The organism is Hongsoonwoonella zoysiae (genome assembly GCF_013266695.1).
Classification (GTDB): Bacteria; Pseudomonadota; Alphaproteobacteria; order Rhizobiales; family Stappiaceae; genus Hongsoonwoonella; species Hongsoonwoonella zoysiae.
In genome coordinates this window covers 2,044,373-2,158,927 of sequence record NZ_JABRXF010000001.1, presented here as the reverse complement: position 1 = coordinate 2,158,927, position 114,555 = coordinate 2,044,373, and the positions used below count along the sequence as shown (strand labels likewise).

The 114,555-nt window shown below is 60.2% G+C and carries 99 protein-coding genes, 1 tRNA gene and 1 riboswitch (1 of these 101 running past the window's edge); of the genes, 42 read left to right on the top strand and 58 right to left on the bottom strand.

The window, feature by feature from the left end:
* The 3 genes from HPQ64_RS09970 to HPQ64_RS09960 form a co-directional block, all read right to left on the bottom strand.
* On the bottom strand, window positions 1-461 hold the 5' end (the start) of the coding sequence (locus HPQ64_RS09970) for an HD-GYP domain-containing protein (protein WP_172888187.1). The gene continues 697 nt to the left of window position 1, outside the view; 461 of the gene's 1,158 nt are visible here — the first part of the coding sequence; the start codon lies at window positions 459-461; the stop codon falls past the left edge of the window.
* Window positions 462-794: 333 nt separating this feature from the next.
* Complete coding sequence (dksA, locus tag HPQ64_RS09965) at window positions 795-1,211, bottom strand: RNA polymerase-binding protein DksA (RefSeq protein WP_172888186.1); 417 nt, start codon at window positions 1,209-1,211, stop codon at window positions 795-797.
* Between the two features lie 152 nt (window positions 1,212-1,363).
* Window positions 1,364-1,792, bottom strand: a complete 429-nt coding sequence (locus HPQ64_RS09960) for a flagellar assembly protein FliX (RefSeq protein WP_172888185.1) — start codon at window positions 1,790-1,792, stop codon at window positions 1,364-1,366.
* Window positions 1,793-2,042: 250 nt separating this feature from the next.
* On the opposite strand from HPQ64_RS09960, the gene HPQ64_RS09955 reads away from it, so the two are divergent.
* The 9 genes from HPQ64_RS09955 to flaF all read left to right on the top strand — a co-directional run bounded on the left by HPQ64_RS09955 (window position 2,043) and on the right by flaF (window position 10,526).
* Window positions 2,043-3,158 (top strand): flagellar basal body P-ring protein FlgI, encoded by a 1,116-nt coding sequence (locus tag HPQ64_RS09955; protein WP_172888184.1) that lies wholly within the window; start codon window positions 2,043-2,045, stop codon window positions 3,156-3,158.
* Window positions 3,158-3,484, top strand: a complete 327-nt coding sequence (locus tag HPQ64_RS09950; protein WP_172888183.1) for a rod-binding protein — start codon at window positions 3,158-3,160, stop codon at window positions 3,482-3,484. The genes HPQ64_RS09955 and HPQ64_RS09950 overlap by 1 nt, the downstream gene beginning before the upstream one ends.
* Before the next feature lie 2 nt (window positions 3,485-3,486).
* The gene (locus HPQ64_RS09945; RefSeq protein WP_210260147.1) at window positions 3,487-3,984 is read left to right on the top strand and encodes a hypothetical protein; all 498 of its coding nucleotides are present in this window, start codon (window positions 3,487-3,489) and stop codon (window positions 3,982-3,984) included.
* A 231-nt stretch (window positions 3,985-4,215) separates the two neighbouring features.
* Entirely contained in the window at window positions 4,216-4,602 is a 387-nt protein-coding gene (locus tag HPQ64_RS09940) for a hypothetical protein (RefSeq protein ID WP_172888182.1), read from the top strand.
* Window positions 4,603-4,709: 107 nt separating this feature from the next.
* A complete protein-coding gene (locus tag HPQ64_RS09935; RefSeq protein ID WP_172888181.1) occupies window positions 4,710-6,533 on the top strand; it encodes a tetratricopeptide repeat protein in 1,824 nt (607 codons plus the stop codon).
* Between the two features lie 155 nt (window positions 6,534-6,688).
* Window positions 6,689-8,068, top strand: a complete 1,380-nt coding sequence (locus tag HPQ64_RS09930) for a flagellin N-terminal helical domain-containing protein (protein ID WP_172888180.1) — start codon at window positions 6,689-6,691, stop codon at window positions 8,066-8,068.
* Window positions 8,069-8,276: 208 nt separating this feature from the next.
* Window positions 8,277-9,650 (top strand): flagellin N-terminal helical domain-containing protein, encoded by a 1,374-nt coding sequence (locus HPQ64_RS09925; RefSeq protein ID WP_172888179.1) that lies wholly within the window; start codon window positions 8,277-8,279, stop codon window positions 9,648-9,650.
* A gap of 125 nt (window positions 9,651-9,775) precedes the next feature.
* Window positions 9,776-10,204: a flagellar biosynthesis repressor FlbT gene (flbT, locus tag HPQ64_RS09920; RefSeq protein ID WP_172888178.1), complete on the top strand. Its 429-nt coding sequence runs from the start codon at window positions 9,776-9,778 to the stop codon at window positions 10,202-10,204.
* Window positions 10,152-10,526: a flagellar biosynthesis regulator FlaF gene (gene flaF / locus HPQ64_RS09915; protein ID WP_172888177.1), complete on the top strand. Its 375-nt coding sequence runs from the start codon at window positions 10,152-10,154 to the stop codon at window positions 10,524-10,526. Before flbT ends, flaF begins: the two co-directional genes overlap by 53 nt.
* Before the next feature lie 147 nt (window positions 10,527-10,673).
* Here the strand turns inward: flaF and HPQ64_RS09910 are convergent, their stop codons facing one another.
* From HPQ64_RS09910 to HPQ64_RS09895, 4 genes are all read right to left on the bottom strand, one after another.
* Complete coding sequence (locus HPQ64_RS09910) at window positions 10,674-12,242, bottom strand: hypothetical protein (protein ID WP_172888176.1); 1,569 nt, start codon at window positions 12,240-12,242, stop codon at window positions 10,674-10,676.
* 26 nt (window positions 12,243-12,268) lie between these two features.
* Window positions 12,269-14,842 carry a flagellar hook-associated protein FlgK gene (flgK, locus tag HPQ64_RS09905; RefSeq protein WP_172888175.1) on the bottom strand — a complete coding sequence of 858 codons (2,574 nt, stop codon included), beginning with the start codon at window positions 14,840-14,842 and terminating at the stop codon, window positions 12,269-12,271.
* 85 nt (window positions 14,843-14,927) lie between these two features.
* Window positions 14,928-16,631, bottom strand: a complete 1,704-nt coding sequence (locus tag HPQ64_RS09900) for a flagellar hook protein FlgE (protein WP_172888174.1) — start codon at window positions 16,629-16,631, stop codon at window positions 14,928-14,930.
* 230 nt (window positions 16,632-16,861) lie between these two features.
* Window positions 16,862-17,449, bottom strand: coding sequence for a TetR/AcrR family transcriptional regulator (locus HPQ64_RS09895; RefSeq protein ID WP_172888173.1), 588 nt, complete (start codon window positions 17,447-17,449; stop codon window positions 16,862-16,864).
* A gap of 183 nt (window positions 17,450-17,632) precedes the next feature.
* Between HPQ64_RS09895 and HPQ64_RS09890 the strand changes: the two genes are divergently transcribed.
* Window positions 17,633-18,178: a carboxymuconolactone decarboxylase family protein gene (locus HPQ64_RS09890; RefSeq protein WP_172888172.1), complete on the top strand. Its 546-nt coding sequence runs from the start codon at window positions 17,633-17,635 to the stop codon at window positions 18,176-18,178.
* A 79-nt stretch (window positions 18,179-18,257) separates the two neighbouring features.
* Here the strand turns inward: HPQ64_RS09890 and HPQ64_RS09885 are convergent, their stop codons facing one another.
* From HPQ64_RS09885 to HPQ64_RS09860, 6 genes are all read right to left on the bottom strand, one after another.
* Entirely contained in the window at window positions 18,258-19,433 is a 1,176-nt protein-coding gene (locus HPQ64_RS09885; protein ID WP_172888171.1) for a vWA domain-containing protein, read from the bottom strand.
* Between the two features lie 31 nt (window positions 19,434-19,464).
* Entirely contained in the window at window positions 19,465-20,532 is a 1,068-nt protein-coding gene (locus tag HPQ64_RS09880; protein ID WP_172888170.1) for a YcjF family protein, read from the bottom strand.
* Window positions 20,529-21,998: a YcjX family GTP-binding protein gene (locus tag HPQ64_RS09875; protein WP_172888169.1), complete on the bottom strand. Its 1,470-nt coding sequence runs from the start codon at window positions 21,996-21,998 to the stop codon at window positions 20,529-20,531. The genes HPQ64_RS09880 and HPQ64_RS09875 overlap by 4 nt, the downstream gene beginning before the upstream one ends.
* 79 nt (window positions 21,999-22,077) lie before the next feature.
* On the bottom strand, window positions 22,078-22,623 hold the full coding sequence (locus tag HPQ64_RS09870) for a SixA phosphatase family protein (RefSeq protein ID WP_172888168.1): 546 nt from the start codon (window positions 22,621-22,623) through the stop codon (window positions 22,078-22,080).
* A 55-nt stretch (window positions 22,624-22,678) separates the two neighbouring features.
* The gene (locus HPQ64_RS09865; RefSeq protein ID WP_172888167.1) at window positions 22,679-23,227 is read right to left on the bottom strand and encodes a hypothetical protein; all 549 of its coding nucleotides are present in this window, start codon (window positions 23,225-23,227) and stop codon (window positions 22,679-22,681) included.
* A 10-nt stretch (window positions 23,228-23,237) separates the two neighbouring features.
* A complete protein-coding gene (locus HPQ64_RS09860; RefSeq protein WP_172888166.1) occupies window positions 23,238-24,083 on the bottom strand; it encodes an AAA family ATPase in 846 nt (281 codons plus the stop codon).
* A gap of 392 nt (window positions 24,084-24,475) precedes the next feature.
* Between HPQ64_RS09860 and HPQ64_RS09855 the strand changes: the two genes are divergently transcribed.
* Window positions 24,476-26,143: a methyl-accepting chemotaxis protein gene (locus tag HPQ64_RS09855; RefSeq protein ID WP_172888165.1), complete on the top strand. Its 1,668-nt coding sequence runs from the start codon at window positions 24,476-24,478 to the stop codon at window positions 26,141-26,143.
* Between the two features lie 96 nt (window positions 26,144-26,239).
* Here the strand turns inward: HPQ64_RS09855 and HPQ64_RS09850 are convergent, their stop codons facing one another.
* A complete protein-coding gene (locus HPQ64_RS09850) occupies window positions 26,240-27,037 on the bottom strand; it encodes an AraC family transcriptional regulator (protein ID WP_172888164.1) in 798 nt (265 codons plus the stop codon).
* 140 nt (window positions 27,038-27,177) lie between these two features.
* Between HPQ64_RS09850 and HPQ64_RS09845 the strand changes: the two genes are divergently transcribed.
* Complete coding sequence (locus HPQ64_RS09845) at window positions 27,178-28,401, top strand: MFS transporter (RefSeq protein WP_172888163.1); 1,224 nt, start codon at window positions 27,178-27,180, stop codon at window positions 28,399-28,401.
* 147 nt (window positions 28,402-28,548) lie between these two features.
* Here the strand turns inward: HPQ64_RS09845 and HPQ64_RS09840 are convergent, their stop codons facing one another.
* The 3 genes from HPQ64_RS09840 to HPQ64_RS09830 all read right to left on the bottom strand — a co-directional run bounded on the left by HPQ64_RS09840 (window position 28,549) and on the right by HPQ64_RS09830 (window position 29,994).
* Window positions 28,549-28,869, bottom strand: coding sequence for a 2Fe-2S iron-sulfur cluster-binding protein (locus tag HPQ64_RS09840; protein WP_172888162.1), 321 nt, complete (start codon window positions 28,867-28,869; stop codon window positions 28,549-28,551).
* 128 nt (window positions 28,870-28,997) lie between these two features.
* Complete coding sequence (locus tag HPQ64_RS09835) at window positions 28,998-29,366, bottom strand: Hpt domain-containing protein (RefSeq protein WP_172888161.1); 369 nt, start codon at window positions 29,364-29,366, stop codon at window positions 28,998-29,000.
* A gap of 304 nt (window positions 29,367-29,670) precedes the next feature.
* Complete coding sequence (locus HPQ64_RS09830) at window positions 29,671-29,994, bottom strand: hypothetical protein (RefSeq protein ID WP_210260146.1); 324 nt, start codon at window positions 29,992-29,994, stop codon at window positions 29,671-29,673.
* Between the two features lie 269 nt (window positions 29,995-30,263).
* Between HPQ64_RS09830 and HPQ64_RS09825 the strand changes: the two genes are divergently transcribed.
* Window positions 30,264-36,071: an apolipoprotein A-IV repeat region-like domain-containing protein gene (locus HPQ64_RS09825; protein ID WP_172888160.1), complete on the top strand. Its 5,808-nt coding sequence runs from the start codon at window positions 30,264-30,266 to the stop codon at window positions 36,069-36,071.
* Window positions 36,072-36,221: 150 nt separating this feature from the next.
* On the opposite strand, the gene HPQ64_RS09820 is transcribed toward HPQ64_RS09825, so the two are convergent.
* Genes HPQ64_RS09820 through HPQ64_RS09805 form a run of 4 tightly spaced genes read right to left on the bottom strand, consistent with a single transcriptional unit; the run spans window position 36,222 to window position 40,733 of the window.
* Complete coding sequence (locus HPQ64_RS09820; protein ID WP_210260145.1) at window positions 36,222-36,878, bottom strand: ABC-type transport auxiliary lipoprotein family protein; 657 nt, start codon at window positions 36,876-36,878, stop codon at window positions 36,222-36,224.
* Window positions 36,875-38,770 (bottom strand): MCE family protein, encoded by a 1,896-nt coding sequence (locus tag HPQ64_RS09815; RefSeq protein ID WP_172888159.1) that lies wholly within the window; start codon window positions 38,768-38,770, stop codon window positions 36,875-36,877. Before HPQ64_RS09815 ends, HPQ64_RS09820 begins: the two co-directional genes overlap by 4 nt.
* On the bottom strand, window positions 38,771-39,583 hold the full coding sequence (locus tag HPQ64_RS09810; RefSeq protein WP_172888158.1) for an ABC transporter ATP-binding protein: 813 nt from the start codon (window positions 39,581-39,583) through the stop codon (window positions 38,771-38,773).
* Between the two features lie 4 nt (window positions 39,584-39,587).
* Window positions 39,588-40,733 carry an ABC transporter permease gene (locus HPQ64_RS09805; RefSeq protein ID WP_210260144.1) on the bottom strand — a complete coding sequence of 382 codons (1,146 nt, stop codon included), beginning with the start codon at window positions 40,731-40,733 and terminating at the stop codon, window positions 39,588-39,590.
* Window positions 40,734-40,863: 130 nt separating this feature from the next.
* Here HPQ64_RS09805 and dgcN point away from each other — a divergent pair, with 130 nt between their 5' ends.
* Together dgcN and dgcA are read left to right on the top strand one after the other, a co-directional pair.
* On the top strand, window positions 40,864-41,877 hold the full coding sequence (dgcN, locus tag HPQ64_RS09800; RefSeq protein WP_172888157.1) for an N-acetyltransferase DgcN: 1,014 nt from the start codon (window positions 40,864-40,866) through the stop codon (window positions 41,875-41,877).
* Window positions 41,874-42,857, top strand: a complete 984-nt coding sequence (gene dgcA, locus HPQ64_RS09795) for an N-acetyl-D-Glu racemase DgcA (protein ID WP_172888156.1) — start codon at window positions 41,874-41,876, stop codon at window positions 42,855-42,857. Before dgcN ends, dgcA begins: the two co-directional genes overlap by 4 nt.
* Before the next feature lie 7 nt (window positions 42,858-42,864).
* On the opposite strand, the gene HPQ64_RS09790 is transcribed toward dgcA, so the two are convergent.
* Window positions 42,865-44,016 (bottom strand): MFS transporter, encoded by a 1,152-nt coding sequence (locus tag HPQ64_RS09790; RefSeq protein ID WP_172888155.1) that lies wholly within the window; start codon window positions 44,014-44,016, stop codon window positions 42,865-42,867.
* A 130-nt stretch (window positions 44,017-44,146) separates the two neighbouring features.
* On the opposite strand from HPQ64_RS09790, the gene HPQ64_RS09785 reads away from it, so the two are divergent.
* Complete coding sequence (locus tag HPQ64_RS09785; RefSeq protein ID WP_172888154.1) at window positions 44,147-45,331, top strand: protein phosphatase CheZ; 1,185 nt, start codon at window positions 44,147-44,149, stop codon at window positions 45,329-45,331.
* Between the two features lie 10 nt (window positions 45,332-45,341).
* Here the strand turns inward: HPQ64_RS09785 and HPQ64_RS09780 are convergent, their stop codons facing one another.
* The 3 genes from HPQ64_RS09780 to HPQ64_RS09770 all read right to left on the bottom strand — a co-directional run bounded on the left by HPQ64_RS09780 (window position 45,342) and on the right by HPQ64_RS09770 (window position 48,247).
* Window positions 45,342-46,331, bottom strand: a complete 990-nt coding sequence (locus tag HPQ64_RS09780) for a threonine ammonia-lyase (protein WP_172888153.1) — start codon at window positions 46,329-46,331, stop codon at window positions 45,342-45,344.
* Between the two features lie 81 nt (window positions 46,332-46,412).
* Window positions 46,413-47,447, bottom strand: coding sequence for a glycosyltransferase family 4 protein (locus tag HPQ64_RS09775; protein WP_172888152.1), 1,035 nt, complete (start codon window positions 47,445-47,447; stop codon window positions 46,413-46,415).
* Complete coding sequence (locus HPQ64_RS09770; RefSeq protein WP_172888151.1) at window positions 47,444-48,247, bottom strand: UDP-2,3-diacylglucosamine diphosphatase; 804 nt, start codon at window positions 48,245-48,247, stop codon at window positions 47,444-47,446. Before HPQ64_RS09770 ends, HPQ64_RS09775 begins: the two co-directional genes overlap by 4 nt.
* A gap of 344 nt (window positions 48,248-48,591) precedes the next feature.
* On the opposite strand from HPQ64_RS09770, the gene HPQ64_RS09765 reads away from it, so the two are divergent.
* Window positions 48,592-49,371, top strand: coding sequence for an SDR family oxidoreductase (locus HPQ64_RS09765; protein WP_172888150.1), 780 nt, complete (start codon window positions 48,592-48,594; stop codon window positions 49,369-49,371).
* 282 nt (window positions 49,372-49,653) lie between these two features.
* On the opposite strand, the gene HPQ64_RS09760 is transcribed toward HPQ64_RS09765, so the two are convergent.
* Window positions 49,654-50,934 carry an OmpP1/FadL family transporter gene (locus tag HPQ64_RS09760; protein WP_172888149.1) on the bottom strand — a complete coding sequence of 427 codons (1,281 nt, stop codon included), beginning with the start codon at window positions 50,932-50,934 and terminating at the stop codon, window positions 49,654-49,656.
* 470 nt (window positions 50,935-51,404) lie between these two features.
* On the opposite strand from HPQ64_RS09760, the gene HPQ64_RS09755 reads away from it, so the two are divergent.
* On the top strand, window positions 51,405-52,250 hold the full coding sequence (locus tag HPQ64_RS09755) for a fumarylacetoacetate hydrolase family protein (RefSeq protein WP_172888148.1): 846 nt from the start codon (window positions 51,405-51,407) through the stop codon (window positions 52,248-52,250).
* 25 nt (window positions 52,251-52,275) lie between these two features.
* Here HPQ64_RS09755 and HPQ64_RS09750 read toward each other — a convergent pair whose 3' ends face one another.
* Entirely contained in the window at window positions 52,276-55,428 is a 3,153-nt protein-coding gene (locus HPQ64_RS09750; protein ID WP_172888147.1) for an efflux RND transporter permease subunit, read from the bottom strand.
* Entirely contained in the window at window positions 55,425-56,615 is a 1,191-nt protein-coding gene (locus tag HPQ64_RS09745; protein WP_172888146.1) for an efflux RND transporter periplasmic adaptor subunit, read from the bottom strand. Before HPQ64_RS09745 ends, HPQ64_RS09750 begins: the two co-directional genes overlap by 4 nt.
* A 265-nt stretch (window positions 56,616-56,880) precedes the next feature.
* Here HPQ64_RS09745 and HPQ64_RS09740 point away from each other — a divergent pair, with 265 nt between their 5' ends.
* Both HPQ64_RS09740 and HPQ64_RS09735 read left to right on the top strand, forming a co-directional pair.
* Window positions 56,881-57,582 (top strand): TetR/AcrR family transcriptional regulator, encoded by a 702-nt coding sequence (locus HPQ64_RS09740; protein ID WP_172888145.1) that lies wholly within the window; start codon window positions 56,881-56,883, stop codon window positions 57,580-57,582.
* A gap of 301 nt (window positions 57,583-57,883) precedes the next feature.
* Window positions 57,884-58,660, top strand: a complete 777-nt coding sequence (locus tag HPQ64_RS09735; RefSeq protein WP_246270392.1) for a hypothetical protein — start codon at window positions 57,884-57,886, stop codon at window positions 58,658-58,660.
* Window positions 58,661-59,100: 440 nt separating this feature from the next.
* On the opposite strand, the gene HPQ64_RS09730 is transcribed toward HPQ64_RS09735, so the two are convergent.
* The 4 genes from HPQ64_RS09730 to thiM form a co-directional block, all read right to left on the bottom strand.
* Complete coding sequence (locus HPQ64_RS09730; protein ID WP_172888144.1) at window positions 59,101-59,508, bottom strand: VOC family protein; 408 nt, start codon at window positions 59,506-59,508, stop codon at window positions 59,101-59,103.
* A 107-nt stretch (window positions 59,509-59,615) separates the two neighbouring features.
* Window positions 59,616-60,725 (bottom strand): TRAP transporter substrate-binding protein, encoded by a 1,110-nt coding sequence (locus tag HPQ64_RS09725; protein WP_172888143.1) that lies wholly within the window; start codon window positions 60,723-60,725, stop codon window positions 59,616-59,618.
* Complete coding sequence (thiD, locus tag HPQ64_RS09720; RefSeq protein ID WP_172888142.1) at window positions 60,722-61,534, bottom strand: bifunctional hydroxymethylpyrimidine kinase/phosphomethylpyrimidine kinase; 813 nt, start codon at window positions 61,532-61,534, stop codon at window positions 60,722-60,724. The genes HPQ64_RS09725 and thiD overlap by 4 nt, the downstream gene beginning before the upstream one ends.
* Complete coding sequence (gene thiM, locus HPQ64_RS09715; RefSeq protein WP_210260143.1) at window positions 61,531-62,301, bottom strand: hydroxyethylthiazole kinase; 771 nt, start codon at window positions 62,299-62,301, stop codon at window positions 61,531-61,533. The genes thiD and thiM overlap by 4 nt, the downstream gene beginning before the upstream one ends.
* Before the next feature lie 34 nt (window positions 62,302-62,335).
* Window positions 62,336-62,462, bottom strand: a riboswitch (TPP riboswitch).
* A gap of 162 nt (window positions 62,463-62,624) precedes the next feature.
* Between thiM and HPQ64_RS09710 the strand changes: the two genes are divergently transcribed.
* Window positions 62,625-62,861, top strand: coding sequence for an Lrp/AsnC ligand binding domain-containing protein (locus HPQ64_RS09710; protein WP_172888141.1), 237 nt, complete (start codon window positions 62,625-62,627; stop codon window positions 62,859-62,861).
* An 11-nt stretch (window positions 62,862-62,872) separates the two neighbouring features.
* Here the strand turns inward: HPQ64_RS09710 and HPQ64_RS09705 are convergent, their stop codons facing one another.
* From HPQ64_RS09705 to ade, 5 genes are all read right to left on the bottom strand, one after another.
* On the bottom strand, window positions 62,873-63,850 hold the full coding sequence (locus HPQ64_RS09705; RefSeq protein ID WP_246270390.1) for a DMT family transporter: 978 nt from the start codon (window positions 63,848-63,850) through the stop codon (window positions 62,873-62,875).
* Between the two features lie 187 nt (window positions 63,851-64,037).
* Entirely contained in the window at window positions 64,038-66,341 is a 2,304-nt protein-coding gene (locus HPQ64_RS09700) for a xanthine dehydrogenase family protein molybdopterin-binding subunit (RefSeq protein WP_172888140.1), read from the bottom strand.
* A 388-nt stretch (window positions 66,342-66,729) separates the two neighbouring features.
* Window positions 66,730-67,608, bottom strand: a complete 879-nt coding sequence (locus tag HPQ64_RS09695) for a helix-turn-helix transcriptional regulator (RefSeq protein WP_172888139.1) — start codon at window positions 67,606-67,608, stop codon at window positions 66,730-66,732.
* A 129-nt stretch (window positions 67,609-67,737) separates the two neighbouring features.
* The gene (locus HPQ64_RS09690) at window positions 67,738-69,399 is read right to left on the bottom strand and encodes a long-chain-fatty-acid--CoA ligase (RefSeq protein ID WP_172888138.1); all 1,662 of its coding nucleotides are present in this window, start codon (window positions 69,397-69,399) and stop codon (window positions 67,738-67,740) included.
* Window positions 69,400-69,740: 341 nt separating this feature from the next.
* The gene (gene ade, locus HPQ64_RS09685; RefSeq protein WP_172888137.1) at window positions 69,741-71,459 is read right to left on the bottom strand and encodes an adenine deaminase; all 1,719 of its coding nucleotides are present in this window, start codon (window positions 71,457-71,459) and stop codon (window positions 69,741-69,743) included.
* Between the two features lie 663 nt (window positions 71,460-72,122).
* Between ade and HPQ64_RS09680 the strand changes: the two genes are divergently transcribed.
* Both HPQ64_RS09680 and HPQ64_RS09675 read left to right on the top strand, forming a co-directional pair.
* A complete protein-coding gene (locus HPQ64_RS09680; RefSeq protein ID WP_172888136.1) occupies window positions 72,123-72,392 on the top strand; it encodes a glycine zipper domain-containing protein in 270 nt (89 codons plus the stop codon).
* A 67-nt stretch (window positions 72,393-72,459) separates the two neighbouring features.
* Window positions 72,460-72,729 (top strand): glycine zipper domain-containing protein, encoded by a 270-nt coding sequence (locus HPQ64_RS09675; RefSeq protein ID WP_172888135.1) that lies wholly within the window; start codon window positions 72,460-72,462, stop codon window positions 72,727-72,729.
* A gap of 85 nt (window positions 72,730-72,814) precedes the next feature.
* Here the strand turns inward: HPQ64_RS09675 and ald are convergent, their stop codons facing one another.
* On the bottom strand, window positions 72,815-73,948 hold the full coding sequence (ald, locus tag HPQ64_RS09670) for an alanine dehydrogenase (protein ID WP_172888134.1): 1,134 nt from the start codon (window positions 73,946-73,948) through the stop codon (window positions 72,815-72,817).
* 185 nt (window positions 73,949-74,133) lie between these two features.
* Here ald and HPQ64_RS09665 point away from each other — a divergent pair, with 185 nt between their 5' ends.
* Window positions 74,134-74,598 (top strand): Lrp/AsnC family transcriptional regulator, encoded by a 465-nt coding sequence (locus HPQ64_RS09665; RefSeq protein WP_172888133.1) that lies wholly within the window; start codon window positions 74,134-74,136, stop codon window positions 74,596-74,598.
* Between the two features lie 9 nt (window positions 74,599-74,607).
* Here the strand turns inward: HPQ64_RS09665 and trhO are convergent, their stop codons facing one another.
* Window positions 74,608-75,396, bottom strand: coding sequence for an oxygen-dependent tRNA uridine(34) hydroxylase TrhO (gene trhO / locus HPQ64_RS09660; RefSeq protein WP_172888132.1), 789 nt, complete (start codon window positions 75,394-75,396; stop codon window positions 74,608-74,610).
* Window positions 75,397-75,675: 279 nt separating this feature from the next.
* Between trhO and HPQ64_RS09655 the strand changes: the two genes are divergently transcribed.
* The gene (locus HPQ64_RS09655) at window positions 75,676-76,461 is read left to right on the top strand and encodes a metallophosphoesterase (RefSeq protein ID WP_172888131.1); all 786 of its coding nucleotides are present in this window, start codon (window positions 75,676-75,678) and stop codon (window positions 76,459-76,461) included.
* Between the two features lie 48 nt (window positions 76,462-76,509).
* Here HPQ64_RS09655 and HPQ64_RS09650 read toward each other — a convergent pair whose 3' ends face one another.
* From HPQ64_RS09650 to HPQ64_RS09620, 7 genes are all read right to left on the bottom strand, one after another.
* On the bottom strand, window positions 76,510-78,918 hold the full coding sequence (locus HPQ64_RS09650) for a bifunctional diguanylate cyclase/phosphodiesterase (RefSeq protein WP_172888130.1): 2,409 nt from the start codon (window positions 78,916-78,918) through the stop codon (window positions 76,510-76,512).
* A gap of 974 nt (window positions 78,919-79,892) precedes the next feature.
* The gene (locus tag HPQ64_RS09645; protein ID WP_172888129.1) at window positions 79,893-80,351 is read right to left on the bottom strand and encodes a hypothetical protein; all 459 of its coding nucleotides are present in this window, start codon (window positions 80,349-80,351) and stop codon (window positions 79,893-79,895) included.
* Window positions 80,352-80,362: 11 nt separating this feature from the next.
* Entirely contained in the window at window positions 80,363-80,701 is a 339-nt protein-coding gene (locus HPQ64_RS09640) for an ElaB/YgaM/YqjD family protein (protein ID WP_172888128.1), read from the bottom strand.
* Window positions 80,702-80,825: 124 nt separating this feature from the next.
* Window positions 80,826-81,908: an AI-2E family transporter gene (locus HPQ64_RS09635; protein ID WP_172888127.1), complete on the bottom strand. Its 1,083-nt coding sequence runs from the start codon at window positions 81,906-81,908 to the stop codon at window positions 80,826-80,828.
* 360 nt (window positions 81,909-82,268) lie between these two features.
* Window positions 82,269-82,598 (bottom strand): hypothetical protein, encoded by a 330-nt coding sequence (locus HPQ64_RS09630; protein ID WP_172888126.1) that lies wholly within the window; start codon window positions 82,596-82,598, stop codon window positions 82,269-82,271.
* Window positions 82,599-82,869: 271 nt separating this feature from the next.
* Entirely contained in the window at window positions 82,870-83,454 is a 585-nt protein-coding gene (locus HPQ64_RS09625; RefSeq protein WP_172888125.1) for a c-type cytochrome, read from the bottom strand.
* The gene (locus HPQ64_RS09620) at window positions 83,454-84,707 is read right to left on the bottom strand and encodes a PQQ-dependent sugar dehydrogenase (RefSeq protein ID WP_172888124.1); all 1,254 of its coding nucleotides are present in this window, start codon (window positions 84,705-84,707) and stop codon (window positions 83,454-83,456) included. Before HPQ64_RS09620 ends, HPQ64_RS09625 begins: the two co-directional genes overlap by 1 nt.
* Window positions 84,708-85,267: 560 nt before the next feature.
* Between HPQ64_RS09620 and dctP the strand changes: the two genes are divergently transcribed.
* The 3 genes from dctP (at window position 85,268) to HPQ64_RS09605 (ending at window position 89,149) form a co-directional block, all read left to right on the top strand.
* Complete coding sequence (dctP, locus tag HPQ64_RS09615; RefSeq protein WP_172888123.1) at window positions 85,268-86,368, top strand: TRAP transporter substrate-binding protein DctP; 1,101 nt, start codon at window positions 85,268-85,270, stop codon at window positions 86,366-86,368.
* A gap of 85 nt (window positions 86,369-86,453) precedes the next feature.
* A complete protein-coding gene (locus HPQ64_RS09610) occupies window positions 86,454-87,794 on the top strand; it encodes a TRAP transporter small permease subunit (RefSeq protein ID WP_172888122.1) in 1,341 nt (446 codons plus the stop codon).
* The gene (locus HPQ64_RS09605; protein ID WP_172888121.1) at window positions 87,794-89,149 is read left to right on the top strand and encodes a TRAP transporter large permease; all 1,356 of its coding nucleotides are present in this window, start codon (window positions 87,794-87,796) and stop codon (window positions 89,147-89,149) included. Before HPQ64_RS09610 ends, HPQ64_RS09605 begins: the two co-directional genes overlap by 1 nt.
* A gap of 234 nt (window positions 89,150-89,383) precedes the next feature.
* Here HPQ64_RS09605 and HPQ64_RS09600 read toward each other — a convergent pair whose 3' ends face one another.
* Window positions 89,384-89,977: a TetR/AcrR family transcriptional regulator gene (locus HPQ64_RS09600; protein ID WP_172888120.1), complete on the bottom strand. Its 594-nt coding sequence runs from the start codon at window positions 89,975-89,977 to the stop codon at window positions 89,384-89,386.
* Window positions 89,978-90,138: 161 nt separating this feature from the next.
* Here HPQ64_RS09600 and HPQ64_RS09595 point away from each other — a divergent pair, with 161 nt between their 5' ends.
* The 6 genes from HPQ64_RS09595 (at window position 90,139) to HPQ64_RS09570 (ending at window position 96,648) form a co-directional block, all read left to right on the top strand.
* Window positions 90,139-90,432 carry a DUF1330 domain-containing protein gene (locus HPQ64_RS09595; protein ID WP_172888119.1) on the top strand — a complete coding sequence of 98 codons (294 nt, stop codon included), beginning with the start codon at window positions 90,139-90,141 and terminating at the stop codon, window positions 90,430-90,432.
* Window positions 90,433-90,469: 37 nt separating this feature from the next.
* On the top strand, window positions 90,470-91,465 hold the full coding sequence (locus HPQ64_RS09590; RefSeq protein WP_210260142.1) for a haloalkane dehalogenase: 996 nt from the start codon (window positions 90,470-90,472) through the stop codon (window positions 91,463-91,465).
* A gap of 26 nt (window positions 91,466-91,491) precedes the next feature.
* On the top strand, window positions 91,492-92,166 hold the full coding sequence (locus HPQ64_RS09585) for a DNA-3-methyladenine glycosylase I (RefSeq protein WP_172888118.1): 675 nt from the start codon (window positions 91,492-91,494) through the stop codon (window positions 92,164-92,166).
* 203 nt (window positions 92,167-92,369) lie between these two features.
* A complete protein-coding gene (locus HPQ64_RS09580; RefSeq protein WP_172888117.1) occupies window positions 92,370-93,539 on the top strand; it encodes an amidohydrolase in 1,170 nt (389 codons plus the stop codon).
* A 399-nt stretch (window positions 93,540-93,938) separates the two neighbouring features.
* Window positions 93,939-95,351: a dihydropyrimidinase gene (gene hydA, locus HPQ64_RS09575; RefSeq protein WP_172888116.1), complete on the top strand. Its 1,413-nt coding sequence runs from the start codon at window positions 93,939-93,941 to the stop codon at window positions 95,349-95,351.
* A gap of 79 nt (window positions 95,352-95,430) precedes the next feature.
* A complete protein-coding gene (locus HPQ64_RS09570) occupies window positions 95,431-96,648 on the top strand; it encodes a pyridoxal-phosphate-dependent aminotransferase family protein (protein ID WP_172888115.1) in 1,218 nt (405 codons plus the stop codon).
* A gap of 66 nt (window positions 96,649-96,714) precedes the next feature.
* Here the strand turns inward: HPQ64_RS09570 and HPQ64_RS09565 are convergent, their stop codons facing one another.
* Entirely contained in the window at window positions 96,715-97,473 is a 759-nt protein-coding gene (locus HPQ64_RS09565; RefSeq protein WP_172888114.1) for a GntR family transcriptional regulator, read from the bottom strand.
* 163 nt (window positions 97,474-97,636) lie between these two features.
* Between HPQ64_RS09565 and HPQ64_RS09560 the strand changes: the two genes are divergently transcribed.
* Window positions 97,637-98,416, top strand: coding sequence for a fumarylacetoacetate hydrolase family protein (locus HPQ64_RS09560; RefSeq protein ID WP_172888113.1), 780 nt, complete (start codon window positions 97,637-97,639; stop codon window positions 98,414-98,416).
* 16 nt (window positions 98,417-98,432) lie between these two features.
* On the opposite strand, the gene HPQ64_RS09555 is transcribed toward HPQ64_RS09560, so the two are convergent.
* From HPQ64_RS09555 to HPQ64_RS09535, 6 genes are all read right to left on the bottom strand, one after another.
* The gene (locus tag HPQ64_RS09555; protein ID WP_172888112.1) at window positions 98,433-99,830 is read right to left on the bottom strand and encodes an amidase; all 1,398 of its coding nucleotides are present in this window, start codon (window positions 99,828-99,830) and stop codon (window positions 98,433-98,435) included.
* Window positions 99,831-99,833: 3 nt separating this feature from the next.
* Window positions 99,834-100,931 carry a TRAP transporter large permease gene (locus tag HPQ64_RS09550; protein ID WP_172888111.1) on the bottom strand — a complete coding sequence of 366 codons (1,098 nt, stop codon included), beginning with the start codon at window positions 100,929-100,931 and terminating at the stop codon, window positions 99,834-99,836.
* 164 nt (window positions 100,932-101,095) lie between these two features.
* The gene (locus tag HPQ64_RS20215; protein WP_210260141.1) at window positions 101,096-101,332 is read right to left on the bottom strand and encodes a hypothetical protein; all 237 of its coding nucleotides are present in this window, start codon (window positions 101,330-101,332) and stop codon (window positions 101,096-101,098) included.
* Window positions 101,278-101,649: a TRAP transporter small permease subunit gene (locus HPQ64_RS09545; protein ID WP_210260140.1), complete on the bottom strand. Its 372-nt coding sequence runs from the start codon at window positions 101,647-101,649 to the stop codon at window positions 101,278-101,280. Before HPQ64_RS09545 ends, HPQ64_RS20215 begins: the two co-directional genes overlap by 55 nt.
* Before the next feature lie 77 nt (window positions 101,650-101,726).
* Entirely contained in the window at window positions 101,727-102,764 is a 1,038-nt protein-coding gene (locus HPQ64_RS09540) for a TRAP transporter substrate-binding protein (protein WP_172888110.1), read from the bottom strand.
* A 28-nt stretch (window positions 102,765-102,792) separates the two neighbouring features.
* Window positions 102,793-103,590 (bottom strand): maleate cis-trans isomerase family protein, encoded by a 798-nt coding sequence (locus HPQ64_RS09535; protein WP_172888109.1) that lies wholly within the window; start codon window positions 103,588-103,590, stop codon window positions 102,793-102,795.
* A gap of 297 nt (window positions 103,591-103,887) precedes the next feature.
* On the opposite strand from HPQ64_RS09535, the gene HPQ64_RS09530 reads away from it, so the two are divergent.
* Window positions 103,888-104,586 (top strand): GntR family transcriptional regulator, encoded by a 699-nt coding sequence (locus HPQ64_RS09530; RefSeq protein ID WP_172888108.1) that lies wholly within the window; start codon window positions 103,888-103,890, stop codon window positions 104,584-104,586.
* 158 nt (window positions 104,587-104,744) lie between these two features.
* Here HPQ64_RS09530 and HPQ64_RS09525 read toward each other — a convergent pair.
* A tRNA-Lys gene (locus HPQ64_RS09525) sits at window positions 104,745-104,820 on the bottom strand.
* A gap of 527 nt (window positions 104,821-105,347) precedes the next feature.
* Here HPQ64_RS09525 and HPQ64_RS09520 point away from each other — a divergent pair.
* From HPQ64_RS09520 to HPQ64_RS09505, 4 genes are all read left to right on the top strand, one after another.
* Window positions 105,348-107,189, top strand: coding sequence for an acetolactate synthase 3 large subunit (locus HPQ64_RS09520; RefSeq protein WP_425483816.1), 1,842 nt, complete (start codon window positions 105,348-105,350; stop codon window positions 107,187-107,189).
* A 23-nt stretch (window positions 107,190-107,212) separates the two neighbouring features.
* Entirely contained in the window at window positions 107,213-107,785 is a 573-nt protein-coding gene (gene ilvN, locus HPQ64_RS09515; RefSeq protein WP_172888106.1) for an acetolactate synthase small subunit, read from the top strand.
* Between the two features lie 194 nt (window positions 107,786-107,979).
* Complete coding sequence (locus tag HPQ64_RS09510; protein WP_172888105.1) at window positions 107,980-108,735, top strand: pyridoxine 5'-phosphate synthase; 756 nt, start codon at window positions 107,980-107,982, stop codon at window positions 108,733-108,735.
* 108 nt (window positions 108,736-108,843) lie between these two features.
* Complete coding sequence (locus HPQ64_RS09505; protein WP_172888104.1) at window positions 108,844-109,665, top strand: isocitrate lyase/PEP mutase family protein; 822 nt, start codon at window positions 108,844-108,846, stop codon at window positions 109,663-109,665.
* Between the two features lie 114 nt (window positions 109,666-109,779).
* Here HPQ64_RS09505 and HPQ64_RS09500 read toward each other — a convergent pair whose 3' ends face one another.
* Window positions 109,780-110,499 carry a DUF1868 domain-containing protein gene (locus HPQ64_RS09500; protein ID WP_172888103.1) on the bottom strand — a complete coding sequence of 240 codons (720 nt, stop codon included), beginning with the start codon at window positions 110,497-110,499 and terminating at the stop codon, window positions 109,780-109,782.
* 401 nt (window positions 110,500-110,900) lie between these two features.
* Between HPQ64_RS09500 and HPQ64_RS09495 the strand changes: the two genes are divergently transcribed.
* Together HPQ64_RS09495 and HPQ64_RS09490 are read left to right on the top strand one after the other, a co-directional pair.
* Window positions 110,901-111,671 (top strand): hypothetical protein, encoded by a 771-nt coding sequence (locus HPQ64_RS09495; RefSeq protein ID WP_172888102.1) that lies wholly within the window; start codon window positions 110,901-110,903, stop codon window positions 111,669-111,671.
* A gap of 33 nt (window positions 111,672-111,704) precedes the next feature.
* Entirely contained in the window at window positions 111,705-112,475 is a 771-nt protein-coding gene (locus tag HPQ64_RS09490; RefSeq protein ID WP_172888101.1) for a trypsin-like serine peptidase, read from the top strand.
* A 71-nt stretch (window positions 112,476-112,546) separates the two neighbouring features.
* On the opposite strand, the gene HPQ64_RS09485 is transcribed toward HPQ64_RS09490, so the two are convergent.
* Both HPQ64_RS09485 and HPQ64_RS09480 read right to left on the bottom strand, forming a co-directional pair.
* Window positions 112,547-113,599 carry a hypothetical protein gene (locus tag HPQ64_RS09485; protein WP_172888100.1) on the bottom strand — a complete coding sequence of 351 codons (1,053 nt, stop codon included), beginning with the start codon at window positions 113,597-113,599 and terminating at the stop codon, window positions 112,547-112,549.
* A 147-nt stretch (window positions 113,600-113,746) separates the two neighbouring features.
* Window positions 113,747-114,541 carry a dimethylarginine dimethylaminohydrolase family protein gene (locus HPQ64_RS09480; RefSeq protein WP_172888099.1) on the bottom strand — a complete coding sequence of 265 codons (795 nt, stop codon included), beginning with the start codon at window positions 114,539-114,541 and terminating at the stop codon, window positions 113,747-113,749.
* Between the last annotated feature and the right edge of the window lie 14 nt (window positions 114,542-114,555).

Below are 114,555 nucleotides of genomic sequence, written 5' to 3'. Positions count from 1 at the left end.
GCGCGCGAAATTCGTACCGGTTTGAGTTGCCTGAGCTCGGAACCGATTGCCAAAAGCGCCTTGCTGCATGCGAAGAATGTGTCACCCGCGAGCGGCGCCGCCTTCTCAAGCGCCGCTTTGTAGTCTTCCTCGAAGATCGCCGAAACCGCGTCCTGCACAGCCGGCGAGCCGTCGTCCAGAAAGACGATCCGCTTGAAACCGAAGGCTTCGGCCTGCATGGCCCGCGCACGCTCCGACCGCGAGCGGATCGCGAAGATCGACTTTCGGCAGATTTCCACTTCTTCGCAAAGCGCGCGCACCTGACGGATTTCGACGGGGCCAAAGTTGCCCAGCGAGAAGATCACGGCGGGAACATCGGCCAGATCGTCCACCGACGTCATGGCGAGGGGATGTACTTCGGAGGGGTACACCTGATCGATCATCTTCGCGGCGACTGATGCGCCCGAAGGTCTATCAGACAAGATGAAAACTTCGCCCATCGCTAGTGACCGGTATCTTTTATTCGTTTTACCCAATCAAGCTATCATAAATTACTTACTGAACGTGAATTGAAGAAAATGAAGGAGGTTATATTTAAATTAACAATCCATTTACTCTGCACGGCGGAGAGAATCGAAATTACGCTCCCGACATCCAGGCGTGACCTAGCCGCCCTTCTGAATCCGCCGATGACCACCTGTTTCGAACTTATATGCTCCCCGCATCAGGCAACTCGCACCCTGCGCCGATTATGAATAAAAAAGCGCGGGCAAACCGGTGCCCGCGCTCAGCCGTATCCGTTGGATCAGCTGAGTTCAGTCGTCCCGATAGACCTTTTCACGCCGTTCGTGGGCTTCCTGTGCTTCCAGGGAAAGCGTCGCGATCGGGCGCGCATCGAGCCGCTTTACCGAAATGGGTTCGCCGGTCTCTTCGCAATAACCGTAGGATCCATCTTCAATTCGTTCGAGTGCGGCGTCGATTTTGGCGATAAGCTTGCGCTGGCGGTCGCGGGCCCTGAGCTCGATCGAGCGATCGGTTTCGGAAGACGCGCGATCTGCGAAATCGGGGTGGTTCTGGTTTTCTTCCTGAAGATTCGCCAGCGTTTCGCGGCTTTCCCTCAAGATATCTTCCTTCCAGGACAGTAGTTTCCTGCGAAAATACTCGCGCTGCCGATCATTCATGAACGGTTCGCCCTCTGTGGGACGATAGTCGGCTTCAATATCCACCGTCATATCCAACTCCGGCTACCTTTAAGGCGGGTCGGAATATAGCGGCAGGCATTGCCAACGACAATCTTGTGATGGTGAATTTTCCGTAACAAAAAACTTTATTGCGTCAGATGGTTAGCGAAAATCGCCGGGAAACGCTTCGAATTATCCACCGATCAGTCGGTGAATCGGCCCAATTTCGCAAGTTCTACGCGGGCCCGAAGCTCGATCTCATCGACCACCGCTTCCACATCCGCGTCGTCGCCCGGGCGGCGGCTTTTCAGCATGGCGATCAGGCGCTGCAGCCTCTCCGGCGCCACTTTGCCACCGAGCAATTCCACTTTCAGGTTTTCAAGCGCATCGAGAAGATCATTACCATGGCGCAAAGCGCGTTTGCGCCCGCTCGTGGCATCCTCGACCGATTGTAACGCAAGCACGGCGCTCAGGCTCGTTACCGTCGCGCCTCCTCCCGCCGCCGGCGCTGCCTGGGCCTGGGTCGATGTCTCTGCGTCAGACGGAGCGAAAGCGCTCCCGCTCGCCGGGCGCCTGCGCGCCGCGGCTTTCGTTTGTGTTGGGGAAAGGCTCTGAAATCCCGATATCCGCATTTCACACGCTCGTTCTGCCAGCCGGCGCCCGGCCGCTTGCGGATATAATTTTCCGTCATGGTAAATCCTTCGTTAATCGGCGGGTAAATTTTGCCCGTCTGTCGATGGCCTTTTGCGAGTCTGAGGGAGCGAAAATCAAAATTTCTTATTAAATTGAATGGATTACCTTATTTCGCAAACCTGCGGATCAAGTTGGCATGACATTCGCTTCAGTGTCCGCAAGACAATTTCAACGCGGAACGGAAGCTCCATGTCGTCGAATTTCCTTCTACGCTCATTCCTGTCGCTTTTTGCGCTGGCAATCCTCGCCGTGCCGGCATCTTCGGCCTCGCGCATCAAGGATATCGCCGATTTCGAAGGTATTCGGGATAACCAGCTGATCGGCTACGGCCTTGTCGTCGGCCTTCAGGGCACGGGCGATTCCTTGCGCAACGCTCCTTTCACCCGGCAAAGTCTGCAGGCCATGCTTGAGCGGCTCGGCGTCAATACGCGCGGTTTCGACCTCAATACGGAAAATGTTGCCGCAGTCATGGTAACGGCGAACCTGCCGGCTTTTTCCACCCATGGTACGCGCATCGACGTTTCCGTCAGCGCGCTTGGCGACGCGGAAAGCCTGCAGGGTGGCACACTTCTCGTAACCCCTCTCCTGGGTGCCGACGGCGAGGTCTATGCAATCGCCCAAGGGCCGGTCGCGATCGGCGGCTTTTCCGCTGCCGGACAGGCCGCCTCCATCGTCCGTGGCGTACCGACTTCCGGACGCATCGCGAACGGCGCGCTCGTCGAGCGCGAAATCGAGTTCAGGCTCGCGTCGATGACCAGCCTTCGTCTTGCGCTTCGCAATCCGGACCTCACCACAAGCCGGCGCATCGCGCTGGCCATCAACGAACTGATCGGCCTTCCGACGGCGGAGCCGCTGGACCCGGCCACCGTACGCATTGGCCTGCCGCGCGATTTCGACGGCAATATCGTCGATCTTCTGACCGACATCGAGCAGCTTGTCGTCGAGCCTGATCTGCCGGCCCGCGTCGTGATCGACGAAAATTCCGGCATCATCGTCATGGGCCAGAACGTGAAAGTGTCGACGGTGGCGGTCGCGCAGGGCAACCTCACCGTTCGCATCGCCGAAACGCCCGAGGTCTCGCAGCCCCTTCCCTTCTCCAATGGTGAAACCGCGATCGTCCCCCGCACCGATGTCCAGGTCGACGACGAAAGCGGCAATCAGCTCGGCATCGTTCCTGAAACCGTTACGCTGCAGGAACTCGTCAACGGCCTGAACGCACTCGGCATCGGCCCGCGCGACCTGATCTCCATTCTTCAGGCGATCAAGGCGGCAGGCGCCCTCCAGGCAGAGATCGAGGTGCTGTGATGAGCGACCTTCAGCTTTCGAACGCACTTGCGGGCGCCGCGCAACGTTCGCCCTTGAACAGCCTTAACGCGTCGTCCCTGACAGCGAATGGCGCAAAGAGCATCGACCAGGCGGCGCAGGAGTTCGAGGCGGTGTTCCTCAACACCATGCTTGAATCAATGTTCACCGGCCTTGAGGAAGGCGGCGCCTGGGGCAACGGCACCGGATCGGAGGCCTGGCGCGGCATGCTGGTCGAGGAATATTCCAGAACAATCGCTCAATCCGGCGGTATCGGCATTGCCGATGCCGTGAAACGTGAACTCATCGCACTGCAGGAGACCAACTGATCATGAGCCTGTCTTACAAGTCGATCGCCGAGCGCGCGCCCGAGTTTTTCGAGGCAAGGATCGCCGACAGGGAAGCCGCCGAAGCGACCTGCGCCCGGCTCAATGAAGCAATGTCCGAGCTCCTGCGCACAATCGAGCATGAAACGGCGCTGGTGCGCGAGGGCAAACTGGCGGAAGCGGGCGAACTGCAGCCCATGAAGGCGGATCTCATCAGCATCTACATGCGCGGGATGACCTATGTTCGCGACAATTCGGTCGCGCTCGGCAATCTCGCACCGGAAGCCGTCGAAGCCCTCCACCGCAAGCACGGCGAGTTCCAGCCGATCCTGCGGATCAACCTCGCCGTGCTCGCAACCGCGCGTGAAGTCGCAGACGGGCTTTTGCGCAAGGTCGCCGAAGGTGCCGGCGCCAAAGCCGCGCCGAAGACATATGGGCCGAACGGCTCAAAACCCAAGCAGCCCAAGCCGGCGGACGGACTGGCCGTCAATCAGTCGCTTTGAGGGTCGACCCTCCATAGCGACAGATTAACGGGTCGCAGGCAGAAGCTTGCGGCCCTGTTGTTTATGAGATCGCCGAAAGCCTCGCGTAACCATTTCAGGCAGCTTGTCGCCCCGATACGCTAAAAATCACCGCTTTCGTTTAAATCCGAACTTTTTTCCTAACGCGCTGGTTATTCCCGCTTCTCAATGTCCTTCCTTTCAAGGCTATCGGCCGTGTCAGGAGAAGGAAGGATGGATTTCAGCGCCGCTCGCCCGCCGCTCATACCGCTCGCCGCGCCCGTTGCGCGCGAGCCTGCCGCCCCGAGCACGCCTTCATCCGCCACCGCCCTTCCCGCCTCGCAGGCCGTTCCCGTCAGCCAGAAAGTTGAAAAGCCCGCCAACAACACGAAGCCGAGACGTGACAGCGAACGCCGGCGGGGCGAACACAAAAACGGCTCCGGCCAAAGCGGCAGCGATGATCAACGCCAGCCCCCGCCACAGCCCGACGCGGGCCTGATCACGCGCCCCGACGATCCCCAGCCCCACAGTCCGGGCGAAACGCTGCTTCAGTTGCAGCGCGCTTTCCTGAAAGCCACGCAGATGGAACTTACAGGCCTCGGCATCGATAAAACTCTTTAAGCAAGCGCTGCCCCGGCGGGTTTCTGCGTCATTTAGGATTTGCCCGTCCACCTCCAGCTCACCGCATCGAATCAGCTATAGTCCACTCACTTTCGAAAAATGGACTGATGCCGATGCTTGCTTCTTCTCCCGCCACTTTAAATAAGCTGAAAAAAGCAGTTATTTTGCAAAAAAAGGGGGATAACAACGGCGCAATATCCATATTCAAGAAGATACTTCAAAAAGAAAATAATAATGCGGAGGCACATAATTTAATTGGCCTCTGCTATATGCAAATTGGAAAATATAAAGAAGCCGAAGAACATTTTTCAAAAGCATTTGATATATTCCCAAAAAACGAAAAATTTCTTTATAACTACATAAATATTTTGGAAAAAAGGAGTAAATTTAAAGAGCTGACTGAAACCATTCACTCTCTTCCTGATGATTTCAACGCCGACCCTATCCTGCTTCGAAGGAAGGCGCGAGCACTACAACGCCTGGGCGAAACAGTTGAATCCCTGAAGACTTTCGAATTGGCAGTGCGGGCCAATCCCGACGATTTGGATGCAATTGTCGAATTTGCACAAGCCCTTCATCTGGCAGACAAGCCCGAAGAGGCCGAGAAATTGTGCGAGCATGTTCTCGCGATTGACCCCTGCCACAAACGCGCAACACTCTCTCTTGCCGATATCGCAATCGATCAGGACAGATCCCGGTTTGCCTTTGAGTTCCTGGAACAGGCAAAGACATTTCTTGACGCAGCCCAAGACACGGAATTCAAAATCCGCCTTGCCAATGCAAATTGGGGCGTGGGGCGCTGGAGCGAAGCGCTGAACCTGATCGAGGGCGTTGGCGAATCTCTGGCGAAGTCGATGATCCGCGCAAAATGCCTCTATCGACTTTGCCGTTTCGAGGAAGCCGCGGATGAATATAGGAAGGCACTGGAGCTTTCTGAAGATATAAATCACGAAGCGCGCCTTGGTCTTGGTTACTGCTTGCTGTGCATGGGAAATCTTGAGGAAGGTTTCAAACTTGCAGAAGCCAATATGTATGCTAGGGGAACTCTCTGTATCCGACGTGATTTGCCCGTCGAAAAATGGAGCGGTGAAAGCCTGGCGGGCAAGAGCATCCTCATCTGGAATGAACAAGGCGTGGGGGACGCTATTCGCTATGCCTCAATGTTCGCGGAAATCATAGGTCAGGCAAAAAGCGTCATCATCGAAGCGCAACCCAAAACGGTCCCGCTCCTATCCCGCAATTTCCCGGATGCGATTGTCCGCGGCTATAAACATCCATCTTCGTTCTCATTGATGGGGCAACCGGTGGACTATGACGTTCATTGTCCAATAGGAGAATTACCAAGATTTCTGCGCCCAACTCTATCGTCGTTTCCCAAGATAAACTCTTTCTTGGAAGCGGATGAGAACCGGGTAGCCGAAATCGCGAAACACCCGGCATTTGAAACGGAAAAAGTCAAGGTCGGCCTCTGCTGGAGCGGCGCGCTTTCCATTCAAACGAGAACGTTGTCATACCTCAGCTTGGAAGACTTGGTTCCTCTTTTCGAGATTCCAAATATCTCCTTCTTCAATCTTCAGTACAAAGATAGCACGGATGAGATAAAGCGCTTTCACGAGAATCACCGAGTCAACATTCATGACATCGAAGGGATCGACCATTTCGACGATCTGGAATCGGTTGCCGCGCTCGTGCGAAACCTGGATCTCGTTATTTCGACGAGTTCGAGTGTTTCGGAACTCGCCAGCGCATTGGGCGTGCCGGTCTGGCGCTTTGGCCGCTCTGCCGAACCATTGCTTCTCGGGCAGCCAAATATGCCCTGGCTTCCAACGACAACCTACTACCGAATTCCACCCGGTAAAGATGCGCGTGCGATTGTCGGAAAAATTACCGCAGATCTTCAAGCTTTTATACAGAATGACACGAATTGTTAAGCTTAACAAACAACAAATAAGATATGAGTTCTGGTTCAAACAATTAACCTTTCCAATATTTAACTATATATATTTACAGATCGTTTCTCTCACCTTTCTAGTTTTCGCGAAGCAGCGAAGAAGCGCTGTGACCCGAACACCAGAAAGGTACATTTATGTCTGGAGTTACTCTTTCCGCTGGCGTGCGCCAGAACCTTCTTTCCCTTCAAAATACGGCTGATCTGCTCGGCGCGACGCAGAACCGCCTCGCCACCGGCAAGAAGGTCAATTCGGCCCTCGACAACCCGACCAACTTTTTCACGTCCCAAGGCCTGCAGTCACGTAGTGGTGAGTTAAGCAGCCTCCTTGATGGCATCGGCAACGCGATCCAGACTCTGGAAGCCGCCGACAAGGGTATCGACGCAATTACCAAGCTCGTTGAAAGCGCCCAGTCGACTGTGCGTCAGGCCCAGCAGGCCAATACGGACGCCGCAGCGGTCACCAACATTCAGGGCACGAGCAACATCGACACATCCTTGTCGACTGGCAACACCACTCGCGAACGCGCCCTGAACCAGAATCTCGATAACATCGGCTTTACCAACGGCGACACGATCGAGCTTACGGCAACCGACGACAACGGTACTGCTTCGACGGTCACCTTCACACTCGACACCGGCCCGACTTCCGAAAACCGCACGGTTCAGGATCTCGTTGACAAGATTAACACCTCCGGCATCGCCAAGGCCGATGTCACGTCGGATGGACGCCTCGATATCACGGCAAACGGAGCCGCATCGCTCGACCTGACGATCAGCTCCAACGATGCCGCAGCCGGCGCAACCGGCGACGTGGGGCAGAACACCGCCGGTGGAGCCTTCGCCGGTCTGGGCTTTGGCGCGAATGCGAGCGTCGATCTTTCGACCCCTGCCGATGCCGACTTCAATGACCCAGGCGAGACCGAGGTAACCTTCACTCAGGGCACCGGCGGCACCGGCGGCAACTTCACCGATACGCTTCAGATCGTCTCGACCGCCACCGCCTCGGACGCCGACAACACGGACCTCGCCGAGCAGTTCAACGATATCCTGCAGCAGATCGACGAGCTTGCCGCCGATGCCAGCTTCAATGGCGTCAACCTCATCAACTCCAGCGATTCCGAGCTCACCGTCGCATTTAACGAACGGCGCGATGAGGGCGCGTCACAGCTAACATTGAGCGGTGTAGACCTCACGTCTTTCGGCTTGGATCTGACACAGGCAGTCGACCTCAGTTCGCAAGAGGCGGAAGATAAGCTCACGCAGCTTTCGGACGCATTGTCGAGCCTGCGCTCGGCAAGCTCGAAGTTTGGCTCGCAGCTCACAACGGTGAATATCCGCGAGGATTTCACAAAGGACCTGATCAGCACGTTGCAGACCGGCGCCGATAATCTCGTCCTTGCCGATACCAATGAAGAGGGTGCGAACCTCTTGGCCCTGCAGACAAGACAGTCCTTATCAACAACGGCCCTATCACTCGCCTCTCAGGCGGACCAGGCCGTACTCAGGCTCCTCTAGTACCATTAGCCAATAAGCACGCTACGAGGGCGGCGAGAAATCGCCGCCCTTTTCTATTGCCGTAACGTTATTTTTATCTTCAAAATCAATTGCTTCCGTAAGTCACCCATAAGATCCTGTTAACCTTAAATTAGGCTTCACATCCGATCCTGCAGCCACGTCTCAGAAGGAGGCGGTCATGAATGGAAAATCCTAGAAAGGATCGGAAATGTCCGACATTACTCTCTCCGCTGGCGTGCGCCAGAATCTCCTCTCACTTCAGAACACGGCTGAGTTGCTGGGTGAAACCCAGAACCGTCTCGCCACCGGCAAGAAGGTCAACTCGGCCCTCGACAACCCGACCAACTTTTTCACGTCCCAGGGCCTGCAGTCGCGTGCCAACGACCTGACAAATCTTCTCGATGGCATCGGCAACGCGATCCAAACGCTGGAAGCCGCCGATAATGGCATCAAGGCGATTACCAAGCTCGTTGAAAGCGCCCAGTCGACTGTGCGTCAGGCCCAGCAGGCCAATACGGACGCTGCGGCGGTCACCAACATCCAGGGCACGAGCAACATCGACACATCCTTGTCGTCTGGCAACACGACTCGAGAACGCGCCCTGAACCAGAGCCTGAACAATATCGGCTTCACCGATGGCGACACGATCGTACTCACCTCCACCGACGAAAACGGTACCGATTCGACCGTGACCTTCACCGTCGGCGCTGCCAATGACGGTGCGCAGGTTCAGGACCTTATTGACAAGATCAACACCTCCGGGATCGCCAAGGCAGACGTCACGTCCGATGGACGCCTCGATATCACGGCAAATGGAGCCGCATCGCTCGACCTGACGATCAGCTCCAACGACGCCGCAGCCGGCGCAACCGGTGACGTAGGGCAGAACACCGCCGGTGGAGCCTTCGCCGGTCTGGGCTTTGGCGCGAATGCGAGCGTCGATCTTTCGACCCCGGCCGATGCCGACTTCAATGACCCGGGCGAGACCGAGGTAACCTTCACTCAGGGCACCGGCGGTACCGGCGGCAACTTCACCGATACGCTTCAGATCGTCTCGACCGCCACGGCCTCAGACGCCGACAACGCAGACCTCGCCGAGCAGTTCAACGACATCCTGCAGCAGATCGACGAACTCGCCGCCGATGCCAGCTTCAATGGCGTCAACCTCATCAACTCCGGCGATTCCGAGCTCACCGTCGCATTCAACGAACGGCGGGATGCGGGACGGTCGGAATTGACAATTCAAGGTCAGGATCTCACGTCGTTCGGCCTGAGCCTCACCGACGCAACCAACCTCAGCGATCAGGAGGCTGAAGACAAGCTCAACCAGCTTGCCGACGCCTTGACCTCGCTTAGATCAGCTGGTTCTCAGTTCGGCTCTCAGCTCACCACGGTGAATATCCGAGAGGACTTCACCAAAGATCTGGTCAATACGCTGCAGATCGGTGCGGACAACCTTGTCCTTGCCGATACCAACGAGGAAGGCGCCAACCTTCTCGCCCTGCAGACAAGACAGCAGCTCTCCACAACGGCTCTGTCGCTATCCTCGCAGGCGGATCAGGCGGTTCTCCGACTGTTCTAATCTATACAATCGGCAATATTTGCCGAATACTACCGACAAAAAAGGAGGCGGCGGAATTTTCTGCCGCCTTTTATTTTATTCTTAGATTTAATTGACTTTTAAGCATAAAATGCTAGAAATTACCTATGGCATTGAAGATCGAACTCAAGCCGCAGGAGCGGATTATAATCGGTTCCACGGTGATCCGGAACGGTGATCACCGGGCATCTTTCTTCATCGAGGGTGAGGAACCGATCCTCCGCGAGAAGGACATCGTCACCGCAGATACGGCGACCACGCCTGCACGGCGCATCTATCTTGCCGTCCAGCTTATGTACCTCAACAAGGATATCCTGGCACACAAAGAGATTTATTTCGCTCTCGTCCGTGATTTCCTCGACGCGGCGCCAAGCGCGGCTGCGTATGTGGATGCCATAAATCAGCAAATCTTAACCGGCTCGCTCTACCATGCGTTGAAGCGTGCCAAGGATCTTGTCAAATACGAACAGGAGCTGATCGAGCATGCAAAATCTTGCAGCCTCGGCTTATCAGAAAACCAGTCAGAGCACAGTTAATCCGCGGGAGCTTGAGGCGCAGCTCTTAATGAAGGCCGCCGCGATGATCCAGAAGACTTTGGATTCATGGGATCAAGAGAATCCGGACGCCGGTAGTTTGCGCGATGCGCTCACCTACAACCGCCGCCTCTGGACGATCCTGTCAACGTCCGTGACAAGCGAGGACAACCCGCTGCCGAAGGACGTGAAGGAGAATGTGGGCGCGCTTGGCGCATTCATCCTCCGTCTTACCGTAGAGCTGATGATCGAGCCCAAGCCGGAGCGCGCCAGGACACTCGTTTCCATCAACCGCAACATCGCACAGGGGCTGCGCGGCGCATAACGCCGCCCCTCCTTTCGAAACGATCTCGCCGGCTTTCGAGCCGGCGTTTTCATTTCTCCCCCCAAGCATTTCATTCCCCGGCAGGGAAACGAAAACGGCCGGGGCACGTTGATGCCCCGGCCGTTTGTCGTTTCGTTTCGGGTTGGTTCAAAGGAAGTTGGACAAGGAAAGATCGGCGGCGATACGCGTCGTCTGGTAGCTTGCCTGCAGCACCGTCTGCACTCGCAGGAGTCTTGCTGCCACCTCTTCGCTGGAGATGCCTTCGATACCCGCCACCACGCCGTCGATCGTTGCATCGGCAATCCTGTGGCGGTCCTTCGCTGCTTTCGCAGCCGTTTGCGCTGCCGCGAACTCAATGTGGTTTTGACGAATGCCGGAGATACCGTCATCGCCCTGGCTCAGTGCCCCATTCAGGCGCTCGGCAAGTGCACTGTAGAAATCCTGATTGTCGGGTCGCTGGGCGGAAAAGTCGGCAGCCACGAACGCCGCCAGCGATTGCACGACCTCACGATAACCGCGCTCGTTCGCGCGCGCTCCATAGTCGACCCGCAGGTTTTCGTCGATCGTTCCCGACGTTGTTTGCCGGGCGGAATCCGGGCCGTTTTCGCCCTGATACCAGTTCACTGTATTGTTGACGTCGGTCGCGATCGTCGTCGCGTATTCAAACCCGCCCAGCCCCGGCTGGACGCGCCGCGGACCGAAGGAGCCATCGGGCCGCGGAGCGGTATCGAAGAAGTTTTCCGTAGCAACAACGGTGGATGCCGCCTTTAATTCGGTTCTCGCAACCGTCGCAATTGCCCGTTCCAGGGTCGCTTTGAAGTTGAGGGCGGTCTCATCCGCATCCGCGCCGATCTGGAACGTGAATTCCGGGTTGTCCTGCGTCTCGCCCTCGGCCCCGATGCGGATTTCGCGTTCGGTGCCATCCGGCAGGGTGAAGAACAGGCGGATCGTTTCGCCGGGCTCCGGCTGATTGGTAAAATCAAGCTCCACGGAACGGGGGCTAGCGCCTGGCGAGGAATAGTTGTCCGTGACGTCGACGTTGCTTAATCCCGACTGAACGTTCGTGAGCTTGAGGCCGAACGGATGCACTCCCGGTGCGGTATCTTCCGACAAGGTCACAGCCGAGCCTGTGAGGTCCGTTTCAAGCCGTCCAAGGTGGGCGCTCTCAAACCCCGGTCCAAGGTTCACCGCTGGGCCCAAATCTGCGGCGTTGTACTCTGCAATTACTTGCTTGAGACCGGCTTCATCCGCGTCACCTTCCAGAATGCGCTCCAGAATTGGAACCGGCGCCTTGTCCGACGCCCGGCCGGAGAACAGATACCGCCCGCCCACGTTCTGGTTCAGCTGCGCCAGGAAATCCCTCAACTGAATTTCTGCCGCTGTCTGGGATGAGGTTCTGCCATTTGCGAACAGTTCGAACCCGTTCGGGTCCACCGCCGCCTTTGAATCGATACGCAGATCCTCAAGGCGCGTGCTCGTCCGGTCCAGCACGCTGAGCCTCAAGTCCACGACGTCGATTGTGTCCTTGTAAACACCGATCTCGGATCGCTGCTGCTTGAGCGTCAGGTCCAGCCCGCTTTTGCCGCCCAACCCGCCATAGGTGTCGGCCCTTCTTTCCGTTGCAAGCTGCCTTTGCAGTTCATCGAATTGAGAACGCAAGTTCGTCAGATAGCTGTACTGCGGCGGCAGCGTATATGTCGAGTTGAATACGGTCATGGCAATTCCTTAAGCCTCCCCTGCCCTCAAATGCGGATCAGGGTTTCGAAAAGCTCCCTGACGGCCTGTAGAACACGGGCATTCGCCGCGTAGGAATTCTGGATCTGGATGAGCTGGCCCAGTTCCTCGTCGACGTCGACCTTCGCGGACGAATCGAAGCGTACCTTGAGGTTGTTGGTGGCGACTTCCTGCCCGGCCGCCGCGGCTTCCGCCTGGGCCGCGTTTCTCGCGTGGTAGGATACGGTCGTCGTCACGAAGTCGAGCGCCGAGCCCTTGAAAACCGCAGTGTTGGTGCCGACCTTGGCCGAGGTGGAAAAGGCGACCTTTGTGTCGTTCAGCTTGTCGAGCAGGGCCTGCGGCCTTGAAGGGTCGCCACTTGCGATCCCGTCGGCGTATTGGACGAGCAGGCCCGGATCGGCCACCAGTTCCTGGTTGACCTGAATTCGGCCTGCAAAACCGTCGATGGTCGAGCGTCCGTCGACAACGCCGGTATAGACGGCCCCATCCGTATCGGTGAAAAGCGACAACGCATCGGCGAACTCGCCCGGCCCGCCAACGGCGTAGTTCGTCGCCGCATTCTCGATACGGTGGTCGCGGGCGTCAGCCGCGAATATCCGCAGGCCGCTGGTCGGCGTGCCCCCGCTCTCGAGGTTCTCCGCCTGTAATGCTCCCGCGATACGTGGATCGTTGGTGAGCGCATCGTTGATCGCGGTGGAGATCGCGTCATAGTCGCCGCTTGAGAAGTCGATGCCGATGTAAATATCGTTCGGATCGCGCGTTCCCGTGATCGCCGGCTCTCCGGCCACATCGCTGCGGTAGATCGTGACGTTCTTCGAAAGGCCGGTGTTCAGGTCTTTGAACGAGAACGTGTAGTTGTCGCCGTTTTCCAGCGTATCCAGATCGAAATCGAAGCCGACCTGGTTGAAGACGGTGTAGCTCGTCTCCGTCCCGTCGCCGAAGCCCAGCGCTTGCAGCGTCGAGGCCGGTCCGCTGATCGTCAGCGGATCGGGATCGGTACCCGAGAAGATCAACTCGCCGCTGGCGTTGTCGGCGGTGACCGTTACATCGGAGACGCCAGCTCCGGTAAACGCGCTGTTGATATCAATCGCAGCGGCTTCGAGTGCCGTGGTACCGTCGAACGCCGTCGGATTATCAGGGTCGGAGGAAATGCCGAGCGCGGCGGAGGAAACAGTCCCGCTCGCCAGCGTGAAACTTCGCCCGTCGGAAGCCTCGATCGTCAGGCTTGAGCCGGTCCCCGTGACGGTAAAGACGCTGTTACCGCCCGCCAAATCGGTATTTAGCTTTGTCTGGAGATTTGTGAGTTGGGTGCCGACGGCGGTCGTGTCGAAATCGAAACTCGTCTGCGCGCCGTATTCGTCGGTGATGACAAGCGTCTCGCCATCGAAGGTGTCGATGAGAGCGTTGTCGTCAAAGTCGCCGCTGACGGTAAAACTGGACGGCACGACGGGCGCCGTTCCGAGTGCGGATTGGATGTCAACGCTCGTGCCATTGACCGTAATGGATTCATTGGCCGGCAGACCTCCCAGCGCCGTCAGGTTCGCCACGCCGGACAACACCGGTCGATAATCATCCGGCGGCACCTGGCTGGCCGGATAGGCCGTCGCGGGCTCTGTGTGGGTGCTGAGCGTTCGCGCCAGGTTCGCCGCCAGCTCGTCAAGCTGGCGTTGAGCGGCAACCAGCGTTTCGTCGCGGGCCTCCACAAGGGCTGCGATGGAGCCTGACTGAAACCCGCCGAGGCTCAAAACGTCATAACCCGGTCCCTGCCCGGTCGTGATGCGGATCGTGCCGACCCCGCGCTCTTCCGGGTCCTTGCTGTAGACCGACGTCGCGCCGATGGAGCCATGCGCATCGAATTCCAGTTCGAACACGTCGACGTCGTAAAGCGGCAAGCCGCCGGCGGTGTTGATCCGCAGGCCGCCGATTTCCGTCGGCTGGACGTTGACATCGATATAGCCGGAAAGCTGCGTCACCAGCCGGTCGCGCTCGTCCAGAAGCTCCACCGGGCTCGTGCCGGCGGACTGGCGCTCGACGATATCGGTATCGAGCTCCTTGATACGCTCGAGGATGACATTCACCTGATCGACGGAATCGGCGATCTCGTATTCGATGCTCTGGCGCTGGTCCTGGATCTGGCTCGAAAGCGAATTCAGCTTGGAGGCGAATTTCTCCGCTTCCTGGACCACGCCCAGGCGGCTTGGGTAGTCCTCAGGCGTCGAAACCAGGTTGGCGAGCGATGCGGAAAACGCATTTGCGGTGTTGGGCAGCGACCCCGGATCGTCGATCGTGCCGAAAAGATTGTCGAGATAGCGCGCGAAGTCCGCCGTGACGCTGGAATACTGCTGCTGGGAAAGCGACTGTTGATACTGGGCCTGTATCTGCTCGTTCAGCAAACGCGATGTTCCGTCGACCCGCGTGCCGATAACCTGCCCGTCGCCGCCGACCACGGCGGAGGTGTCGAGAACCTTGCGCGTATAGCCGACACGGTCGGCGTTCGCGATATTCGACGCCGTTACGTCGAGTTGCCGCTGGTTCACCCCCAAGCCGACCAGGGCGGTGTTCAGGGCGCTAATCAATCCCATTTTAGTACCCGCTTGCTAGAAATGAACGAAGAAGGCCCCCGGCGCTTAGGGTCCAACCCCTAATCCGCACCGGGAGCTTCATGGATTATCGAACGATGTTGATCGTCTCCTGCAGCAGTTCGTCGGCCGTGGTGATGATCCGCGTATTGGCGGAGTAGGCCTGCTGGGTGACGATCAGCTTGGAGAATTCGTCGGCGATTTCGACGTTTGAGCCTTCCACGGTCTGCCCGAGAATGGAGCCGCCGTTGCCGAAGACCGGCGGGCCGGATTCAGCGGTTTCCTCGAATACGCCGCCGTCACCGCGCGACAGGCTGTTTTCGCCCTGGAAGGTGACAACCGTGATTTCGTAAAGGTCGCGCTGGCGCCCGTTGGAATAGGTCGCGACCAGCCGCCCGGAATCGTTGATGGCGGTGTTCACCACCTCACCGGCGGGAAAGCCGTTCTGGCTGAAGCGGGTGGCGACATCGTCGGTATCGAACTGCGTTAGGCCGGTGGAGAAATCCAGCGTTATGTCGCCGAGGTTCGTCCCGTCGACGGTGAGGTTCGAAATCGTATGCTGGGCGTTGGACGGATAGGTTAGGTTGCCGTTGGCGTCGAACTGGAAATCGCCGGCCTTGGCCCAGATCTGTTCACCCGCCGCCTGCGGGTCAGAGTTGGTGTTGTAGTAAAGCGCCCAGGTGTCTTCGACAGCGGGAGTTGCAGCCGGAGTTGCTGGCACTGCACCGGTAAATCCTATCAATGATGCAACAGCAGCATCCGAACCCTCTACCGTGAAACGCTGTCCATCACTACGGCTTATATTTAGGCCAGTGCTGGTACGCGCGACCGTAAAACCCGCATTATTCAATTGGGTTTCAAGCGCAACTGCCTGCGTTGCAGTTCCATCGAATGTATAGGTAACTGTATCTCCGTTGTCGGCGGTAAGGGTAACCGAGTCAGTAGCGTCGAATGCACTAAGATCCGGCCCCGGAGTACCAGTCAAATCAGTACTACCCGAACCATAAATCGTCGATGCAAAGCCCGAATCCTGCGTCTTCGCCCAACGGTACTGAACATTCACGGGTTCGCCGATCGTCGTGTAGCCGGTGATGACCCCGCCGCCAACGGTCGATTCCAGGAACTGGGTCTGTTCGCCCAGGGTGATCGATTGTTTGCCGAGAGCCGTACCGGCGGTTATCGCCGGATTGTCGCTCGCCGCCCCGTCCGCCGGTTCGAAGAATGTAAGCGGCGTTTGTGAAACGTCGGGCGTTTTCGGCAGGTTGCCGGTCAGTGTGACGCGGCTTGTCGCAACCGCCGGGATCAGCGTGTTGTCGACCTGGATGATCTCCGGCACGCCGGCGGAAATATTTCCGGTTTCCGGATCGATCGGGCGTCCTTGCAGGTAATAGCCGGCTTTGTTCACGAGCCGGCCAGCGTTATCGAACTCGAAATCGCCTCGCCGGGTATAGAGATTGTTGCCGCCGAAGACCGGCTGGCCATCGCTGTCGCCAACCCTCTCCGCGACGACGAAATAACCCGGCCCGTCGATCGAGATGTAGGTATCTTCGTCATTGAACTGAAGCGGGTCGCCGGCAATATGGTTGGTCGTGCGCGATTGGGCGGTAACCGTGCCGGACCGCTGGCTGGTCGCCGACCCGGCAGCGCCGCCGACGAAATCCGAAAAAGACGTGTCGAGCCGCTTGAAGCCGTAAGTCGACGAGTTGGCGATATTGCCGGAAATATTCTCAAGCGCGAAAGACTGGGCCGTGAGGCCCGAAACCGCCGCGTTCAGCGCACCAAAAACACCCATTGGATCCTCCGATCAAGGACTGCAGAAAAACGGTGGAGTGCGCGCACTGCGTGAGTGACCGAACACCCCGTCGCCAATGGATGAGCAATCGCCATGCCAATTGAGGAACTGGCGGAATTTCATGGAAAACAAAGTGTTAAACGAAAGACGTGACAGACCGGTTTTGCCGATCCGGCAGTTTTTGACCCTGCACCCGGCAAAGATTTCCCGGAGTGGAAAGGTGCTCGGACTTAACCCTCATTCGATGCGATTGAAGCTATCGCTGCGTCAGCGGCACCTCGCAGGACGCTCTCCGGCATATCGCCCTTGATCAGCACCCTGAGGCCGAAATAGGCGGACATCAGCCCCGCCGCCTTTGACTTTCTGAGCCTCCTGTCGCCGGCGTAAGGCTGGCTTGTCGACAACACCTCCTCGAACGTTTCAAGCGCTGCTTCCAGCTGCCGGCGGACGAACTTGCGCGTCTCTTCGTCCAGTTGAGCCTGATCCGTGCAGGCATTGCAGAGGAAACAGCCCCGGCGATCGCCGGACGCGATCGCTCCCTCCACGATTTCGTCGAAGAGCGCACGGAAGCGGGCTTTAGCCGGCCCGGTTCCTTCGAGAGCCTTCAGCGCATTGCGAACCTCATGCGCCTCGTAGTGCTCGAGCGCGGCGAGGTACATTTGCCGCTTGTCTCCGAAAAGGCGATAAAGGCTCTGCTTTTTCAGGCCCGTCGCGCCCTCGATGTCCTGAAGTGACGTCCCCTCATAGCCAAGGCGCCAGAACGTTTGCTTGATCTTCAAGAGTGCGTCTTCGGGATCGAATGCTCTGGGGCGCGCCATCACGAATGCCTTCACGGATTGTTCAACGGACAGGCCGCTCCGCGATATTTACGGACCGGTCCGTAACATTATATGTAAGCGCGTCGCCGGCGGCAACACCCGGCGACGGAATGCACTTACCCACGCGAAAGCCGGGCGGGCCCCCAAGACCCCGCGCCGTCTGCAACATGAAGGTAATTATCAATGGCTCGTATTGCCCAGATCGCTGACGAAAACGCATCCGCCCCCGCCGCCGAGCTTTTCGGCGCGATCAAGAGCAAGGTCGGCATGGTGCCGAACCTTTACCGTGTGGTCGCGAACCAGCCGGCCGTCCTCGGCTCCTTCCTGCAGTTCAACGAAGGCCTGAACGGCGGCAGCTTCGACATCAAGACCCGCGAGGCGATCGCCCTGACCGTCGCCGGCGCCAACAAGTGCGACTACTGCGCTTCCGCTCACACGACGATCTCGACCGCCATGCTGAAGGTCGAGGCGGACGTCGCGGCCGATCACCTGCGCGGAAAATCGTCCGACCCGCGCCTCCAGGCGATCCTGACGCTGGCCGCCGCGATCGTCGACAAGCGCGGCTTCGCCGATGACGCCGATCTGGCCGCCGCCCGTGAAGCCGGCCTCAGCGATGCCGACATCGTCGAGATCATCGCCAATGTCGTCGCGAACATCTTCACGAACTACGTGAACCACGTCGCCCAGACCGACATCGATTTCCCGGTCGTCAAGACCGACGCGGCCTGATCCGGCAACGGATTTCTGAAAAACCTTCCAGGGACGGCGGAGAATTCTGCCGTCCCCTTTTTTCACCTTTCTCGCCGATTTAGCGGGCGAGCTCCTTCATCGCCTCTTCGAGACCCTCGAGCGTCAGCGGATACATCCGCTCGCCCATCAGTTCGCGGATCATCTGGATGGATTGCGTATAATCCCAGTGTTTATCGCGAACTGGATTGAGCCACACGGTTTTCGGATAGAGTTCGGCCACCCGCTTTAGCCAGGTCGCTCCCGCCTCTTCGTTCCAATGCTCCACAGAACCGCCGGGATAGGCGATTTCATAGGGGCTCATCGAAGCGTCTCCTACAAAGACGATCTTGTAATCATGCGGATACTTGTGCAGAACATCCCATGTCGGAATGCGCTGCGAATGCCGGCGATGGTTTTCCTTCCACACGAATTCATAAAGGCAATTGTGAAAGTAGAAATGCTCCATCACCTTGAATTCGCTGCGCGCTGCCGAAAATAACTCTTCGCAAATGCGGATGTGGTCGTCCATCGAGCCGCCAATATCGAGAAAAAGAAGAACTTTTACCGTATTCCTGCGCTCCGGCCGCATCTTGATGTCGAGTAGACCCTTGTGCGCGGTCGACCGGATCGTATTGTCGAGGTCAAGCTCCTCGGCGGCACCTTCGCGCGCGAACTTGCGAAGTCTTTTCAAGGCCACCTTGATATTGCGCGTTCCCAGCTCGACGGTATCGTCCAGATCCTTGAATTCCCTTTTATCCCAAACCTTTACCGCCCGCCGGTGCCGGCTTTCGTCCTGGCCGATGCGGACGCCTTCCGGGTTGTAGCCATAGGCCCCGAAAGGCGAGGTTCCGGCCGTCCCGATCCACTTGGAACCGCCCTGGTGCCTGCCTTTTTGCTCTTCCAGACGCTTTTTCAGCGTCTCCATCAGCTTGTCCCAGCCGCCCAGCGCCTCGATTTCGACCTTTTCTTCCTCGCTCAAATGTTTTTCGGCCAGTTTCCTCAGCCATTCTTCCGGGATTTCCGCCGTCTCGACCTCGTTCATCAGGTCAAGCCCCTTGAAAACATGGCCGAAAACGCGGTCGAACTTGTCAAGGTTGCTCTCGTCCTTCACCAGGCTCGCGCGGGCGAGATAATAAAAATCCTCCACCCGCCGCTCGGCAAGATCGGCGTCAAGCGCGCGCATAAGCGTCAGATATTCGCGCAACGACACCGGCAGACCGGCGGATTTCAGCGCTTCGAAGAAGGTAATGAACATCTGCGCAAACTATCCCGGCTTGCCCCTGCCCTCAAGCTTCCTTACCGCCGGCTTGCTCCACTTCCTCAAGCAAGGCCTTTGCTTCCGGGTCTGACCTGAAAAGTTCCGCCGTGACGTCGGAAACGGAGGGGCCGCGCCCGCTGACGAAGGGCGCCGGGCGGCAGACGTCTATCGCGGCGATGCCGATACGCGCGGTCAAAAGCCCGTTTACGACACCTTCACCGAGGCGCGCCGAGAGCTTTGCCGCAAGGCCGTGACCAAGCAGCTGCGAAACCAGACTGTCTCCCGCCGCCATCCCGCCGGTGACGGCCAGATGCATCACCACTTTTCGGAAAAGCCGCAGGAAGCCGAGGAATCCGGGGCGTCCGCCATAAAGATCGGACAGACGGCGGATGAGCCGGAAATTCTCGTAAAGCACCATGAGAAGATCGACGAGGGCGCGCGGCGAGACCGCGGTAACGACGGAAACGCGCTTGGCGCTATCCGTCACGATACGCTTTGCCCGTCGGTCCAGAGGGGACAGCAAATCGCGCTCGGCCAGGGTGATGAGATCGCGCCCATCGATCACCTCGCGCATGTGCTCCCTTAGCCGCCTGCGGCCCGCCGCCGTTTCGGGACGGACCTTATAGAGCTGGATGAGCTCCATGAGCCCCCGTCTCGCTCGCTTCTCGTCATCATCTTGCGCGGCCCCGGCAAGCGTCATGCGAAGCTCGTCAATCCGCCTGAGCCGGAGGAGGCCCGCTATTTCTCGCAGGACAAGACCGAAAAGCCCTAACGCCACCATTCCGGCGAGTACAACTCCGGCCCAGCCAAGCCAGTCGTTTCGCGTGAAAAGATCGCGGATCAGCGCATCTATCGCCAGACCGAAACCGAGCGACAAAAGCCCCCCCGCTCCGACGGCAAAAATCTTGCCCCATCCGAACCGCCGTCCCTCACCCGCTTTCGGCCCGGCTTCTTCCGGAGATCCGGCCACAGGGGCTCTGTCGCGAGCCAATGGCTCCGGCTCTTCCACCTTCGCATGAACGCGCCTGTCGTCGACGCGAAACGCGGCCGGCTTGCGGCTACGCTTGCGAAAACCGCCATTCTCGGGGTCGGTCATGAAAGGCGATCTCCGAGCACGAATTGCAAGGCCCGGTCCAGACGAATGTGCGGCAGCGAGAGGGAGATGCCCTCCGCCGTGCGTTCGAGCTTGGGCGGGCGAAACCGGACGAAGCGGACGTCCGGCCTGGAGGTTACATCTTCCGTGAACAGCTCGTCCGGATTGTCCGGCAGGTCGCCCGGAAACAGGGCAATCTCGGTTTCGCCGTCGTAGGTCTCGCCATCGACGATCTCGTCAGGCAAAGGCGTGCCGAGGATTGCCGGAAGCGCGTCGCCGTTCGCCTTCACGCTCGCCTCGCGGGTAGCGCGTACGGCGGCGATTGCCATAACGTCGACCTCCGCGCCGTGAAATTTCGCGTGGCGGGCGCCCCTTTCGACAAGACGCTCCAGAATATTTTCAAGCCGGTCGTGATCTACCCGGTTCAGGTGATCGGCCTTCGTCGCGGCGAAAAGAATGCGGTCTATCCGGCGCGACAGTACGGAAAAAAGCCAGGAAGCACGTCCCGGACGGAAGGCGGTCAGGATCTCGCCCAGCGCCGTTTCGAGGTCGCCAACGGCGGATGGACCGGCATTCAGCGCATGCAACGCGTCCACGAGCACGATCTGCCGGTCGAGACGCGCGAAATGATCGCGGAAAAACGGTCTCACCACATGAGTCTTGTAGGCTTCGAACCGCCTTTCCATCATCGCGGCGAGCGAGCCGGAACGAAACGGGGCGGCATTTTCTCCAAGATCGAGCGGCGCGAATGTCAGCGCCGGCGACCCTTCCAGATCGCCCGGCATGAGGAAGCGGCCGGGCGGCAACATGGACAATGAGTGCTCATCAGCCCGACAGGCCGCGAGATAGCGCTTATAGGCGGCTGAAAGCTCCCGCGCGGAACTCTCCAGCGCATCGGCCGCGGGATCGGCACCGGCGAGCAGGCCGAGATAATCTTCCGCGAGTTTGCGCCGGTTTTCCTTCGTCGCGGTAGCGAGGGCATCTCGCGAAAATTCCCTGTAATCCTTGTCGAGAAGCGGCAGGTCGAGCAGCCACTCGCCAGGATAGTCGACAATATCGAGGTGCAGACGCCCGCGCCCGAAGGTACGTGCGAAAAACTCCGCCGATTCATATTCGATCGTCAAGCGAAGCTCGGAAACCTGGCGCGTCGATTCCGGCCAGACGCGATTTTCGACGAGTGCCGCCACATGGGCCTCGACATCGAAGCGCGGAACATCATCGTCCGGTTGCGGCTCCAGCATCGCATTCGCAAGCCTTCCAGACGAAACCGCGTCGAAAAGCGGTAGGCGCCCACCGTGCATCAGATTATGGATCAGCGCGGTGATGAAAACCGTCTTGCCCGAACGCGCAAGCCCCGTGACGCCAAGACGCACCGTCGGTACGGCAAGGTCGGTCGCGAACTCGCTCAGATTGTCGATCGCATAGCGGGCTTCGTCTGCGACACGGGCAAGGAACGGGCGGCGGGCCAAAGGCTTACTCTGTCAGATGATATCGATATTCGATGTAGGATGCCGCAGGAGTACCCGCAAGCGGGTCGGCTGCGTCATTTCAGGTCTGCCCGTTTTCATTGTCCGCGGTCCGCTCGATCTCCTTCGGGCGGAAGAAGGCAACGGCTCTGCCGCTCATTTCCTCCAGTTTCGACCAGCTTGGCGCTTCGAAATCGATGACCGCGAGACCCGCGGTGGGAAATTTGCCGGAAATCGCCTCCGTCAAATCCGGATTGCCGTTGCCGGCCAGTCTCAATGCCGTCTCCTGCATTGCCGGGTTGTGACCAAGCACCATAAGGGTTTTCGCCATTCCGCCGAACTTGCGGATGATCTCCAGATAGTCGTCTTCGGAAGCATTGTAGAGGCTGCGGAGGAGCCTGATATCCATTTCCCGGTCGAAAAAGGGCATCATGAGGCCGAGCGTTTCCCGCGTACGCCGCGAGGAGGAGCAGAGCACCTTGTCAGGCACCATCGCGTGATTTGCGATATGGCGGCCCATCAAAGGTGCAGACCGAAGGCCACGGTCGTTGAGCGTGCGCTCGAAATCACTCCGCTCCCGCCGGCTCCAGTCCGACTTCGCGTGTCTGAGTAAAAGCAGTCTTTTCAAGGCGCATCCTCCGAGCAGGCCTTTGAAAAGGCGTCAGGATCAACAAGCGGCCAGGTCAGTCCCGCTTCGCGATTTCCTCTATGATGGTCGCGACGATCGGGCCGATCTCGCTTTCCTGAACGGGCAACGTATAGGCCATCCACAAGGTGTAGTCGCGCTCCTTGCCCGCAAATCGCCATAGCGTTTCGCAGCGCGTGCCTGTTTCTCGTTCACCGGTCGCGAACGTGAGCCCGGATGCCGTTGCCCCGGTCGTCTTCACACGCTTGAAGCCGGAATCCGAGAAGCGCTTTGCGAAATTCGTCGCTACCCCGGCGCTCGCACCTTTCGCGTGAGAACGAAGCGCGGCATGGATCCCCTGCGGCGTAGTATAGATGCAACCTGCGATCGTATCCATGCCGCCGGGAAGAACCTTCACCCTGGTCAGCATGCCCAGCCGGTCACGGCAGACTAGGCCCGTGTAGTGACGCATTCCGTACGGGTCGATTTGCCAGCCGGAATCAAGGGGCGCGTTGTCGAGTGGCGAGACATTCTGCGCACCCGCCACCTGCGGTAAAAGAGCCAGTATCGAGGCAGCGAAAGGAATGAGTTTCAGGAAAAGCCGCATCCGAAAATTCCTAGCGCGCTTCCCGGCGCGACAGGAACGCCAGCCGTTCGAAGAGATGCACGTCCTGCTCGTTCTTCAAAAGCGCGCCATGCAGCGGCGGTATCAGCTTCTTCGGGTCGCGCTCGCTCAGAAGGCTTGCGTCGATATCCTCATTGAGAAGCAGCTTGATCCAGTCGAGCAGTTCCGAGGTGGAAGGTTTTTTCTTCAGGCCCGGCACGTCGCGCACTTCGAAGAAAATGCGAAGCGCTTCGCCGAGAAGCCTCTCCTTGATACCGGGGAAATGCACATCGACGATATCGGACATCGTCTCGGCATCCGGAAACTTGATGTAGTGAAAAAAACACCGCCTTAGAAAGGCGTCCGGCAGGTCCTTTTCGTTGTTGGAGGTGATCACGACGATGGGACGCCGTGTCGCGGAAACCGTTTCGCCCGTTTCGTAGACGTGAAACTGCATCCGGTCGAGTTCGAGAAGCAAATCGTTCGGAAACTCGATATCCGCCTTGTCGATCTCGTCGATCAGGAGGACCGGGCGTTCGGGAGAAACGAAAGCCTCCCACAGCTTGCCGCGCTTGATGTAATTGTTGATGTCGTGAACGCGCTCGTCACCCAGTTGGCTGTCGCGCAGCCGCGAAACGGCATCATATTCATAAAGGCCCTGCTGCGCCTTGGTGGTCGATTTGACATGCCATTCTATGAGCGGAGCACCAATGGCGCGCGCCACTTCCTGGGCAAGAACCGTCTTGCCCGTTCCAGGTTCGCCTTTTACCAGTAGCGGCCTTTCAAGGGTGATCGCGGCGTTCACGGCGATCCGCAAATCCTCGGTGGCGATATAATCGGCCGTTCCTTCAAAGCGCATCAACATCCTCACAGGCTTGGCAGTTCAGGCGTGAACACTATGTGCGCCGCATGGCCCTTGCAAGACTGACGAGCCGCCCGCGCCTGAAATCGGGCGCCGTCTTCGATGCGCGGCCCCGGATTTCGCGAAACGGAAAATTTACGGGCGGCACCTAATTAATTGCAACCAATGGGTGCATTTCAACGAATTCCCTTCCTTGCCGATTTGCCTGGAAGTTCAGTGTTTCAAAGTCACCCGAAGAAAAATCACAGAGATCAGGAAATTCAGGCGTCTGGCTTTCCACAATCGTCGATTGAGAAACTTGAGGGCGTTTTCAAATAAAACGCCCGGCCCTCCATTTCTGTCGATCACGAATGCCGAAGCCAGCATGAAAATTCGAAGTGGAAACAAGGATGACTATTCGATTCAGGCTATATCTGGCGCTTGGCCTCATGTCGGTGGCAGTAATCGTCATCGGTGTGATCGGCAATATGGCGCTGGTGATCACCAATCGCAGCATCGATACCATCGTCGCCGACCGTGTCGTGCCTCTGGAGCAGCTTAAATCCATTTCCGATCATTATGCCGTCGATATCGTCGATATGAGCCATAAGGTCCGCAGCGGCGCCCTGACCTGGGCCGAGGCACGCGAGAACCTTGGTGAAGCGCTTGCGCGCATCGATGAAAAATGGCGCGCCTATACCTCGACGTTTCTGACGCCGGAGGAAGAAGAGCTCGTCGGAAAAACGGAAGATGCCACAAGGGTGGCACAGTCGGCGATCGAAGAGTTGCGCGGAATTTTCGAGCGCGAGGACAGCGAGGCTCTCGTCGCCTTCATCAACAACAAGCTTTACCAGGTGATCGATCCCATCGGCGAGCCGGTCGGCAAGCTCGTCAACCTGCAGCTATCGGTCGCCCAGGCTGAGGCCCAAAACGCTCGTCAGACGTCGAACTTCTCCATTACGCTTATCCAGGTTATCGGCGTTCTGGCGCTCGGGTTGATCGGTTTTGGCTTCTACACTGTTGCCCGACAGGTGCTCAAGCCGCTCAAGGAACTCGAAAATTCCATGACCGAGCTTGCTTCAGGCAATCTGGAGATCGAGGTTCCCGCAACGTCGCGCCGGGACGAGATCGGCGCGATGGCCGGCACCGTCCAGGTGTTCAGGGAGAGCGCTGTCGAAAGGCTGACGCTCGAGCAGGACAAAGCCGGCGAGCAAGCAGCGAGGGAACGGCGCGCGGAAAAGGTGAATTCGCTGATCGACGGCTTTGCCGAGGAACTCGAGAGCATCCTCTCCAGTGTTTCCAAGGCATCCGAAGACCTTCACTCCACGGCCAACTCGCTGAACGAGACAGCGGAAAAAAGTTCCGCAAATGCAAGCGATGTCGCTGCGACGGCAAGCCAGACCACCAACAACGTGCAGACGGTCGCTTCCGCTTCCGACGAGCTTTCGGTCTCGATACGCGAGGTCTCCGAACGCGTGTCATCCGCAATGCGCATCGCGGGCGAGGCGAAGGAGCTGACCGTCACGACAGACAAGACCGTTACCGGGCTCGTCACCGCCGCCCAGAAAATCGGCACGGTCAGCAGCCTGATCAGCGATATCGCCGAACAGACGAACCTTCTGGCCCTCAATGCGACGATCGAGGCCGCACGCGCCGGAGAAGCCGGAAAAGGCTTTGCGGTTGTCGCTACCGAGGTGAAGGAACTGGCTTCGCAGACCGCCAGGGCGACGGATGAAATCCAGACGCAGATCCAGCAGATCCAGGCCGTTTCGAGCGAAGCCGCCACGGCGATCCGCTCGGTCGGGGATATCGTCTCGCGGATCAACGAAACGGCCGTCGCCGCCGCCGCTGCGGTGGAAGAGCAAGGCGCCGCGACCAACGAAATCGCCCGTAATGTCACGGAGGCCGCGGAGGGAACCAGCAATGTGAGTGCCCGCATCACGGAGGTGTCGGCCGGCTTCGCCGTTACCGAGACCCGCGCTGGAGAGCTGCTTGGCGCCGCGGGAAATCTTGCGCAGGATTCCACGCGCCTGAAAACCCTGGTCGACAGGTTCTTCCAGGACATCCGGGCGGCTTGAAGCGTATCTCCCGATTGCGGAAAACGCACTCGGAAGACAAGTGGCAGGACAGGAGAAATGAGCACGCCACATCGTCCTTGCGGAGATGGGCGTGCTCTATACTCCTCGGAAATATCTTCCGGGCGTGACGCCGAAAGACTTGCGGAACGTGGCGACGAAGGAACTCGGCCCTTCGTAACCGAGCATATGTGCCACATCGCCCACGCTGCGCCCGCTTGCCAGCAGTTCAAGCGCCCGGAAAAGTTTCGCCTGGCGGCACCAGGAGCGGTAGCTCAAACCGGTTTCTTCCGAAAAGCGGCGCTCGAAGGAACGCTCCGACAAGGCGCAGGATTTTGCCGCCTCGCTCAACGCCGGAATGCTGGAGGGGCGCCTGATGATCGCCTCCGCGATCTCCTTCATGCGCCCGGAAACCGGCAGCGACAATTGCAGGGGAGCAACCGGCAGATGCGAAATCTGGTCCAGCAGCACGCGAACCAGGCGCCCGACCGGGCCTGCAGGATCATAGTTTCGCGGCGCTTCCATGAACGTCAGGATCAACTCGCGCAAGAGCGGCGTTACCTGGATGACGACGGGCCGCTCCGGCAACCCGGGGCCGAACTCCGGGCGGGCATACAAGGTCCTCAGCGCCGTGCGGATCGGGTAGTGCGTTTCATGTTCGACATGGGGCGGAATCCAGACCGCACGCTCGGGCGGCACGACGAAAGTCCCGACATCCGTCAGGACTGTCAGGCTTCCCGACACGATATGCAGCAGTTGGCCGCGCGGGTGGCTGTGGCGCGCCCTCGTGAAACCTGCCCTGTCATCCGAAGCATAGGCAATCACTGGTGCGGGATGAGCCTGGTCCGGCCGCTCGAAATGCTCCGGATGAATGCGCTCGGCGCGGGTAATCGCCATGGCGGAATCTCTCTTCCTGTCGTTTCGCCAACATAATTTGGCATATTGCCGCTAACACGCAAATCGACGCCGGAGGTAAATAAGGCCAAACACGTAAACCCTCGCCTCGAACGACGAGGCTGCCCGAAGAAGACCAGACAATGAGCTATTTCACCGCTTCCGCCGATCCGGCAAAGGCAAAAGGCTGGCGTTCGCCCGTCGTCATGCTGATGATCATGGCAGGCGCCATGCAGCTTTCGTTTGCCGCGTGGTGGAACCTGATGAACAACTTTGCCGTCCACGAACTGGACTTCACCGGCCGCGAGATCGGCATTCAGCAGTCGATCCGCGAAATCCCCGGCTTCCTCGCATTCACCGCGATCTATCTTCTTCTCGTCATGCGCGAGCAGACGCTCGCCTTCCTGTCGCTGATTTTTCTCGGGGTCGGCGTGGCCGCAACCGGCTATTTTCCAACCACGTGGGGTTTTTATTTCACGACCTTCGTCATGTCGGTCGGCTTCCACTACTATGAAACGATGAACCAGTCGCTTTCGCTGCAGTGGCTGCCGAAGGCGACGGCCGCCGCCAGCATGGGCAGGATCATAGCAGTCGGCGCTTTCGCACAACTCGTCGCCTACGGCATCATTTTCGTCGCCTGGCAGACCTTCCAGCTTACGTTCGAAACGGTATTTCTGATCGCCGGAGCGCTGACGCTGGTCGTGGTCGGCTTCCTCGTCATCGCCTTTCCGCATTTTCGCGAAGGCGTGCCTCAGCGCAAGAAACTGGTGCTCAGGAAACGGTACTGGCTCTATTACGCCCTCACCTTCATGGGCGGTGCGCGCCGGCAGATCTTCACCGTCTTCGCCGGCTTCCTAATGGTGGAGCGTTTCGGTTACCACGTTCACGAGGTTGCCGGCCTGTTCCTGCTGAACGGCGTCTTCAACATGCTGCTTGCGCCGAAAATCGGCCAGCTCATCGTACGCTTTGGCGAGCGCAAGGCGCTGATGGTTGAATATGTCGGCCTGATCGGGGTCTTCACGACCTATGCGTTCGTGACGAACGCGACACTTGCTGCAGCGCTTTATGTGATCGATCACGCCTTCTTCGCAATCGCGATCGCGATGAAGACCTACTTCCAGAAGATCGCCGATCCGGCCGACATCGCGCCGACCGCGGGCGTCGCCTTCACGATCAACCATATAGCCGCGGTCTTCATTCCGGCCGCCTTCGGCCTGATCTGGCTGGTTTCGCCGGCAGCCGTCTTTCTGCTCGGCGCCGGCATGGCGGGCATCAGCCTGTTCCTCGCCCACCTCGTGCCGCTCGACCCGCGCGAAGGCAACGAGGTTGCCCTGCCCTGGCGGCCCGCCACGGCGCCGGCGGAATAAGCTGCCCAACGAAAACGTCGACGAAACGAGCGCTTCGTCGACGCTTTCGTGAATATCAAACGGTTGGAATGGCGGCTCTACGGCAAGACGATCTCGTCGTGGGAGCGGGAATATCCGCTACTCAACACATGAAGCGCCGCTTCGGTATCAGGCCTGGCGTTCCGGAATGTGTACGACAAGGCCGTCCAGTTCCTCGCTCACCTTGATCTGGCACGACAGTCGTGACGTCGGGCGCACATCGTAGGCAAAGTCGAGCATATCCTCTTCCATCGCCTGTGGCGTGCCGATCTTCTCGGCCCAGGCATCGTCCACATAGACATGACATGTGGCACAAGCGCAGGCGCCGCCGCATTCGGCCTCGATGCCGTCGACCATGTTCTTGACCGCATTTTCCATGACAGTGGACCCGACCGGCGCATCGATCTCGCTCTTGGTGCCATCGGGCGCGATATATGTGATTTTCGGCATGGGCTCGCAGACTTGAAGAGGTAACAGACAGAAACTGCCACCGACATAGCCATTCGCCTGAAAAGGTCAAGGGAAGAAACGGAATATGCGGACGACGACCGTTTCAGCGCGGTAAGCGGGACAAGCGTTCATTCGCCCAGAAGATCGATGATGAAGGCATTCGCCTCCTCGATCGCCTTTCTCAGTACTATCAATGCGCTTTCCGTGTCCGATGCTGCGTCGTTTTGCAGGGCCTCGGCCGCCAGCGCCACCTTCCACGCCCCGATCCCCCGCGCCGACCCCTTGATGGTATGCGCCTGTTCCTGGATCACCATTGCGTGTTGGGCATTGTCCAGCCGCGCAAGGACCATTTCCGCCTGGGTAACGAACAAACGCAGCACCTCGCGCTCCAGGCTGCGATTGCCGAGCGTGTGACGCGCCAGATGCGCTAGGTCGACCGCAGCCCGATCCCGAACCGGATCCGTTTCGCCAGACTTGCCGAACGCTGCTTGCGCCATTTCACCACCTTCGCCCCTCTCGCCCCGGAGTTCGGCCGTTAACCAATGCCTCGTCCTGCCAGGCCGTATCGATGCTGCGAATACCGCCCGGATCCGACGAGGGATTAACGAGAGTCGGCCCGGTGGGCCCAAATTCGAGTTAAGGCAAGGCGCTTATGCGGTGATTTCCGCAAAAGATTTTCAAGAAAGTTATTTTTTGGTTAACGCGAATATTCAACTTCTAACTATTAAGGTTAACGAACACTTTAAATGAAGAAAGTTAACGCCCGCTTCGCAAGAAGGACGCGTCCGCCTGAAGAGTTTTTCAGAGGTCGCCGGGAGGCGTTTTGCCAAGCGCCCGATAACCCTCCACCGTTAGCCGGCAGACGAGCCAGTCGGGCTTGATAGGGTTGGAAAACCAAGGCTCTGCCCAGCCTGCGGCGATGCAGGCCCGGATCGTTTTATGCGAAATTTCCCGCCCTCCGGCATCGAACAGCGGAAGCTTTCCTCCCGCCTGATCGACGCCCCTTTCGAGCCATGAGCGCTGTGCGGCCGTCAGCCTGCGCGCCTGCGGACGCTTCGCCGGGCCCTTTGCCGCAGCTTTGGAAGACGCGCTCTTCGACCCGATTTTCGCCTTGATTTTGCTCATTTGCTCTTTCCGGGGACAGCCGCAAATCCTTGTTAGGGTGGTGTTATTGTGTCATTAGCTATGGTGATGCGGCAAGGATGGACGATCGTATTTTCGCGCAAGCGGCAATCGAGACGAAAGTGCGGTCCACCCGGTTGGTGTTCTCAAGAGGCCCGCGAGGGCTGTAAGCTTCTGGAGCACACTTCCTTGACGCACCCTGGCACGCAGCACGACTCGGTATAAGCTGCGGCGGCCGGTGAGTTGAGAGTACGGACGCGAGGCAACGACAGATGGCAAATCCCCCGAAGATGAAAGATCCGGCGGAAGCGGCCCTTTCGGCTGTTGAAGAGGCGCTGAAAATCGATTTCGGCGGACCGGACGACACTTCGCAAGAGGCGGAAGCGAGCGCGAGCGAAGCCGCCCCCGAAGCTCGAGCGCCCGAAAGCGCCGACAAACCGGCGGATAAGCCGGCGGCCGAGGAACCGGCCGACGAGCAGGCACCGCAGCAGCCTCAGCGCCGGCGGCGCGGACGTGGCGGCGGACGGCCGACATCGGCTGCGAACGACGACCGCAGATCGATCGGCAACCTGATCTATTCGCTTCAGCGCCGCCCGTCCTCCACCCCCTTCTGGATCGCCCTCCTGCTCAGCGCCATCTGGGGCGGGATCGGCACCATGCTCGCGCTTTCCGCGTTCGAAACCGAAGCCGCCGCAATAACGAGCCTTGCCGATCTCGCCAAGGCGCCGGGGCTGTTGCTTTCGCTGGTCGCCGTCGGCGTGCCAATCGTCTTTTTCTGGGTCATGGCGATGATGATTTGGCGTGCGCAGGAGATGCGCAATGTCGCCCGCGGCATGACCGAGGTCGCCCTGCGCCTCGCCGAACCGGAAGACATCGCCAAGGAATCGATCCTGAGCGTCGGCCAGGCAATCCGGCGCGAGGTCGCCGCGATGGGCGACGGTATTGAACGGGCGATCGCGCGCGCAAGCGAGCTTGAGGTTCTCGTGCACAACGAGGTTTCCTCGCTCGAACGCTCCTATAACGATAACGAACTGAAGATCCGGTCGTTGATCGAGGAACTCGTCACCCAGCGCGAAGCGGTGATAACCAATGCAGACCGCGTACGCGACGCGCTGGCTGGCGCTCACGAAGCGCTTGCCGAGCAACTCGACACGACGACGCAGAAATTCGACAATTCCGTCGACGCGGCGACCGCGCGCCTGACCGGCGCGATCGAGGAGCGGGTCGGGGAACTGACATCGACAGTCGATTCCCGCGTGTCCAACATCACCGAAACCTTCAACGCGGCCGGTGCGGAACTCATTGACAGCCTGACGTCGCGCAGCTCCGACTATGTGGCGCGCCTGACGAGCACAGGCTCCGAACTCGTCGACACGATGAATCGCACGAGCGCGGAACTGACGGAAACGCTGGCCGCGCGCGGCGACGACATAAACAGCCGCTTCGCCAACACCGCAAGCGGCTTCATCGAGACGCTGTCCCAGCGCGGACAGGAAATCAACGATACGCTGTCTACGACGTCGTCTTCCCTGACCGAGGCGCTTTCGGTGCGCGGCAAGGAACTGACCGACCAGATCGCCGCGACGGGCACATCGGTCGAAACCGCCATCACCGAACGCAGCGAGGAGATCACCTCCAGCCTGTCGCTGACGAGCGGGCGCCTGATCGACACGATCACCGGGCGCACCCAAGAACTGATGTCGACGATCGACACCCGCGTCACCGCCCTCGACCAGTCCCTTTCCACCACGCGCGAGCAGGTGGTCGACAGCATCTCCCGGCGCGGAGAGGATGTTGCCCATGCGATCGCGCACAAGGGTACGGAGATCATCGAGACCCTGTCGAGCCGCACGAGCGAAGTCGCGGAAATCCTGCGCGGCACGGGGGAATCCATCGTCGTTGATCTTTCGCTGCGTGGCGGCGAGATCGCAACGAAACTCGACGAAACGGCGGCGAGCCTTACCGATACGATATCCGTGCGCGGCACCGAACTTGCCAACCGTCTCGATCAGGTCGGCGAACGCATCCACGAGGCGATCTCCGTAAACGGCGAGACGCTCGACAACCGTCTCAACCTGCGCGGAAAAGAGATCGCCGAGCTGATCGAAGGCCAGACCAACCTCTTCCGCGAAACGCTGGAAGGCGCATCGGGCCAAATATCCGGCACGCTTTCCGAGCAAACCGTCGCGATCGGGCAGAAACTGGCTCAGACCGGCACGGACCTTGCCGAACTTATCGGCTCGCGCGGGTCGAAGGCCTCGCAGGAAATTATCGCCGCGGGCGAGCGCTTCACAGGCACGCTCGAGGAACGCAGCAATGCGCTGCAGGCGAGCCTCGGCACGCGGCTTGAACAGCTTGAAAGCATCGTCGGCGAACGCGGAGACCGTTTGATCTCCGCCTTCGACGAGCGCACCAGCGCGATCGGAGAAACGCTCGATAGCCGTATTCAGTATGTCGACACGAAGTTCGGCGAACGTACGGCCGCCCTGTCCGATACACTCGACAGCCGAATTTCACACATCGACGAATCCTTCGATGTCCGCCTTGCGCGCCTCGACGACACGCTCGACGGACGCACGCGCGTTATCGACGAAACTTTCGGCATGCGCCTGTCGGCGCTCGGTGAGACCCTTGAAGGACGTGCAAAAGCAATCGACGAAACCTTCGAAGCACGCCTTTCGGCCCTCGACGGCACGCTTGAAGGCCGCGTCAAGGCGATCGACACCACCTTGGCCGAGCGTACGAGCACGCTCGGCCAGGCTCTCGACGGGCGTATCGAGACGCTGGACATGACGCTCAACCAGCGCACCGCCACCTTCGAAGCCGCAATGCAGGAGCGCACGGCGACCCTGAGCGAAGCAATCGAAGGGCGGACCAACGCCCTTTCGGAAGCGCTGGAAGGCCGCACATCCGCCCTGTCCGAAGCGCTCGAAAGCAAGACACAGGCTCTTACCAATATTCTGGAAACGCGCACCGAAGCGATCACCGAACATCTTTCGGCCAAGGTCGACGAGGTCGGCGCGAGCCTCGGCAATCGCGCGGAAGCGATCGGCCGCAGCCTGACGCGGCGGTCCGACGAGATCGGCGTTTCCATAGAGCAACATCTCTCCGCATTCGAGAAATCGATCGGCGAAAAGGTCGAAAACGCGGCGACGGCCCTGACCGACAAGACGACGCATCTTGCCGAAACCATGTCCTCGGGCGCGGAGCGGATCGACCAGGCTCTCGATGCGCGCGGGCGCCAGATCAGCGAAACGCTGATCGCCCGCACCCGCGAAATCGCCTCCGCCTTTGTCGCAGGCCAGAACGAAATGGCGAGCGCGCTTGACGAACGGCTCGATGCGGCCGGCACCGTGCTGGCCAGGCAAAGCCAGGAACTCACGGACTCACTGTCCGACCGCGTGGCGGAGATCAACGTCTCTCTCGGCGCGAAAGTGTTCGAAGTGGCGGAAACCCTCGACAGCAGAGCCGGCAAGCTCGAGCAGATCCTGTCCGAACGCCTTGCGGCGATTTCCGGCACGCTGTCTTCCGAAACCGAAAAGGCCCGTGTTGCGGTCACCGACGTCATCGGCATCGCCTCGCAGACCATCGACAGGGTTTCCGGCTCGCTTTCCGGCGAAGGCGAAAGGCTGCGTGAAATCGTGGACGCTTCGATCAACGATGCGACGGCACGTCTCGGCGGCGAAGGCGAAAGGCTGCGCATGATCGTCGACACTTCCGTGAACGATGCCACGGAAAAACTCGGCGAAGAGAGCGGCCGTTTGCGCGAGATCATTCTCGGTTCCATCGGCGAGGCGCGCGGCGTCCTGCAGGGCGAAAGCGCCAAGGCCGCGGAATCGGTCACCCAGGCGATTACCCAGGCGACAAGCGCCCTTTCCGGCGAAAGCCAGCAGGTGCGCGATCTTGTCTTTACCGCCGTCAACGAGGCCGCCCGCAGCCTTGCCGCGGAAAGCGAGAAGGCGCGCGCGCTCTATGTCGGAACGCTCGCTGAAATGTCGGAATCGCTGGGCGGGGAGACCGAAAAGGCCCGCACCGACCTGTCGCGCACTGTCGCGGAACTTTCCGGCGCGCTGTCGGCGGAAAGCGAACAGGCACGACTGATCCTCGGCCGCGCGACGGAAGAAATCCGCAATCTCATCTCCGGCGAGACGGACGACGTGCGTGGGCGCATTTCCGAAGCCGTGCGCGAAGCCGCGGACATGCTCTCGCAGCGCGGCAATGCGGTCGCCGCAAACCTTCTTTCGCAGGCGGATGAGCTCAACAAGTCGCTTGGCGAACGCAACGAGGAGATGTCGAGGCTCATCGGCACGGACGGCAACGCCCTTGTCGAGACGATCGAGGAGCGTGCCCGCAATCTCACCATGCGCGTCGAGGAGGTGCATTCCGCGATACTCGAAGCGATCACCGTCAAGGGTCGGGAAACCGCAGACGACTTCGCCCGCAAGGGCCTGGAAACGACCAGGGCCCTGGTGGAAGCCGGCGACAGCATCATCAACTCGCTGGAAGAACGCAGCAATTCCGCTGCCGAAATCCTGCAGTCGACCAAGGCGCGGCTGGAAGAGGACATCAGCGGCATCCTCGAGCGCTTGAACCAGTCGAACAGCACGCTGAGCGAGGTGCTGGAGCAGGCGGGCATCAACCTGTCGACGGTCGAAAGCGGCCTGTCGCGCAGTGCCGGAGAGTTCCGCACCGCCGTCGACCGCGCCGTTCAGGAAACCAACACGTCCACCGGCACGATCGACCAGCAGGTCGGCCTGCTGCGCGACGTTTCCAACACGGTGCTTGCCGATATCACTGCGCTGGCCCAGCGTTTCGAAGACCAGGGACGCCAGCTGGCGGAAGCGGCGCAGAAGCTGGAGGAAACGGATACCAGCGTTTCCGCCCGCATCGCCGACCGCCGAACGGCGATCGAAGATGTGGCCGATACGCTGCTGGCGAAAACCGAGGCTGTCGACACCTTGATGCGCAGCTTCACCGACCAGCTTTCCACAACCTTGAATTCGGCCGATGACAAGACCCGCGAAGTGACCGCGATGCTGGCCGCCGCCGCCGAAACGGCGACGCGGGCAATCACGGAACAGTTCGAATCCATGCGTCGTTCGGCCGGGCTCGAGGGGCAGAAGGCACGCGAATCCATCAAGGCGGCAGAAGACGAGATCGTCGCCGAAATGTCGCGGATGCTGGGCGAAGCTTCCGAAAGGTTCACCGAAGCGACGACGCGCATGCGCGATGTTGCAAAGGATGTGCACCGCGAACTGGAGGCAACCCGGGCGGAGCTGAAGCAGGGGATCCTGGATCTTCCGGAAGAGGCGGAGGAATCCACCGCCGCGCTTCGCAAGATCGTAAGCGAACAGGTCCGCGCGCTTGGCGAACTGTCGGATATCGTCGCCAAGCAATCCAACTCGCTGGATGTTTCGCGCGCCGGTGAAAGGGCTCAGTTGCAGCAGGCATCCGCCACCGCCCGGCCCACGAACGGCGCGCCTTCGGAGCCGGCGGCACGCGAGCGCCAGCCCGCGCCCCAACCGCAACCGGCCAAGGCGCCCGCCACTCCTCGCGAAGAACGCTCCGAACCGCGCAAGGTGAGCCTGAGCGACCTCGACAAGCCCCGCCAGGACGAGCCCCAGGCCCCGCAGGGCCGCGGCTGGGTGAGCGACCTTCTCCGCCGCGCCTCACGCGACGAGGCGCCTGAAGAAGCGCCGAAGGGTGAGGAAGGCCCGAACGGCCGTTCTCCGTTGCACATGGTTGAATCGCTCAATTCGCTGTCGATGGATATCGCCCGCGCGATCGACCACGAAACCTTCCTCGATCTCTGGGAGCGTTACAGGCGCGGCGAGCGGCATGTGTTCACCCGCCGGCTCTATACGCTGCAGGGCCAGCAGACGTTCGACGAGATCCGTCAGAAATATGCAAGGGACGCGGAATTCCGCGATGCGGTCGACCGGTATATCCGCGATTTCGAGCAGCTTCTGGCGCAGGTTTCGCGCAACGACCGCGACAGCATGCTGAGCCAGACCTACCTGACGTCGGACACCGGCAAGGTCTACACGATGCTCGCCCACGCGAGTGGCAGGCTCGACTGACCGTGAAAAGCCCTCGCCCGCCCCGGGCGGGGGCAATTTCCATTCGATAGCGACGCACAACCGCTATAAAGGAAAAGGGGCGCGTTCCGGCAGGATCGCGCCCCTTTTCTTACGGATCTCGTCGAGGGCAAGCCCGGCTGGCCCGCGGCCTCAGACCTGACGCAGCACCCATGCCGCCATCTCGCTCAACACCTGGTCGACCGCTGCATTCATGGCCTCCACCGCCTGATCCACATTGACACCGCGCGAGGGTACCTCCGCCGAAAAAACGCGGCTTTCCCGTGCTCGTCCGCTCCTGTCGTCAAGCAGCCTCGCCGCGATCTCCACATATGCCCGGTCATGGCCGTCGATGCGAAGCTCGAAGGCTCTCAGGTCTGTCTGCAGCTGATAGTCGATCAGAAGCCCCTCGCCCGGCCGCCCGACGCCGCGAAGGCGGCCGGTGTTTTCAAGGGTTTCGATGATCTTCGCCTGAACCACCTTCGGAAGCGTGTCCGACCATGCCGCGCGCGGAAAATAGGTGTAGACCGGACCGTTATCGACGACGGCAATATTGGTGGTATCGAGCGCCTGCAGCGCGGAAGGCTGCGGCACAAGTATCTGCCGGCTGCTGCGGGCCGCGGCGACCTCCACGTTTCGCGGAGCGTTCAGTCCATAAAGCGCGGACGGCGCTGTGCTTGCGCAGGCGGCGAGCCCTGTTGCGAGCACACTCGCAACCAACGCGCCAACGAGGCGATTGCCTAAGCCTTTTCTCCCCCCTTCGCCCACCGGAATGCGGCGGCGAACGCCCCAAAACGCACTTGATGTCACCGTCGCCTTGCCCCGCCGAATGTCGGTGTATCCGAACCGCCGAAGATCACACGGCTCGGGTCGCGGTCGATATTAGCCACTGCTCGCTGAATCTCCACCAGGGTCCTGTTGAGCTGGCCCATGGCGGCCGAGAAATCCGCCGATCCGCGCGTTGCGAATTTGTTCAGCCCATTCGCTATCGGACCGATATTTTCCTGCAGAATATCGGCTGCCTTGCGAATCGCGGTGGCAGCCTTCGTCGCTTCCGAAACGAAGCCCTCGCCGTCGCCGCTCACCATGCCATCGACCCTGTCGATTACGCCCTGGATCCGCACGCTCGCGGCATTCAGGTTCCTTGAAAGCTCATTCACGTTGGTGATGATCTGGTCGATATCCGGCTTGCGCCCTTCGATGTCGCCGGTGAAGGAACGTATATTCGCCGCCGCCTTGCCCGCATCGTCGATCGCCGCCGAAATCGTCTGCGATTTTCCGGCCACGTCGGAGGTCAGCGTATCAAGCGAGGCGATGATCCGGGCCACCTCATCGGAATTCACCGATGACATTATCCGGTTCGCCTCATCCAGCGACCGGGCGAGCTTTTCTTCCACGACCGCGGCACTGTCCACGATCCGGCCGATTTCTTCTTCGCGGTCGCCAAGGGTTTTGGACACCTTTTCGATGTTGTCCATAGACGAAGCGGCTGACGCGATGACCCTGTCGATATCGCCGCGGCGTTCGCTCAGCACCTTGGAAAAGCTCGCCGCCCCCTCGACGATGTCCTGAACGCTTTGCGGATTGACGGTGGCGATGATCTTTCCCGCCCCCTCGAGCGTTGAATTCAGCCGTTCACCGGCCGCGGCCGCGCTATCGATAAATTCCGCAATTTGGACCTGCCGGTCGCCCAGCGTTTTTGAAACCTTCTCGACGTTTTCCATCGTCGCCGCCGTGGACGCGACGACCTTGTCGATATCGGCACTGCGGCTCGTCAGCACTTCCGCGAATTGCGACACGCCCTGGAGGATCTCCCGCACCGCCCCCGGCTCTACCTCGGCAAGTACGGCGTCGAACTGCTTCAGGCTTTCGTTGAGCCCTGCCGTGAAGCGCTGCAGCTGTTCGGCCGCCTGTTCGGAGTCGGCGATCAATTTTGAAAGCCCGTCGGTGGATTCTGAAATCTTCGAAGTTATTTCGGCGGCGTCGTTGACTATCTCGGTCACTTTGTCTGCCGGTACGGCGTCCACGATCGTTTCCGCCTTGCCCACAAGGCCCTCAAGGCGGCTCGACAGCTTCGTCAAGGCCTCACCGGTGTCGGCGACCGATGCCATGAACTCGTCGACGCCATCGGAATTCTTCGCCAACGCTTCGGAGAACTGATTGATGTTCTTGATCGTCTGGTCGATCTCATCCCGGTTCCCGGCGATCACCTCCTCGATCGTGTCAAGCGTTGTGTCGGCCTTCCCGAGAATGTTTCGCGCACCTTCGACGATGTCCTCGAATGCCGAGCGCTCGGCATAGAGGATCGGCTCTTCTTCATCCGCCGTTTCGAACAGGGAAGGCGAAGTCGGCGTGCCGCCTGAAAGTTCGACGTAGGCAACCCCGGTCAGCCCCTGAAAGCCGAGCGTTGCTTTCGTGTCCTTGCGCAAAGGGGCATTCGGGTCGACCCGCAGTGTCGCCACCACGACCTTCGGATCGCGCGGGTTGAATTCCAGACTGCCGACATCGCCGATCTTGATGCCGTTGTAGAGAACCTGCCCGCCCGTGGACAGCCCGGTAACCGCGCCGGGAAAGATCACCTTGATGTTGACGTTCTTCGTGCCATTGGAGGAAATGCCCAGCCAGTAGATGAACACGAAGGCTGCGACGATCACCGCAAAGACGAAGGCGCCGATGGCGATGTAATTGGCGCGGGTCTCCATTCAAACCTCGTCCTGTTCCGCCCGGCGCAAGGCCCGCTCGCCTCTGAAGTATGCCTTCACCCAGGGATGGTCGACCTGCATCATTTCGTCAATGGTCCCCGTGACGAGCACCCGCCGCTCCCCTAATACCGCGATGCGGTCGCAAATGGAATGCAGGCTGTCGAGGTCGTGCGTCACCATATAGACCGTCAGCCCGAGCGCGTCGCGCAGCCTTTTGATAAGGTCGTCGAAGGCAGCAGCGCCGATCGGGTCGAGCCCGGATGTCGGCTCGTCCAGAAAGACGAGATCCGGGTCGAGCGCCAGCGCACGCGCCAGGCTTGCACGCTTGATCATGCCGCCGGAAAGCTCCGACGGCGCCTTTTCCGCCGCATCGCGGGGAAGACCAACCATCTCCAGCTTCAACAGCGCCATCTCATCCATCAGGCGCTGGGACATGTTCATGTGCTCGCGCATGGGGACTTGTATGTTCTGGCGCACGTTGAGAGAGGAAAATAGCGCCCCCTGCTGGAAAAGCACGCCCCAGCGGCGCTCGATCCCCGCGCGTTCTTCCGGGCTGGTCTTGTCCAGATCCTCGCCGAACACCTCGATCTTGCCGGCGCGCTTTTCGACAAGCCCGAGGATTGCGCGCATGAGAACGGACTTGCCCGTGCCCGATCCGCCCACGAAGCCAAGGATTTCGCTACGGTAGACGTCGAGGTCAAGGTTCTCAAGCACCAGCTTGTCGCCGAAGCCCACCGTCACCCCCCGCGCCTTGAGGACCTCGATTTCGCTCCGCTGCCCGGGCTTCAAAGCCTGCTCTCCCGCCTCCCGCATCGTTTCAAATCCCGACCGAGGCGAAGAATATGGCGAACAGCCCGTCGACCACGATCACCATGAAGATCGCCTTCACCACCGAAAGCGTGGTGTGAAGGCCCAGCGATTCGGCCGAGCCGGAAACCTTCAACCCTTCAACGCAGGCGATCAGCCCGATGATCATCGCCATGAAAGGCGCTTTCAAAAGGCCGACCCAAAGCGTTTCCAGGGTAACGGCCTCATTGAGCCGCTGCATGAAGATTTGCGGCGGTATATCAAGATAGGCCCAGGTAACCAGGCCCGATCCGAATAGAGCGGAAAGGTCGGCTATGAACGCCAGGATGGGCAGCGCGATCATCAGCGCCAGAAGCCGCGGCAGAATAAGAACTTCGGTCACCCTGAGGCCGATGACATGCAGCGCATCCATTTCCTCGCGCATTTTCATGGAGCCGAGTTCGGCCGTGAATGCCGAACCGGAGCGGCCGGCGACCATGATCGCCGTCAGGAGGACGCCGATTTCACGCAAAACCAGCACTCCGGCAAGGTCCACCACGTAAAGGTCAGCGCCGAATGTCCGCAGATAAAAGCCGCCCTGCTGGGAAATGATACCGCCGATCAAAAAACTCATCAGCGCGACAATCGGAACGGCGCCAATGCACGAACGATCGAACTGAACGGCGACCGAAATGCCCCTCAGCCTCCGTGGATTGACCAGAATTCCTGACAGGACGACCGCCAGCGACCCCACGATATGGCAGACGGCCACGACATCCTTGCCGATCTCGACCATCTGCCTTCCGGTGGCCTCCAGAAGCCCCATGATGGAGCGGCCGCGTATGCGCGGTTTCCAGGTCGGCGGATGGTGGCTTTCGATTTCGCCCACCAGCGATTTGAACTTGTCGCTCAGGCCGACGAATTCCACGCGCGAGCCCTTGAATTCGAAATCGCCCTGGAGGCGATGAATAAGCCAGGCACCCGCCGTATCGAGGTGGGTCACTCCCGACATGTCGATGGTGACGAAACCGGACACACCTGGCTTCAGGGCAATGAGGAGGTCTTCCATCTCTCGGCTGGCATGGATCGTCCAGCCGCCGCCGATGGCAACCGTCATCCTTTCGCCGCCCATCGATGTGGTCAAGGTCGGCGCGGGTCGCGCCGCTTGAATGGTCATTGCCGCCTCTTGCCCGAAATCCCCATGGACCCGTATACCTGACCGGCATCCACACCGTCTATACGACGGCCCGTTTTGGCAGGCGCGCTTGGCCAATCAATTGACTTACGTTGCGGCAAGGAGACAGCCCATGGAAATCTCTCATCCTTATCTGCTGTTTCTGGGAGACGTTCCCGACGCGCTCGCCGCGAAAACGGGGCTAGGGATCGTCGACTGGCGAAAGGAATGGTGTGTCGGCCAATTCCGGCTCGACGGTTGCAAGGCCGATGCGAAGCTTCCGGACATGACGCCATCCGAGGCGGCGGGCAAAGGCGCGAGGACAATGGTCGTCGGCGCGGTCAATGCCGGGGGTGTGCTGCCCGATCATTGGGTGGAATCAATCGTCGCCGCGCTTGAAGCCGGCATGGATGTGGCAAGCGGGCTTCACATGCGCCTTGGCGATGTGCCGGCGATCCGCGACACGGCGGTGCGCACCGGGCGCAGGCTTTTCGACGTGCGTCATTCCTCTGAAAGATTTGCCACCGGCAAGGGGACCAAACGCTCCGGAAAGCGGCTTCTGACCGTGGGGACGGACTGTTCCGTCGGCAAGAAATATGCCGCGCTCGCCCTTGAAAAAGGCATGAAGGATCAGGGCTTCGACGCCGATTTCCGCGCAACCGGACAGACCGGCGTCTTCATATCCGGGCGCGGCGTCGCACTGGATGCCGTGGTCGCCGATTTCATTTCCGGGGCGGCGGAATGGATTTCGCCAGAGGCGGATGATGCTCACTGGGACGTGATCGAGGGGCAGGGTTCGCTCTATCACCCGTCGTTTGCAGGTGTTACCCTTGGTCTCCTGCATGGCTCGCAGCCGGATGCCTTCGTCGTCTGCCACGAGCCCACGCGCAAAACGATGCGAGGCGTTGCGACGCCTCTGGCCTCGATTCAGGAAGTGATCGACCTCACCATACGCTGCGGCCAGCTGACCAATCCGACGATCCGTTGCGTCGGCATCGCCATCAATACCGCCGCCTTGGACGAAGACGAAGCGAAGACGCTTCTTGAAAAGACGTCCGCCGATCACGGTCTGCCTGCGACCGATCCGGTTCGCTTCGGCGTGGAAGCGATTGTGGAACGGATCGGCAAGGAGTTTGGAAACCCATGACGATCGAATTGTCCGTCGTTGCCGAAAGCTGGCCGATCGAGGGCGGTTTCACGATCTCTCGCGGCAGCCGCACCCATGCGGATGTCGTCGTCGTGACCCTTCGCGAGGGCACGCGCATCGGCCGCGGCGAATGTGTGCCCTATCCCCGATACGGCGAGACGGTGAGCGGGGTGATTTCAGACATCGAGAAGATGGCGAAGGAGTTCGCCCACGGCCTCGACCGCGCAGGCCTGCAACTGGCAATGCCGGCGGGGGCTGCGCGAAACGCGCTCGACTGCGCGCTTTGGGACTTCGAGGCCAAGCGCGCCGGCAAAAGCGTATCGGCGCTTTTGGGTCGCGCGGAGCCTTCCCCGCTCGTCACCGCCTTTACGATCAGCGTTGGCTCTCCTGAAAAAATGGCAAGCGATGCTGAAAAGGCCAAGACCCGCCCGTTGCTGAAGGTAAAACTTGCCGGTGACAGCGACCCTGAGCGCATTGCCGCGGTAAGGTCTGCCGCGCCGAAAGCCCGGCTGATCGTGGACGCCAACGAGGCATGGACGGCGGAAACCTTCGAGAAAAACCTTGCCGCCTGTGCAGACGCGAAGGTGGAACTGATCGAACAGCCGTTACCGGCGGGCGACGACATGCTGCTTGCCCGAATAAAGCGCACCGTACCCGTGTGTGCGGACGAAAGCGCCCATACCTCTGCCGGGCTCGGCGACTTGAGAGAGCGCTACGATGCCGTCAACGTCAAGCTCGACAAGACCGGCGGGCTGACGGAGGCACTTGTCATGGTGGACGAGGCGAAAGCGCTAGGCTTCAAGGTCATGGTAGGTTGCATGCTCGGCACTTCGCTTGCCATGGCGCCCGCCGCAATCGCGGCTCAAGGTGCCGATTTCGTCGACCTTGACGCCCCTCTCCTGCTTTCAAGCGATCGAATACCGGGACTTTCCTTCGAGGGCAGCACGCTTTTGCCCCCTTCGCGCGAGCTTTGGGGTTAAGACCTGTTCAAGCAGCGGATTGCATTCGGCCAAGCGGGCGATTCAGGCCGGCGATCAGCAGGAAAGCAACAACCGACATCCCGGCCATGAGCTGAAAGGCCGTGGCGGGATCAACGGCGAAGAGCGGCCCGGCCGCGGCCGTGGCGAATGCCGTCATGCCGCCCACCGCCGTCGACAACAGCCCCTGACCCGTGCCGGAGCGGCGACTTGAAACCGCCTTTGCGATGAGCCCGACGGCGCCCAGGTGCGTTGCCCCGAAGGTAAGACCGTGCAGGCCCTGCAAAACGACGATAAAGGCGAAATCCGTCGCGATGGGGAATATGAGCCATCTGAGAACCGCCGCCCCCGATCCGATCAGGAGAAACCCGACCGGCGATATCCGGCTTTGCAGGCGGCTTGCGAAGTAAAACAGCAGGATTTCGGTCACGACGCCCAACATCCAGAGCGCGCCGACCGCCGTTTCCGCGATGCCGTTTTGCGTCCAGTACAGCGAACCGAAACCGTAATAGGCGGCATGGCTTGCCTGGACGAGGCCGGCTGCGGCGAGAAACAGGAGAAAGACAGGACTCTTGAGCACCGATGCGTCGCGCCGGCCGGAGTTATCCTCGCCCGTTTCATCGATCTTGCAAGCCGGCATCGAGACGGCAAGGGCGAAAACCACGGCGAGCCCGGCAACGATACCCCCGATCAGCCATGCGGCGCTAAAATACTGGAGCATTACACCGCCGGCGAGATTCGCCACCACGAATGCGATCGACCCCCAAAGCCGCATGCGGCCGTAGTCGCCCCGGCGGTTGCGCACGAGGTTCACCGCCATGGCATCGCTCAATGGTAGGATCGGCGACCAGAAGGCGGCGATGAGCGCAAGCAGGAAGAATGTCGCCCAGAAACCGAGAGGCTTCGCGAGAATGAGAAACAGAATTGCCGAAACTGCAGCAAAAATCGCGATTGAACCTTTGGTCGCCTGCAATCTGTCAGCGAGATTCGTCATGAACGGATTTGCGAAAAGGCGCACGACGATGGGGACGGCCAGAAGCGTGCCGATTTCCGCCGGGCCGTGGCCGTTCGCCGATAGGATTAGCGGAAAAAACGGCAGAAACAGGCCAATTCCAAAGAAGTAGGCAGCGAAAAAACCGCCCGTTCGCGTCGCATCTTTCATGAAGGCCGTTTTCCCGAATTGCGCCATATATCTAAACCGATTCTAAGGATTTGATGATTAACCATTATCGGCAAGGCCTGCTCACACAGGCCAAAACCGCCCGACCGATTCACGATCCGAGACGATGACCATGGCAGCGAACGGACCGTCCAGCCCGCTTTCCGATGCCGAATTCGAGGCATTGCGCGATGCTCTTTCAAGTTCCTCGCGCGGGCGGTGGTTCCTCGACGAGTTCCTGAGGCGCAACCAGAAACCCGAAACGCAGATGGTGCTGGATGCGATCGCCCGGCTCGAAACGGCCATGATCCGCGACCGCCAGACGCCCAGCATCGACCGGATCCGGATAGACATTGCCGATATGCAGGAAGCGATCGAACGCACCAAGCGCGAGATCGGCAACATCAAGCACGAATCGGAATACGGCAACAGGTTCCAGGAAGCTTCCGACGAGTTGGACGCGATCGTGCGGCAGACGGAGGGTGCGACGCAGGAAATTCTCGCCGCCGCCGAGGCAATCCAGGAAATCGCCTGGCAGATGAAGGAAGACGGCGGCGACCACGGCGCCTGCGACGAGATCGACGGGCGGGCGACCGAGATTTTCATGGCGTGCTCCTTCCAGGACCTCACCGGGCAGCGCACGCAGAAAATCGTTCAGGTACTTCAATACCTTGAGTCCCGGATCAATATGATGATCAAGATCTGGGGCATGGAAGGCGCCAAGGCCGAGGACCCGGAAATCAAGATGGACACGCGGCCGGACGCGCATCTTCTGAACGGGCCGCAGCTTGAAGGCCGGGGCACGGATCAGGACACGATCGATGCGCTGCTGAACGGCGAATTCGAAGACGATGAAGGCGTCGAGGAGAATTCCAAGGGCGCCCAAAAAGGTTCAAATGGCGACGAATTCGACGCCATAAGTTCCAATGACGGCGAAATCGACCCCTGGGAAGAGGTGCGGGATCAGGACGTCGCGTTCAGCGAGGCTGGCGACGATGAGAAGGCGGACGTCTTCGCCACCACCGCGCCCTCCGGCGATGCGTTGAAGCCGGCCAGCGACCCAGCAGCCGCATTCGATTTCGACGCAGCTCTGGACGATGCCGACGAAGGGGAAGCGGATGTCTTCGCCCGGCCGGCCGCTTCCGCTGAGGCGGAAGAAGCGGACACGACCGACAAGGACGCTGCGGACAGCAGCGAAGCCACCGCCGACAGCGACTGGGAAGCGGAACTGGTGCGCATTTCCGCCGCGATCACCGACGAGGCGGAGGATGAACTCACCCGGCTTTCCCCCGGCGAGCGGCAGGCGCTCTTCAGCTAGGGTCCGGGAATCAGGCGCTTTCCAGCGCGCGCATCATCATTGCCGGCTCGATATTGCCGCCGGAAAGGATGATGGCCACGCATTTTCCGGCGATGTCGATCTTGCCCGACAAAAGCGCTGCCAAAGCCACGGCCCCACCAGGTTCGACCACCAGTTTCAGTTCCCTGAAGGCGAAGGCGACCGCTTTCAACGCTTCCTCATCCGAAACGACAAGACCGCGTTTCGCGCGCCGGGAAGTTATGGCGAAACCGATATCGCCGGGTGTTTCCGTCAGGATCGCATCGCAAATCGACCCGACGGCGGAGGGATTTGCGACACGGTGGCCTGCTTCAAGCGAGCGGGCGTAATCGTCAAATCCTTCCGGTTCCACCGGATAGACCGCGCAATCGGGCAAAAGACGCTCCAGCGCAAGGGCAATGCCCGCCGTCAGGCCGCCGCCGCCGGCACAGGTGAGCATCGCCTCCGGCGCAAGCCCCATTTCCTCCGCCTGTTCCGCGATTTCAAGTCCCGCAGTCCCTTGCCCCACGATCACGCCCGGGTCGTTATAGGGGTGAATGAAGGTCGCACCGGTTTCGGCGACAATTCCCGCCGCTATCTCGTCACGATTTTCGACGCCGCGTTCATAGCCCACAACCGTTGCGCCGGAACGCTCGGTGCGGGATTTCTTAACGGAAGGCGCATCGTGCGGCATGACGATTGTCGCGGGAATGGCCAGAAGCCGCGCCGCCTCGGCAACGCCTTGCGCATGATTGCCGGAGGAACATGCGACAACACCTTTCGCCCTGTCTTCAGGAGGGATCATCGACAGGCGGTTGAAGGCTCCGCGAAACTTGAAAGAACCGGTACGCTGCAGCACTTCCGGCTTGATCAGAACACTGCCGCCCGTCACCTCGTCCAGAAAGGCGGAGCGAAGAAGCGGCGTCCTTTCCGCCTTGCCCGAAATGCGCTCGCGCGCGGCAAGAATGTCTTCGAAAACCGGTGCGTCGAGTGGCTTTGTCATGTGAGGTCTCCCGACAATCCGAATATCAGGAGTTCATGCCGGGCGGGACTACAATATTGCGCCCATGACAATTTTCACGCTTCAAGCGGCTTTGCTCGACGGCTTGTTGCCATAGGCCGCCACGCAGTTGTCCATGAACTGCCTTGCGCTTTCAGCCCATGTGTAGCCGAGCGCAAGCTCGCGGGCCTTCTCACGCGGGATGTCGAGCGCGGCAAGGGCGGCCTTGCGCAAATCGTCATCCAATACGCCCGCTCCCCTATCCCCGATAATGTCAAGCGGGCCCATGACGGGATAGGCGGCGACAGGCACGCCGCAGGCAAGCGCTTCAAGGATTACGTTGCCGAAGGTGTCCGTCAGGCTGGGGAAGACGAAAACATCCGCTGACGCGTAGTGACGGGCAAGCTCCTCACCAACCTTCGGGCCGGTGAAATGCACGTCCGGGTGCGCGCGGCGCAATCGCTCAAGCTGCGGACCGCCGCCGACCACGACCCTGGTGCCCGGAAGCGAGAGGGACAAGAACGCCCCGATGTTCTTTTCCACCGCGACACGGCCGACATACATGAAGATGGGCCTTCGCAGGTTTTCCGGCAGGACCGAGCCCTCACGGGGCTTGAAGAGGTGGTGATCCACCCCGCGCGACCAACGCATGAGGTTGGTAAAACCGCGCGCTTGAAGGTCGTTTTCAAGCGAGGCGGTCGCCACCATACAGCCCTGCCCGGAGTTGTGAAAACGCCTCATCCAGCCGTAGGACCAGGAAAGCGGGACCGGCAGGCGCGCCGAGAGATATTCCGGAAAACGTGTGTGGTAGCTGGTGGTAAAGACGCGGCCTTGACGCCGCGCGATGCGCGCCGCCAGAAGCCCGAGCGGACCTTCCGTCGCGATGTGGAGATGATCGCAGGCCCGCTCCTCGATCATGCGCCGGACGCGGCCCGATGTGGTGAGCGAAAGGCGGATTTCCGGATACGTCGGACAGGGAAGCGTGCGGAACGCCCGGGGCGTCAGGAATTCCACCCGCACGCCCATCTTCCCAAGCTCTTCCGCCGTGCGCTCCAGCGAACGGACGACGCCGTTGACCTGCGGATGCCAGGCATCCGTCACGATGAGGATGGAGGTCATGCGGCGGCCCGGGCACGGCCGATCTTCTCCGCAACGGCCGGCAGCTTCTGTCGGTCGGCCCATCTGATCACCTCGAAGGTTCCGTCATGATGTTCGGCGACCGCCGTGCAGCTTTCCACCCAATCACCCGTGTTGATGTAGCGGATGCCGAAATCCGAATGGTCGGCGGCGTGATGGATGTGGCCGCAGATGACGCCATCGACATTTCGCCTGCGCGCTTCCGCCGACAGCGTTTCCTCGAACTTGCCGATGAAATTGACGGCGTTCTTGACCTTGAGCTTCGCCCAGGCCGACAGCGACCAATAGGTGAGCCCGAGCTTGCGGCGGGCGAGATTGAGCCCCGTGTTGAGATTGAGCGCGGTGACATAGGCCCAGTCGCCGAAGAAGGCGAGCCATCTGGCATGGCGCACCACGACGTCGAACCGGTCGCCGTGAATGACGAGATACTCGCGCCCGTCGGCGGCGGTATGGATTGCATCCGGCACCACTTCCACCCCGCCGAAATGGGTTCCGAGAAAATCTCGCAGGAACTCGTCGTGGTTTCCGGGCGTGTAGATGATGCGCGCGCCCTTGCGGCTCTTTCTCAAGAGCTTCTGGACCACATCGTTATGCGCCTGCGGCCAGTACCAGGCGCGGCGCAGGCGCCATCCGTCGACGATGTCACCGACGAGATAGATCGTCTCCGCATCGTTGTAGCGAAGGAAATCGAGCAGCAGATCGGCCTGCGCGCCGCGCGTTCCAAGATGGATATCCGACAGGAAAAGCGCGCGGTAGTGCTTGGGTTCCGGCATCCCGGTCATTTGCCATCTCCGGATTTAGGTTCAGACCCTGAAGCTCCGCGCTTTAAACGCGATTCCGGTATCAGGAATATGACAGTGGAAGCCGGGCGGATCGCTTAGAGGCGAAGTGAAACGCGCCGGAATGCCATGTATTAAGCCGCGGAAAGCAACCAATACGAATGACATCTGGTTTTAATGCGTTACGGCAGTTTTTGGATTCATTGTGGCAGCCGGAGCCCCCTCGGGATTTGGAATTTCCGGCCTGAAAAGCATGAATTCAGGCTTGCGCATACGGCACCGCGTGACAAGTTAGGCACCGAAAAATGACGGGCATTCGCCCGTGACGCCAAATCGAGGAGGCAAAAATGGACCTTGGAATTTCGGGACGCAAGGCGATCGTCTGCGCTTCCAGCCGGGGGCTCGGGCGCGGCTCGGCCGAAGCGCTTGCCGACGCGGGCTGCGAACTTGTCATCAACGGGATTGACGCCGCACGGCTGGAAAAGACGGCGGATGATATCCGCGCGCGCTACGGCGCCAAAGTGACGGCCGTTGCCGCCGATGTTTCCACCCGCGAGGGACAGGACGCGCTGCTGGCCGCCTGCCCTGAGCCCGACATACTGGTCAACAACAACGGCGGCCCGCCGTTTCGCGATTTTCGCGAGCTCGACCGCGAGGCGATCCTCAAGGGTGTTGCGCAGAACATGGTGACGCCCATCGAGTTGATCCAGCGGGTAATCGACGGCATGGCGGAGCGCGGCTTCGGGCGGATCGTCAACATCACGTCGCTTTCTGTGAAAATGCCGATCGCGGGGCTCGACCTGTCGAGCGGAGCACGCGCCGGACTGACCGCGTTCCTTGCGGGTGTGGCCCGCGACTACGCAGCGAAGAACGTGACCATCAACAACGTGCTTCCGGGCAAGATCGACACGGACAGGCTGGCGAGCGGCTTTGAGCGCGCGTCGGCCAACACCGGCCGGCCCATCGCGGAAATCCGCGAGGAACAGACGCGCGACATCCCCGCCGCACGCTTCGGCACGGCAGAGGAATTCGGGAAGGTGTGCGCCTTCTTCTGTTCGGCCGGAACCGGCTATGTGACGGGACAGAACATCGTCGTTGACGGCGGACTTTATCCGGCGGCGTTTTGAGGGACGTTCACGAGTATCGGGACGCGAGATTGTTCCGGGCAAGCGTACGACAGTCAAAACCGACGTCAGGGGTTTGGCTGATTTCCTATGGGTTGCCGGGTCTGGGCCCGGCAACCCACAAAAGCGCCGCATCTGTTCCGCGCAGACAGGAATCTGGCTCGATTGCAGAGAGATGCCCGTCTACGCGGGCATGATAATAGAGCGGTAAGCCGCTCGATCACCCCAAACAAAAAAAGGCCGGGAAATCCCGGCCTTTTTGCTGTCGAAATGGCGTTTTGCCGATCAGTACTTGCGCGCCGTGTCGTGGTCGCGATCTTCCGACGGGCCGCCCCAGCGGTAACGCAGCGAGGCCGAGATGATGTCGACATGAGCTTCGGACTCGCCGACGTAAGTGCCAATCAACGCATTATAATCCTGATGGCCCGGCCCAATATTGATGTCCGCATCTTCCACGAAAATATGCGTATAGCCGAAGTCAAACGCCAAGTTGTCATTCACCGCATAGGTCAGACCACCGGAAAGCCAAAGCCGATCCGCATCCGGCAAACGCGTCGAACGGATGTCATCATCGATCGGAGAAATTTCATAGCCGAGACCCGCCCGCAGAGTCAGATTTTCGTTGTAGTCATACTCGCCGCCGAGCGCGAAGAACCAACCGTCGTCATAGTTCAGCGGCAGGTCGGCTACAGGACCAAGACTCGGCGATACGATCGCCGGGGACCCCAATCTACTCCAGTTGGTCCATTCCACAGTGCCAAGGACCCGAAAACTGTCGTTTATTCTCTGCTTGAATGAGAAATTGACCTGATCGGGCGTCACCAAATCCGCTTCAATCGCGGTGTTCGCAAGCACGTTCAGATCACCATCAAGATCGTGTGCGATACCGGAACGATATCCCAAACCAAACTCGGTCCCTTCAAACGGCTTATACGAGATGCCCGCAGTGGCGCCGAAGCCGATATCATCGCCATCAAGAGTAATCGACGCGTACGGAGCAGGGGTCAACGGATTAGCCCGCTTCAACGTAACGTCCAAATATTGCACCTGGAGGCCGACGGCGACCGAGATCTTTTCGGAGATCCTGTAACCGGCAATCGGATTTACGTTGATCGAGAATATCTCTGAGGATCGCGAGTAAAACTGGCCGTTCCAGTTCTGATTGGGCTTCGTCGCGAGTCCAAACGGTGCGTTTACAGCAAGTCCGAGGAAAATATCCTCGTTCACCTTATAAGAAGTGTAGGTCGCCGGAACATAGGCATCATTGCCAATGTCGCCACTGCTGCCGGTGAGCACTCCCGCAAAAGTACCATCAATCTCCGAATCCGGAATGATAGCCGTGTTGTGGGATTCGAAGGTGATGCCGTCGCCCGCACCCGTGATCGTCGCCGGATTCCAGAATATGGAGGAAATCGACGGGCCGGTGGTGCCGTAACCCGCGAAGGACGTTCCCTGATAATAGGAGCTCTGCTCACGGATGGCGAAGGCGCCAGCGAAAGCCTCGCCATTGACCGCTGCGAGCGCGATCGCCGCAACAGAAAGTTTCGCCCAAGTCTTCGTCGTCATCATATGCCCTTCAATCCTCCCACGGCGCCTGCGAAGCTGCGCGGGCGCTGAATTTGTTTGCCGGAAACTGCCCAAGGTTTCCCGGCAATGCAATTTGGAAGTCACCCTGCCGCAAGAGGCTGAAGGATGGGCAAAAATGACAAATAATTCGTTGACGTAACGTAATTTTTTACAATGCCGGCCGTGCATTCGCCCAATTCAACCGTGAATCAGGCCGTTAAATTCATATCGCGATACAAGAATCGCAAAATGCCTAATTTTTAGGCACTTTTATATTCGCAGGCAGGAGGTTTTCTTTTCCGTGTCTCGTTGCAGAACTGTCACATAGTTACCTAACGACACTCCGAACCGCGCCCGCATCCGTATTACGGCCCCGCCGATGCGGGAGCGGCCGGGGGCGTCGATTCTCCGCCGTAAATTCATGCGACAGTCCCGAACTTGGGGGACAGCGAACGGGGAGATGACGAGCGATGAAACTTGTGCGCTATGGCATGAGGGGCGCCGAAAAGCCCGGGCTGATCGACGCGGACGGCGGCTTGCGCGACCTTAGCCACCATCTGAGCGACGTCACGGGCCTCACGCTCGATGATTATACGCTCGGCAGGATCGGAAGTATCGACCCTTCCGAACTTCCCCCCGTCGAGGGCGAGGTGCGCTTCGGAGCGCCGTTGACGCGGATCGGCCATTTCATCGCCATCGGCCTTAACTACGCCGATCATGCGGAGGAATCCGGCATGCCGATCCCGGCAGAGCCGGTCGTCTTTTCCAAGGCGCCAAGCAGTGTCACGGGGCCGAACGATGATATCGTCCATCACCCCGGCGTAACAAAGCTCGACTGGGAGGTGGAGCTTGCCGCCGTGATCGGCCGGCGGGCGTGGCAGGTGGACGAGGCGTCCGCCCTTTCGCATGTGGCGGGCTATACGATCTGCAACGACATTTCCGAGCGGGCCTGGCAGCTTGAAGGCACGGGGCAGTGGATCAAGGGCAAGAGCGCGCCCGGCTTCGGCCCGCTAGGGCCCTGGCTGGTGACGGCCGACGAGGTGGAGAACCCGCAGGCGCTCGACCTGTGGCTCGACGTCAACGGCGAGCGCATGCAGACCGGCAACACCGAAACCATGATCTTTTCCGTCGCCGAAATCGTCTCCTATCTTTCAAGGCAAATGTCGCTGGAGCCCGGCGACGTGATAACCACAGGCACGCCGCCGGGCGTGGGCATGGGCAAGTCTCCGCCAAAATACCTCAGGCCGGGCGATACGGTGACGCTCGCCATCGAGGGCCTTGGCGAGCAGCGCCAGCGCATCGTCGCAGCGAGATGAGGTTCCGCGCTACTTGCGCCCCGCCCTACTCGGCGGCATGGGCGAGGCGGATGACGGATTTCGCCTCCGGCTCCGGCTTTTGCGCCTCATCTTCCGCCTGGTGTTCTGCGACGTCGAGGCGCTTGCGGAACCAGAGCGCGTAAAGCGCCGGCATGAAGCAAAGCGTCAGAACGGTCGCGACCGTAAGCCCGCCGATCATCGACACGGCCATCGGCCCCCAGAAGACATTCGTCGTCAGCGGGATGAAGGCAAGCACGGCGGCAAGCGCCGTCAGCACCACGGGGCGGGCGCGGCGCACGGTCGATTCCACGATCGCCTCGCGCATCGTCGCACCGGCCTTGAGATCCTGCTCGATCTGGTCGGCCAGGATCAGCGTGTTGCGCATGACCATGCCGCCGAGCGCGATGACGCCAAGGATCGCCACGAAGCCGAAGGGAGCGCCGAATAGCAGAAGCGAGGCGACCGCGCCGACAAGCCCGAGCGGGAAGGTGAGGAAAACCAGCACCATCTTCGAGATCGACTGCATCTGCAGCATGATCAGGATCATCATCACCACGAACATGACCGGAAAGACCTTGGCAAGCGCCGCGTTGGCCTTGGCCGATTCTTCCGCCGCGCCTCCAGCGTCGATCCGGTAGCCGGGCGGCAAGGACGCTTCCAGCTCCTTCATCTTCGGCGAGAGGGCAGCCGTCACATCCGGCGCCTGGACGCCTTCGGCGACGTCGGAGCGGACCGTCAGCACCATCTCGCGGTTGCGCCGCCACAAGATCGGCTCCTCCGCCTCATAGGAGATGCGCGCGACCTGGGAGACCGGGATCGGCGCGCCGTTTCGCACGTCGATCACGAGATCGCCGAGATTGCCGAGGTTGCCGCGCTCTTCTTCGGCCGCGCGGACGACGACACCAACGTCATGCGTATCCTCGCGCAGGGACGTGACCTCGAAGCCCGAGAGGAGCGTTTGCAGAGTGCGGCCGATCTCCGCGGTGGAAAGGCCGAGGGCGCGAGCGCGCTCCTGATCGACCTCGAGGCGCACGGACTTCACCTTCTCGCCCCATTGCAGCTCGACATCGCGCGTGTCGGGATGGGCGCGCATGACATCGCGCACCCGGGCGGCGATTTCGCGTACCTGCGAGGTATCGGAGCCGACGACGCGGAACTGAACGGGGAAGCCGACCGGAGGCCCAAGCTCCAGACGCCGCGCACGCCCCCTCACCGCGCCCTCGGCTTGCGCGAAGCGCTGCTTGAGCTGGGCCAGCAGACGCTCCGCATGCTCCCCGCCCTTCGACTGGATAAGGATCATCGCGAAATTCGGGTTCGGAAGCTCCGGGTTATAGGCGAGGAAAAAGCGCGGCGCGCCAGCGCCCACATAGGTGGTGAAATACTCAAGGTCGGGATTGTCCTTGAGCCATGCCTCAAGCTTCTTCGCCTCGCGGTCCGTCGCCTCGAAGGAGGAACCCTCCGGCCCGCGCAGCTCGACGATAACCTCCGGCCTGTCGGAATTGGGGAAGAACTGCTTTTCAACAAAGCCCATGCCGTAACCCGAAAGGGCGAGCAGGCCGACGGTGGCAAGAACCACAGGCACACGGAAGCGAACAGAGCCGCGAATGACGGCACGCAAGGCTTTGTAGCCCCGCGTCTCGTAGATCGCGTGTTCATCCGCCTTGCCCCCACGTGCCGCCGCGTGACGCTCCAGCGACTTCGGCAAAAGCTTCAGCCCGAGGTAAGGCGTGAAAACGACGGCGACGACCCAGGAAATGAGAAGCGCGATCGTCACCACCCAGAAGATGCCGCCGGCATATTCGCCCGCCGAGGATTTCGCGAAGCCGACCGGCAGGAAGCCTGCGGCGGTGACCAGCGTTCCCGTCAACATCGGGAAGGCGGTGGACGTCCAGGCGTGGGTCGCGGCGTTGAAGCGGCTCCAGCCCTGCTCGATCTTCACCACCATCATCTCGATGGCGATGATCGCGTCATCGACCAGAAGGCCGAGGGACAGGATCAGCGCGCCGAGCGAAATGCGCTCAAGGTCGATCCCCATCATCATCATGACGAGGAAGGTGCCGGCGAGCGTCAGCGGCACGGAAAGCGCGACTATGATGCCGGTCCGGAAACCGAGCGAGACGAAGGAGACGAGAAGCACGATCGATATGGCGACGACGAACTTGAAGACGAATTCGCCGATCGCCTCTTTAACCACATGCGGCTGATCGGAAACCTGGTGAAGATCCGCCCCCACCGGCAGGCGCGCACGCAATGCGCCGGCCTTCGCACCCAGCGCCTCGCCAAGCTCCAGCACGTTGCCGCCATCGGCCATGACGACGCCAAGCATGATCGCCCGCTCGCCGTTATAGCGCGCGGCATAGGTCCGCGGATCCTGAATGCCGCGCGACACCGTGGCGATATCGCCCAGGCGGAAGGTATTGCCACCCGCCTCGACCGGCACGGAGGCGACTTCTTCCACGCCCTCAAGATCGCCCGATACGCGCACCTGCACGCGCTCGCTCGGCGTATCGACCGCGCCCGAGGGAACGACGGCGTTCTGCCGGTTCAGCGCATCGAAAATAGCGCTTGCGGGAATGCCGAGGGTGGCAAGCTTCTCATAGGAAATGTCGACGAAGATCTTCTGGTCCTGCTCGCCGATCAGGCTGACCTTCTCCACATTCGGTACGGACAGGAAGCCCTGGCGAACGATTTCGGCAAGATCGTCAAGCTCCGTCCAGGTGGCGCCGGGGGCGGTGAGCGCGAAAATCTCAACGAAAACATCCGAATATTCGTCGTTGAAGAATGGCCCCTGAACGCCCTGGGGGAGTTCGGCGCGCATGTCGCCGACCTTCTTGCGGACCTGATACCAGAGATCCTCCACGGCCGAGGGCGGCGTGGAATCCTCAAGAATGACCTGCGTCGCGGTGAAGCCGGGACGGGAGTATGTGTCGAGCCGGTTCAGATGCGGCAAGGTCTGCAGGCGGGTCTCGATCCTGTCGGCGACCTGATCCTGCATTTCCTCAGCCGTCGCGCCCTGCCAGACGGCGGTGACGACCATCACCTTGATGGTAAAGGAGGGGTCTTCGTTGCGCCCGAGATTGCCGTAGGACCAGATGCCGGCGGCGGCGAGCACGAGAATGAAGAAAAGGACGAGCGACTGATGCCGGAGCGCCCAGGCGGAAAGGTTGAACGATTTCATCTCAACGCCCCGACCTGCACCGCTTCGCCAGCCGCGCGTTCTTCCACGCGGACAGCGAGGTTTTCGTCAAGACGATGGACGCCGAGGCTTGCGACAAGCTCGCCCGGCTTCAGCTCGCCGTCGACATAGGCGACCTCCTCGTCAAGCCGGCGGACGGTTACGGGCACGGCTTCCACGCCTGAGCGGTCTTCAGTGGACCGCCAGACGAACGCCGCCTCGCCGCGATACCAGATGGAGGAGAGGGGAACGACGAAAGATCGCTCCACATCGCCGCGCGCGATATGGACTGTCGCCGTCATGCCGAGCTTCGCCTCGCCTTCAGGATCATCGATCGAAAAACGGGCGTTGAAGGTTCGCGCGGCGCGATCGGCCTCGGGCGAAAGTTCACGCAATTTCGCCTCGAAGCGCTTGCCCGGCAGCGCCCAGAGCGTGACCGAGGCCCTGCCGCCGTCAACCGCGCCGATGCGGCTTTCGGGGATCGCGATGGCCGCTTCCCGCTCACCCGTCCGGGCAAGACGCACGACCGGCTGACCGGCGGTGACGACCTCGCCGGGCTCGGCGGCGACATGCGTCACCACGCCATCCGCATCGGCCTTGAGGACGGCGTATTCAAGCTCGTTTTCGGCCAATGCCCGACGCTCGCGCGCAGCCGTCAGCGCTTCGCGGGCGGCATCCGCCGCTGCCTTCGCCCGGTCGAAGACAGCCGCGCTGGCATGGCCCTTTTCCTTCAACTCTCGCGCACGCTCCAGATCCGCGGCCGTACGCTCCGCCTCGGCCTCCGCCGCCTTTTCCTGCGCCATGGCGACACGCAGACCATGGCGATAATCGCCCTCGTCGAGACGGGCGATGACATCGCCCTTCGCGACCTCGTCACCGACATCGGCCAGCCTTTCGGCAAGCTTGCCGCCGACACGAAATGCCATCGGCGCATCGACACGCGGGCGCACCGTGCCGGTGAAGCTCAGCGTTTCCACACCATCGGAAAGTGTAACCTTTTCGGCCCAGACGATGCGCGGCTCTACAGGAGCGTCTGCCTGCTCGGCGGCATCCGGCTGACAACCGGCGGCAAGGGCCGCAAGACCCAGAACGACGGCGGTCCAGCCGGCGCGCCTGCGCCGGGCATTTATGAAATCGCTGGCGGAGCCCTGCATGCAGGAGGAGAGACGGCAATTCAGGGACGAAGACATGACGCAAATCCGATCCGGTTCGATCCCGCAATGGCGGCGGGATGGGACCAAACGCCCCTGTCCGGTTTGCCGCTGCGGAATTCGTTTGCGTTCATATTTTATATAAACTGACGATTGTCAATAATCATCAGTGAATATATATTAGAGATCATCCGAAACGTGATACTCGTCACAACGCGTTGGCCTCATGACGTAACCCCGCCGCCCGAAACTGGCCAAACACGGCGAGAAACGTCACAATCAACGAAGGAATCGCTCAAGAGACATGGGTTCGATGGCAGAGGAAAACGTGAAGCAGGCGCCCGGCGAAAGCGGCTATCTCAGGGACGGCACATGGTCGCCGGCCGCAGTCGAGATGCGCGAAAAGATCGTGGAGACGGCAAGCCGCCTGTTTCACGTCTACGGCTTCCAGAAGACGACCGTGGCCGATATCGCCAATGAGCTTGGCATGTCGCCGGCCAACGTCTACCGCTTCTTTTCCTCAAAAACGGCGCTGACCAAGGCCGTGACGAACCATGTGACCGAAGGTTTCCTGCGCGAGATCGAGGATATCGCGGCCCGCAAGGCCGTGCCCGCGCCCGAGCGCCTCAGGATGATCGCCCGCGCCCATTTCGAGCGGATGCGCGAACGCTACACCTCCAACCGCAAGATCCACGACCTGATCGAGGCGGCGATGGACGAGGCGTGGGACGAGATCGAGGCGCATAAGGCGAAGATGCGCCGCGCCATGGCCGAAGTGATCCGCGACGGGATTACGGCCGGCGACTTTCCCGAGCAGGACACGGCAACCGCCGCCATGCTGATGCAGCACAGCCTGCTCGTCTTCTTCCACCCCGTGCTGATCTCACAGGCCTGTCGCTGCATGCCCGAAGGCCGGCAGGACCTGATGTTCGACCCGATGGTGGATTACGCCCTCGCCGCACTGCGCGATGGCGGGTTCAGATCGCTGCCGCCGGACGCGACGTGAAACGAAATCGAGGTCGGAGGCGGCTAATCAATCCGTCGGAAGCAGCAGAAGCGTGTTGGATGCCGGTTCGAGCGACATTCTCCAGATTATTATCGATTCATAGGAACGTATCTGGTGTTTTATGCCTAAAATATTATGATAAATATTACCTTCGGTTATATTTATTCCTTACATAATAAACTATTAATAGAGCTAATTTACATTGAATTCTACATGTTATTCTTATCAAAAACGATAAAAATTCTGGATACAGCACTCTCCCTCCACTGCAGCTAACAAGAGGCCTAGTTTGATTAATTCGTTGCAAAAACTGATTAATACTTCCAACGAAACAATTCATGGTTTTTTTGATCTTCTAAACCAAAATCAGGGCGTTCTCACCCTGTCGTTATTCGTCGCAACCATTCTAATTGGTTGGATTAGCGGAATCTTCAAGGCGCTAAGACAACGGCCCAGGTTATTGGTAAAATTAATCGATGGCCCCACATTCTGTTGCACATTCCTAACTGGAAGAAAGCATAAAAATTTTGATACACATCGAACGGGAATAGCACTTTACCTAAACATTTCAAATTTGGGTTCGGCTCCAACAAGCATCACTTCAATTGAAGTCGGTTATCATTGGCATCTACGCCCACTATCAATGGTATGGCTCAAATTTAGAATCGGTTGGTTTTGGATTAAACACCAGTCAATTTCCCTCGATGACTTTCAGGCCGATATAGGCGATAGCGTTAAGATTTTTCCGTTCTTAACTCAAAGAAATCGTTTATCACCTTCTGAATCAAAAACTTATCTTAGAATTGGCGAATCAACAAATGGAGTCGTCTACTTTGAACAAGAGGAAAGCTGGGGAGGATGTTTCCCACACCATCACAAAGGGAAGACAAAAATAAAACTTCTAATAAAAGATACCTCTGGAAAAAAATATTATTCGATTCATAAAATTCCAATTATAAATTTAGAAGAAGCTAAAAAATATAATCCAAGATTTGGGGAAACTCTTGCAGAAATCCACGGTGAATTCCTAACTACTCGAGAAATAGAAATCAAAGAAGCCTCTGAAAGAACTCCTTAAAATAGGTAATTACCATAGCCTTTCAGTTGAACTTATGATTTGAAGCTCGAACTGAGTCTTCTTTGCAAATGCCGCGTACGGTAGGCATTGGCAGAAAGCATTATCTCTCCCTAACACCACTGCTACATCTCCTGATCGGGCACTCAACAGCGGTTCAATGAGGAAGAGGAAAACGGATTGCTCGGCGTTAAAAATTGGTAGTTTCCGTGTCTCAAACTCGGTGTCATCCCGGACTTGATCCGGGATCCAATCCACCTCGCCAAAAGCATCGAAATATCAAGTGGCACGGGGCATTCGCCTGCAGAAAATACTATCGCCTTCGATTGGAAAGCTGTGATTAGACCCCGGGTCAGCCCCCCCGATCAAGCCGGGGGCAGCCCGGGGTGACGGCGGAGATGGGCGATCTCCGCGATTGACCGGACTGATTTCCGGCGAATGCTTCACATCGGAGCCGCGTTCACCTCGATGGTATTCAGGTCAGGATCAAGCACGTAGAGCTGCGGAAATCCGGCGACACCGTCACGGCTCAGGAGCATCCGCTTCGCATCGCCCTCGGGAAGCGCGGCACTGAAGCCCGCACGTTCAAGGCGCGTGACCATTCCTTCGAAATCATCCGTCCAGAACGCGAAATGAACATCCGCAATATCAATGGATGGGGTCGTCCGGTAAGTGCCGGACGGGTTGGCCACAAGGTGAACCTGACGGTCGCCACAGCCGAACCAGACGCCTGCTATGCCGAACGGCGGGCGTGGCAACCGCGTCAGGCCGAAGAGGTTTTCGTAGAAAGCGGCTGAATGCTCAACATCCCTGACGGGAAGCGATACGTGATGCAGAAGGAGCTTTGGCATTTGGTTTCTCCGCTCACGAGGTTAGCGTACACGCGGACGCTAGAATATATCCGTGCGAGTGGCGAAGCCGGCAGAACCCGACAGCCACGCAGCCGCCTGCCTGCCCCTCACCCGTCTCGCGACTCCAGGAAAAGCCGCGTCGACAGGCTGCTCCACTGCGAAAGCCGGTTGCGGGCGCGCGTGAAGCTCTTGACGATCTTTTCGCTGACCTCGTCGATCTCCGCCACGCTGAGCGTGACATCCTCCGAGGTGGTGCGAAGCGCCTTGAGCACATCTTCGGGGAAGACCTTGACCTCCACGCCGTGATTGTTCTGAAGCGCCCTGAGGTGACCGGCGTTCATCCATTCGCTTTCGGCAAGGGAACGCGCGTTTTCCGCCCGGCAGACATCGCGCACGATGGCCTTCAGGTCATCCGGCAGGCCCTGGAAGGCGACGGAGTTGAAAAGGGCCTCGCCCGTGCCGTTCGGCTCGTGAAACCCGGGCGCGTAGTAGAATTTCGCGACCTCGTGGAAGCCCATGGCGGAATCGCTCCACGGGCCCAGAAACTCCGTCGCGTCGATCAGGCCGGACTGGAGGGCGCCGAAAAGCTCCGCCGGCGGAAGGGAGACAGGCGTTGCGCCAAGCCGGCGCATGACCTCGCCGCCAAGGCCCGGCATGCGGATCTTGAGGCCTTTCAGATCCTCAAGGCTTGTAATCTCGTTTTTGAACCAGCCGCCCATCTGAACGCCGGTGTTGCCGGCCATCAGCGCGTTCACGCCGAAGGGGGCGTAAAGCTCGTCCCAAAGCTCCTGCCCGCCGCCCTGCTCTATCCATGTCATATGTTCAAGCGGCAGGAGGCCGAAGGGAACTGCGGTGAAAAAGACCGCCGCCGGAAGCTTGCCCTGCCAGAAGAAGGAGGCGCTGTGGCCCATTTGCGCGGTGCCGGAGGAGACGGCGTCGAAAACCTCCAGCGCGGGCACAATCTCGCCGGCTGAAAACAGGCGGATGCGCAGGCGGCCGGCACTCATCAGGGCGATATTGTCGGCAATGCGCTGTGCGGTGATGCCCGGCCCCGGCAGGTCCTTCGGCCAGGAGGTGACCATTTTCCACTCGATCGTCGCCTGACCGGACTGCGCGACCGCAGGCGCGGCAAGCGCTGTCGACGCTGCCCCGCCGGCACCGAGCGCAAGCGCGCGGCGTCGCGTGACGGAGGCCGTCTTGTCGTTTGTTTCGGTCATTGCGAATGTTCCGTCCACTGTCGATGAAAATGATGCACCGGGCCGTGGCCCGAACCGATCTCCAAGGCATCGGCGGCCCTTACCGCATCCGTTATATAGATTTTCGCCTCCGCAACAGAATCGGCCATGGAAAGCCCCTTGGCAAGCCCGGCGGAAATTGCGGAGGATAACGTGCAGCCCGTGCCATGGGTATTGCGGGTTTCATGACGGGGCGCGACGAACCATTTTTCATGGGCACCGTCCGTCAACAGGTCGGCGCATTCATCGCCGGCGCCATGCCCGCCCTTCAACAGAACGCGTCTGGCGCCGAGCGAGAGCAGGCGTTTGGCCTGATCCGCCATATCCGCACGGGTTTCGGCGACAGGCGAGGAAAGCATCCTGGCGGCTTCATGCAGGTTCGGCGTGATGAGATCGGCCTTCGGCACAAGCGTGGCAATGAGTTCCGCCACCGCATCCCCGGCCAGCAAGGGATCGCCGGAGGCGGCGACCATGACCGGGTCGAGCACGATATTGCGTGCGCCATGCCGCTCAAGCCCCGCCGCGACCGTGCGGATCGTTTCGGGCTGCGACAGCATGCCGATCTTCACCGCATCGACGGCAAGATCGGAAAAGACGGCATCCATCTGCGCGGCGATGAAATCCGCCGGGACATCGTGAATGCCGGTGACGCCATGGGTGTTTTGCGCCGTCAGCGCGGTGATCACGCTGGCGCCATAGACGCCGAGCGCGGAAAAGGTCTTCAAATCCGCCTGGATACCGGCACCGCCGCCGGAATCCGAACCGGCGATGGTGAGAGCAATCGCCGTCATTCCGCCTCCCCTTCCCGGCCGAGGCCGTAAAGCGCATCGAGATAGGCGGGAACGAAGCTTCCCGGACCTTGCGAGCGGCTGCCCGCCCGTTCCCCCGCGATCCCGACGATGGTGAGCGCGGCGGAAGCCGCCTTCAGCGGATCGTCCTCAACGGCGAGAAACGCGGCGACGACGGCGGAAGCGGCGCAGCCCATCGCCGTGACGCGCGCCATCATCGGATGGCCGAGGGCGATTTCGACCGCGCGCCTGCCATCCGTCACCCGATCGACCGCCCCGGTGAGCGCCAGCGTAGCGCGGGAATTTCTCGCGAAATCTTCAGGCGTTGCGCCGCCGGAAAGTGCCGCAACCTCCTCCGCATTGGCGCGGATAACCGCCGGGCGGCGGGAAAGGCATCTTCTGGCAAGCTCGAGGCGGGCGGCGGAGCGGTTTACCAGCACGGGATCGAGCACGAAGGCAAGGCCTGCGTCCGCAGCCGCTTCAAGGCCGAGATCGATCGCCGTCCGGCGCTCCTCGTCGATGGTGCCGATGTTGACAAGGAAACCGTCCGCGGATTTCACGAAATCGGAAATTTCCGCGCGCGCGACCGTCATCGACGGGACGGCGCCCAGCGCAAGCAGAACGTTGGCCGTGAAATTCTGCGCAACCGAATTGGTGATGCAGTGAACGCGCGGACTGCGCGCCCTCAAGCGTTCCAGCAGGATTGCGGCTTCTTCGAAGGAGAAGGCCAGCTTCTCCATGCCTTTCGTTTCGCCGGGAATATTTGTCATGCGACGCCTTCCCGAAAAAGCGCCGAAGCTTTTTCGCTTCCCATATCCCAATCCCTCCGCCGGCATGATCCGGATCAGGTTCCAGGAGTTGGCAATTCAGGGTATGGACCCCAGCCTCTCAGCCCGGCGGACCAGCCCGCCCGGCACCCCCTTGAGACGGTGGAAGACGTAACAATACGCAAAGGCAATTTCAACCGGGCAGCGCCGCATGGCCCCGGAAAGCACATTACAAATTCGAAAGGCTTGCCCCCAAACTCGCGATCTTGTTCACTGCCCGCCTGAATCGCGCTCAGGAATTGGCCAAACCCGCTTCGGAGACCGACATGAAGCCGTTTTTCGTGATGATCAAATGCCACCTCGGCAAGGCCTACCAGGTGGCCAATGCCATCGCCGACGCCGAAATCGCTTCCGAAATCTATTCCACAGCGGGCGACTACGATCTTCTGGTGAAATTCTACGTGGATGACGACACGGACATCGGCCATTTCGTCAATGAAAAGGTACATCCGTTCGACGGCATTCTGGACACCAAGACGCTGATCACGTTCAAGGCGTTTTGAGGTGACCGAATTCAGGCGCGAGTGGCGGAACCCGCCTTTTGCGCCTTCGTGCGGTCAAGACCGAGCCTGTGCTCCCGGTATATGACGAAAATGCCGGCCGCAATGACGATCGCGGCGCCCGCGATCACCTCGACCGTCGGAACCTCGCTGAAAAACACCCAACCGAAGGCGCTTGCCCATAAAAGCGTCGTATATTCGAAGGGCGCGATCGTGGAAGCTTCGGCGAAGCGATAGCTTTGGGTCAACATGGCCTGGCCGATGCCGCCCAGAAGGCCGATGGCGATCAGGATCAGGAAATCGGTCGTGCCCGGCATGACCCAGCCGAACGGCAGGGAAAGAAGTGACAAAAGCGACGCGGTTCCCGAAAACCAGAGCACGATTGTCGACGTGCGCTCGCTCGACGTCAGCTTTCGCACGAAAATCGCCGCAAGCGCCATGAAGACCGCGGCACCAAAGGCAAACAGCGCGCCCGCCGCCGCCTCGTTGCTCAAGACATCGCCCGTCAGATGCGGCGAGAGGATGACCACGATGCCCAAAAGGCCGATCATCACCGCCGTCCAGCGGTAGACGCGCACGACCTCGCCCAGAAACAACCAGGCGAGAATGACCGTCATCAGCGGGGCGGAAAAGCTGATCGCCGTCGCGTCGGGCAGCGGTATCCGGGCAAGGGCCGAAAACCAGAGCGCCATGGCGGTTGCGCCGACGAGAGCGCGTCCGATGTGCCCCAACGGACGGCGGGTGACAAAGGCCGTGCCAAGCTCGCCGCGAAACGCCACCATCACAAGAACCGGCACCATGCCCACGAAATTGCGCGCGAACATGATTTCGCCGACGGGCACACGCTCGGAGACATATTTGATCAGCGTGAGCATGCCGGTGAAGATCAACGCGGATGTGACCTTCAGCAGGATACCGACGACGGGCCGCGTCTGGTTGAGATCGGATGAGGACGTACGGGCGGTATCGGCGGCTGCCGTCATGCGGGACATGGATCGATCGGTATCCGAACACGCGCCCGCCCGGGTGCGGGCGCAAAGCTATAAGACATTCATATGACGAAATCGAAGCGCGCGAAAGACACGCAAGCGCAATGCCGCCCCGCGCAAAAAGCATATCGTAAAAAATGCCCGGCCGGACAGTCCGGCCGGGCCTTGATCGCAAAAACCAGAAAGCGGGTCAGGCCTTTGCGGCCCGGATCGCCTCCCAAACGCGGTTGGGTGTCGCCGGCATGTCGATATGCTTCACGCCCGCATGGCGGCGAAGCGCGTCCGCGACCGCGTTCATGACCGCCGCACAGCCGCCGATGGTGCCGGCCTCGCCAGCACCCTTGATGCCCATGGCGTTCGTCGTGGAGGGCACGTTGCGCGTTTCGAAATGGAAGGCGGGAATGTCCTCCGCGCGCGGCATCCAGTAGTCGAGGAAGGTGGCGGTCAGAAGCTGTCCGTCCTCGTCGTAGACGGTGCGCTCCATCAACGCCTGGCCGATGGCCTGGGCGACGCCGCCGTGAACCTGACCGGCAAGGAGGACAGGGTTCACCGTCACGCCGAAGTCGTCGACAATGACATAGCTCAGAATTTCCGTGTCGCCCGTGTCGGGGTCTATCTCCAGCTCGCAGATGTGCGTACCGTTCGGGTAAGTGTTTTCCGACTGCTTGACGGATTCCACCGCCGAAAGCGGCTCGGGCGCGCCGGCGGCGATCTCGGCGAGCGTCACCGCCTTGTCAGTGCCGATGACGCGTACCGAACCGTCGGCCAGTTCAAGGTCCTCCGCGCCCGCTTCCAGCTTGTCGGCGGCAAGTTCCTTGATCTTCTTTACAAGCGTTTTCGACGCTTCCAGCACAGATGGGAGACCGATGGGGATGGAGCGCGAGCCGCCCGTGCCGCCGCCCGTTCGCACGCGGTCCGTGTCCCCCTGGATGACGTTGATCCGCTCCAGATCGACGCCGAACTGCTCGGCGATCACCTGGCCGTAAGCCGTCGCATGGCCCTGACCGTTGGTCTGCGTGCCGATGAGAAGAGACAGCGAGCCGTCGATGCCAAGCTCCACCGTCGCCTCCTCGGAGCCCGCGAAGGCGCAGGCCTCGATATAGGCGCACATGCCGATGCCGCGGTACTTGCCGTTGGCCGCGGAGGCTGCATCGCGTTCCGCGAAGCCCGCCCAGCCGGCAACTTCCATGGCTTTTTCCATGTGGCCGGTGAATTCGCCCGTGTCGTACATGCGCCCCGTGGGCGTGGTGTAGGGCATCTGCTCCGGCTTGATGAAATTGCGCCGGCGGATTTCATCGGACGAAAGGCCCATGTCAAGGGCCGCCTGCTCCACCAGGCGCTCGATCAGATAAGCGGCCTCCGGGCGGCCCGCGCCGCGATAGGCATCGACAGGGACGGTATTGGTAAAGACGCCGTTGATCGTGACGTCCAGCGCCTCGATGTCGTAAAGCCCTGTCGACATGGATGTGCCGACGAAAGGAATGAACGGGCCGAACTGGTGCAGATAGGCCCCCATGTTCGCTGTCACATCGATGCGAAGGCCGAGGAACCTGCCGTTCTCGTCCATGGCGACTTCGGCGCTGGTGACATTGTCGCGTCCGTGCGCATCGGTCACGAAATGCTCCGCCCGCTCGCCGATCCACTTCACCGGCCGCCCGAGACGTTCAGCGGCGACGAGGCACAGCGGATATTCGCGGTAGACGAACATTTTGGTGCCGAACCCGCCGCCGACATCGGGTGTCACGACGCGAAGGCGCGAGGCATCGATGCCCATGATATCGTCTGCGATGATATCGCGCAGGCCATGGCCGCCCTGCGTGCCGACGGTCAGCGTGTAGCGACCCGTATCCTTGTCGAATTCGGCCACGCAGCCGCGCGTTTCCATGTAGTTGGAAACCAGACGGTTGTTGACGATCTCGATCCGGCTGACGTGTTTCGCGGCGGCAAAAGCGGCGTCTGTCTTTTCCTTGTCACCCTGGCCCAGCGTGAAGGCCCTGTTGGTGCCGGTTTCCGGCCAGACGAGAGGCACGCCCTCTTTCAGCGCATCTGCGGTTTCAACGACAGCCTCGAGCGGGTCGAAATCGATCTCGATAAGCTCAGATGCCGATTTCGCCTCATCCACGCTGTCGGCGACGATGAAGACCAGAGCGTCGCCCACATGACGCACCATGTCCTTGCAAAGCACCGGACGCTCGGGAACGGCGTGCTTCGTGCCGTCCTTCTGCGGCATGACAGCCTTGGTCGGCATCGGCTTCAGCACGGCGATATCATCGGCGGCGAGCACCAGATGAACGCCCGGCGCTTCCCGTGCGGCGGAAAGATCGCCTATCGTGACCTTCGCAAACGCCATGGGCGAGCGAAGAACATAGCCCTTCAGCGTGCCTTCGGGATTATAGTCGTCGACATAGTGACCGTGGCCGGTAATGAGTGACGCGTCTTCCTTGCGCCGCACCGGAGCGCCCACGCCGAATTTCTTCTGAAACGTCTCATTCATGAACGATTTCCTCGACTCGGGGAAAATTCCATCGGGTTCGATGTGGGAGGCACCGATCCAAATGGCTGTGCCGGGTTACTGGCCCCAGCGACTATCCTGCATGTGTTGGCCGAACCTTACCGGCAGGCAGGGGGCGCGTTCAAGGCCGATGCCCGACGATCCGAAAACTTCAATCGTCATACATAAACATCCGGAACGGATTTGCCAGTGTGGTGGATTTGAAATACGCCTCATTGAAGCCGCAGCCTCCGGAGCGTATTTCAAATCCGCAAACCACACTGGAAACACATATTCGCTCGTCACCCTTTTGAATCTGAAGTTCGTTCAGAGCATGCCGGTCAGTGAGACGAACTTCAGATTCGGGTGACTAGACCGCATGCGCAGTTTGTCAACCGCCGTTGAAACGCACCGTACCGAAATGCTCGATCCTGTAACCGCCGAACCGGGCGGACATCTCGGCAAAGGCAGGCGAACGGCAAAACGCCAGAAGCGCCTGAAACGGCCGCTCGAACCAGTCCCGCCTGGACACCAGCATGTCGAAGCGCTCTTCGCAGACGGGAACGAAATCGAGCTTGAACTGACGCGCGGACGCCTCCAGCCCGAAGGCGGCATCCGCGCTGCCGTCAAGCACCGCAAGCGCGGCCTCGCGCTCATCGCGCGCAATCCGGCCCTCCGGCATCCGCGCGAGGATGTCCGGCGCCTCTTCGCCCAGAAGCTTTTCCAGAAGAAGCTGGCTTCCCGCGCTCGGCTGACGCCGCACCAGATTTATTCCGCCGAGATCGGCCAGTTTGCTCAGGTTTTTCGGATTTCCCGGCTGCACGATCAACCCGCGCGAACGCCAGAACCACTCCACCAGAACGACCGGGCGATAACGGTAGCGGACACGAACCGTTTCTGCATTCCAGCCCTCGCCCTCAGGCACATGCAGGCCCACGGCAATGCCCTTTCCGTCATCGAAACGGTCCAGACCGTCCAGGCTGCCGTCGAAAAGGGTTGCAAGGCCCGACCCCGATTCGCGCGCCGCCCACTCGAGCAGCGGATCGTGACTGCCGAGGATGACGTGCGGGCGCTCCGCCTCCAGCGTCGGCGCCTCGCCCGCCCTGTCGATCCACGCAAGCACGAGATCGCGCGGGAAGATGAGCTTGCCGGTTGCCCGACTATGCGGGATTTCGCCGGTGGCAGCGAGATCGTAGATCTTGCGCTCCTTCACGCGCAAAAGGTCCGCCATCTCGCGGGTCGTCAGAAACTGCGGAAGGTCATTCGACATCTATTGCGGCAAGCTCCTGAAACGCTCCCATAGCGCATTGCGGATGGAGATTAGGTCTTTGCCGCAAGTAAATGCAACAGCGGGCGAACTCTTCCAGTCCGCCCACCGTCAATTATGCCCATATCGCGCTCAGGCCGCTGAAGATGCAGCCCTTTTCGCGTTTTCCTCTTCAACGAGTTCCTTCTTCGACAACTTGCCGACAAGCGTTTTCGGCAATTCGTCGCGGAACTCGATCTCGCGCGGAAGCTCGATCGTCGACAGATGCCCGCGAAGGAAGGCCTTCAGCCCTTCGGCATCCACATCGCTGCCCGCCTTCAGCTTGACGAAAGCCTTCGGCGCCTGGCCGCGATAATCGTCGGGAACCGCGATGACGATCGCTTCCGCAACGGCTTCGTGCTGATAAAGCGCTTCTTCGATCACCCGAGGATAGACGTTATAGCCGGAGCAGATGATGAGGTCCTTGATCCGGTCCACCAGATGAACGAAACCGTCTTCATCCATGTATCCGACATCGCCGGTGTGAAGCGCGCCGTCCTCGATCGTCTTGGCCGTTTCTTCCGGACGGTTCCAGTAACCCTTCATCACCTGAGGGCCAATGGCGACGAGTTCGCCCTTTTCGCCCTTCTCAACGACCTTCGAGGGATCTTCGAGATCGCGAAACTCCACGCGGGTACCCGGCATCGGAACGCCGATCGAGCCCGCGCGCCGGCTTTCGTCAAGCGGATTGGCGCAAACGACTGGAGAAGCTTCCGTCAGGCCATAGCCTTCGACGAGCATGCAGCCGGTCATGGCCTCGAACTGGTTCTTCACCTCGACCGGCAAAGGCGCGCCGCCCGAGAGGCAGAACTTGATCGACTTCAGGTCGTATTTGCGCGTGAGCCGGGCATTGTTGATGGCGGTGTAAAGCGTCGGCACGCCCGGGAAGAGGGTGATTTTCTTGCGCTTGATCGTATCGAGCAGGAGTTTCAGCTCGAAACGCGGGATCATCACCATCTCCGCGCCAAGGGCGACCGACTTGTTCTGGACCACCGTCATCGCGAAGACGTGGAAGAACGGCAAGACGCAGAGCATTTTCTCACGCCCCGGCTCGGCCGCGGAAAAGCAGGTGCGCATCTGCTCGATATTGGCCGAAAGATTGCCGTGGGTAAGCATCGCGCCCTTCGGCACGCCGGTGGTGCCGCCGGTATATTGCAGCACCGCGACATCCTCCAGCGGATCAATTTCCGCCGCTTCGGCGCTGCCGCCCTTCGCCGCAAGATCGTTGTGGAAGATGTGCGCCTCGTCGCTTGGCACGACCGCGCGCTCGCCCGCCTTGAGAAGCGTGAAAAGAAACTTCTTCGGCTGAGGCAGGATATCGGCCATGCGGCAGACGACGATCTTGTCGAGCGCGCCTTCCCTGCGCACGTCCTCCACCTTGTCGTAGATCATCTTCAAGTCGAGCGTGACCATGATGCGCGCGCCGGAATCACGCGCCTGGAAGGCAATTTCGCGCTGGACGTAGAGAGGATTGAAGTTCACGACGATGCCGCCGAGCTTCAGGACCGCGAAATAATAGGCGGTGTAATAGGGCGTGTTCGGCAGGCACAAGCCCACGCGCGTGCCCTTTTCCACGCCGAGCGACCTCAACCCCGCAGCAACCTGGTCGATCATCCGCCCAAGCTCGGCATAGGTCCAGCCCCTGCCAAGAAAATCAACCGCCGGCCTGTCGGCGAAACGGCTCACCGCTTCGTCGATATATTCATGCAGCGGCCGCGGTCTGAAGGTGGCGAGCCAGGCCTCAGTCTCATTCATGATCCGTATCCTCCCAAAAAATGCCTCCAGAGCGCTTTCGTGATCGGAAATTGCCCAAGATTCAATTTGTCGGAGCAAATCCTCGTCGTCAAAACGCAAGGCGCTGCGACGGAATATGCTCAACTCCCCGCTGACCGAAACCCGATGTCTCTCCCCAATCAGCGCCGCCTTCACCGAAACAGGCCACCTTCACGGCCTTCCCCCAAGCGAAGACGATAAATGCAGCGCCCTTCCGTTTACGTCAACTGCCAACGTAAGGGTACCCCCTTCATATTTTCTTCATATTGTACCCCAAGGCGGGCCTGCATCACATCAAGTGAACGGGAGATCGATGCCCGGAATCAATCGACAAGCTCGAAGCGATCGGCATCGAACAGCCCCTTGTCGGTGATCTTGAGGTGCGGGATGACCGGCAGCGGCAGAAAGGCGACCTGAAGGAAAGGTTCCGGCAAGGTGCAGCCAATCTCCTTCGCCGCCTCGCGCAAGGCCTCAAGCGTGTGCCTGACCGTTTCGAAAGGCTCAAGGCTCATCAGGCCGGCCAGCGGAAGCGCCAGCTCGGCAAGGATACGCTCGCCATCGGCGACGGCAAAACCTCCCTTCAACTCCACCAGCCGATTGACGGCGGCCGCCATCGAAACGTCATCCGCGCCGATCACGCAGATATTGTGACTATCGTGGCCGACGGACGAGGCGATGGCCCCGCGCTGCAAGCCGAAACCGGAGACGAAGCCGCGCCCGATATTTCCGTTGACGCCGTGCCGTTCGACAACGGCGACCTTGACGACGTCCTGAGATGGATCGCTGCCCAAAAGACCACCTTCGACGGGAAGCGTCTTTTTCAAGTGCTCCGTAATGATTCGCCCCGGAACGACACCGATGACAGACGCCTCGTTTGCCCCGCTCGCCTTCACCTTGAAATCGTCCTTTGAGACCTTCGACAGCTTCACGCTGTCGAGCGCAACCGGCGCGACCGTTTCCCGGGCGGCGAAAGCTTCCGGCGTGGCCTCGCGCCCGCGGGCAAAGACCTTGTGAACGCGGCAATCCTCCAGATCGTCCAGAAGCACGAAATCCGCCCGCCAGCCCGGCGCGACGAGGCCGCGGTCGCGAAGGCCGAAGGCAGTTGCCGCCGACCAGCTTGCCGCGCGATAGGCATCCACCGGCCTCACGCCATGGGCGATCAGGCGGCGGATCATGCTGTCGAGATGGCCTTCCTCCGCGATATCCAGCGGGTTTCGGTCATCGGTGCAAAGGCAGACGAAGGAAGCGTTGTCCGGCGTGAGTATGGATGCAAGCGCATCGAGATCCTTCGATACCGAACCTTCGCGAATGAGGATCGTCATGCCCTTTGCAAGCTTTTCCAGCGCCTCTTTGGCCGTCGTCGCCTCATGGTCGGTGCGGATGCGGGCCGCAAGATAGCCATTGAGAGCAAGGCCCGACAAAAGCGGCGAATGCCCGTCGATATGCCCGTCCTGAAATACGGCGAGCTTTGCGATTGCGCCGGGATCGCGCGCGAGAACGCCGGGGAAATTCATGAATTCGGCAAGGCCGATGACCGAAGGGTGATCGCGGAGCGGCTCCAGATCCCCAATCTCCAGCCGCGCGCCCGCCGTTTCGAAACTGGTGGCCGGCACGCAGGAGGAGAGATTGACGCGAATATCCATCAGCGTGCGGGTAGACGCGTCCAGGAAATAGCGAATGCCTTCGACGCCGCAAACATTGGCGATCTCATGCGGATCGCAGATTGCCGTCGTCACGCCATGCGGCAACACGCAGCGGTCGAACTCGAACGGGGTCACCAGCGAGGATTCGATGTGCAAATGCGTATCGATGAAACCTGGAACGACGACCCGCCCTTCCGCGTCGACCTCCGTTTCGCCGCGGTAGCGGGCATGGGTTCCGACAATACGGTCGCCCACGACGGCGATGTCGGTTTCAGTCAGCGAGCCGTCGATAACGCTGAAGAGCCGGGCGTTCCTGATCACAAGATCGGCCTGGGTTTCCCCGGCGCCGGCGGCAATCGCCCGTTCCAGGAATTTCCTCGTCTCAGCGTCGTTCGCCATCGGGCGCTCCTTTTTCTTCTATGGATAATTTGCTTTCAGCATCAAGGCTGTCGCGATTTTGGCGCATTTGTCCAGAAGGTGCGAAAGCGGGGACGGGAAAATCCGTTTCCGCCCGCCGCGACGTCGAACACAAGGGCCCGGCTTCGCACATGGAACAAACACGTGGGCAAGGCAAATTCGAGCAGGAAACGCGGTATTTGCCCTTCCGCTAGGGTAAGTAACCAAGAGGCAAAACAATCGATCCGGGAAGGAGAAATTTCTGATTTGTGACGCGAGTCACATTCTTCAGCAAAACGGCTGATATTTGTTAGAGTAAGCGTTATTCGGCCAACCAAATGACATGGCGCAAGGAGTGCCGGGTTCGCGGATCGTATAATGACATGCCTATCGACCGGATATCCGGTCGCAGGTTCAAGATTTCGAGAGCATCGCGGAGGCAGATTGATGCATAATGATCCCCTTGCGACCAAAGCCACCGCGACCGACGGTGGCATGGAGGGTGCCTCTGCGGGCACCGCCGGGGGGTGCTGCCACGACACTGGAGAATTGTGTCGCGACGGACCGCTACGGCCGGCGCTACAGGGTGGCCTGCCCATGAGGCGGGCGAACGGAATGGCCGGCGGCGGACCTATCGGTTTCCGGCCTATGATAACAGGAGGCAACATGTACAAGATTCTGGCCACTGCGGCTTGCGCGCTTCTTCTTGCCGGCTGCCAGTCCGACAGCCAACGCGACCGTGCCCTCGTGGGCGGCGGCCTTGGAGCGGCTACGGGTGCCGCCATAGGCGCCGCGGCGACCGGCGATGTGGGCGGCGCGCTGGTGGGCGGCGTGATCGGCGGCGCAGGCGGCGCCATCGTCGGCTCGGCGACGACGCCGAAAAACTGCATCGCGACGGACCGTTACGGCCGGCGCTACTACGTCGCCTGCCCGTAAGCAAGGGCGATACACCAGCAGCCAGGCCGGATCGGAAACGGCCCGGCCCAATGCGTAAGGAGTTTGCATGAACAAGATACTGGCCATCGCGGCCTGTTCGCTCGCGCTCGCCGGCTGCCAGTCCGACAGCCAGAGGGACCGGGCGCTGGTTGGCGGCGGTCTCGGGGCTGCGACGGGAGCCGCCATCGGTGCGGCGACCGGCGGCGGCGCGGGGGCTGCCGTTGCGGGTGCAGCGATCGGTGCCGTCGGCGGCGGCGTGATCGGTGCGGCGACCACGCCAAAGAACTGCGTCGCGACGGACCGCTATGGCCGGCGCTATTATGTCGCCTGCCCGTGAAGCACCGCTTCCGAGGCAGGAAAATTAAAGCCGGCGGATCGCTCCGCCGGCTTTTTTTCATTCTTGCCGGCTCTGAAATTCCAGATCAGGCCGCTGCCGGAATGCCCTTCAGCGCCTGCTCCGGCGCGAGGTAGTCATACCCGAGCGCGCTTGCCACAGCCTCGCAGGTCACCTGACCCCGGTAGACGTTCAGCCCCGGCAGGAGATGCGGATCGTCGAGCAGCGCCTTCTGGTAGCCCTTGTCGGCAAGAGCCAGCACGAACGGCAACGTGACATTGTTAAGCGCGTTCGTGGACGTGATCGGCACGGCGCCTGGCATGTTGGCAACGCAGTAATGCACCACATCGTCGACGATATAGGTCGGGTCGGTATGCGTCGTCGCGTGGGAGGTGGCGAAGCAGCCACCCTGGTCGATCGCGACATCCACGAGCACCGAACCCGGCTTCATGCGCTTGACGAGGTCTGCGCCGACAAGCTTTGGAGCTGCGGCGCCGGCCACAAGGACCGCGCCAACGACAAGATCGGCCTCGAGCACATATTGCTCGACCGTGGACGCGGTGGAATAGACCGTGCGGAGCGCGGAGCCGAAGCGCTGCGACAGGGAAGCCAGCACATCGACATTGCGATCGAGCACGGTAACATCAGCACCGAGGCCAAGCGCCATGGTGATGGCGTGAGCGCCGACGACGCCGCCGCCAATCACGACGACCTTCGCGGGAGCAACGCCCGGAACGCCGCCGAGCAACAAGCCCGCGCCGCCGTTCGCCTTCTGCAGCGCGGTCGCGCCGGCCTGGATGGACAGACGGCCGGCGACCTGCGACATGGGCGCGAGAAGCGGCAGGCCGCCGCGCGCATCCGTTACGGTTTCATAAGCAATACAGGTCGCGCCCGATTTGACGAGATCCGCAGTCTGCTCTGCGTCGGGAGCGAGGTGGAGATAGGTGAAAAGAACATGCTTGGGGCGCAACATGGCGCGTTCCGCCGCCTGCGGTTCCTTCACCTTGACGATCATGTCGGCGGCATCGAAAACCTCGGCCGCCGTTTTCAGAACCTTCGCGCCCGCCTCTTCATAGGCTGCATCGTCGGCGTTGATACCGGCCCCGGCCATCGTTTCCACGACCACCTCGTGACCATGCGCGACAACCTCGCGCACGCTCGCCGGCGTCAGGCCGACGCGATATTCGTGGTTCTTGATTTCCTTCGGAACACCAATCCGCATGACGTCCTCCCAAATCCCGCAGCGCCGCCGCTCGCATTTGCCGGCTGCCGGCACCGTTTGTCATTGAGAGATAATAGCGCGTCTGGCCCCGCATTTTCTTGCGAAGTTGACGCGCATGGCTCTACTGGCGCAATAATATAGCGTATTTTTGGACATAAATCGAATTCTCTGCGGCAGAGGCAAAAATGAAGCTCGACAGGATCGACCGGAAAATCCTGGCCCGCCTGCAAGAGGACGGCCGGATCGCCAACGCCGAGCTCGCGGAGGCTGTCGGCCTTTCCGCCTCCGCCTGCCTGCGCCGGGTGAAAGCGCTTGAGCAGGCCGGCGTCATAGATCGCTATGTCGCCCTGCTCGACCCGAAGAAGATCTCACGGCGCATGGACATCTTCGTGGAGATCTCGCTGACCTCTCAGTCGAGCGAGGTGCTAGGCGCCTTCGAAAAGGCGGTGAACCGTTCTTCGGAAATCATGGAATGCTACCTGATGGCGGGCGACGCCGACTATCTGCTGCGCATTGCCGCCGCCGATCCGACCGATTTCGAGCGGATCCACAAGGAGCATCTGTCGCGCCTGCCGGGGGTGACGCGCATGCGGTCGTCCTTTGCCATCCGCACCGTCACGCGAAAGACCGCCTTCGCCTTCGACGAGTGAAACCGGCTACTAATCGTCCGCGCCTTCGACCACCTCGCGAGGCAAAATGGCGAAGGCATCGCGCGGCGCATCGCGTCCCCAGGTCGGGGCGAGATCATGGTCGACGGCAATCCGCTCGTCAAAAACGAAGCAGGAGCCGGACCAGAGACTTTCTGCCTCCGGCGTCCTTTCCAGATAGTTCAGGATGCCGCCCTTGAGGTGATAAACCTCCTCAAAACCCTCGTTCAACAGAAGCGCCGTCGCCTTTTCACAGCGAATTCCGCCGGTGCAATACATGGCGACCTTCGGCCTTTCCTTCAGTTCCTTCGCCTTTTTCACCCAGTCGGCGAATTCCCGGAACGAGCGCGTGCCCGGGTCGACGGCGCCCTGGAAACGGCCAAAGGCAACCTCATAATCATTGCGGGTATCGACGAGAACCACATCCGGATCCGAAACAAGGGCGTTCCAGTCCTCAGGCGCAACATAGGTGCCGACACGCTTGCGCGGATCGGCCTCAGCCACGCCCAGCGAAACGATTTCCTTCTTGAGACGCACCTTCATGCGCTTGAAGGGATTTCGCTCAGCGGATGAGAATTTGGCTTCCAAATCCGCAAAACGCTCGTCCTTGCGCAGAAACGCAAGCAGTTCATCGATCGACGCGGAACTGCCCGCGACAGTACCGTTGATCCCCTCGCGTGCGAGAAGCAGGCTGCCGAAGATCGACCGAGCCTTGCAAAACGCAAGCAGCGGCTCGCGCAGGCCCTCATGGTTTTCAAGGTCCACGAACTTGTAAAGGGCTGCGATCCTGACTTCGGGCATCTTCGTTTCGGCGGTCTTCGGGTTCCGTCTGAAAATCGGCCAGAGCCCATCCCGCAAAATCCGAATAGGATTTTGCGATAAGGATATGCTCACAATAGTTGAATCCAGGTCGCTTTCGTTGAAAGCGCCCTGGCGGCCTGTCCGCTCCCTTAAACCATGCGCCTCCCGCACACCAGAACAGTTTTTCCATAGTCCGTCGCGCCGGGCAAACCGGGACAAAAAGCGATATCCAAATATCCTATTTTGAACCGCCATGCCCAGCGCCCCAGATTTACTGTCATGAGCGCAACCGAAAAAACGAGCCCTGCGCTGATCTACGCGATCGGCGATATTCACGGGACCTGCGGGCTTCTCGGCAAAGCGGCAAGATGGATCTCCGAGGACAGGCGCGCGCGCGGCAACCCGGATACCGCCGTGGTAACCCTTGGCGACTACATCGACCGCGGGCCCGAAAGCGCCGCCGTGATCGAGCGGCTGGCGAACAATCCCTTCGCGCCGGCAAGACACATCGCGCTGAAAGGCAACCATGAGGATGCAATGCTCGGCTTCCTCGACGATCCCTTTGCCGGGGAGTACTGGCTCACGATCGGTGGCGTCCAGACCATCCGCTCCTACGGGCTTTCCATATGCGATTACCGTGGCGAGGCGGGGCTTCTGTCGCTTGCGCGGGACTTCAAGGCCGCGATCCCACCCCGGCACCTCGGTTTTCTGGAAGGTCTTGCAACGTCATGGACCGCCGGCGACCTCATGTTCGTTCATGCCGGCATTCGCCCCGGTGTTCCGCTTGAGCAGCAGGACCCGAACGACCTGATCTGGATCCGCGACGAATTCCTGACCTTCGACGCCCCGCTGCCCAGGTTCGTCATCCACGGCCATACGCCCGTGGGCCGGGCCGAGGTGCGCCGCAACCGCATGAACATCGATACCGGCGCCTGCTTCGGGGGCCATCTGTCCGTGCTGGCGATCGATGAGACGAATTTCGATCTCGTGGAATTCCATCACGGGGAGGACGAGCCGATCGGCCATCCCGCATTTCCGATGCCGCGCTCCGGCCGCGAAGGGTGAGCGGCCAGCCGCAATGCCGTCGGCGTCAGCGCATTCAGGCTTTGGCCTTCACGCCCCCATTCCACGCGTGAGGCGGGCAGGCTCCCTCAGGAAGCGGTTTCGTACGATTTCGCCATAGGCATGGATAGGCAGCGGTTCGCCAACGAGATACCCCTGGATGATCTCGCAGCCGCGCTCTTTAAGGAATTGAGCCTGTTCGTCGGTCTCGACACCTTCCGCCACGACCGTGAGGCCAAGCGCGGCCGCAAGGCCGATGATCGTCTCCACAATGGTGTTCGACTGGTCGCCGCTGCCGATCCGCGACACGAAGGACCGGTCGATTTTCAGGATATCGAAGGGGTAGGCTTGCAGGTAGCTGAGCGAAGAGTAGCCAGTGCCGAAATCGTCCATCGCGATCCGCACGCCGAGTGCATGCAGATCGTTCAGGATTCTCGCGGCGTTCTCCCGGTCGTGAAGCAGGATGGATTCCGTCACTTCCAGTTCGAGGCGGGCCGGATCGATGTTCGTGTCCTCAAGTGCCGCACGCACGACTTCGACGAGGTTGCCCAGGCGAAACTGAACCGCCGACAGATTAACCGACACGATCAGCGGCTCGTCCCAGGACACCGCATCCCGGCAGGCGGCACGGATCACCCATGCCCCGATCGCCTCGATCGCCCCGCTTTCTTCCGCTACGGGAATGAACGCGCTCAAAGGAACGTTTCCAAGCTTGCGCGAACGCCAGCGAAGCAGCGTTTCAAACCCCCTTATTTCACCCGAGGCCATATCGAGCTGCGGCTGATAGGCAAGCTCGAACTCCACCTTGTCGAGGGCACGGTCGAGCTCCCGCTCGATTTCCTGGCGCGCCTTGACGGCATCGCCCATGTGCCTGTCGAAAATGCGATAGGTGCTGCGCCCCTCGCTCTTGGCGCGGTAGAGCGCAACGTCGGCATTGCGCAAAAGGTCGTCCGCACTCGATGAATCGTCATCGAGGATGCTGATGCCGATGCTGACGCCGACCGTCATCGGGCGGCCATCGAGATAATAGGGCCGCGACAGTTCCTCGATGAGACGAGCGGCAAAGCAGGCTATATCCTGCGGGCCGCCGGCATCCTTCCTGACAACGACGAATTCGTCGCCGCCATGTCGATAGGCGCTTTCGTTCGTCAGCCGCTTCATCCTCTCCGCCAGGGCGCAGAGCAGCCTGTCCCCCGTCGGATGGCCGTAGGCGTCGTTGATTTCCTTGAACCGGTCGAGATCGAGATAGAAAATGCCCAGCTTGCCGGCGGATTCAGCCGATCCGGCACGCCGCACCGCCAGGGGAAGATCCTGTCGAAGGGACGTCAGGTTCCTCAGGCCCGTCAGCGGGTCGTGGTGCGCGAGGTAGTTGATCCGCGCTTCCGCCTTGGCCCGTTCGCTAAGGTCGCGAACGGCGACGATCGTCCGTTCGCCATCACGGAAGGAAACGCGCTTGAGATAGACTTCCACGGGCAGATTTCTGCCCTTCCTCGTGACGAGCGATCCGCCGAAGGGGCCGGAAGGCTCGCCTGCATCCGGCATGACGAGATCGAAATCGACCTGAAGGATGTCCTCGAACGGGCGCCCGACAAGTTCGCCGCGCCCAAGACCCGACATCGCCGCAAGGCTCGCGTTGGCATCGAGGATCTTCCAGTTGCTCAAGACGGCGATCCCCTCGACGACGGCGTCGGCAAGGGCGTTCATGCGGGCCGCCTCGTCCTGTGCGGCCCGCAGCCGTTCATCGGCGACAACGGCGCAGGCAGCTATGCTGATGACGGCGAGCATCACCCCGGCAATGCCGGTTGCCAGAACGTCGTTTTCCAGCAGCACGCCCTTCAAGGTGACGCTCGGGTCTGGCAGGACGGTTGCCGCTGTCATGGCCATGAAATGCAGGGCGTTGATGGAAAGCGCGAACAGGCCGCCCGCCGCGACAAGCCCGCGCACGCAGCCGCCGAAACGCTTGAACACAAAGGCGGAGCCGAGCGCGAAGAGCGAACCCGCCGCAATGGCCAGAGCAAGATACGAATGGTCGTACGTGAACCGTCCCGGCACGTGGACGCCCGTCATGCCGACGAAATGCATGATCGAAATCGCCGCGACCACCAGCCCCGCCGAGGCGGCCGCGCGTGCGTAACTTTCCCTCGCCTTCATGAGAACGAGGGCGGGAAATGCCAGCACGACGGCCGCGGCCAGCGAAAGAAACGTCAAGAAGGGGTCGTATGAGACAAACGAACCGCCAGCCGGCTCGTAAGCCAGCATGCCGATGAAATGCGTCGCCCAGATACCGGCACCCGCCGTGAACGCCGCCGCGCCGATCCACAAGTACTCAAGCCTGCCGGCGCGCTGCGACCTGTCCATCAGGCCAAAAATCGCCATGCTGGAAAGTACGCTGATAACCACGGCAACGCCCAGCAGCCAGGTTACGTGTTCCTCAGACAGGCAACTGATCAGTCGATACATGCTGATGGGCCTTCTCGACGATCAAACCAACGAGACCAGGCTTGCCCGGCGTTTCCCGATTGCCGGACGCATGGGACCGTCAATGCCGCCGAAACGGCCGCGATTAATGTGCGGCAGCCCCCGTCTGCCTTTCTTTTTAGCCATAGGCTCTTTCCAAAACCCAAAATCTATACAGAAGCTGAACACAACCACAATCAAGCAAAATGATTGCCTATTCATTATATTCCGCACGAAATATGTGTCTTTTTTCCAAAACATTGTTTTCGCAGCGTAATATATCGGACAACCGAAACAATAATACGAATGACCTCAAGTTCTTTGAACTGGAGAACCCACACGTTGAACAAGGAAAACGCCTTCCCGGTAGATCAAGGCCGCCCGGGACAAGGCGCACTGGAACGCGGCGGTTGCGGGAACCGACGCTCCCTCACTCCCTGACAGGAATAATAAATCATACGATTGACGCGCTCAGAAATGCGTTCTAGATCGATTAAATCGATTTAGCCGAAAACGACTCGGCCACTGCCGCAAATTCGGAAATGCGGCTGCACTGAGGAGGCGTGTTGTCCCAATTCGATTCTCTTCCCGTGACCGGCACGAACGGCAGTTCTTCGCCGTTCCTCGCGCCATCGGTGCGGGGGGCGAAGCATCGGATGATCCAGCGAGATTGATTTCCGCCCTGCCTGGACCGGCCACAATCCGCAGCCGGAACTCGCCTGAGTTCGCCTGAAGGCCGGTCCCAACTCGACGGGAGGGAGAAAGCCCTCCCGTTTTTTCTTTCCCCGCCAGATGGATGGCGGTCCGGCCAAAGAAGGGCAACGCGGCCCCGAACCGATCATCCTTCTCGTTAGGACATGCTCGAGGCTTTAATTCTGAAGCGATTTCTTATCACGAATGCGACTTCGCTTTCGTGACCCGCTCCGCACCCTTCTTCTTGCATCTCGTTGCCGTTTCAGGTGCCAATTGCATCAATTCTATGGGTCCTGGTCGCCACCATCTCCATCCCCTTCGCCACCGCTCGACGCCAGAAGAAATCCGATGGCGAACAATCCGGCGGCGACGAGAAGCGATTTGCGAATATGCGGCGTGCGCGAAAGCGGCAATGCGGACACCGCCAGCGAGGCGACCGTCGGCCCCATGAGACCGCGGCGACGCCGGCGCATTCTTTTCGCGTGCCGCCGCGCAGCTATCCTCCACCCGATCAAAAGCGCCAGCGACAAGAGGATACACAGCCCTGCAACGGATAGCGCTCCGACAAGAGGACCGTAAAACCGGGCGACCGCAATTCCCATGGCCACAAGAAGCGCGGCAGCGGACGCAAGCGCAAGGAAACTCGATATCGCGCAGATAAACAGGGAGGTGGCAAGCCAGTCCCGCCGCTCCCGGACTTCCCGGCCCGCCAGGCCAATGATCGTCCCGAGGAAACGGATCATCGCAAGGTTTCCTAGCGGCGCAGCAGCAAGCCGGCCATGACGCCGGCAAGCAGTGCCGCGCCAAGAGAGATAAACGGCTTCTCGCGCACCGTTTTCTTGAGGCTTCGCTCCAGGTCGGCAAGTTCCTGCTCAAGGCCCGCGACCATATCCTCTCCCTTGCCCGCAAGCTGGGCCGCCCGCCGTTCCGCCTCTCCGCGCAATTCGCCCGCCTTGCTCGAACCCACGGCGGAAATGGTTTCTGCCAGCGTGGCGATCTCGGCGCGGACCTTCCTGATCTGGGCTTCGACATCGGCCACGGTGGGGCCACTTTCGCCATCGGTGGTTTTCTTCGCCTGTGAAGCAGTCGCCATTTCAGGTCACCTCCATTTCGTCGCTTATTGGATCAGCCGAAACTTCCGTCGCGGATGCTAACACTTATTCACGCTCAAGTGCGTGTGGGCCAGCATGATGCGGCAAAAGACGCAAGCGGCGTTCTCACATTCGGGAAATGCCGCTGGCGGGGGAGTTGTTCCTGGAAAACAGTTGGTTTTGGCTCATGGGAAGCGCGTTCCTGAGCGCGGCATAGATGATCAGCATCGACGGCACGGCAATGAACCCGCCGACCGGGCCCCAAAGCCAGAGCCAGAAAGCGAGCGCGAGAAACACGAAGAACGGATTGAGGGTCAGCGTGCGTCCCAGAACATGCGGCGTAACGAACTGGGACTCCAGCGCATTAAGCCCGAGATAGGCCCCCGCCGGCACCAGCAGTGCGGGAAAGGTGTTGAACGTCGCGATACCTACCAGAAGCAGGATCACCACCATCAAGGCCGGACCTACGTAGATCACATAGTTGAGCGTGAAAGCGAGAAGGCCCCACAACATAGGCGACGGCACGCCGAGGGCGAACATCACAACACCCACGGCAAAGCCGAGCGCGGCGTTGATGAAGGTGATCGAAAGCAGATAGGCCGAGACGTCGCGTTCCGTATCGCGGAAGAAATGCGCCGCGCGCAGCTTTGCCGCACGGCTGAAGCAGAGCGAAAGCACGCTCAGGCGAATGCGGTCCCGCGTCGCGATGAAGAAGTAAAGGCTTGCCAGGAACAGGAGCACCTGCGCGACGATCGTCGGCGCGATATAGGCGATCTGGGCAACGGTCGAATCTTCCTCCACCGTCACCTTCATCGACGAACTTTGGCCGGCGATATCGCGAAGCTGATCGCGCAGGTTGGACAGGGAGTCGAAAAAGGGTTCCCAGCCGGTAATCTGGAACTGCAGCTTGCGCCAGATAAGCGGCAGACGGTCGATCCAGACCGACAGGGGCAGCGCGAAAAGCGTGACGCAAGTCGCGATAATCACAAGCAGGAGCAGGACGACCGCAAGGGCGGATATCGACGGCGGAATACGCCGCGTCTCCATCAACGTCGCCACCGGCGAGAACATCAGCCCCAGGATGATCGCAACGAAAATCGGCGCCAGCAGAAACTGCGCGTTCCTGAGCACGATAAAGAGGCCGACCGCGCCGAGGAACACCAGCGACGCGCGCGAGGCAGTTTGCAGTATCGCCTCGATATTTCCCACAGGTCCGCGCCGCGGAGATATCAGGCGCGAGGCAATCCGTTGGCGATGCATTCAAGAAAGGCCCCTCTTTCGCCCTTAACGCCCGAAGGCGACATTCGGTTCCCAGCTCACGGTGCACCGGCCGGCATGGATGGAAGATAACGCCTCATGGGGTTTCCGTTACTCTGGCCCAAAAATTGATTTCATGCATTTCTTCACCAGAGAAGCGCCTTGCAAGGACGTTACAATTACTAAAAATTCGCCCTTGCACGGCGCATCCATTCTTACTTCACTGCGCAACGCGCACAGTATTCATTTCAATAGATCAATCTTATCAAATTATGTCAGAAAAACGCTAAAGTGCCACATCGGAGGCTTGGATTAACACCAGCTGGTACAGCAAAAGACGGACAATACCGACTCCAACTTTCCGGAGCGCTCAAATAAGGTCTGGTCCCTAAGCCTTGCGGATTTCGAAAATACCTCGTCTTCCGAGCTGGCGGTCACGGTCTTGACCATCGCATCGGTATCCAGCGTGAGGTTCGCCGTAACGCTCGGAAGCTCGCGGTTCTTGAAAAAGATTGTCTCATTCGCACGGTGGCGAGCGCTGTAAAGCGTCAATCTATCGGAATACTGGTGCACATAACGAATGCCATTCGGGCCGTGCAGTTCGACATGCGAAATACAGGCTCTGTCATCCACCTGACCCATTGTTTTCGGCCAGGGACAGTCGGCTCTGGTCTTTTCGAGTTTCTTCCGCCAAAGCATCGCCGGCAGCCGGACCGGGGGTCAGATCAGTGGCAGGAAGGGCCAAGGCAAGTACCGCACCCACAAAATTCATTGGAAGGGTGGAAGGGGGTTCATAGTTCATCTCCCTTGCCTGTATTAGAAGAGCGAATGAGCCTACGTAAAGATCCATATAGCGGATTGTGCGTCCTCGTGCGCGGCGCTAACTGCGCCGCGCACGAAACTTTCCAACCCCTTATTCCGACTGTGTGATTTCGAGTTTCACCGAAGCATACCAGTCCGCGAGGTCGCGGATTTCTTCATTCGTCAGGTCGGCGGCGATCGCGGACATGACCTCGTCGGTACGCTTGCCGAGTCGGAAGGCCTTCAACTGCGTATCGATATAGATCGCACTTTCACCGGCGAGATTTGGCACGTTCTCCACCTGGCCGATGCCGGTCGCGCCGTGGCAGGCGACGCAAAGCTCCGGTGCATCCTCCTCGCTCTTGCCAGCAGGAAGCGTGGTGGAAACCTCGTGAGACGAATACCAGGCACTGAGATCGGCGATCGACTGATCGTCAAGGTTCTTTGCAACCACGCTCATCATTTCGTGGGTGCGGGTGCCCTGCCTGAAAGCCTTGAGCTGCTTTGCAATGTAACTGGCGGGTTCCCCGCCGATGTGCGGGGCAATGGGAATTTTCGCATATCCGTCAAGGCCGTGGCAGGTGCGGCACTGACCCGCTTTCTTGCGCCCGGCCTGCGGATCGCCGTTCAGGTCATCGGCGAATGCACCCTGGGCGAGGAAGACCCCGCCCAGGATGAGAATTGCGGCACGAAGCATCAATTGCCCTCATACGAAATGCGATAGATCGCACCGGCAAGATCGTCGGAAACGAGGATCGAGCCGTCGCGAAGCTCCGCCACGTCGACCGGTCGGCCGAGATACTCGCCGTTCTCGTCAATCCAGCCTTCGGCGAAGGGTTCCGTGGTCGCGTTGCCCTCGTCGTCGATATGGGTGACCATCACGCGGGCGCCGACGGGCGTCGTACGGTTCCACGATCCGTGCTGAGCGGAAAAGATCGCGTTCTTGTAGTGCGCGGGGAACATGTTGCCCGTGTAGAAGTGCATACCAAGGTCAGCCGCATGCGCCACCGTTTCGACCGCCGGCATCACGACATCGACCGGCACTTCCTCGTCCTTGTATTCGTTCGTGCGGACATCGCCGCCGCCATACCAGGGGAAGCCGAAGTGCTGACCCTGAGCCGTCTGGCGGTTGATTTCGCCCGGCGGAATGTCATCGCCCATGCCGTCCACCTGGTTATCGGTGAACCAGAGTTCGCCGGTGACGGGGTGGAAATCGTGACCCACGGAGTTCCGGATACCGTAGGTATAGACTTCACGGCCGGTACCGTCGGTGTTCATGCGGATCATGCCGCCGATGCCGTGCTTCTTGTACAGGTCGAGCTTTTCGGGCGGCGTGACGTTGAACGGCTGACCAAGCGAAATGTAAAGCTTGCCATCCGGCCCGATCTTGCACACGCGCGCGGTGTGGTTGTAGCTCTCCTCCTCCGGCGGGATAAGTTCGCCCTGCTTGACGACGTTGAAGGCCGCCACATCCGGACTTTCATAGAAGAATTCCGCCGCCGGATAGACCAGAACGCGGTTCTGCTCGGCGATATAAAGGAAGCCGTCGCTGGAGAAACAGGGGCCGTTCGGGATCGCGAATTTCAGCGAGGGCGCGAAATCCTTCACCTCGTCCGCCACACGGTCCTTGTTGCGGTCGGTCACCGACCAGACCTTGTCCTTGCGCGTGCCGACGAAGGTTACGATGCCTTGCGGACCCACCGCCATATGGCGCGCATCGGGAACGACGGCATAAAGCTCGATCTTGAAGCCGTCCGGCATCTTGATGCGTTCGAGATTTTTCCTGATGCCGTCGGCATATTCGCCGGTCTGCTCGATAAAGGTGAATTCTGTCGTCCCCGTGCTCTGGAAATTCGAGAGCTTTTCGAGATTGTCCGGCACGGGGGCCTGGGCATTGGCTATGCCCGCACCCAGGAACAGGCATGCGGTGGCCAGCAAAATCTTCTTCATGAGGTTTCCTCCCGTATGGAAAATTGAGTGCTTGCGCGTTTTTCTTGATTTGGATTTCTCGCAGCACTCGACAGAATAATATTATTTATTTTTCGCGCCTTGGCTACTGCCCAACGCGCGATTCGGGCTGTTTATCAACGCTCGCACGAACATTGATTAACAATCTTGAGGCGCAATTCACTGATAATGCACGCGGTCGAGTCGCGACAACGTGAGCGCATAATGAATAAAGCCTCACAGTACACTCAATTGAATATGGTATGATTCGGCAATGTCCCAGTCAGCTCCGTCTTGGAGGGCAATTAAATTTGCTATCCTAAATATTTGCGCCGCAACAGCATTTTTGGTGCAACGCATATATGTTTTTGGATAAATACATTTTCATAAACGGAAATAATAAGTCGTTCTGAATTTGCACCCGACGGTTTACCTCACCCGGCGGCGTAGCTATCATAATATTTATTCGGGAAGGCAACGTGGGACTGCGCCACAACCCGGCATATACAAATCAATTTTGACCCGGCCGGCCGTTGTCGCAGTTGAACAAGGGAGGAAAACCCATGACGTCCAAACTGAACAGACGCAGGTTTTTGAAAGCAGGCGCGGGCGTGGCTGCGGCAAGCGCGCTGGCCGCCCCGCATATCGCCAACGCGCAGGCGCAGGGCACCACCTGGAAAATTCAGACATCGTGGCCCGGCGGCGCCGGCCTGCAGATCTTTAAGGACTGGTGCGCGACGATCGTCGAGAAGACAGGCGGCGAGCTTGCGTTCGAGCCTTTCGGCGCGAATGACGTCGTCGGCGACTTCCAGCTTTTCGACGCCGTGAAGAACGGCGTGCTCGACGCGGTGAACCCCTTCACGATCTATGCGCAAGGCATCATCCCGGCAGCGACGTTCCTGACGTCCTATCCGCTGGGCCTTCGCAACCCGCACGAGTGGGATGTCTTCTTCTACGGGCTCGGCGGGCTTGAGATCGCCCGCGAACTCTATTCCGCTCAGGGAATGCACTACGTCGGCCCCGTCCACCACGGCCCGAACATCATCCACTCGAAAGTGCCGATCCGTTCGATCGACGATTTCCGCGGTCGCAAGATGCGCCTGCCGGGCGGCATGGTCGCCGAAGTCTTCACCGAGATCGGCGCGGAAACGACCGTTCTTCCTGGCTCGGAAATCTTCCCCGCGCTGGAAAAGGGCACGATCGACGTCGCCGACTATGTGGGCCCGGCGGTGAACTACGCCCTCGGCTTCTCACAGGTGACGAAATACATCTCCATGGGCCCTCCGGGCTTCATGTCGCTCTATCAGCCGGTCGACCTTATGGACATCACGGTCTCGCAAAGTTCGTGGAATGCCCTGTCGGACCAGATGAAGCAATTCGTGGAGATGGAAACGCACGTCTATTCCGACCTGCACCATGCCAAGATCCAGAAGGCCGACCAGGAAGCCTGGGCGAAGTTCGAGGCGGACGGAACGGAAGTGACGCGCCTGACTCAGGACGACGTGGAGTTGATGACCGAGGTCGCAGTGCCGATCTGGTTCAAATACGCCAATCGCGACAAGGACTCGGCCCGGGTCTTCAAGATCCAGCTCGACTACATGACCTCCGGCTCGCTCGGCTACGTGTCGCCGGAACTCCTGGAAGGTCACGAACTCGATCTTTGACCGGTTCGCAAACCGGAAAGACGCCTGCGCGGAGTTTTCTTCGCGCAGGCTTTTTGCCTGTCGAAACTCACTTCCAGGTGCCTGAATGCCAAGCCTAGACTTCACGCTGCCGCACTGGGCCTATTGGCTCGGCCTGATCCTCTTTCCGCTGGCCGCGATGTGGCTGGCGCGACGACCAAAACCCGACCGCGGGCGATATTCGCTGCCGCTTGGCTATATGATCCTTGTCACGGGCGGGTTGATCGGCCTTCACCGCTTTTACCTGAAAAGCCTGCTCGGGCTTGTCTTCATCCCGATCTTCGGTTTCATCCTCTATGCAAACGGCGCGGCGAGCGATGCGCGCTCCGCCCTTTCGGACGCGAACAACACCATACGCGTTGCCGAGCGCACGCTGGAGCGGGAGGAACCGCGCGTAAAGACCGCTCTTGCCGATCTCGAAGAGCTCAGGGCGGACGTCGAGGCGGCGGAGGAAGGCTCCTTCGCAAAACGCAGCGCCGAAAGGCAGCTCGAACGCGCCGAAAGGCGCATCGAAACCGGCCAGGCGAGGATCGAGGAAGCACGAACCGAACTTGAGGCGATGAGGCCGGTGGCCGCCGAGGTGAGCGAGCGGCGCGCGTTCTGGAACAATGCCGCAGCTTACGCCTTCTACCTTATCCTCGCTCTTCTGGCGGTGGACGCCCTTCTTCTTCCGGCGATGGTGCGCCGCGCCAATGCCGAAATTCACGAAGAGCCGATTTCGGAAGCCGAGAAGGCGCTGGCCGCCCTGGAAGCCCAGGAGCGGAAGGAAGACATCGAACACGTCACACGCGGCTGGACAGGCTGGATAGACCGATTGTCGCTCTATGCAGGCGAATTCGTGAGCTATTGGGCGGTCATCGCCGTCTTCGTCTATTATTACGAGGTGATCGCCCGCTACGTCTTCAATTCGCCGACCAACTGGGCGCATGAGGCGATGTATCTCATGTTCGGCATGCAATACCTGATCGCCGGTTCCTACGCGATGCTGACCGAGTCCCACGTGCGGGTCGACGTCTTCTATGCCGCCATGTCCTCGCGCCGCCGGGCGATCGTCAATCTTCTGACGTCCGTCTTCTTCTTCATCTTCGCCGGCACGCTGCTGGTCACCAGCTATATCTTCGCCTTCGACGCGATCGCCGCTCCGTCCGGCAACAGTGTCGTCTCGGACTGGGCGCGGGGCCAGACCGGCTTTTTCGAGATGTTGTCGCGCATAACTCTGTCGGAATGGACAGACCCGAATATCCGCTGGGGCGAAATATCCTTCAATGAATGGGAGGTGCCGCTTTGGCCAATGAAATGGGTCATGGTCGTCGGCGGGTTGCTTCTCGTCCTGCAGGGCGTATCGAAAATCGCACAGGACGTGCGCACTGTCGTCATCGGCGCAAAAACGCTTAAAGAGGCTGACTAATGGGTCTTGACCTTTCCATCGAGTGGCTGACGCTCATCATGTTCGGGTCCCTGCTGATCCTGCTGATGGCGGGGCTGCCGCTTGCCTTCGTCACGGGCGGACTCGCGTGCGTCTTCCTCTTCGTTCTGGGTGACGCACAGGCGCTAAACATCGTGCCGAGCCGCATCTTCCCGCTGATGACGAACTATCAGCTTTCGGCGATACCGCTCTTCATCTTCATGGCGGCGATGCTGGAGCGTGCCGGCATCATCAACGACATGTTCGATGTCATCTACAAGGTTCTGGGCGGCATCAAGGGCGGGCTTGCCTCCGCCACCATCATCGCCTCGACGATCCTTGCCGCCATGGTCGGCGTCATCGGCGCCGCCGTCGTGACCATGGGCATCATCGCGCTGCCGGCCATGCTCAAGCGCCAGTACGACCCGAAGATCGCCATGGGCTCGATCATGGCCGGCGGCACGCTCGGCATCCTGATCCCGCCGTCGATCCTGGCGATCATCTACGCGGTGGTGGCCGAACAGTCCGTCGGCGAGCTTTTCATCGGCGCGGTGTTTCCGGGCCTCATGCTATCCGGCCTCTACATCCTCTATGTGACGGTCCGCTCTTATGTGAACCCGACGCTCGGCCCCCCTATTCCGATGGAAGAACGCGTGTCGACGCGCGAGAAGGTCGCACTCGTCTCCAAGATGTCGGCGCCGATTGCGCTTATCGTCATCGTGCTCGGCGTCATCTTCACCGGCATCGCAACGCCCGTCGAAGCCGCCGGCATCGGCACCTTCGGCGCCTTCATCGTCGCCGCGATCCACCGCAAGCTCGACTGGCCGACGGTGCGCGAGGCCTGCATCACCACGCTGAAAGCCTCGGCCATGGTCATCTGGATCATGTTCGGCGCAACGATCTTCGTCGGCCTCTACGTGCTGGAGGGCGGGCAGGAATTCGTGCAAGGCGCGCTGGAAGGCACCGGCTTCGGGCCCTGGGGCATCCTGATCCTCATGCAGATCGTGCTGATCGTGCTCGGCATGTTCCTGGACTGGGTCGGCATTCTCCTGCTTTGCGTGCCGATCTTCGTGCCGATCGTCAAGGCGCTGGGGGCGGCGTCCTTCGGCCTCGACAGCCCGGACGACCTCGTCCTCTGGTTCGGCGTGATCTATCTGGTCAACATGCAGATGAGCTTCCTGTCCCCGCCGTTCGGCTATGCGCTTTTCTACCTGCGCGGCGTTGCACCGGACTCCATCCCGATGTCGGACATCTTCCGCTCCGCCCTGCCCTTCCTTGCAATACAGCTCATAGGTTTGGGGCTATGCATGATCTTTCCCGAGATCATCACATGGCTTCCAAACCAGGTTTATGGCTAGGTCGTCCCACCCAAAAGAGGTCATCCATTAGGGAATAAACGCACGCCGAAAATCCAAGAAACAATGCGTCTCGTGAAGCCTCTTAGGCAAGACTGCAGTATGGACGGCCCGGATGGAGCACTGTGGGACGCCTCTCCCGCTTCATGTCTCATCGTAGACAGCGTTTCTCTCGCCGGCACATTCAGGGCCCAGAGTCCTTCCGAGATCGCAGGCGGTTTGGCAGCAGGAGTTCAATCATTCTGCAAAAACCTCCAACGCTTTCAGTGTCGTGTTCGCGGCCAGCCACAGATCTGCCTCGTCCCTCACGACTTTGCTCATGGCATTTATGCCAATCAGCAAATTTTGAAGCGACAGCGCCAGGGCATGCACGTCCGTGGACGCGGGGAACTCTCCCTGCTCCACCCCCCACCGCAACAATTCCTCGAACCGCTCCAAGCTTCCTAGAACGGCGGACTTTATGACTCCGCCGAGTTCGTCGTGAACGCCGCAAAGCTCCGACACGCTATTGATCACCAAGCATCCGCGTGCTTGGGGGTCTCCCGCTCGAGCGCTGCAAGCCTGGCGAAACACTTCTGTTATCAGCTTCTTTACCACCACGCCTTTTTCGGCCTCCGTAAGCGCATTATCGGGCGATTGCGCGAAATAACGGGCTAGAACCTCCCTGAACAAAGCTTCCCGATTTTCAAACGCGTTGTAGAAGCTTGAACGCGTAATTCCGAGCCTCTCTGACAAGGCCTTCGCTGAGCATGCCTCGAAGCCGTTCCGCCAGATCTCGTTCATGGCAATTTCGATGGCCTCTTCGCGGTCGAATTTCGCAGGGCGACCCATAGTTTTTCCTTTTTTGTACACATATGGACATTACTCTGATTTTGAGTATTATACACATATGTCCAGTAAATGACCTCAAGATTTTGGTCCGCAACCGGCGCTCGTTCAGCGGCGGCAGTGGAACTGGGGCCTTGAGGCAAACCAGACAAGGCAAATGGATCATGAGCGCATTTTTCGTATCCACCGTATCCGTGAAAGACACTGAGAAGTTCCAGGAATATTCACGAAAGGCAGGCGAGACGTTTGCACCGTTCGGAGGGCAACTCGTCATCCGCGGCGCAGCAGCCGATACCATCGCAGGCAAATGCGCAGCACACCAAGCGGTCGGGATCGTCAAGTTTCCTAATCAGGAAACACTGATGGACTGGTTCCAGTCTCCCGCTTACCAGGAACTGATCCCGCTACGCGAAGAAGCTGCCGACCTGACCATCACGACCTATGTGATGCCTGCCTAAACCCCCTTTGAAATATCCATCGATCGGAGTATCCGAAATGAAGAAATCAATCATGCGCACGACAACGGTCGCGGCGGTCATTTTGCTCGGCCAGATCGCCCTAACCAATGCAGCGATCGCGCAGGATAAAGGATACAAGCTTCCCCGCCCATCAGTCACAGAAGAGCTATCCATCACATATAAGTATGCCGATGTCCTCGACAGCAGCATGTCTTATCTGGAGGTCGGAGAGGGCGATCCAGTGCTGTTTCTGCATGGCAATCCGACCTCGGCTTACCTGTGGCGCAATATCTTGCCATACATCGGCAAAGAGCACCGTGCAATCGCCGTCGATCTGATCGGTATGGGCAAGTCCGACAAGCCTTTAATCAGCTATACGTTCGCCGATCACTTTGCCTATCTCTCATCCTTCATCGACAAGATGGGGCTGGAGACGGTCACCCTGGTCGGGCATGATTGGGGCGGAGCACTCGCATGGGAATACGCAAGGCGCAACCCCGACCGGGTTAAGCGGCTTGCATTCATGGAAGCCGTACTCCCACCCGCCTTTCCGCGCCCAAGCTTTGAATCCATGGGCGAGGAAATGGGCAACATGTTTCGCGCCTTCAAGGATGAGCAGCAAGGGCATAAGCTAGTCATCGAGGACAACATGTTCGTCGATCAGGTCTTGCCGGGCTTCGTGAATCGTCAATTGGGAGACAAGGCCATGGCCGCCTATCATGAGCCATTTCTCAAGGAAAGCGACCGCGCACCGGTCCTCGCATGGCCGCGCGAAGTCCCCATAGCGGGCGAGCCGGCCGCGACGACCGAAGCTCTACAGCAGATTGAGCATTTCATGAGTGAAACTAAAATGCCGGTATTGCTGGCCTACGCGGAGCCGGGCGTTCTTGTCCCCCCAAAGGCCGTCGACTGGTACGTGGCCAAGATAAAAAATCTCGAAACGGCTTTTGTCGGTCAGGGTTTTCATTTTATCCAGGAAGATCAACCGGATGCGATCGGTCGGGCGATCGCGGACTGGCTACGTCGAAATTGACGAGCATTGAACGAGGAGAGTTCGGCATGAGGCGATTTTCCGAAATCCACGAACTTGCCTCACGCCACAAGGGCGGAGAAGACGCGCTCGAGCGTCTTCTCCAAAAGCCGAAATCGAAGGCGGAACTGGAAAAGATCGCGCCGGACAGATGGCTGAGCGAGATGACGCGCTGCGTCTTCCAGGCCGGGTTCAACTGGGCGCTGATCGACAGGAAGTGGCCCGACTTCGAGGATGTTTTCGAAGGCTTCGACGTCAATCGCTGGACGCTGATGTCCGATGAGGATGTGGAGCGGCTGGCCGGCACCGGCAGGATCGTCGCCAATATCGCGAAAATTCGCTCCGTCGGCGCCAATGCCGTTTTCCTGAACGATCTCGTCAGGGAGCACGGCTCCGTTGGCGCGGCGTTTTCCGGCTATCCGCCGGAAAGATACATCGATCTTCTCGGCATGCTGAAAAAGCGGGCGAACAGGATGGGCGGCAACGCGGGGCAGATATTCCTGCGCCGCATGGGCGTGGACGCGCTCATTTTCTCCGGCGACGTCGTCGCGGCACTCGTCCGCGAGGGGGTGGTGGACAAGGCGCCGACATCGAAACGCGACCTTGAAGCGGTGCAGGACGCACTGAACGCCTGGCGCGCGGAAAGCGGGCGCTCCCTGAACGAAGTCAGCCAGATCCTCGCTTTTTCCACCGGCCCTCACTGAAGGTGCCTGCCCGCGCGGCGAAAGGCGCTTCGCGCTCTTGAACATGCGCGGAAAAAAGAGAGAGCGGAAAGTGGTTTTGTCCTCGACAAGCTCCACGGCGGTTTGACAAGTTCGTGCCTGCGGGTCGCCGGCAGGCAATAACCACCGCCCCGAGGCGCCGCACCTTGCACAACCCGCCCCAAAAGAGGCTCAAGGCATTTGCTATGACCGGATTTCTGGACAACAGCGTCGACCTGGAACAACTGATAGGATTGCGCCGCTGGCTACATGCCCACCCTGAGCTTTCCCGGCAGGAAGTCGAAACGGCGGCCCACATGCAGGCTCACTTGCGGGAAAACTCGCCGCCAGACGAGATCGTGCCTCTTGCGGGATCCGGGTTCGCTGCCGTCTACAACGGGGAAAATGCGGGAAATACCGTCCTTGTCAGGACGGAACTGGATGCATTGCCGATCCACGAAATAAACGACGATATTTCCTATCGATCCGTGTATGACGGTGTCGGCCACAAATGCGGCCATGACGGGCATATGACGATCGTCGCCGGGCTGGCCCAGATTTATGCAAGGCAACGGCCTGCTCGCGGCCGTGTCGTCCTGCTGTTTCAACCGGATGAAGAAACCGGCACAGGCGCGCGCATGTGCTGCGAGCATCCGAATTTCGGGAAGATCAGGCCGGATTACGCCTTTGCCCTGCACAACTTCCCGGGTTTTCCCAAACACGAAATCCTGTGCCGGACAGGTGTTTTCACATCCGCCGTCCGTTACATGGCGATAAAGCTGAGCGGCCGGGAAGCGCATAGCGCCATGCCCGAAACCGGGATCAGCCCGGCACTTGCCATCGGCGAGATCACACAGGCTTCCGTTCGCATTCAGGAGAAATTCGACACCGCGGAGGAGCGCGCTCTGGTCGTGCCCGTGCGCTTCGACATGGGCGTTGCCTCATCGGGCGTCGCGCCGGGCCATGGCGAGGCTCATTTCACCTTGCGCACGCAGAGCAATGAGGTTGTCGACGAGATCTGGGCCGATCTTGCATCCGCTTCGCAACGCATAGCAGAGCAGCATGGCCTTCGGATCGACTTTGAGGAAATCGAGAAGTTCGCCGCCACGGTCAACGACGAAGACGCGGTCGCGATGATCGAAAAGGCCGCGCGGCATAACGGCCTCGGCTATACCAAGCTTGAAGCCCCCTTCCGCGCGGGAGAAGATTTCGGAGAAATCACACAGCGCTACAAAGGCGCGATGTTCGGTCTGGGTTCCGGAGAAAACAATCCCGAACTTCACAATCCCGATTACGATTTTCCCGATGAGATTATTTCATCAGGCATCGCCATGTTCAAATCACTGGTGGACCAGGCGGCGGAAGAAGCGCCCTGAAACGCACCATCTCCTCTTCCGTTCGATAGTCCGACCGACATTCAGGCGCGCATCAAACGCGACTTGCGCGAATAGCCCGCCGTCAGGAGAGCGGCGCGACGCTAGCTTTCAAGGACAACCCTTTTTAATTTCATTTAATTTTTCTATTAATTTTAATTACTTGAAAAAAATATAATAAAAAACAAAAAATTTTCTTGAGCAACGTAACCTGCCTCGACGATAGTCGGGCCGTTGGCCGGACACGCTTCACTGCGGGAAGAGACGATAAGAAGCGCACCAGGGAAGCCCTGCTCACCCACGCCGCCAACTGACGATTTCTGGCAGGGGGACCTGCCGAATTCAGGGTCTTGCAGGAACCGCCGCGCGGCCCGAAGACCCGTCAGGAAAAGAGGTACCGCCATGCCGGAGCTTGATTTCGCAATTCGCGGCGGCACGGTCGTCAACGCGTCTGACCGCTTCCGTGCCGACATCGGCGTGAAGGACGGACGGATCGTCCAGATCGCGGAGACGGTCGCGGACGCTCGGGAGGAATTCGACGCGTCAGGCCGCCTTGTGCTGCCGGGCGGCGTGGACGGTCACGTGCATCTGGCGCAGCCGACCAGCGACGGCACGGTGATGGCGGATGATTTCGAAACCGGCACGCGCGCGGCGACCGCCGGCGGAAACACCACCATCCTGCCCTTCGCGCTGCAGGAAAAGGGGAAATCGCTCCGCCAGTGCGTCAGCGACTACCACGAGAAGGCGAATGGCAATTGCTACATCGACGTTTCGTTTCACCTCATCGTCAGCGACCCGACACCCCAGGTGCTCGGGCAGGAACTGCCGGCACTCGTGCGCGACGGCTATACGTCCTTCAAGGTCTTCATGACCTACGACGACCTGATGCTGACTGACAGCCAGCTCCTTGAAGTTTTCGAGGTCGCCCGGCGCGAGCGCGCGCTCGTGATGGTGCATGCCGAGGGGCACGACGCGATCAAGCACATGACCCGCAAGCTTGAGGAAAGCGGCAGGACCGCCCCCTATTACCACGGGATCGCCCATTCCTCGATTGCCGAGCGCGAGGCCACCCATCGCGCGATCAGCCACGCGGAGCTGACCGATATTCCCATCGTCATTGTGCATGTCTCGGGCCGAGACCCGATGGAGCAGATCCAGTGGGCGCGAAGGCGCGGGCTCAAGGTCTTCGCCGAGACGTGCCCGCAATATATCGCGCTCACCATGGAAGACCTGAAAGGCCTCAACATGGATTTCGAGGGGGCGAAATATGTCTGCTCCCCGCCGCCTCGCGACAGGGAAAACCAGGAAGCGATCTGGGAAGGTATCCGGGACGGGACTTTCGATATTTTCTCGTCCGATCACGCACCGTTCAAATACGAGGGCGAAAACGGGACCGGCAAGGACAATCCGAACGCCCGAACATCCTTCAAATTGGTGCCGAACGGCATTCCGGGCATCGAGACGCGCCTTCCCATCCTGTTTTCCGAAGGGGTTTCCAGGGGGCGCATCAGCCTGGAGCGTTTCGTCGCCCTCACGTCGACAAATCCCGCGAAGCTTTTCGGGCTTTATCCAAAAAAGGGCTCGATCATGATCGGCGCCGATGCGGACTTCGCCATCTGGGATCCGGACCGCGAAGTCACCATCACGCAATCGGCCCTGCACCATGGCAGCGACTACACGCCATACGAGGGCATGGAAGTGAAAGGCTGGCCGGTCGCCACGATCCTGCGTGGACGGACGGTCATGCGCGACGGTGACATCGTGGGGGAAAAGACCTTCGGTTCGCATTTGAGCCGGACCACTTCTGATATGTAGGAACCATAAAAACTATCGTTATATCAATATATTATAAAATATTTGATAAATTATCATTTCCCTGTAAGATGCTGACGTAATGAAACGCTTCGTGAGGATCAGGCACATGCACAAGGCCGGGCGGCATTTCCTGCAAATTCCGGGACCGACGAACGTCCCCGACGACGTTCTGCGAGCGATCGATCATCCGACGATGGATCACCGCAGTCCCGAATTCGGCGCATTGGGGCAAAAGGCCATCGCCGGAATGAAAACGGTCTTCAAGACGAAAGCCGATGTCGTCATCTATCCGGCGTCGGGCACCGGCGCTTGGGAGGCCGCCCTCGTCAACACGCTTTCGCCCGGCGAGCGCGTGCTGATGTGCGAGACGGGCCATTTCGCGTGGCTCTGGCAGCGCCTTGCCACCCGCCTCGGGCTTGAACCCGAGATCATCGAGACGGACTGGCGGACCGGTGCCGATGTCGCGGCGATAGCCGAGCGGCTGGAGCGCGACACGGATCACGAGATCCGGGCCGTCTGCGTCGTCCACAATGAAACGTCGACGGGCTGCACGTCCGAAATCGCAAAAGTCCGGCAGGCGCTGGACGCGGCGGGGCACCCCGCACTGCTGATGGTCGACGTGATTTCCTCTCTTGCCTCCATCGACTATCGCCATGACGAATGGGGCGTCGACGTCACGGTCGGCGGATCCCAGAAGGGCCTGATGCTGCCTCCCGGGCTTTCCTTCAACGCCATCAGCGCCAAGGCTCTCGAAGCGTCGAATTTCGCAAAACTGCAGCGCTCGTTCTGGGCCTGGGACGAGATGCTGAACGCCAACAAGACCGGCTTTTTTCCCTATACGCCGGCAACGAACATGCTCTACGGGCTGGTTACCGCCGTCGAAAGGCTTCACGAAGAAGGTCTGGATCAGGTGTTCGCGCGTCATCAGCGACACGCCGAAGCAACGAGAAGAGCGGTACGGGCGTGGGGTCTGGAAGTTCTTTGCCGCACGCCGGAGCATTATTCGGGCGCGCTGACCGCCGTCGTCATGCCGGACGGGCATTCGGCCGACGCATTGCGAAAGGTCGTCCACGAGCGGCTGAACATGTCGCTTGGAAACGGCCTGGGCCGCCTCGCCGACAGGGTATTCCGCATCGGCCACCTGGGCGATTTCAACGACCTCATGCTGGCAGGCACCCTGTCAGGGGTCGAGATCGGCCTCAAGCTTGCCGGGGTTCCGCATTTCGCCGGCGGCGTGCAGGCGGCGCTGGATTATCTTGGCGAGGCTGCGGGAAAGGCTGTCGCGGACGCCGCTTGAGCCGGCTTTTCTCATCAAGGCAGCGGCCGGCTATCGCTCGGCCGCATTCGCCATCCACCGACACCATCAGCCGTGAGCGGCCTCGCGCGAGACCCCTTCGCTCTCCTTTGCCGCTTCCTGCTCCCAAATCTTCAGCACGCGGCAGGTCTCCTCGCCGGAGCGGGAGAGATGGCGGCGCCAGATGTCATGCGCGGCCTTTGCGTCATGGGCGCGCAAGGCTTCCATCAGGTCTTCATGATCCTGCATCGCTTCGTCCCTGCGGGAGCCTGAACGAACCGAGATGAAACGAGCCCGCTCGGCGCGGCGCGCCAGTTGCGAGCGAACCTGGGCGAGGATCGGATTGCCGGAATAGTCCACCACCAGATCGTGAATTCGGCGATTGAGTTCAAAATACTCGTCCTTCTCGCCGTTCTCGTGATGCTTGCGCATCCGGGCGTGGGTTTCTTCCAGTTCGGCCAATTCCTCATCGTCGATCCGGGCGGCGGTCCGTTCGGCCGCGATCGCCTCGATGCCGGCGATAACCTCGAAAAGCTGGCGCGTATCTTCCACCGTCAGCGGAGCGACGCGTGCGCCCCTGTTGGGCATGAGTTCGACCAATTGCTCGCCGGCCAGAACCTTGAGCGCTTCACGAAGCGGCGTCAGGGAAACGTCGAGCTGCTCGGCCAGCTCGCCGACGCGGATCTTTTCGCCGGCGGCAAGCTCTCCGGTAACGATCATCTCGCGCAACTGGTTCACCACCTGCTCATGCAAAGAAAGGCGGGTGATGATCAGCTTTCCGCGACTATCATATTTACGCCGCGACCGCTTGTTCGGCCTTGTGTCCATATTCCGGCTTCCTCGTTTCGAGCAGAATGCCTCATTCCGGCGAAATTTGTTCGCCTGCTGCCGATTATGCCCTATAAACATAGATAAGTTTTGTTGTAATTCAATATGTTATAGTATAATTAATTATAAATGACATCACCCCTGATCCGGAGCCGAAACGTCGATGGATGATCAGACCGCGAATCACCCGTCCGATCTCGCACGCGCGTTGGCAAGCCACCTGATTGCGGCGCGCGAACGGGGCCGCCCGCTTGCCGCTTGGCGGGGCTATGAAACTCTGACCGCAGACGACGCTTATTGCGTGCAGTCCATCGTCACCGAAAGCTATGGCCCGGCAGGCGGTTTCAAGGTGGCGTGCAAGCCCGATCAACCGAATATCATGGCGCCGATCCTTACCTCGGACATTTTATTCTCGCCCGCAGTGCTGACGGCGCCCGGCGAGGAAAATATCGGCATGGAACTGGAGATCGGCTTTCGCCTTCTTGCACCGCCTCCCCCTGTAGATATTCCGGATTTTACCGACCGGCTTCGCGAGTGCGTCGAGGTCGTGCCGGTGATCGAGATCGTCCGCTCGCGCCTTTCCGGACATGAGTCCGCGCCTGCTCTGCTCAAGCTTGCCGACAATCAGATCAACGGCGGCCTTGTCGCAGGCGCACCCTTGGCCGACTGGTCGCCCGAGGATCTTTCAGCCGTCTCCGCCCGGCTTTCCCTTGGCGGTGAAACCGTGCTCGACGGCATGGCACATGTGCCGGGCGGCAATGCCTTCGCCAATCTGTGCGAGCTTGTCCGGATGATCGGCGATCACTGCGGAGGCCTGAAGCCAGGCCATATCGTGATCACCGGTTCGCTGAACGGCCTGCCCTATGTGAAGCCGGGCATGCGTATCGAGGGCAAGATACGTGGGATCGGCGACGTCTCGCTGGACCTTGAGGCAGCCCCATAACGCCGGTACTGCCGGTCTAAGTCAAAGCGAAGCTGGGCCAGCGCCAGCCATCCCCCGCCGCTTCCACTTCTGCCGCCAATGAGAGAAGCAGCCGTTCGGTCCAGAGGTCGCCGATGAACTGGACGCCGACGGGAAGGCCCGACGGGTCGGGACGCGCGGGCACGGTGATGGCAGGGTGTCCGGCGGCGTTCACCCAGCCCGTATACACCGCGTGGCCGCGCGGGCCCACTTCACGCCCGTCGATTTCGCCCGGATGGCTTTCGCCCGCGGGCCAGGGCTGGGCGGCGGCGGACGGCGTCATCACCACGTCCCACTCGCCGAACAGTGCGGAAGTCGCCGCGCGCAAGTCGCGGACCGCCTGAAGAGCCGCGAAAAGCTCCGGAGCGGGAACGGTTTTCCCTTCCGTCGCCATCGCCAGATATTTGGGCGAGGCTTTTTCGGCCATGCCTGGAACCGCGGCGACCAGATGCGCAAGACCGACCTGCGCGAAGCTGCCCCAGAACGCGTTCAGCGGTTCGAGATCAAGCGGCAGTTCGCCGGATGTCACGCTGTGGCCGAGCTCGCATAGCGTTGCCTCCATCCCGGCGAAGGAAGCAAGAATGTTCGCGTCGCACGGATTGTCGCCGAACCGTTCGACGGAAAGAATGCGCAGCTTTCGCGCCGACGTGCCGCCAAGCCGGACAGGCCTCGATACCGGATCGGAGCGATCCGGCCCCGCCAGCACATTGAAAAGAAGGGAAAGGTCGCGTACGGACCGCGCCAGCGGGCCAACCACTTCGAAATCCATGAGGATCTGCGGCAAGCCGCCCGCACGCGGAACACTGCCGATCGTCGGTTTCAGCCCGAAAAGGCCGGTGTGCCCCGCGGGCCGTCTTATCGAACCACCGCCGTCCGTGCCAACTGCCGCCTGAGCAAGACCGGAGGCGACGGCAGAGGCCGAGCCGCCGGACGAACCGCCCGGCGTGAGCTTCACGTTCCAGGGATTTCCGGTCACGCCGAAGCGCGCGTTGCCGGTATAGCCTTCGACCGCGAATTCCGGCGTATTCGTCTTGCCGACCAGGATGGCACCGGCCTTTCGCAGCCGTTCGACCGGAAGTTCATCCTTCATACGGATTTCATCCGCGAAGACGGCACTTCCCCAGGCCGCCGGCATTCCGGCAACCGAAAGGTTGTCCTTGACGGCGATGGGAATCCCTTCGAGAGGCGAACGCGGAGCGCCGCGCGCGAGACGATCACGGCTTTCCTCAGCCTGCGTATGGAGATCCGGCGCGATTGCCACATAGGCATTGATCTCGGGGTTGAGCCGGGCGATCCGCGCTTCCAGTTCGGTTACGACGGAGAGCGGATCGGTCAGGCCCTGCGCATAGGCGGCGGCAAGTTTGCCTACGCCCGATTTCCAGAATCCGGATGCCATGGCTCAGCGCCCCGACATGCTTTCGGGCAGCCAGAGAACGATCTCCGGCACCTCGATCAGCAGGATCGTGAAAAGGATCATGATCAGCGCATAGGGAATGGCGCCATAAACCACATCGCGGAACGGACCGCCGTCGCGGCGCACGCCCTGCACCACGTAGAGGTTCATGCCGACAGGCGGCGTGATCATCCCAAGCTCGCACATCAGCACGATGAAGATACCGAACCAGATCGGATCGATGCCAACAGCGGTGACGATCGGCAGCGCTACCGGGATCGTCAGCACCTGCATGGAAAGCACATCCATGAACATGCCCAGGAACAGGTAGAAGACGATGAGCGCCATCAGCAGGCCGGCGGGCGACAGCCCGAAGGAGGCGACCCATTCCGTCATCGTCTGGGCGATACCGCCCAGCGCCAGCGTGACGTTCAGCATGAAGGCGGCGGTGATGATGAGCAGGATCATGCCCGTCGTCTTCGCGGTCTGGCGGAAGCAGTGGTCAAAGAACTCGAGGCTGAGCTTGCCTTCCCGCCAGGCGAAGAGCAAGGCGGTGACGACGCCGAGGGCGGCGGATTCGGTCGGCGTCGCAATACCGAAGTAGATTGATCCCATGACCACGGCGAAGATGATCGCGGGCGGAATGAGAATTCCGAGCGTTCCCCCCGCCGCCAGAGAGCCGAGCGACTGGCGTGCGCCGTATCCGCGCGACTTCAGCGCCGGAAGCGCGACGGTGCCCACCGTCGCTGCGGTCGCGACCGAAGATCCCGAGGTCGCGGCGAAAAGCGAGCAGCAGCCGATGTTGGTGTGCAGGAGGCCACCCGGCAGCCGGCCAAGCCAGAGCGACAAGGCGCCGTACATCCGGTCGGCGATGCCGCTTCGCAGCAGCAGTTCGCCAAGCAGCACGAAAAGCGGAATGGCCGTCAGAATGTTTTCATTCTGCACGCCCCAGATCACCGGCCCCATGGAGTTGAGCAGCGGCCAGCCGTAGAGCACGACCCCTCCGACAACTCCCAGCAACACCATGATGACGGCGATGGGAAAGCTCATCAAAAGCAGGCTCATCATGCTGAAGAAGCCTACGAATACCGAACCCATGCCCATGATCGTCCTCCCGTCCGCCGGCTTGAAGCGCCGGCGTAGCGTCCCCAAAGCATGTCCCGCCGCAGCGGCTCAGGCCTTTTGGCCGGAATATGCCCGAAACATTGATTTCAGAGCGCTTTGCCCTCCGCCGGTTTCCAGCCCGGCGGCGGCGCGCCCCAGACGGCTCAGCGACGTTCCAGGTCGCTGATTTCCTCTTCGAGTTCCTCTATCGCGCCCTTTGGGTGGAACTCTTCGGCGAGTTTTTCGTAATTTCCCGCAGCGATCATCGCGGTGGCGCGAATTGCAAGGACCACCGCGCAGAGCGCGAAAAGGCATAGCGCCGCATACCAGGCAGCCTGCGGGTAGATCAGCGGCGTTGCCCAGGGGGTCGGCGCGGTGCTGCCATAGGCCAGCGTATCCACGATGACGATACGCCCGACATAGACCATGAAAAGCCCGTGCCGCCGAGCGAGAGAACCGAAAGCCAGTCCATCACCGCCTGCAGTTTCTTCGGAAAGCGCGCGTGCAGCACATCGATGCGGATATGCGCGCGGTCCAGAAGCGCGACCACGAAGGCAAGGCTCGAACCCACCGCCAGCACATAGCCGCCAAGCTCGTCAGCACCTTCGAACGAGAAGTTGAAGAGCTTTCTGGCTATCGTTTCGATGGAGACGAACACGGACAGCGCAATCAACGCGATCCCGAAAAGCCGCGATGCGAGCGATGCGAAATGCTTCATCGACACCTGCCTTCGCCCGGCGGCTTGTCCGCGGGAGGGAGGCGGAGCCAATGTGGCTCCGCCGTTTGCTTGCCGGGTCATTGTTTCATCATGGCGCCAACCGACGCCATCCAGTCCTTCGAGCAGGAGGAATTCTGCTTGTCGCAGATTTCCGCCCAGGCCGGGAACGAGATTTCCGTCACAGCATTTTCGATAATACCCCGATCCTCCTCGGTGATCGGCACCAGCTTGAGGTCATACTTCTTGACCGTCTCGCAAGGATCCTCACCGACGTTGCAGCGAACCGCATCGTCAAACAGCTCCTCGGAATACTGCCAGATTTCCTCGACCAGCTTGTCGAAGGCGGCATCCAGCTTGGCCTGGTCTTCCTCGGACAGCTTGTTGTAGGTGTCGAGGTTGATGCCGTAGCCGTTCAGCGCTAGCTGAAACGCGACCGGAAGCATATAGCCGGTCACTTCGGGCCAGCCGGCTGAATTCGCCGAACTCGGCCCCGTGATCGCGCAGTCGACGACGCCGCGGGCGAGCGACTGATGAACGTCGGCAAAACCGATCGGAACGGGCGTCCCGCCCACGGACGATACGAAGTTCGCAAGATTCTGGTCGTAAACGCGAACCTTCTTGCCCTGGAGGTCGGTCAGCTTGCCGATCTCCGGCTCGCAGAAGAGAACCTGCGGGCCGAACGGCCACACACCCAGAAGCTTCGTATTGAATTTCTTCTGAAGCTGCTCGTCGACTTTGTCCTGGAATGCCTCGACGGTCTTGCGCCCCGTGGCGTAATCGGGGTTCAGGCCCACCAGATCGAGGCCAAGGATGGTCGGCGCATCGCGCGAGACCTGCGACATGCGCAGCGAGACGATGTCGAAGAGACCGGCCTTCAGGATCCGCAGTTCCTCCGTGTCCTTGATGCCGGTAACGTCAAGGGGCTTGTAGTCCACCTTGGCGTCGATGCCCGTCTTTTCAGCGAAATTCTCGAAGAATGGCTGCTCCACGTTCTTCTGGATCAGGCCGGTCGCGACCGGCTGGCCAAGCGCCTTCAGTTCGATCGTTTGCGCCGCCGCGGATTCCGCGGAAACGGCCAAGGCTGTCGCCGTTACGAAACCGATTACCCTGTTCATCAGCTACCTCCAGGTTTGAAGCGATGTTTCATTTGCCGGACGCGGCGGAATTCGTGGCCTGCCGCGGCACGGAAGGGTCGGCGGGCGCGGTTTCGCCGGACCGTCCGATGGAAAAGAGCCTGCCCCAGCCCGCAACGCGTGCCGGATCGCATCCGGCAAGCCGCATGGCATGCCAGATCGTGCAGGAAATGCTGTCGATGACGGGAATGCCAAGTTCGGCTTCCACAAGCGGCGCGACGCGCGTTCCGTCGAAATTCGTGCAATAGACGGCGATCGCCCGGGGGGAAGCAGAGGCCACGTCGCGCATCATCCGCGCGATTGTCTCCTCATCATATTCGCTGAAGGAGAAATTCCCCTTGTCCTCGAGGTGGCGCTCCGCGACGCAAGAGTACCCTTCCGCCCTGAAGTTCTTCTGGATGGCCTCCTGCACGTCGCGCAGGTAGGGCGTCACCAGCGCATAGGTTTTCGCACCGAATGCGTCGAGAGCCGCAAGCGTCGCGATGGTCGAGGTCGTTGCGGGAACACCGGTGCGTTCCGTGATCTTTCGGCTGAGCGCCCGGTCGTTCTCGACACCGACCCATCCTCCGGAAGTGCCCGCCCAGGCGATAACATCCACCCTGGCGTCCGCAAGCAGCTCCGCCGCTTGAAGCTGGGGCTCGAACGTGAACTGGTCGAGTGCCTCTTTTTCCAGGGAAATCTCGATTACCCGGAAGCGACCGAAATGGGCCGAAACATCCTCCAGGCCGGCAAGCACCGCGGCCGCGCGGGGCTCCAGCACCGTATTCGATGAAGGCGTGAGAAGCCCGAGCCTCACTCTTCCGGCCATCCCTCGTTCCCCTGACTTTTTACGCTAGGGAAGATGATACGCCGAGATTATAGGATTTCAAATATTTTATTTTTTTTCTTTTATCTTGCTGATTTCATTCACATTATGTGTTTCGAATAGGCAATTGATGTGGATTTAGGCAGAAAAATGCCGCAAGATCGGTCACATTCAAGACACGCTGAAGGCGGCGGAACGCGACCCGTCCTGAAAGCAACGGCTCGAAAACCGGCCGCTCGCGTGTTGATCCGCCCGGGCCATTCGGCAGAATGAATTGGCGCAACTTGACGGCAAGCGAAGATGATGAACGAACAGGCACCTCGCCTTATCCGCCGCAGTTCCCTGTTTGAAGAGGCTGTCGCCGGCTTGCGCGAACTGATCCTGAGCGGCCGCCTCGCGCCGGGAGAGCGGCTGGTCGAAGCGGATCTATGCGAGGATTTCGGAATATCGCGCACACCGCTGAGACAGGCGCTGAAACTTCTGGAAACCGAAGGGCTTGTAACCCTTCATCGCAATCGCGGAGCATATGTCTCCGTCATGACCGCGCAAGAAGTGGCCGAACTCTTCGAAGTGGTGTCGGATCTCGAGCGGCTTGCCGTGCGGCTTGCGGTCGAGCGCATGAGCGATGCCGACCTTGAGAGGCTTGAAAAGCGGCATGACCGCATGATGCGCCACTACCGGGCGGGCAAGCGCCGCCCCTGCTTCGACGCCGACTATGCGATCCACAATTACATCGTCGAAAAGTCGGGCAATTCGCTTCTCGTCTCCACGCACGCGGCCTTGATGGCACGCGCGAGACGGGGGCGATACCGGGCTCTGTTCTCCCGGGAACGCTGGGATGAGGCGATGTCGGAGCATGAAGCCTTCATGGCCGCGATCCTCGCGCGCGATGGCGAGGAAGCCGGCCGCCTCATGTACGAGCATGTCATGCGGACCGGTCGCGTGTTGCAACGCGAGCTCGAAGCGGGAAATTCCGGCGAGTTGGTTTCCCGGAAATAGCCGCCGCGCTGCTTTCGATGGGCGGTGTCGAATGGACGCGGAACATATGCGACCGTACGGCGAAAATACGACGTCCTACGCTTCGCACGTCGGACGAATGTTCACGCCTCGCACTATTCGCCAGAGGCGTTATCTATCTGATATTATTTATGAAAATTTGGTGGGTGTACAAGGACTCGAACCTTGGACCCGCTGATTAAGAGTCAGCTGCTCTACCAACTGAGCTATACACCCGTTCGCCGTATCGGCTTGCATCGCATTTTCGGCCATTTTGGTCGTGGCCGCAACGCCTCGGCTTGCGCCCGGCGCCCGCGATGTGGGGCGTATATATCGGGCCTTTTGTGCTCTTGCAAGGCCAAAGCCGCGCTTTTTTGGGCTGGGGATAAAGCCGCTGCGATCGGCCGCGGACAAGCGCGCATGAACCTTGCGTCATTGACCCTGATCGATCGAACCGGGCTTGCCCCCGCGCCACGCTCCCGTTCACCTTCGGCGCAACATTCGCCAAATCAGAAAGGCTCACGCGAAATTTCATGACATTATCGCTTGACCCCCCATCGGGGCGAGGATAGTTTGCGCCGCATCTCAAACAGATGTCGGGTTATCGATCGTGATTACCCGACGCAAGCGGAGCAAGGTGAGCCGTGGCGAAAACGTCCGCCCAGCTTATTCTCGTAGTAGGAAGGCGCGCTGCCTGGGCGATGTAACCGTCGTCCGGAAGGGCTAGCGCGCGATCAGGCCTCCTCGGGGGCCTTTTTTATTGTCTGAAGCAGACCGATCATGAAAAGTCCCGCAACCATGGAACGGCCAGGCGGGACAGGCCAGGGAAAGAAAAGATGAGACGGGAAATGACAGGCGCCGAGATGGTGCTGCAAGCCTTGAGGGACCAAGGGGTCAAACACGTTTTCGGATATCCCGGCGGCGCCGTACTTCCCATCTACGACGAGATCATCCAGCAGGAGGATATCGAGCATATTCTCGTGCGCCACGAGCAGGGCGCGGGCCATGCGGCGGAAGGTTACGCGCGTTCCACCGGCAAGCCGGGCGTCGTCCTCGTCACCTCCGGTCCGGGTGCCACTAACATGGTCACGGCACTGACCGACGCCATGCTGGATTCCATCCCGCTTGTCTGCATAACGGGCCAGGTTCCGACCCATCTGATCGGCAACGACGCCTTTCAGGAGTGCGACACCGTCGGCATCACCCGCCCCTGCACCAAGCACAACTGGCTGGTCAAGCGGATCGAGGATCTGCCGCGCATCATGCATGAGGCCTTCTATGTCGCGACCAGCGGGCGCCCGGGCCCCGTTGTCGTCGATATTCCGAAGGACATCCAGTTCGCGACCGGCGACTATGAAGGCCCGAGCAATATGATCGCGCACAAGTCCTATCGCCCGCAAATCAAGGGCGATATCGAGGCGATCCGCCACGCGGTCGCGATGATCGCCGCCGCAAAGCGCCCCGTTCTTTATACCGGCGGCGGCGTCATCAACTCCGGCCCACAGGCCTGCGCGCTCCTGCGCGAGCTTGTCGAGATCACCGGCATTCCGATCACTTCCACCCTGATGGGGCTCGGCGCCTATCCGGCCTCCGGCGAAAGGTGGCTCGGCATGCTCGGCATGCACGGCACCTACGAGGCCAACATGGCCATGCACGAGTGCGATCTGATGATCAACGTCGGCGCACGCTTCGACGACCGCATCACCGGGCGGCTCGACGCTTTCTCGCCGGGCTCACGCAAGATCCACATCGACATCGACCCCTCCTCGATCAACAAGACGGTTTCCGTCGACCTGCCGATCATCGGCGATGTCGGCCATGTGCTTGAGGATATGGTCCGCATCTTCCGTGCTTCCGGCAAGAAGCTCGACCAAGCGGCGATGAAGGCGTGGAACGGGAAAATCGATACATGGCGGGCGCGCAATTCGCTCGCCTACCGCCCGTCGGACGATTTCATCATGCCGCAATATGCGATCCAGCGGCTTTACGAGCATACGAAGGACCGCAAGACGTTCGTCTCCACCGAAGTCGGCCAGCATCAGATGTGGGCGGCGCAGTTCTACGGTTTCGAGGCGCCGAACCGGTGGCTGACGTCGGGCGGCCTCGGCACCATGGGCTACGGCATGCCGGCGGCGATCGGCGCGCAGGTCGCCAACCCCGATGCGCTGGTGATCGACATCGCGGGCGATGCGTCGATCATGATGAACATCCAGGAGATGTCGACGGCGACGCAATACAATCTGCCGGTCAAGATCTTCGTGCTCAACAACCAGTACATGGGCATGGTGCGCCAGTGGCAGCAGCTTTTGCACGGAAACCGCCTGTCGCATTCCTATACCGACAGCCTGCCGGACTTTGTGAAGCTTGCCGAGGCCTTCGGCTGGCACGGCATCTGCGTCGACAAGCCGGCCGCTCTCGACGATGCGATCATGGAGATGCTGGAAACGCCGAAGCCCGTCATCTTCGATTGTCGCGTCGCCAATCTCGCCAACTGCTTCCCGATGATCCCGTCCGGCAAGGCGCATAACGAAATGCTTCTGCCCGACGAGGCGAACGACGAGGCGGTGGCCACCGCCATCAGCAAGGAAGGCAAGGCGCTCGTCTGAGCGGCGTTTGAAGGAACAGGGAAATGAACGCACAAAACGTCAATGCGCCTTCCGCCTATTTCATGGCAGAGGTGAGCGAGAAGCAGGAAACGCACACGCTTTCCGTTCTGGTGGACAACGAACCGGGCGTGCTTGCCCGCGTGATCGGGCTGTTCTCGGGCCGCGGTTACAACATCGACAGCCTGACGGTGTCGGAAACCGAGCATGAAAAGCACCTGTCGCGGATCACCATCGTCACCACCGGCACGCCGCAGGTAATCGAGCAGATCCGCCATCAGCTTGAGCGCCTGGTGCCCGTCCACCGCGTCACGGACCTGACGGTGGAAGCCCACGCGCAAAACCAGGACAAGCCGCTCGAGCGTGAGCTTGCGCTCGTCAAGGTCGCCGGCCTCGGCGAAAAGCGGCTTGAGGCGCTGAGGCTTGCCGATGCCTTCCGGGCCACCGTCATCGACGCGACGACGGAACATTTCGTCTTCGAGATCACGGGCCGCACCAACAAGGTGGAGCAGTTCATCTCCATCATGGGCCCGCTCGGGCTGATCGAGGTATCGCGCACGGGCGTCGCCGCCCTCCAGCGCGGGGCAAAGGCGCTCTGACACCGGGCTTCGCAAGTTGCGAGTGGACAGGCTCTAATAGTCTGGCACCATTAAATAAACGCGGGGCGGCACTGTTCGCCCCGTTTTCTCTTTTGCTAACGTGCCATGCTAGAGCGTTTTCCACGAAAGCGGGATCGCTTTCGTGATCAGAATTCGCTCCAGGCCCTAGTCAACCTGCCAGCGTGAGACAAAAGATGAGCGATCAAAGCCGCCTGTCCGTCAACGTCAACGCCGTCGCCATGCTGCGCAACCGGCGCGACCTGCCGTGGCCGAGCGTGGTGGACATGTCGCGCATCGCGCTTCAGGCGGGCGCCAAGGGCATCACCATTCATCCGCGCCCGGACGAGCGTCATATCCGCAAGACCGACGTCGCGGATCTCACCGCCCTCATCAATGACGAGTTCCCGGACAAGGAGCTTTGCCTGGAAGGCTATCCGAGCCCGGATTTCCTCGACCTTGTCGAAAAGCACCGTCCGCACCAGGTGCTTTACGTGCCGGACGATCCCGCCCAGCTCACGTCGGACCATGGCTGGAACCTTGCCCGCGACAGCCAGATTATCTCCGCCGTCACCCGCCAGACGAAACAGTGGAACGTGCGCGTTTCGCTCTTCGTCAATGCCGACCCGGAAGCGCCGGAGCTTGCCGCGCAGTTGGGCGCGGAGCGGATCGAGATCTACACCGGCCCTTACGGCGCGTGTTACGACGACGAGAAGGCGGCGGAACGTGAGCGCGCCAGGGTCGTCGCCACGGGAAAGGCCGCGCATAAGGCGGGCCTCGGCGTCAACGCCGGGCATGACCTCACGCTTCTCAACCTGCCGCCGCTCGTCGCCGAAATGCCCTTCCTGCGCGAGGTTTCCATCGGCCACGGCTTCACGGCGGATGCGCTCATTTACGGCTTCGCCGAGACGGTGCGGCTCTACCGCGTGGCACTGGGGGAATTGCCTGCTTGATCCCGTTCAGGTGCACAACTCACCCAATATTGTTCGCTATTTGTTCTTGATTGAGCGAAGTTCCCCGCGCTACCGTCCTGTCGGACAACCCCGGCGGAGGAGCGGATAATGGACAAGCAGCCCAGCGCATTTCGGAAGCTGCATGAGGGCCCGGGAGCCTTTATCTTCCCGAACCCGTGGGATGTCGGCACCGCGCGCATTCTGGCGGCCATTGGTTTCGAGGCGCTTGCGACAACGAGTGCGGGCATGGCCTTTTCGCTTGGGCTTGCGGAAGGTGCGGTGAGCCGGGAAGCAACTCTCGCCCATTGCCGGCGGATCGTGTCAGCAACACCCCTTCCCGTTTCGGCGGACCTTGAAAAGGGCTTCGGCGACAGCCCGGAAAGTGCGGCGGAGACGGTCCGCGCCGCCGCCGATATCGGTCTTGCGGGCTGCTCGCTTGAGGATCACACGGGAGACCGGAACGACGCGATCTATGATTTCGGCCTCGCGGTCGAGCGAATTCAGGCCGCTTGCGAGGCCGCGCGTACCCTGCCCCATGATTTTATCCTCACCGCGCGCTGCGAAAATTTCCTCTGGGACCGGCCGGATCTCGACGACACGATCAAGCGCCTTCAGGCTTTCGAGGCTGCGGGCGCGGATGTGCTTTACGCCCCCGGCCTGCATGATCTCGCCACGATAAGAACCGTATGCGAAGCGGTCTCCAAACCCGTCAACGTGGTGATGGGCATGCCGGGCGCGACCTTCACCGCGCAGGATCTCGCGCAAGCCGGCGTCAAGCGGATCAGCGTCGGCTCGGCGCTGGCCCGTCTTGCCTTCGGCGCCTTCGTGCAGGCCGCCCGCGAGATGCGTCGCGATGGCACTTTCACGTTCTCGCAGCAGGCGATGGGCTTTGCCGAACTGGAGGGCTTCTTCACCGGCGGCGGCGAATAAGGGCCAGGTCTCACAAAGTCGCGTTATTTGCTCAAGGACAGGCCGCTCGCGCCCCCTTCTCCCCACCGGGGGAGAAGTGCCTCGCAAAGCGGGGCGATGAGGGGGCAGCCTGTATCACGCTGACAGGAAAAACTGCGGGCGAAACTCCTCCATATCGTCGAACAGGCAAACCTCGGGCGCGCCAAGCTCGAAAACCGGATGCGTTTCGATAAGCTCCGCTTCCGCCATGTCGATCGCCCGTTCCGCTTCCTCTGCCTCGACTGCGTCCGGCCAGTCGATCATATAGGCAAGCGTGATGTGGAAGCCGTAAGTCTCATGACCCGGCCTTTGCCGCAGGCCCGCGGCATCGGCCAGCCTGTCGCGCATCGCGCGGATCCGCGCTTCCTCCGCTTCCGTCTCTCCCTCAAGACGAACGCCCATCGCTTCCGGGCGCCGCCAAAGGCCGGTCACCTGCATGCGGTAGGGCGGCGGTGTTCCAGCGCCCATCCCCCGGAAGCGCTCAACCATCGCGAGATCCGCCTCCCGCCCGCGAAGCTCTCTCTGCCAGTCGGCGCGAAATTCCGGCTTTTCGCCATTCGCGTGCAGCAACAGGTCGAACATGGTCATGTGCCAGCTTGAAGGCGGCAGCCACGCCCAGCATCGGCCGGCGGCCGACCCTTCGATCCGCGCGCGAGCCGCCGCCAGCGCCGCCTGTCCTGCCTCGTCGCGTATATGCCCTATGATGGTGCATCCGGGCTCCGTCAGCGCCTGCCCCTTAGCATCGAAGCGTCGTCCCAAAAAAGGCGGACGTTCTCGGGAAGCGCGCGCCTCAGCCATCAATTCCGTAAATGTCATGAATGGTCTTCCAATCGATCTTGCCGGCCCACCCTGCCCCGGGTCGGGCCGCATGTCTTGTTGCCCGTGCAGCGTAGTGCCATCGTATGACCCCGTCGAGGAGCACCCTTTGCCAATACACAGATCCGGCGAGCCGTTTTCGGACTTTCCCCGGGGCTTCAGGACACGTGGTCTTCGAACCGGAACACCGCTTGCAAACGTGGCACATGACGCGGGTGACCCACCGCGTAAGCGCTCTTTGCATTATGCAGCGTCAATAATAACAATGCAAATAATGCCAGTAATTGACTGATGTAATCACAAGTATCAATATGGTTTTCTAAAATAATTCTATCTAAAGATAGAGTTATTTTGGGAATAAATACTATTTTCATACAATTTTACATAATGGAGAAAAAGCCATGGCTTTCCTCAAAAACGCAATAAATGCGCTCGATCCCGCTCCCGACAAAAAGACCGAACTGACCCTTGCGCTGAACCTGCTGTTCGAGCTTGCTCAGCAGAAGAACGACAGTTTTCAAAACGCGATCAAGGAAAACCTGCGAACGGCCGGCACGGAAAACAACCGGACCGTTCCGGTGAAGGAAATCCTCGCCTGGCACAAGGAAACGCGGGCCTACGTGAAGGCGGATGCGGGCAGCCTTGTAGACAAGGTCACCGATGCGGTGCGCGATTTCATTTCCGGCGGGGCCGACAATATCGTCAGCGGCATCGGCAAGCTCGTGACCACGGGCCTGGAAGCGATCATCGGCGCGGGCACCGGCACCCAGGCGGAGATGAGCAGCTATTACATCGTCGTCCAGAGCTACGGCATCGCGCGCTACGACATCTATGCCTGGTCGCGCCACATCGAGGCGACCGGCATTACCACCCAGATCGAAACCGCGCTTGCCTTCACCGCCGCCCAGTCGAGCGTCGATGTCAACAAAATCACCTACAACACCTTCCTGATCGCCTATGGAGACCAGCTCTCCAAGATGGGCTTCACCCCGCAGGAGATCGAGGAATATCTCGATTACGCGGAAAAGATCTTCAACAAGCTGCGGAGTGGAGACGCCGACATGGCGGCGCGCGAGAATATGGCCCTTGGCGCTCGGGGCGGCCTTGCGCCGTCGATGGCTCTGGGTTCGGATTTCCACTCGCCGGGCACGTTTAAAGGCACGCTCTGGTAATCGCACCGGCTCCTTGACTTGGGAGATTTGGCAATGACCGGAACTGAAAAATCCCGTCAGCCGACCGGTGCGAAACCGGAAGGCGAACCCGGCGTCGAAATCGTGTTTCCACCCGATCAAAGGGTCCACATCGAAGATACGTCGACCTTTCCGGTTCGCCGCATCGGCCGTCTGGAAATGACCTTTCCGAACAAGAAGGTCTATTCGGGCACGGGCACCTTGATCGACGATTATCACGTACTCACCGCCGCCCATAACCTTTGGGGAAAGGAGCTTGGCGGATGGGCCACCGGCGTCAGCTTCACGCCCGCCCAGAACGGCCCGAATGATGCGCCCTACGGCATCGGCTGGGCGAAACGGCTTGACGTCCCGGAGGAATATCGCACCCTCGCGCCGCCCAGCCCCTTGCTGACGCCCGGCGGCGTGGTCGTCGATTACACGCAATATGTCTACGACTTCGGCCTCATCACCCTCGACCGGGCTTTCGACGGCACGGAAATCGGGCTCTTCGCGTTCGACGATGGGGCCCTGCTGGCCGATCCCGTCTCCATCATCGGTTATCCAGGCGACAAACCAACGGGCACGATGTGGGGAGAGACGGGCAGGATCGGCTCGCTCGCCGAGGAGTTCCTGTTCTACAAGATCGACACCTACAAGGGTCAGAGCGGGTCATCCCTGCTGAGGTCGCGGCAAGGGGCCGTCTACAGCGCGGGCGTTCACGTTGCCGGGTCTGAAACGCTCGACACGAACTTCGCGGTTCGCCTGAACCAGGACAATATCGACCAGATCCTCGCGTGGATGTAGCACGCAGGGAAGCCCTGTCACGGCGGGAAGTGTACTGCGCCCCGCCGTGGCCGGCCCGTTCTTCAAACTCGTCAAGCGGCCATTTTTTCGTCCAGCAGATCCGCGATCACGTCATCGATCGTCGTGAACTCGGACAGCGCCCGAAGGATGACGTCGATTGCGAATTCCAGGATTTCGCGCTTGACGAAAGCCGGCACAAAGGGAAGCGGAATGATGCTTGCGAGAAATTCCGCAAGATATTCCTTCATCCCCTTGTAGACCTCGGGGCTGACGATTGAATCCCCCTTGTTGACGATGCCAACGATTTCCACCGGCACCACTTTGAAGATGTTCCGGTCTATAGACTGGACGACCTTAAGGAAAATCCGCCGCTCCGATCCATCGGACACGAAGGGAATATCAAGCCTGTCGTCCATCAGTAAGGCGAGCCGTTCCTGCTGCTTCACGCTCAGGAAGAATTCCCGTTCTCCATCCTTTTCCGGCGTCTTCACGTCTTGCTTCTTACGATCCGGCGCATCATTGCCGCCTTCACCGGAAGCCGCTTCGATTGCCATCAGGAAGGCATTCGCATAGCCCGCGATTTCATGCGCGCGGTCCAAACCGTTGACCGTCCTTCGCGCTTCGACAAAATCCCGCTTCGTTTGATTGACGTAGTGACCAAGCCCCTCACCGGTGCCGTTGAAGTCGCCGTCAAGCATGCCCTCCACCAGGATGCGCAGCGCGTATTCCGGTTCCAGCACCTTGTCCGGGTCCTTCACGAAATCGATGCCGAGCTTGTCGCTCTGTTTCCGGTAGTTGGCGAGCCACGTCAGTTGAACGTAGCCACGCCCGTAGTAGGCGTGATCGTATGGCCCGGCCGGCTGCGCGTAAGCTCGGCCCATGAGCTTGCGGCGCGCCTCTTCGTCGCTATCGGCAAAGCCTTCCCGCGCCGGCGCCATGTTCCGCCCGACTTCGGCAAGGACGGTCGCCAGCACATAAGCCAGTTGCGCGGGTGGGTTATGGCCATGGTTTTCAAACCAGTAGCCGAGGATCGCGTCCATATTGGCGACCGCGCTTTCACCAAGGCCGCCGCCGAATACCGGCTGCCGGACACGGTCGAAAAACGTCTTGCGGTCAAAATCCATCGATATCCATCCCTTCGAAATACCGCCCGAGCGAGGTTGTGAACCTCGTGCCCGGTGCCTGGGATGAATCTATCTCGGGTTACGCGAGTGGGGATTACTTTCCGCCTTCGCTGGCCGGAGCTGTACGACACTATCGACCAACGAGCGTCACTTTCCCGGAGAAAACCTCAGCGAAAGGCAGGACATGCCGCCGTCGAGCTTGGCGGCTTCCGTATTGCCGATCTCGCGGATTTCATATCCCGCCCTTGCAATCCGCTCCGCGGTTTTCGGGAAGCCCGCGGGCATAAGCACCAGATCGTTGAAGCGGATCGCGTTCGCCGCCGCCTCCTCGTCCTCGCCCGTCAGGATCACCCGGTAGCCTTCGAAACAGCCGCTTGCCGCAAGCCGTTCGGTCGCAAGGATCGTTTCCTCGTCGAGTAGCGAGCAGTCGGTCTTGAAGTGCAGCACGCCTTCCGGCGTTTCCACCTCGCGCACACGATAACCCCAGCGGGAAACGAGGCGGCGAAGCTCTGCCACGCCGTCGGCATCCGTTCTGGCCGACCGGCCGACGAGGATTTCGCGTTCAGTGGTCAGGATATCGCCACCTTCGATGAAACCGGGACCTTCGATTTCAAGCACTTCGTCGTAGAATTCGCGCAAGATCGGCGCCATTGCGGCTGCCTCTCCGAGCCTGGAAAGCGCGCCGGGTCGCATGACGACCGCGCCTTCGGGCAGGCACAGCGCGGTGTCCTCGACGAAAACGGCATCCGGAAACTCTTCGAGCGGCTCCAGCACCGTCACTTTCGCGCCGGTCGATTTAAGTGCCTCGACGTAACTTTCGTGATGCGTTCTGAAGCGGTCGAGGTCCGGCGCACCCGTGTCGATCGCCCTCAGGCCCCGCGCCACACTTATCCCCGGTGCGCGCATGATCGCGTAGGAAAAAGTATAGGACCTGGCGGCCATGACGCACTCCATCA

What these genes read in the sequence shown, in the direction of transcription:
- HPQ64_RS09925 (WP_172888179.1), top strand. Translation starts at nt 8,277, where the DNA reads ATGTCCGACATTACTCTCTCCGCTGGCGTGCGCCAGAATCTCCTCTCA.
- HPQ64_RS09665 (WP_172888133.1), top strand. Translation starts at nt 74,134, where the DNA reads ATGAAGCTCGACAGGATCGACCGGAAAATCCTGGCCCGCCTGCAAGAG.
- dgcN (WP_172888157.1), top strand. Translation starts at nt 40,864, where the DNA reads ATGGAAATCTCTCATCCTTATCTGCTGTTTCTGGGAGACGTTCCCGAC.
- HPQ64_RS09590 (WP_210260142.1), top strand. Translation starts at nt 90,470, where the DNA reads ATGAAGAAATCAATCATGCGCACGACAACGGTCGCGGCGGTCATTTTG.
- HPQ64_RS09580 (WP_172888117.1), top strand. Translation starts at nt 92,370, where the DNA reads ATGACCGGATTTCTGGACAACAGCGTCGACCTGGAACAACTGATAGGA.
- HPQ64_RS09860 (WP_172888166.1), bottom strand. Translation starts at nt 24,083, where the DNA reads ATGCGCTTTGAAGGAACGGCCGATTATATCGCCACCGAGGATTTGCGG.
- HPQ64_RS09480 (WP_172888099.1), bottom strand. Translation starts at nt 114,541, where the DNA reads ATGGCCGCCAGGTCCTATACTTTTTCCTACGCGATCATGCGCGCACCG.
- ade (WP_172888137.1), bottom strand. Translation starts at nt 71,459, where the DNA reads ATGGCGAACGACGCTGAGACGAGGAAATTCCTGGAACGGGCGATTGCC.
- HPQ64_RS09560 (WP_172888113.1), top strand. Translation starts at nt 97,637, where the DNA reads ATGGATGATCAGACCGCGAATCACCCGTCCGATCTCGCACGCGCGTTG.
- HPQ64_RS09625 (WP_172888125.1), bottom strand. Translation starts at nt 83,454, where the DNA reads ATGCTTCGTGCCGCAATTCTCATCCTGGGCGGGGTCTTCCTCGCCCAG.
- HPQ64_RS09805 (WP_210260144.1), bottom strand. Translation starts at nt 40,733, where the DNA reads ATGACCATTCAAGCGGCGCGACCCGCGCCGACCTTGACCACATCGATG.
- HPQ64_RS09505 (WP_172888104.1), top strand. Translation starts at nt 108,844, where the DNA reads ATGGACAAGCAGCCCAGCGCATTTCGGAAGCTGCATGAGGGCCCGGGA.
- HPQ64_RS09745 (WP_172888146.1), bottom strand. Translation starts at nt 56,615, where the DNA reads ATGTCTTCGTCCCTGAATTGCCGTCTCTCCTCCTGCATGCAGGGCTCC.
- HPQ64_RS09490 (WP_172888101.1), top strand. Translation starts at nt 111,705, where the DNA reads ATGACCGGAACTGAAAAATCCCGTCAGCCGACCGGTGCGAAACCGGAA.
- HPQ64_RS09935 (WP_172888181.1), top strand. Translation starts at nt 4,710, where the DNA reads ATGCCGATGCTTGCTTCTTCTCCCGCCACTTTAAATAAGCTGAAAAAA.
- HPQ64_RS09750 (WP_172888147.1), bottom strand. Translation starts at nt 55,428, where the DNA reads ATGAAATCGTTCAACCTTTCCGCCTGGGCGCTCCGGCATCAGTCGCTC.
- HPQ64_RS09950 (WP_172888183.1), top strand. Translation starts at nt 3,158, where the DNA reads ATGAGCGACCTTCAGCTTTCGAACGCACTTGCGGGCGCCGCGCAACGT.
- HPQ64_RS09535 (WP_172888109.1), bottom strand. Translation starts at nt 103,590, where the DNA reads ATGGCCGGAAGAGTGAGGCTCGGGCTTCTCACGCCTTCATCGAATACG.
- HPQ64_RS09900 (WP_172888174.1), bottom strand. Translation starts at nt 16,631, where the DNA reads ATGGGTGTTTTTGGTGCGCTGAACGCGGCGGTTTCGGGCCTCACGGCC.
- HPQ64_RS09740 (WP_172888145.1), top strand. Translation starts at nt 56,881, where the DNA reads ATGGGTTCGATGGCAGAGGAAAACGTGAAGCAGGCGCCCGGCGAAAGC.
- HPQ64_RS09910 (WP_172888176.1), bottom strand. Translation starts at nt 12,242, where the DNA reads ATGACCGTATTCAACTCGACATATACGCTGCCGCCGCAGTACAGCTAT.
- HPQ64_RS09755 (WP_172888148.1), top strand. Translation starts at nt 51,405, where the DNA reads ATGAAACTTGTGCGCTATGGCATGAGGGGCGCCGAAAAGCCCGGGCTG.
- HPQ64_RS09650 (WP_172888130.1), bottom strand. Translation starts at nt 78,918, where the DNA reads ATGTATCGACTGATCAGTTGCCTGTCTGAGGAACACGTAACCTGGCTG.
- HPQ64_RS09960 (WP_172888185.1), bottom strand. Translation starts at nt 1,792, where the DNA reads ATGCGGATATCGGGATTTCAGAGCCTTTCCCCAACACAAACGAAAGCC.
- trhO (WP_172888132.1), bottom strand. Translation starts at nt 75,396, where the DNA reads ATGCCCGAAGTCAGGATCGCAGCCCTTTACAAGTTCGTGGACCTTGAA.
- HPQ64_RS09730 (WP_172888144.1), bottom strand. Translation starts at nt 59,508, where the DNA reads ATGCCAAAGCTCCTTCTGCATCACGTATCGCTTCCCGTCAGGGATGTT.
- HPQ64_RS09630 (WP_172888126.1), bottom strand. Translation starts at nt 82,598, where the DNA reads ATGGGTCAGGTGGATGACAGAGCCTGTATTTCGCATGTCGAACTGCAC.
- HPQ64_RS09765 (WP_172888150.1), top strand. Translation starts at nt 48,592, where the DNA reads ATGGACCTTGGAATTTCGGGACGCAAGGCGATCGTCTGCGCTTCCAGC.
- HPQ64_RS09550 (WP_172888111.1), bottom strand. Translation starts at nt 100,931, where the DNA reads ATGGGCATGGGTTCGGTATTCGTAGGCTTCTTCAGCATGATGAGCCTG.
- HPQ64_RS09865 (WP_172888167.1), bottom strand. Translation starts at nt 23,227, where the DNA reads ATGCGGCTTTTCCTGAAACTCATTCCTTTCGCTGCCTCGATACTGGCT.
- HPQ64_RS09940 (WP_172888182.1), top strand. Translation starts at nt 4,216, where the DNA reads ATGGATTTCAGCGCCGCTCGCCCGCCGCTCATACCGCTCGCCGCGCCC.
- HPQ64_RS09610 (WP_172888122.1), top strand. Translation starts at nt 86,454, where the DNA reads ATGCCAAGCCTAGACTTCACGCTGCCGCACTGGGCCTATTGGCTCGGC.
- HPQ64_RS09710 (WP_172888141.1), top strand. Translation starts at nt 62,625, where the DNA reads ATGAAGCCGTTTTTCGTGATGATCAAATGCCACCTCGGCAAGGCCTAC.
- HPQ64_RS09655 (WP_172888131.1), top strand. Translation starts at nt 75,676, where the DNA reads ATGAGCGCAACCGAAAAAACGAGCCCTGCGCTGATCTACGCGATCGGC.
- HPQ64_RS09565 (WP_172888114.1), bottom strand. Translation starts at nt 97,473, where the DNA reads ATGGACACAAGGCCGAACAAGCGGTCGCGGCGTAAATATGATAGTCGC.
- HPQ64_RS09705 (WP_246270390.1), bottom strand. Translation starts at nt 63,850, where the DNA reads ATGTCCCGCATGACGGCAGCCGCCGATACCGCCCGTACGTCCTCATCC.
- HPQ64_RS09485 (WP_172888100.1), bottom strand. Translation starts at nt 113,599, where the DNA reads ATGGATTTTGACCGCAAGACGTTTTTCGACCGTGTCCGGCAGCCGGTA.
- HPQ64_RS09835 (WP_172888161.1), bottom strand. Translation starts at nt 29,366, where the DNA reads ATGGCGCAAGCAGCGTTCGGCAAGTCTGGCGAAACGGATCCGGTTCGG.
- HPQ64_RS09605 (WP_172888121.1), top strand. Translation starts at nt 87,794, where the DNA reads ATGGGTCTTGACCTTTCCATCGAGTGGCTGACGCTCATCATGTTCGGG.
- HPQ64_RS09885 (WP_172888171.1), bottom strand. Translation starts at nt 19,433, where the DNA reads ATGTTCATTACCTTCTTCGAAGCGCTGAAATCCGCCGGTCTGCCGGTG.
- HPQ64_RS09825 (WP_172888160.1), top strand. Translation starts at nt 30,264, where the DNA reads ATGGCAAATCCCCCGAAGATGAAAGATCCGGCGGAAGCGGCCCTTTCG.
- dctP (WP_172888123.1), top strand. Translation starts at nt 85,268, where the DNA reads ATGACGTCCAAACTGAACAGACGCAGGTTTTTGAAAGCAGGCGCGGGC.
- HPQ64_RS09880 (WP_172888170.1), bottom strand. Translation starts at nt 20,532, where the DNA reads ATGACCGACCCCGAGAATGGCGGTTTTCGCAAGCGTAGCCGCAAGCCG.
- HPQ64_RS09790 (WP_172888155.1), bottom strand. Translation starts at nt 44,016, where the DNA reads ATGAAAGATGCGACGCGAACGGGCGGTTTTTTCGCTGCCTACTTCTTT.
- HPQ64_RS09530 (WP_172888108.1), top strand. Translation starts at nt 103,888, where the DNA reads ATGATGAACGAACAGGCACCTCGCCTTATCCGCCGCAGTTCCCTGTTT.
- HPQ64_RS09690 (WP_172888138.1), bottom strand. Translation starts at nt 69,399, where the DNA reads ATGAATGAGACTGAGGCCTGGCTCGCCACCTTCAGACCGCGGCCGCTG.
- HPQ64_RS09760 (WP_172888149.1), bottom strand. Translation starts at nt 50,934, where the DNA reads ATGACGACGAAGACTTGGGCGAAACTTTCTGTTGCGGCGATCGCGCTC.
- HPQ64_RS09810 (WP_172888158.1), bottom strand. Translation starts at nt 39,583, where the DNA reads ATGCGGGAGGCGGGAGAGCAGGCTTTGAAGCCCGGGCAGCGGAGCGAA.
- HPQ64_RS09855 (WP_172888165.1), top strand. Translation starts at nt 24,476, where the DNA reads ATGACTATTCGATTCAGGCTATATCTGGCGCTTGGCCTCATGTCGGTG.
- HPQ64_RS09620 (WP_172888124.1), bottom strand. Translation starts at nt 84,707, where the DNA reads ATGAAGAAGATTTTGCTGGCCACCGCATGCCTGTTCCTGGGTGCGGGC.
- HPQ64_RS09540 (WP_172888110.1), bottom strand. Translation starts at nt 102,764, where the DNA reads ATGAACAGGGTAATCGGTTTCGTAACGGCGACAGCCTTGGCCGTTTCC.
- HPQ64_RS09570 (WP_172888115.1), top strand. Translation starts at nt 95,431, where the DNA reads ATGAAACGCTTCGTGAGGATCAGGCACATGCACAAGGCCGGGCGGCAT.
- HPQ64_RS09850 (WP_172888164.1), bottom strand. Translation starts at nt 27,037, where the DNA reads ATGGCGATTACCCGCGCCGAGCGCATTCATCCGGAGCATTTCGAGCGG.
- HPQ64_RS09645 (WP_172888129.1), bottom strand. Translation starts at nt 80,351, where the DNA reads ATGATCCGTTTCCTCGGGACGATCATTGGCCTGGCGGGCCGGGAAGTC.
- HPQ64_RS09545 (WP_210260140.1), bottom strand. Translation starts at nt 101,649, where the DNA reads ATGAAGCATTTCGCATCGCTCGCATCGCGGCTTTTCGGGATCGCGTTG.
- HPQ64_RS09830 (WP_210260146.1), bottom strand. Translation starts at nt 29,994, where the DNA reads ATGAGCAAAATCAAGGCGAAAATCGGGTCGAAGAGCGCGTCTTCCAAA.
- dksA (WP_172888186.1), bottom strand. Translation starts at nt 1,211, where the DNA reads ATGACGGTGGATATTGAAGCCGACTATCGTCCCACAGAGGGCGAACCG.
- HPQ64_RS09510 (WP_172888105.1), top strand. Translation starts at nt 107,980, where the DNA reads ATGAGCGATCAAAGCCGCCTGTCCGTCAACGTCAACGCCGTCGCCATG.
- HPQ64_RS09725 (WP_172888143.1), bottom strand. Translation starts at nt 60,725, where the DNA reads ATGACCGAAACAAACGACAAGACGGCCTCCGTCACGCGACGCCGCGCG.
- HPQ64_RS09890 (WP_172888172.1), top strand. Translation starts at nt 17,633, where the DNA reads ATGGCTCGTATTGCCCAGATCGCTGACGAAAACGCATCCGCCCCCGCC.
- HPQ64_RS09945 (WP_210260147.1), top strand. Translation starts at nt 3,487, where the DNA reads ATGAGCCTGTCTTACAAGTCGATCGCCGAGCGCGCGCCCGAGTTTTTC.
- HPQ64_RS09845 (WP_172888163.1), top strand. Translation starts at nt 27,178, where the DNA reads ATGAGCTATTTCACCGCTTCCGCCGATCCGGCAAAGGCAAAAGGCTGG.
- HPQ64_RS09770 (WP_172888151.1), bottom strand. Translation starts at nt 48,247, where the DNA reads ATGACCGGGATGCCGGAACCCAAGCACTACCGCGCGCTTTTCCTGTCG.
- thiD (WP_172888142.1), bottom strand. Translation starts at nt 61,534, where the DNA reads ATGACGGCGATTGCTCTCACCATCGCCGGTTCGGATTCCGGCGGCGGT.
- HPQ64_RS09930 (WP_172888180.1), top strand. Translation starts at nt 6,689, where the DNA reads ATGTCTGGAGTTACTCTTTCCGCTGGCGTGCGCCAGAACCTTCTTTCC.
- flaF (WP_172888177.1), top strand. Translation starts at nt 10,152, where the DNA reads ATGCAAAATCTTGCAGCCTCGGCTTATCAGAAAACCAGTCAGAGCACA.
- HPQ64_RS09700 (WP_172888140.1), bottom strand. Translation starts at nt 66,341, where the DNA reads ATGAATGAGACGTTTCAGAAGAAATTCGGCGTGGGCGCTCCGGTGCGG.
- HPQ64_RS09495 (WP_172888102.1), top strand. Translation starts at nt 110,901, where the DNA reads ATGGCTTTCCTCAAAAACGCAATAAATGCGCTCGATCCCGCTCCCGAC.
- HPQ64_RS09640 (WP_172888128.1), bottom strand. Translation starts at nt 80,701, where the DNA reads ATGGCGACTGCTTCACAGGCGAAGAAAACCACCGATGGCGAAAGTGGC.
- HPQ64_RS09555 (WP_172888112.1), bottom strand. Translation starts at nt 99,830, where the DNA reads ATGGCATCCGGATTCTGGAAATCGGGCGTAGGCAAACTTGCCGCCGCC.
- HPQ64_RS09780 (WP_172888153.1), bottom strand. Translation starts at nt 46,331, where the DNA reads ATGACAAAGCCACTCGACGCACCGGTTTTCGAAGACATTCTTGCCGCG.
- HPQ64_RS09775 (WP_172888152.1), bottom strand. Translation starts at nt 47,447, where the DNA reads ATGACCTCCATCCTCATCGTGACGGATGCCTGGCATCCGCAGGTCAAC.
- HPQ64_RS09680 (WP_172888136.1), top strand. Translation starts at nt 72,123, where the DNA reads ATGTACAAGATTCTGGCCACTGCGGCTTGCGCGCTTCTTCTTGCCGGC.
- HPQ64_RS09955 (WP_172888184.1), top strand. Translation starts at nt 2,043, where the DNA reads ATGTCGTCGAATTTCCTTCTACGCTCATTCCTGTCGCTTTTTGCGCTG.
- thiM (WP_210260143.1), bottom strand. Translation starts at nt 62,301, where the DNA reads ATGACAAATATTCCCGGCGAAACGAAAGGCATGGAGAAGCTGGCCTTC.
- HPQ64_RS09785 (WP_172888154.1), top strand. Translation starts at nt 44,147, where the DNA reads ATGGCAGCGAACGGACCGTCCAGCCCGCTTTCCGATGCCGAATTCGAG.
- HPQ64_RS09695 (WP_172888139.1), bottom strand. Translation starts at nt 67,608, where the DNA reads ATGTCGAATGACCTTCCGCAGTTTCTGACGACCCGCGAGATGGCGGAC.
- ald (WP_172888134.1), bottom strand. Translation starts at nt 73,948, where the DNA reads ATGCGGATTGGTGTTCCGAAGGAAATCAAGAACCACGAATATCGCGTC.
- HPQ64_RS09595 (WP_172888119.1), top strand. Translation starts at nt 90,139, where the DNA reads ATGAGCGCATTTTTCGTATCCACCGTATCCGTGAAAGACACTGAGAAG.
- flgK (WP_172888175.1), bottom strand. Translation starts at nt 14,842, where the DNA reads ATGGGATTGATTAGCGCCCTGAACACCGCCCTGGTCGGCTTGGGGGTG.
- HPQ64_RS09600 (WP_172888120.1), bottom strand. Translation starts at nt 89,977, where the DNA reads ATGGGTCGCCCTGCGAAATTCGACCGCGAAGAGGCCATCGAAATTGCC.
- HPQ64_RS09675 (WP_172888135.1), top strand. Translation starts at nt 72,460, where the DNA reads ATGAACAAGATACTGGCCATCGCGGCCTGTTCGCTCGCGCTCGCCGGC.
- HPQ64_RS09840 (WP_172888162.1), bottom strand. Translation starts at nt 28,869, where the DNA reads ATGCCGAAAATCACATATATCGCGCCCGATGGCACCAAGAGCGAGATC.
- HPQ64_RS09815 (WP_172888159.1), bottom strand. Translation starts at nt 38,770, where the DNA reads ATGGAGACCCGCGCCAATTACATCGCCATCGGCGCCTTCGTCTTTGCG.
- HPQ64_RS09895 (WP_172888173.1), bottom strand. Translation starts at nt 17,449, where the DNA reads ATGGCGCGCCCCAGAGCATTCGATCCCGAAGACGCACTCTTGAAGATC.
- hydA (WP_172888116.1), top strand. Translation starts at nt 93,939, where the DNA reads ATGCCGGAGCTTGATTTCGCAATTCGCGGCGGCACGGTCGTCAACGCG.
- ilvN (WP_172888106.1), top strand. Translation starts at nt 107,213, where the DNA reads ATGAACGCACAAAACGTCAATGCGCCTTCCGCCTATTTCATGGCAGAG.
- HPQ64_RS09500 (WP_172888103.1), bottom strand. Translation starts at nt 110,499, where the DNA reads ATGACATTTACGGAATTGATGGCTGAGGCGCGCGCTTCCCGAGAACGT.
- dgcA (WP_172888156.1), top strand. Translation starts at nt 41,874, where the DNA reads ATGACGATCGAATTGTCCGTCGTTGCCGAAAGCTGGCCGATCGAGGGC.
- flbT (WP_172888178.1), top strand. Translation starts at nt 9,776, where the DNA reads ATGGCATTGAAGATCGAACTCAAGCCGCAGGAGCGGATTATAATCGGT.
- HPQ64_RS09585 (WP_172888118.1), top strand. Translation starts at nt 91,492, where the DNA reads ATGAGGCGATTTTCCGAAATCCACGAACTTGCCTCACGCCACAAGGGC.